Genomic DNA, 111768 nt, shown 5'->3' on the forward strand with positions numbered 1-111768 from the left:
TTAATAGTTGGGAGTCGTCCTGTCTTCGTAGCGTGTTTTGTGTACCGAGTTGTCGGCTTCCTCCCCGAGGTCAAGCCTCGGGGCATCCGCCTTGACGCTTCTGTGAGCGTCTGATCTACCCATCTTGGAGAGCCTGGATCACGTAGACGATGTCGAACTGAACTTGGAACGCGGCGATCGAGGGGTTGATCGAAACATAATCCTCCTGCTTCGGCGCGCTTTGGTAGCATCCGCTGGCGGGCTTCGTCTTCGAGTTGTGTCAACTGCTCGCCCGCTTGCGGCGTAATCTCGACCTCGCTCATTCGTGCCTACTCGTCGCGGTCGACGTCGTACTTCTCTCCACGCTTCGAGGACACGTAGGTCCACATCCGTCGGACCCGCGTCTCGGTCGCTGTCCCGTCGCCGCTGGAATACGACGTCGACTGACCACTGCCGATATGTACACGGGGCCACAAGGTGTCGTATGCCACCATCGCACGTCCTCGTTCCGCTCGACGGGTCACCGCTTGCGGACGCGGCGTTCAGGGAGGCTCTCGACCTCTTCGAGTGTCGGGTGACCGTCCTGAACGTGGTGACGCCGCTTGACGCGGCGATGAGCGAGGGGGGGATCCTCACCCCCGGCGAGGACCGGCGTGAAGCCGCTCGTGAACGCGCCGACCGCATCGTCGACCGGGCGACGGCCCATGCCACCGAGGCCGATCGAGAGATCGAGACGGCAGTGGAGAGCGGCGATCCGGCCGAGGTCATCCTCACGTATGTCGACGCCCACGATGTCGACCACGTCGTGATAGGCGGTCACGGCGGCGAGCGGAGCACTATGCTTCGTCGGTTGCTCGGCACCGTGGCGACGCGCGTCGTCGGCGAGGCCCCCGTGACCGTGACGGTCGTCCGGTAAGCCGACTTCCTGTCTCGGGCTACGTCACCCCACAGCCGCGGGGTATGTCGAATCCGAGTGGTCACCGTGAATGCCCAGAGTCGCAGTTTCGGGTAGAAGTTAGCCACCGAGCACTGCGGAGAAGGCCTTGTAGAGCCCGAACCCGATCGCCGTCGAGGCCGCGAGCGTGATGAGCCAGAACGCGATGGTCACTCCGATCTTTCGGCGCGAGACGCCGGCCGAGCCGCCGGCGAGCCCGCCGCCGATGACGCCGGAAATAATGATGTTGTTGAACGAGATCGGGATTCCCAGCGCGATCGCCAGTTGTGCGATGATAAACCCCGGCACCAGCGCGGCGATGGAGCGTCGGACGCCCAGCTTCGCGTATTCGCGGGAGGTCGCTTGGAGCAGCTTGGGGGCGCCCATCCACGCGCCGGCCAGGATACCGGTCGCACCCAGTACAAGTAGGACGATCCCGGGGAGCCCGAGTTCGGTGCCGTAGAGGTTCTCCAGCGGCCCGGTCGCCAGTCCGACCTGACTGCCGCCACTGGAGAAAGCAACGACGCTCCCGAGAATAACGAGGAACGTCCGGATCCCCTTATCGACGGATTGCTGCGTACGGCGACGGATGAACCGGAAACTCACCGCGGCGGCGACCAGCGTCACGAGGACCACGAGCGGGTCGACCCTCACGACGGTCGGCGTCTCAATCAGCCGCGAGATGTAGCCGGTGATCGAGCTTTGGGTCGCATCGGGCGGCGACGGAATGACCGCCAGCTGGACGTTCGCGATGATCCCGCCGACGACCGCTGCCAAGAGTGGGACACCGACGGTCTCAGGGATGTCGTCACGGCGGAGGACGGTGGCGGTGAGATACGCGAGTCCGCCCGAAACCGGTGGGACGAGCACCCAGAAGAGCACGATACGGCGGTACGTCTCGATGGCCGGGTCACCGCCGAGTGAGAGCCCGACGCCGACCATCGCCCCGGTCGTCGCGAACGCCGCGGGGACGGGATAGCCGGTGTACACGCCGAACGCCATAAACGCGGTTGCGGTCAGCAGGCCAGCCGTCGCCGCCAGTGACGTGATCTGGACGCCGTTGATAAGCCCCGCACCGATCGTATCGGATATCGCCCCGCCCTGTGTCAACGCGCCGAGTGCGGCCAAGATGCCGACGAGGAAGGCCGCCCGCATCGTCGAGATGGCGTTGGCACCGATCGCCGGCGCAAACGGGGGTGAGTTACTGTTGGCCCCGAGTGCCCACGCCGTCGCGAGGCTCGTGACAGTCGCCAGCACGACGAGTGCCCAAAAGACGATCCCCACCACGCTCAGGATCCTCCAGGGGCGGAGTCCCGAGTCATGCCTGTACGTTCCGTCGACGCGGCGTTTAAACGTTCGCACGTTAGGGCGCTCTGCCAAGGTAGTGTTTAGTTTGGAGCATTGAGCCAAGCGGCAAATGCTTGAAGCCAATTTTCAGCGGGTTGAGGCTCAACGTGGCTGTAACAGTTTGAAAAAGACGACGTACGACGCTTGCGTTCTCGAAAGATTCGCTCGATGGCATTCCGATTTCCAGTCCGTTCGGTTTGAAATCGGAGTCCAGCTCTGGCCAGCGCGGTTTGGAGGTGTTGAGCGCCATCGACCAGAAATACGGCAGATTCGACATCGTGTTTCTGGCGAAGTTCACGCAGAAAAATCTCGGTTAACGCGGTGGTTGTCGTCGAAAACAATCGCAAGTGCAGCAGGTCATTTGTGTCGGGGTCGGCAGCAGCGTACAGCCAGAATTGCTGATCGGTGATTCGAATCACGGTCTCGTCGAGCGCAACGTGATTCGGGCTTTGACCCTCTGCAGGCTGTAGATCTGCCTTCTGCACCCAATCGTGGATTGCTTTGCGAGATCGATCGACACCCAGTTCTTCGAGGATAGAGACGGTATTCGACAGCGACAGTCCCGCTAACTGGAGTTGAATACCGAGCTTCATCGCACGCTCGGGTGTCCGCTGTCGCTCCACAAAATCCAAATCAATCCAGTCCGTGCATCCACTGAGGCGGGCGATTTCTGCCATAGACCAGCAAGAAATTCTCCCGCCTCACCCTTCATCCTTAACTAAACACGACCCATCGTAGGGAGCAAATTTATTCTATTAGAGAAAATATCTGGAAGTGTACTGACCGCTCGGTGCAGGTCAGCTGATCACTTGTTGGTCAGATACCAAGCAGCACCGACAGTAAGGACGCTTGCAAAGGCAACGTCTTTGGCTCCGTTGCCGGTGGTGACCACCTCAGGCTCACCGAATGGGGGTAGCAAATCCACTTCGGTGTGAGATCGAGCAGGTCGTTTTCTCATTGTGGGAGGGGGGTCACCTCCCAACAACTCTTGATTGACCTCAGTTTGGCCATAGTTGCTTACATCATAGTCATATCCATATACACTTAAATTATCGGTCTGTTTATGTGATAACGCGTTAAAAGTTTAAAGCTTTGAATCGGGGTCATACGTCCTTTTAGCGTCGTTTACTGTATTACTGTAACACAGTATTTAACCCACACCTGTCTGATAAAGTATTGAAGTACTATCATCACAAGGTGGATTGCTAAAGACAAAAATCAAACCGGTCAAATACGGTAAACTGAACCGCAAAGTTTCCAACTGGTGAAACAAGCCGATACGCGTCCCTACGGGGGAAGGTGCCGGTCGTACACGTTCCGCCGATGCCCGACTACCTCGACGACGAGAACGTCGGCCTCGCGGTCCCACGTGATGATCTCCCGATAGTCACCGGCGCGGAGCTTGTAGTAGGGCCATCCACTGAGCGGACCGAGGCGGTGCTCGGTCCACTCTCGCGCCTCGGCGAGCTTCGTCAGAATCCGCTCGCGGGCTTCATCTTCGAGCTGTGCCAACTGCTCGTCGGCTTGCGGCGTAATCTCGACCTCCGTCGTTCGTGCCTACTCGTCGAGGTCGACGTCGTACTTCTCCGCGACGTCGTCGAGGGAGCGGGTCTCGCCACGCTCCCGCTGCTCGCGGCTCGTCTCCAGAACGTCGAGCGTCTCTTCCGACAGCGTCACCGACGGATTCAACCAATCGCGGAGGGCGTCACGGATCGCCTCCGAGCGCGAGGCGTACCCCCGGCGCTCGTACTCTTCGTCGATCGCCTCCAGTACCGAGGCGGGAACGCGGGCGTCGATCTTTACCATCTGCCCGTTCTCGGGCGCGTTGGTGTCGGTGCTCATATGTTGTGAGACGCTTGTCTCACAGATATAGCTTTCCCACTGTCTCAGGGGACCTACCGACTTCTCGGACAAGTCGGAACCGAACCGCCGAATCCGACCCTGATTCCGCGCCGATCACGCCGCTCCCGTAGGTCCATCTTGCAACCTTCTCTGTAGAATCCGGAAGATGAGTAGCAGCGTACCAAACGCGTGAATCCACTTCTCCCATTCGTGCACCCCAGCATCAGATTCAAGCCCTACACGGTTGTTCCTACAGGTATGGGAACGAAATCGGTCCGCCTCGACGAGGACACGTACGCCTATATCGAGGCGCACAAGCGCGAGGACGAAACGTTCTCGGAGGCGGTCGACCGCCTCACTCACCGCCCGTCGGTCACCGACCTCGCCGGTCTCCTCGATCGGGAGGACGTCGACACGATGCGAGACGCGATCGAGGAGGCGGACGAGCGCGACGTCGAGGAGGTTCGCGAGCTGCGGGAGCGATTCCGTAATTCTTGATACGGCGTTCGTTCTCGATCTCCTCGCTGGCGACGAAGGCGCGGAACAGAAAGCCGAAGCCTTGGAGGAGAGCGGCGTAGTGATGAAGCTCCCCGCGATGACCGTCACGGAGCTGTATATCGGGATCGGGACTGGTGTCGCGGACGACGAGGAAGAACGACAGATCCGGCAGATCATCGAGGCACTCCCGTTCATCCCGATGGATCTCGGCCTTTCTCGGCGCACTGGACGGATGCTCGGGGAATCCGGTAACGTCGTTGGGAAAGGTGATGCGGCGATCGCGGCCGCTGCGGAACGCGAAGACGAGGCTGTTTTGACGCGGAACGCCGACGATTTCGAGACGTTAGGCGTCGACGTGGAAACCTACTGATCGGCCGCTCCCGTAGGCTTATATTCCAACCTTCTCCAGCCAGACGAGATGAGACTAGAAGCGACCTCGAAGCCGGATCAGTATCACGTGTGGATGACCGACGACGAGCTCGAGGATCTCCGCCGAGCAGCGGCGACGTATCGCGATGATCTCGTGATCCAGCTCGGCGGCTACGTCGGCCTCCGCGCTTTCGAGATCCCGCAGATCTGTCCGAACCACGTGAAACGCACCGACGACGGTGACCACGACCGCCTTCGGGTGCCGGAGGGGAAGGACACGACCGGGAGCGGCGGGAAGCCGCGCGATGCCTACCTCCCGAAGGACCTCGAAGGCGACGTCCACCGATACCTGACCGCCGAGGGCGTCGACCGCGAGGAGCCGCTGGTGCCGCTCTCAGAGCGCGGGGTTCGGGACGTGGTCAAACGCACGGCCGAGCGCGCGGCCGACCAGACGGGCGACGCGAACTTTCAGTACGTGAGTAGTCACGATCTCCGCCGACGGTTCGCTCAGCGGCTCCTCGTCGACGAGCAGGTGAACCCGAGAGTCGTGATGCAGGTGGGCGGCTGGTAGTGCTTCGGGATCGTGACGAGACCGGACCCGCTGTCGTTTCGGAGTTTCTGCATAGCTGCCGCGTGACAACCCCCCGTGATAAAACTATCTCCGCAGCAGCATCTAACGAGGAAACGACCGGCTTAGCCGAATCTTCTTTTGATTCACTTGTGACGAGGTCCGGAGCGATCTCCACGAACGGGTACCGGGTATACCGCGAAAATCGGATTTTGAGCGAATATCGAGAAAAAAGCGATCGCACCGGGGCCGGAGATCGGGATCGACGCCTCTGTCCGCTGACAGACCGATCGCGAGCGCGCGCACCGAGACAAGAATGAGTGGTTAGGCGGCTCGATTGGTGGTCGTCTGCGAGTCGGTCATTATAGGAAAGTGAGGTACGGCGGCTGGGTAGTGAGAATAAATCGTCAACACGTTACCGGCAAAGGGTGCCGGACGGCGGTACGAATACACCGGTTTCTGGTGGGGGTAGTTACTTAAAGAAACAGCGCCGTGTGTCGACTACTGGACGCGCGAAGCGCGTATGGACTCGCGGGGATTTGAACCCCGGGCCTCTTCCTTGCGAAGGAAGCGATCTGCCACTGATCTACGAGCCCGCAATCGAATCGAAGGCGGCGGATCATTTGTACCTTCTGTTTCGTCCGCCGCGCGTGGTGCGATATCACACCGCCGCGAAGCGACGCACAGCGATGATACCGACGCCCTAGCGGCGTGACCCGACTGCCGAATCGGTTCTGCGTGTCGGGTTCACAGACGCCGTCAGTCTTCGAGGACGATCTCGATACTGACGTCGTTGGGCACCTGAATCCGCATCAGCTGCCGGAGCGCGCGTTCGTCGGCGTCGATGTCGATGAGACGCTTGTGGACGCGCATCTCCCAGTGCTCCCACGTGGCGGTCCCCTCGCCGTCGGGGGACTTCCGCGTGGGAATCTCGAGCGTCTTCGTCGGCAGCGGGATCGGACCGCTGAGGTTGACCCCCGTCTTGTTCGCGATCTCGCGAACGTCGTCGCAGATGTTGTCGAGGTCGTCCGGGCTGGTCCCGGCGAGACGAACGCGTGCTTGCTGCATCTATCGCTCGTTGACCTCGAGGACCTTTCCGGCCGCGATGGTCTGACCCATGTCGCGGACCGCGAAGGACCCGAGTTCGGGGATGTCGCCCGACGGCTCGATGCTGAGCGGCTTCTGCGGTCGCACGGTCACGACCGCGGCGTCGCCGGACTGGATGAAGTCGGGGTTCTCCTCGGCGACCTCACCCGAGGCGGGGTCGAGCTTCTGATCGATCGACTCGATCGTACAGGCGACCTGCGCCGTGTGGGCGTGGAAGACCGGCGTGTAGCCGGCGGTGATGACCGAGGGGTGCTGCATCACGACGATCTGCGCTTTGAACGTCTCGGCGACCGACGGCGGGTCGTCGGCGGGGCCACAGACGTCACCGCGGCGGATGTCGTCCTTGCCGATGCCGCGGACGTTGAATCCGACGTTGTCACCGGGGCCGGCCTGCGGCACCTCTTCGTGGTGCATCTCAACGGTCTTGACCTCGCCGCCGACGTCCGACGGCTGGAAGGAGACGTTGTCGCCGGGGCTCATCGTCCCCGTCTCGATACGTCCGACCGGGACCGTCCCGATACCGGAGATGGTGTAGACGTCCTGGATCGGGAGTCGCAGCGGCGCGTCCGTCGGCGGCTGCGGCTCCGGCAGGTTGTTGAGCGCTTCCAAGAGCGTCGGGCCGTCGTACCACGACGTGTTCTCGGAGGCCTCGGCGACGTTGTCGCCCTCGAACGCGGAGATCGGAATGTACAGCGCGTCGTCGGCGTTGAACTGGACCTGGTTGAGGAGCTGGTTGACCTCCTCTTTGACGTCGTTGTAGGAGTCCTCGCTGTAGTCGACGAGGTCCATCTTGTTGACGCCGATGATGAGCTCGTTGATGCCCAGGGTGCGGGCGAGGAAGACGTGCTCGCGGGTCTGCGGTGCGACACCGTCGTCGGCGGCGACGACGAGGACCGCGTTGTCAGCCTGCGAGGCGCCCGTGATCATGTTCTTGACGAAGTCACGGTGGCCCGGGCAGTCGACGATGGTGAAGTAGTAATCGTCGGTGTCGAACTCCTGGTGGGCGATGTCGATGGTGACCCCGCGCTCGCGCTCTTCGGCGAGGTTGTCCATCACGTAGGCGAACTCGAAGCCGCCCTTGCCCTTCTCTTCGGCTTCCTCTCGGTGCTGCTCGATTACGTGCTCGGGGACGGACCCTGTCTCGAACAGGAGCCGTCCGACCAGCGTACTCTTTCCGTGGTCGACGTGGCCGATGATGGCCAAGTTCTGGTGCGGTTTGTCACTCATAGGTGGGTCACGCGCTAAGGCGCTCTGTACCGCCTTCTTTAGCCAGAAAGCCCTAAAACCATTTCGATACGTAGACGGCCGAAACGCCGCAGTATCGCGGTTTGTGGGAGCATCTACCACGGGGAACACCGCCAGATTTCCGGGGTGGTGTCGACACCGGCTCGACCTCAGCCGAGCCGCCCTACGTCGCCGAGAACCGCTGAGGCGGTCTCCGGTCCGCCCGCGCCGCGCCCGCTGAGATTCAGCTGGCCGGCGTTCGTCGTCTCCAGTTGGGCGATGTTTCGCGTTCCGGTCACCGCGAGCGCCGCGTTCTGGGGGACTAACCGCGGCCCGACGCGGATCTCCTCGCGCGTCGCCTCGCCGACGAGTCTGATCGTTCGGCCGTCCTCGGCGGCGAGGTCGAGGGCGCTCCCGGGCACGTTGGTGATCCCCTCGACGTCCGCGTCCGCGAGCGTGAACTCCCGCTCGCCCTCCGAGAGGACGTTCGCGAGGATGACGCACTTCAGCGCGGCGTCGGTCCCCTCGACGTCGAAGGTGGGGTCGGCCTCGGCGACGCCGAGGTCCTGCGCCTCCGCGAGGACGTGCTCGTAGTCGATCCCCTCTGCGGCCATCCGCGAGAGGATGAAGTTCGCCGTCCCGTTGAGGACGCCCCGAACAGCGGTGACGTGCGACGGCGAGAGGTCCTCGATGGTCGAGACGATCGGGATCGCCCCGCCGACGGTCGCCTCGAACCGGACCTCGCCGGCGCTTTCGCGTTCCAGTTCGCGCACGTCGCCGTAGCGTTCGGCGACCGGCCCCTTGTTCGCGAGAACGACGTGTCGGTCGCGCTCCAAGGCGGCCTCGACGTGCGAGAAGCCGGGTTCGGCGTCGCCGAGCGTCGTCGGCGTCGCCTCGACGAGGACGTCGTAGTCGGCCTCCAGCGCGGCCGCGGGGTCGTCATCGCCGACGCGTCCCTCCGAGGACTTCCGGTCCAAGGCGGACGCGACGTCGACCGACTCGGCGTCGACGACGGCCGACGACGAGTCCGCGAAGGCGACCACGGCGTGTCCGTACTCAGCGGCCAGTTCGGCGACCGAACTCCCGACCGCGCCCGCCCCGATAACGGCGAGGCGCTTTCCGTCGGTCATACCGCACCTCCGGTGAGGGGTTCGACCACGTGCAGGTCCTTCTCGGCCGCGATCTCCTCGACGACCGAGAGCGCGTCGGCGGTCTCGCCGGTGCGCGTCGCCATCCGGAGGCGGGCGCTCGACACGTCGCTCCGGCCCTCCGGAGCGGTCATCGAGAGGTCGTCGATCGACGTCGAGGGGTGCTTTTCGATCCGCTGAAGCGTGTCCGAGAGGTCGGTGTCGACGAGGTGGCCGACGAGGAGCACGACGAGCTCTTCGGCGTAGTGCTCTGCGCCCGCCTGAACGACGTTGACGCCCGCCTCGCGGAGCGCCGCGACGATCGCCTCGAAGCGGGCCGGCGTGGCCTCGACGTCGACCTCGACGGGGATTCGACCGCGCGGCGTGACGTTCCCCCGCTCGTGGAAGATCGAAAGCAAATTGCCGCCGTTCTCGGAGATCGGCTGTAAGGCGGCCAGAAGCTGCCCCGGCTCGTCGGCGAGTTCGAGCCGGATCGTGTGCGGCTGCGGCTCGCCGCTGCCGTCAATCTCCGCGTCCCGCCCGTCAGCCGCCGGGTTCGGGGACGCGGGTTCGTCGCCCGTTGCTCCCGGTTCGGCGTCGGCCTCTGCCTCGGCGTCCGCGTCGGCCTCCGAGTCGGATCCGAGCGTTGACGTCACAGATAGCTCACTCCGGGGCGTTCGTCGTTCTCACAGCGCGGTTCCGAGGCCGATACGCGAGCCGACACACCGGCTCGACAGTCCGCTCCCGCGCCGATAGATCGAGCGCGTGAGGCCGAATCCGTACACATACCACAAGGTCAACTGCCGGACCGATATAAGCCTTCGTCGATGGCACGCCTTGCCGGCGTCACAAACGGGCGTAGAATCACTCCGCGTGGGACCGAAAACTCCGCGTGGGACCGAAACGGTCCCCGATTGGCTCAGGCGCGCGGAACCGACAGCGTCACCGTCGTCGCGTCGTCCCGCTCCGCGAACGAGAGCCTCCCGCCGTGTGTGTCCGCGACCGTCTTCGCGACCCAGAGCCCCAGCCCGCTCCCGTGCGTCAGCTGCGTGATGTCCGTCTCACCACCGACGACCTCCCGCTCGTGGTCGGGGATCCCATCGCCCCGGTCGGAAACCGACAGTTCGACCGTATCGGGAAGCACGTGGACCGAGGCCTCGACGGGCGGCTCGCCGTGTCGGGCGGCGTTTTCGAGCAGCTCGTCCAGCGCCGTGCGGAGCCCGTCGCTCGCGCGCACCGTCCCATCGAGGTCGTCGGGGGCGTCGAACGCGAACTCGACGTCGGGGAAGCGCTCGCGAGCGCGCTCGACGCGCTCCTCGAAGACCGCCGCCGGATCGGTCGGTTCGTACTCCTCGAGCGGGCGGTCGCGCTCCCGCGTGATCGCTTTCGCGCCCTCGGCGAGGCTCCCGACCGTGCCGGCGCTGCGCTTCAGGACGGCCGCCGACCGGCGAAGCTGCTCGTCGTCGGGGCGGTCGGCGACGATGTCGGCGTGGCCCGAGAGCACCTGCGCCTCGTTTCTGAGGTTGTGTCTGAGCACGCGGTTCAGTACCGCCGTCCGCCGGCGCTCGCGGGCGAGTTGCTCCGCGCGGACCCGCCTCGCGTCGTAGACGCCGATGATGACGTGCGCGGCCGCGCCGATCGCCAGCAGGTTTCCGACGGTGAACATCGACGGGGCGATGCCGCCCGAGAGGCGGTTCTGCGCGTACGCGTGCGCGAGCATCACGCTGCCGAGCACGACGACGCCGAGGAGGTTCCAGACGGCGATCCGCGCCGCGTTGCGGTCGCTGAACCCGCTGTAATAGAGCAGGCCGCCGACCGCGACGAGCGCGACGGAGACGAGGGTCCCGACGACGCCGAGCCCGACCGCCACCGGGCCGCCGCCGTCGAGCACCGGAAAGAGGTTCGGGACGAGCAGCACGAGCCCTGTCAGCGAGATGACCGCGCTGGCGACCACTCGCGTTATCGACGTCCCCCGTCGCGCGACGGTCTCCGGCGGCGAGCCGAAGCCGACCCGATCGAACAGGGTGAGAAGTCGTGTTCGCATACGGACAGTCCACGGAGAACGGACGCTTGAAACTACTGGCCCCGCTATCGACCCGGAGAATCTGGGACGACGATCGCGGCGTCCTCGGAGAATCTGCGATCAGGCGTCGAGTCGGGCCGACGACCGACCGTCGAACCGAGCGAGTCGGTCCGCGCGCGGTTCGAGGCGAAAGCCGCGCCGATCAGCTCAGAACTGGTCGACCGACTGGGGGAGTTCGAGCTTCATTCCCTTCCGCTCGCGGATCTCCATAATCTTCTCGCGCTGGAGGTTGTCCACGAGCACGCGGAAGCCGGCGTTCTCGGTGTTCCACGACGCGCGGCCCTCGGTCGCAGAGCGGATGTCCGAGGAGAAGCCGATCATCTCTTCGACGGGCGCGATGCCCTCGATGACCATCAGGTCGCCCTCTTGGAACATGTCGTCGACGCGGCCGCGACGACCCTGGATCTCGCCGGAGGCCGAGCCCATGTGTTCGGAGGGAACGTCGATCCGGACGTTCTGGATGGGTTCGAGCAGCTTGATGTCGGCGTCGATGAGCGCGCGGTGGACGGCGTTGCGGACGGCGGGGATGACCTGCGCCGGACCGCGGTGGATGGTGTCCTCGTGCAGTCTCGCGTCGTGCAGTCGGAGCAGCGCGCCCTGAACGGGCTCGTTGGCCAGCGGACCGTCGTCGAGGGCCTCGTCGAGCCCCTCGATGACGAGTTCCATCGTCTCGTTGAGGTGCTGGATCCCCTTCGTGTCGTCGATGAGGATGTTGGTGCCGTGGATGTGCTCGACCTCTTGGGAGGTGTCTTTGTCCATCCCGGCCTCCTGCAGCGCCTCGCGGCGCTCCAGTTCGGGCATGTCCATCGAGACCTCGCCGAGCTTGATCGCGTCGACGACGTCCTCCGAGAGGGGCTCGACGGTGATGTAGAACTTGTTGTGGCGGTTCGGCGAGACGCCCTCGACCTCGCGGGAGGCCTGCTGCGGGGCCTCGCGGTAGACGACGATCGGTTCGCCCGTCTGGACCGGAATGCCCTGGTTCTTCTGGATACGCTGGGTGATGACTTCGAGGTGCAGCTCGCCCTGTCCGCTGATGAGGTGCTCGCCGGTGTCCTCGTTGATTTCCACCCTGATGGTCGGGTCCTCCTTCGCGACCTGCTGGAGCGTCTCGATGAGCTTCGGCAGGTCGTCCATGTTCTCCGCCTCGACGGACTTCGTGATGACCGGCTCGGAGATGTGCTCGATCGACTCGAACGGCGTCATCTCGAGGGACGAGACGGTGGAGCCGGCGATGGCGTCGCGCAGGCCGGTGACGGCCGCGATGTTCCCGGCGGGGACGCCGCGATCGAGCTCCTCGCGCTCGCCGCCCATGAAGATCCCGACCGACTGCACGCGGTTCTTGCCCGCGGTGCCGGAGACGTACAGCTCCTGTCCCTGCTTGATCGTCCCGCTGAACAGCCGTCCGGTGGCGATCTCGCCGGCGTGGGGATCCATCGAGATGTCCGTCACCATAAAGACGACCTCGCCCTCGTCGTCGACCTCGCGCATCTGGCGCGCGAGCTCGGACTCGTCGTCACCGCGCCAGACGCGCGGGATGCGGCGGGGCTGGGCGTCGAGCGGGTTCGGGAAGTGCTCGGCGACCATGTCGAGCACGACGTCCGACAGCGGCGTCTGCTCGTGGAGTTCGAGCCGCTGATCGTTGCGCTCCATCTCGATGATCTCGGGGAAGCCGATCCCGGTGCGGACCATCGACGGCGCGGAGACGCCCCACTTGTAGAGCGCCGATCCGAACGCGACAGTGCCGTCCTCGACGGAGACCGTCCAGTCGTCGATGTCGTCGCGGTCCTCGGTCATCCCGCGGATGAGTTCGTTGACGTCGCCGATGACGTCCATCAGGCGCTCCTGCATCTCCTCGGGGCCCTCTTGGAGCTCGGAGATGAGGCGGTCGACCTTGTTGATGAACAGCGCGGGCTTGACGCCCTCCCGCAGCGCCTGCCGGACGACCGTCTCGGTCTGCGGCATCGCGCCCTCGACGGCGTCGACGACGACGAGCGCCCCGTCGACCGCGCGCATCGCACGCGTCACGTCGCCGCCGAAGTCGACGTGGCCGGGCGTGTCGATGAGGTTGATGAGGTGGTTTTCCTCCTCGTACTCGTGAGTCATCGAGACGTTCGCCGCGTCGATGGTGATCCCTCGCTCCTGTTCGTCCTCCTCGGTGTCCATCATCAGACGGGTCGCCTCGCCCTCGTCGGCGATCATCCCCGCCCCCGCGAGGAGGTTGTCTGTCAGCGTCGTCTTCCCGTGGTCGACGTGAGCCGCGATGGCGATGTTCCGGATGTTCTCCGGTTTGTCCATCAGTTGCTCACACTCTTGTACGATCTTTTTTCGTCGGCCCATTATACGAGCCAGTACCGGCAGGAGGGTCAAAAGGGTAGTGTTTTGCCGATGCCGAAATCGACGGGTACGACGGTCGATGACTGGGTATGCGTCGTTTTGACACGATCCGCGGCGTCGACGGGCTATAGCAGCGTTTGCAACTGAGTGCGCATTCGATCGCACGCAGTCGTGCGGTCGAGTGTGTACAGACTTGCAAACGCTACTATAGCGTGGCGGTCGCACGCCTTCGCTCGCGGGGTCACACGACGGCGCGCGGTATCGCGGCCGTTACTCGGACGGCGATTTCTGCTTGACCTTCCGGTAGGCGGCTTTCACGCCGACGCTCGTCTCGCCGACCATCGCGCCGACGAGGCCACCGAGAGCGCCGCCTGTGCTCGCCGCGTTCCGACTGATTATGCCCCCGAGTCCGGCACCGATCGCTGCGCCGATCGCGGCGTACTTTGCGCGGTTGATGATTCGTGTTATCTTGGACTTCATAGTTGAACCAACGAACGGACAGCGTAAAAATATTCGTACGTTTCCACATAATTTGTGAGATGGTATCGGTCATCTCTCACCGCACAATGTCGAGGTACGGACGGAGAACGCATCTATACACCCCCCACCGCTTCGGCGTCGACCCGTCGAAGACGGCCCCGGAGTAAGAGTCTTGTCCGCCGGCACCGTGAGAGTAGTACGCATGGACTTGCGAGTACAAGGGACCGTCCCGGCCGGTCCGTTTCTCGGCGCGGCGGATCTGTTCGAGACCGAGCACGACCTCGAGTACCCGGTGTACGTCGACGTCAGGACCGACCCGGACGAGCGGACATGGGCGGCGCACTACGACGAGTACCACGTCCTGAACATCTCCCGGCAGGCCGCGACGAGCGCGATGGCCCGAGAGCTCGTCGTTCACGAACTCGCGCACATGGCCCGAAACGAGGAGGGCCACGTCTCACACCACCTCAAGACCGAAGAGGCGCTCTTTCTCGCGCTCTCGGGCGAGTCCGTCGAGCGGCGGAAGGTCGCACACTGCTATCAGATCGCGAACCACATGAAGGACATCTACGCCGACGACCTCACCCTCTCGGTGATGCCGCCGGAGAAGCTGGTCGCCTTCCTCGAATCCGAACTCGCCCGCGCGGTCGCCACCCGATCCGACCCCGCCCCGTGGCCCGATTCGCGCCGGGTCACCGCCGGGTCCGATCCGGAGATCACCGCCGTGAACGCGGCGTTCGCGCTCGGTCTCGTCGAGCGCCACGGCGTCGTCGACAGGGACCACCGCATCTACGATCTGGCGCACGCCGCCGCGGACGACGCGCCGAACGTCGACCTCGACGCGTTCAAGCGGCGGTTCCGCTCGCTCGGAGACGACCCCTCAGACAGCGAGTACCGGAAGGCGCTCGTCGACGCGACCCGCGCGTACGTCGTCGGCGACGGCGGGGGCTCGGTGGCCGCCGACTGACCGCGGACAACCTCACACGAAGACAGCGGGTCGTCGACTCGACCGGGCGGCCACACCGGTCTCGGTCGGGGAATCGAATCGGAGAAACGGGAACGAAAGGAGTGTGCTGTCGGTGCGAACGGTCTAGCGCGCGGCTTCGGCGACGCGTTCGGACTCCTCTTTCTGCCCGATCGCGTACGACTGGACGTCGTAGTTGGCCGCGCCGATGAGCACCTGCGCGAGGGCGTCCGAGGCGCTCTGGGCGGTCTTATAGGAGGCGCGCTGGGTTCCCTCCGCGATGAACTTCAGCGACTGGTCGACGCGGCGCTGCGGCGCGACGTCGACGGCCTGCGGGACGGAGATCCCGCCGTACTTCAGGCGGACGGTCTCCTCGCGCGGGGCGGCGTTCTCGACCGCGCGGACGAGGACCTGCACGGGGTTCTCCTCGGTCCGGTCGTGGACGGTCTCGAAGGCGTCCTTGACGATCTTCATCGTCTTCTGCTTGTGGCCCGTGTTCTCCTCGGTCTGCATCAGGCGGTTGACGAGCCGCTCGACGACGCTGAGTTCGGACTTCTTGAACTGCTTTCCGGCGTGTCGCCCCATCGTGTGGGCGATGGGCGTGACGTTGATGTAGCGCTCCGTGGAGGGGTCGCGGTACTCGATCTCTGCGACGTCCCAGACGCCGAACAGCTGTGCGTTCGACTCCGCCTCCTCGCTGTCGGCGGGAGCGTCGGGTTCGGGAGCTTCGCTTTCGGACATCTCAGCGCACCGGTTTCTCGGCGTTGCCGCGGACCAGTTCGATCATCGAGACGCCGTTGACCTTCTCGACTTTGTAGTTCACGCCCGAGAGGTCGCCCATCGCGCGACCCTTCGCGCCGCCGATCCCGGCGATCGTGACCTCGTCGTGCTCGTCGATGAACGAGATGGCGCCGTCGCCCGGACAGAAGGCGGTGACCTGTTTCCCGTTCTTGATGAGCTGCACTCGGACGCACTTTCGGATGGCCGAGTTGGGCTGTTTCGCTTCGATACCGACCTTCTCGAGGACGATCCCGCGTCCCTGCGGGGCCCCCTCGAGGGGGTCGGACTTCGCTCCGAGACCGCGTTCGCGGCGCGCGTACTCCGAGTCGGACCAGCGTCGCTTCTGCCGGTCCTGCTTGAGTTTGCGCGCGGCGTATTTGCCGTTCGCCATAGTAACCCGGGTTTCCCGTCGGAGCTACTTAAGCCTCCCTTTTCGATCCCGGCGAAACGGCCGCAGGTCCGATTAGCGACCCCTAAGAAGGGTTCTGAGGCCGTCTTTTCTGTTCCAGTTCGCGACCGCTCGCGGAGGCAGAGCGACTCAGCGGCGCGGAGACCGTGTCGTTTCGAATTCAGCTGTCCCCGCTTTCCCGTCTCGCTCTCCCGCTCTTTCTCCGTCTACTCGTCAGTCCGTCCCCTCCTCCGTCGGCTCACTCGTCCGCTCGTCGACTCGACCGTCGAGGTCGACCGAAATCCCGCCGCTGAGTTCGTACTCCGAGGCTGGCCCGAGCGTCACCCCGACGCCGTCGAGCCGACGTTTCACCCGTCGTCGGAAGTCAGACCGGAGCGCCGGGAGGTTGAGATCCATCGGGTCTGCAATCCAGCACTCGGCCCGCACCCGGATCGCGGCCTCCTCGAAGCCGTCGAGCGTCGCGGTCGGTTCGGGCACCTCGAGTGTGCGGTCGTCGTTCCGCGCGACCTCGACGAGTTCCCGGAGGACCAGCTCGACGTCGTCGTCGTAGGAGATGGTCACCGACTCGACGATGCGGTAGCGTTCGCCGCCGTACGGCCGCCTGAGCGTGCTCGCGGTCAGCTCTGTGTTCGGTACGGTGATCGTCTCGTTGTTCACTGTTCGGATCCGGGTCACGCGGAAGTCGACCGCTTCCACGATTCCCTCGCCGTCGGGCCAAGCGATCCAGTCGCCGACGTTGAAGTCGGGATCGGCGATCAGCGACAGCCCGCTCACGAGCGACCCGATGAAACCCTGGCTCGCCGCGCCCACGACGAGCGTCAGCGCGGCGACGATGATGGTGAGGTTCGAGAGGAACCGCCAGAGACCCGCGCCGACGATACCGATGAGGAGCGCGACGAAGACGATGGCGGCGTGCAAGTACGTCTCTGCGGCCGTCTGGAGCGTGGGGTTGTTCCGGTTTCGCTCCGCGATGATCCGGATCGCGACCGGAAGGACGAGCGCCCGTCCGAGCACGTAGACCACGAGCGCACTGAGCGCGAATCCCGCCGCCGTCCGGAAGAGGTCGCGGTACGCGTCGGCGACGACCCCCTCGAACGTACCGGGCGGGATTACCTGTCCGGGTGGCATCCGCCGTCCCGGCGCCGACAGGGCGGTCCCGAGCAGTCCGTGTGACACGTTCCCCAAGACGGGCAGCACCGCAAAAAATCCGGGAGTATCCCCAAGTGACTGGTACGCACCCGTCCGCCGGTTCGCCGCGTTCGCGGCGGCGGAGAGGTGGGCCAGTCGCGTCGGCGGAAAGCGTCGGCCGACGCCCTCACGTCAACTGGATGTCGTCGATATCGTAGTGGCGGCTCGCGAGCGTCCGCGCGGTCTCGATGTTCCTCCCGTCCGCGCCGATGGCGACGCCGCGGTCCGCCTCCGGGACCTCGACGTACGCCACCCGCTCGCCGCCCTGTTCGGAGAGCGTCACGTGCCGGACGGCCGCGGGCGCGAGCGCGCTCTCGACGAAGGCGGTCGGCGTGTCGGCGTCCTCGACCAGTTCGACGTCGCGACCGATCGCCCGCTCGACCGCCTGCACGTGCGATCCGCCGGGACCGATCGCGGTCCCCATATCGCCGGCGGCGACGAGGATGACCACCCGGTCGTCGAAGACGAGGCAATCGCGGGCCGTCGCGCCCGTCTCGTCCTCGAAGCGGGCGATGTACTGGCGCGCGGCGTCCGACAGCGTGACACGCATCGACGGTCAGTCGTCCGAGCGCTCGGCCGGGGTCGTGCCGCCGTCCGACTTGATCGATCCCATCCGGAGGTCGACGTCGCCCGTGCCGATGGCGACGGGCTTGCCGACGATGACGTTCTCGATGACGCCGTCGAGGTCGTCCTCCTCGCCGTGAACCGCCGCGTCCAGCAGGTGATTGACCGTCACCTCGAAGGCGGCGCGGGCGAGCACGGAGTCCTTCGAGCCCGAGATGCCGTGTCGGCCGATCGATTCGATCTCGCCGCGGTTCGTCATGATGTCCGCGACGAGCATCAGGTGGCGGATGTTCACGTCGTCGAGGCCCTGCTCTTTCAGCGTCTCCATCGTCTCGTTGATGATTGTCTCGCGGGCGGCCTCGACGCCGAGGTTGCGGTAGACCTCGTGGATGTTGTTACTCGTCGACCGCGAGGCGTCGACGCCCTCGATCGAGAGGACGTCGCCGAAGGCCGACCCCTCGGTGTAGAGGACGAACTCCTCGCCGTCGGTCTTCTCGTTGTCCTCCTTGCGGATGACGACGCGGGAGATGTCCTCTAAGCCCTTGAAGACGATGTCGCGCAGTTCCTCGACGAGCTGGAGGAGCCGCCGGTAGCTCGGCTCGTCGGGGCCGAACTCGATGAGCGTCTCCGAGCGACGCGTGCTGACGCCGAGGGCGTCCTCGATGGTCTCGGCGATCTCCTGGGCGACAGTGTCGACGCTGTCGACGGTCGGCCACCGCTCGGCCAGCGTCTCCTCGTTGAGGTCGACCTGCACGACCATGTCCGCCACGTTCGTCGAGATGTCGCCGAGCGCGAGGATCTTCGTCGCCTCCATCTGCCAGACGACCTCGTGAGCGCGCTCGCGGTTCTCGGCGTACTCGTCTTCGAGGTGAACCGTCATCATCGGCGTGTCGGGCGTCTTCCGCGCGTCCACCAGCTCGATGAGCCGCGGCAGCCCCTGCGTGACGTCGATTTCCGCGACGCCCGCGTAGTGGAACGTGTTCATCGTCATCTGTGTACCGGGTTCACCGATGGACTGCGCCGACACCGTTCCGACGGGGTCGTGCGCCTCGACGCGGGAGTCCTCATAGCGCGAGGAGATCGCCTGCGCGATCTCGTCGGCCTGCTCGAGGGTGACTCCCTCGCGCTCTTCGATGGTCTGGTAGATGCGGTATCGGAGGCTCTCGGGCAGGTTGTGGTCCCGAACGATCGCCCGGATGTCGTCGGTCACGTGCTCGTAGTCGTCAGTCATCGGATTCCACCCCCACGCCGCCGGCCTTGTCCAGGCCGGGTCCGGCGTACTCCGAGATGTTCGTCGGTCGCTGCTTCCGGCCGAGGAAGCGCTCTTTCTCCGCTTCCGACGTGAACTCGGCGTCGAGGATCCGGTCGGCGACGTTCTCGACGTCGATCGGGTTGTCCTCCGAGGAGGAGACCTTCACGGGCGAGGTGCCGTCCTCGCCGAACTCGAACTGGACGACCGTCCCCGAGGTGTCGCGGACGGTGCCGTCGTACTGCGCCTCCAGTTCGGAGAGGGCGTTGATCAGCCGACGCTGCAGGTACCCGGACTTCGAGGTCCGGACCGCCGTGTCGACCAGCCCCTCGCGACCGCCCATCGCGTGGAAGAAGAACTCCCGCGGGGTGAGGCCGCCGCGGTAGCTGTTCTCGACGAAGCCGTGCGCCTCCGCCGAGAGGTCGTTCGGCTGGTAGTGACTGAGGGTCCGCCCCTCGTAGCCGCGGTTGATCCGCTCGCCGCGGACCGCCTGCTGCCCGACGCAGCCGGCCATCTGCGTGAGGTTGAGCATCGACCCCCGCGCGCCCGAGCGGGCCATCACGACCGCCGGGTTGTCGTCGCGGAAGTGGTCCTCCGCGATCTCGCCGGCGGAGTCACGCGCCTTGCCGAGCTGCTGCATGATCTTCATCTCCAGCGTCTCGTCGACCGTTCGCCCCGGCAGCGACTCGAGTTCGCCGGCCTCGTAGATCTCGATGAGCTCTTGGACGCGGTCGTAGGCGCTCGCGATGGCCTCGTCGACCTGCTCGTTGGCCTCGCCGGGGATGGACTCGTCGTCGATCCCGATCGAGAAGCCGAAGTGCATAATCGCGCGCATCGCCAGCGAGGCGACCTCGTTGACGAAGACGCGAGCGCGGGTCTTCGAGTGGACCTTCGCGAGGGTGTCGACGACCTCGCCGCCGAACGCGCCGACGGCGTCCTCGTCGATGGTGCCGGCGACGAGCTGTCCGTCGACGATCTGGACCGTGTCGCCCGCCGACGACGTGAACTCGAGGTTCAGGTCGTCCGGCAGGAGTTCGCTGAAGAGCTGCTGACCCGTCCAGTAGGGCTCGCCGTCGGCGGACTCGCCCGCGGGTTCGGGAAGCGTGTCGATGCTCGTCGCCCGGAGGAGGTCCAGCGCCTGCGTCTCCGTGAACTCGGGGTTGCCGTTCGTCAGCAGATACGTCCCGGAGATGTGGTCTTGGATCGCGCCGATGATGTTCTCGCCGAAGCGCGGGCTCAGGAGCTGTTCTTGCACGCGCATCAGCACGCGCGCCTCCGCACGCGACTCCTCGGTCTGGAGGGCGTGCATGTTCATCTCGTCGCCGTCGAAGTCGGCGTTGTACGGCGGACAGACGACGGTGTTGAGCCGGAACGTCTTATACGGCATCACGACGACCTCGTGGGCCATAATCGACATCCGGTGCAGCGACGGCTGACGGTTGAAGATCACGATGTCGCCGTCGATCAGGTGTCGGTTGACCTCCCAGCCGAGGTCGATCTTCTCTGCGAGCTCCTCGCAGTTCTTCTCTGTCACCTTCAGTCGGCGGCCGTCGGGGCGCTTGACGTAGTTCGCGCCGGGGTGGCCCTCGGGGCCGTTTCGGACGTACTGCCTGGCCCGGTCGACGTTCCGCTCTGAGACGTTCATCGTCTGCGTCATCTCGCGGGCGACGCGCTCGGGGACGCCGACCTCGTTGAGCGAGAGCGTCGGGTCCGGCGAGATGACGGTCCGCGCGGAGAAGTTCACGCGCTTTCCGGACAGGGAGCCGCGGAAGCGACCCTCCTTGCCCTTCAGGCGCTGGCTCAGCGTCTTCAGCGGGCGGCCGGAGCGGTGTCGCGCCGGCGGCGTGCCGCTGATCTCGTTGTCGATGAACGTGGTGACGTGATACTGCAGCAGCTCCCAGAGGTCCTCGATGATCAGCTGCGGCGCGCCCGCCTCGCGGTTCTCCATGAACCGCTGATTGATGCGGATGATGTCGACGAGCTTGTGCGTCAGGTCGTCCTCCGAGCGCTGTCCGTTGTCGAGCGTGATCGACGGGCGCGCGGTGACCGGCGGCACCGGCAGCACGGTCAGGATCATCCACTCGGGGCGCGAGCGGCTCGGGTCGATGCCGAGGGACTCGATGTCCTCGTCGGGGATGTCCTCGAACCAATCGCGGATGTCCGAGGGCATGAGCTTGTTCATGTCCTCCTCGGTCAGATCGACGTCGAGCGCCTTCTCGAGCTTCTTTCGGTCGTCGCCGACGGGGCGGAACTCCCCGGAGAGGACGTCGTTGACGCGGCTGAGGTCGAGTCCGGACTGGTCTGCGAGCTCGCTCGGCGAGAGGCCGCTGTCGTCCTCGTCGTCGGGGTCGGGCTGCATCGCCGAGGCGATGCGCTCGGAGTAATCGCCCGCGAGGACGTCCTGTACCTCGTAGTAGGTGGTCGGCTTCTCGTGTTTGATGTCGTGCTGCGGCGCGCCGCAGTGGGGGCACCGGCTCGCCTTCCGCGCCTGCCGAACGGCGGCTTTCAGCACGTCGGTCCAGTCCTCGCCGAGCTCCTCGTTGCGCTGGAGCCCGTCGCGGAACTCGTCTTGCTCCTCGGCGGTGAGCGCGAGCCGACCGCACTCGCGACAGGTCGAACGGAGCAGGCGGCGGATGAGCTTCGTGAACCCGACGTGGATGACGGGCGCGGCCAGTTCGATGTGGCCGAAGTGACCGTTACACGACCCCGAGTGCGACCCGCAGGTCCGACACTCGAGCCCCGGGTCGATGACGCCGAGCCGGGGGTCCATCAGGCCCATATCGATTGGGTAACCGTCGTCGTCGTACGTGTCCGCGGTGATGACCTTCGTCGCGGACATGTCTCGGTACGTCTCGGGATCCATCAGCCCGAACTGGATGGCTCCGATCTCCTTGGGTGTCTGCATTGACATTGTGTGTTGTGGGTGCTCAGACTGCGTCTTCGAGGTCGAGTCGGGGTCGGATGCCGAGCGCGATCATCTCGTCGAGCAGGAGTTTGAACGCGTAGCTGATCTCGATCTCGTGGATGTCGTCCTCGTCGCCGGTGACGGGGTCGTAGATGCGGCGCTGGCCGCGGTCCTCGACGGCGACCATCCCCGTCTCAGCGGAGATGTACACCGTCTCCTTGTCGGAGGAGTCGAGCAGGCGCTCCTGCAGCACCATCGCGGCCCCGTGGCCGATGACGGTGTCGCGCTCCATCTCGCCCAGTCGGAGCCCGCCCTCGCGGGCGCGACCCTCGGTGGGCTGGCGGGTGAGCACCTGCACGGGACCGCGCGAGCGGGCGTGCAGCTTGTTGCTCACCATGTGGTAGAGCTTGTGGTAGAAGATCGTCCCGACGAAGATCTCCGCGTCGATCTTCTCGCCGGTGACGCCGGAGTACATCACCTCTTTGCCGGAGGACTCGAACCCGTGGTCCTCGAGGGCGCCGCGGAGTTCGTCCTCGGACTCGCCCTGGAAGGCGGTCCCGTCGACGCGCCGCCCTTCGAGGGAGCCGACCTTCCCGCCGAGCATCTCCAGCACGTGGCCGACCGTCATCCGCGACGGCAGCGCGTGCGGGTTCAACACGAGGTCGGGCACGACGCCCTGCTCGGTGAACGGCATGTCCTGCTGCGGGGCGAGGTGGCCGACGACGCCCTTCTGGCCGTGTCGGGACGCGAACTTGTCGCCGAGTTCCGGAATCCGCTGGTCGCGGACCGACACCTTCGCGAGCTTCGAGCCGTCCTCGCCCTCCATCAGGGTGACGGTGTCGACGACCCCGGACTCGCCCGAGCGCATCGTGACGGAGGTCTCGCGGCGCTTCTGCGGCGAGAGCCCGCCCATGTCGTCCGGCTCTTCGAGGAACCGCGGCGGCGACGTCTTCCCGAGGAGTACGGAGTTCTCGTCGACCCGCGTCTCGGGGTTGACGAGGCCGTCCTCGTCGAGGTGCGTGTACGCGTCTTCCCCGCGCGCACCGCGAACGTCTTGGCTCGGGACCTCGAATCGGTCCTCCTGTCCGCCGGGGTACCGGCGTTCCTCGCCCTCGTAGGTCCGGAAGAAGTGCGAGCGGGCCATCGCCCGGTCGACGGAGCCCTGATTCATCACCAGGGCGTCCTCGATGTTGAACCCCTCGTAGCTCATCACGGCGACGACGAAGTTCTGCGCCGCCGGCCGCTCGTCGAACCCGATCTGCTCTGTGGTCTGCGTTTTGACCATCGAGAGCTGGGGGTAGTGCAGCAGGTGCTGGCGCGTGTCGGGACGGATCCGGTAGTTCGCCGCCGGCAGCCCCAGCGACTGCTTCATCATCCCGGCACCCATCGTAATACGCGGCGAGGCGTTGTGCTCGGGGTAGGGAATCATCCCCGCGCCGATCCCGAAGATGAGCTGCGGGTCGATCTCGAGGTGGGTGTGCTCGTCGTTGATCTCCGCCTCGTCGACGGCGACGTAGATGTCCTCCTCCTCCTCGGCGTCGATGAACTCGACGTAGCCGCGCTCGACGAGGTCCTCGAACTGGAGCGCGTCGGATTCGAGCGCCTCGATCTCGTCGTCGCCGAGGAGCGGTTCGCCGTCCTCGACGACGATGAGCGGGCGGCGCGCGCGCCCGGAGTCGGCGTTGACGATGACCTCTCGGGTCCGCTCTTTCACCGAGACGTTCACCATATCGCTCACGTCGCCGCGTCGGCGCGCTTCGCGGATCTGTTCTGCGAGCTGCTCGGGGTCGGGGTGCGTCCCGACCAAACTGCCGTTGACGTAGACTTTCGCCTCTCGTTGTGCCTGAGCCATGATTTAATCGTCCGCGGGTGTTCCTGCCGCCGGCCCCTCGATGCCGGGAATGCCTTCGACGCCCATCGACGCCAGTTCGCGCTTGAGCGACTGTTCGTCCTCGACGTTCTGTGAGAGCTCCATCGCCTGCGCGAAGTTCTTCACCAGTCCGCAGTTCGGCCCCTCGGGGGTCTCGGAGGGACAGATGCGACCCCACTGGGTCGCGTGCAGGTCGCGCGCCTCGAAGTGCGGCTGACTCCGCGACAGCGGGCTGCGGAGCCGGCGCAGGTGCGACAGCACGCCCATGTAGTCGGTCCGGTCGACGAGCTGTGAGACGCCGGAGCGGCCGCCCACCCAGTTCCCGGTCGCGATCGGGTGTTCGAGCCGCTCCGTGAGCACGTCCGAGCGGACGACGGTGTTGACCGTGAGGTCGCGGTTCCGCATGTTTGCCCGTTCGAGCTGGTACTTCACGTCGCGTGCGAGCTTGTTCAGCGCGGTCCTGAAGAGGTCCTTCATCAGGTCGCCGGAGACCTTCAGGCGCTTGTTGGCGTAGTGGTCCTTGTCGTCGGACTCCCGGCGGTTCAGCGCGAGCTCGAAACACGCCTCGGCCATCCGACAGAGGTAGTACGCCTTGTTGATGCGGACGTCTTCGTCTTCGACGCCGTCCTCGTGGAGGTGCGGAAGCAGGTAGCGGTCGATGACGTAGTTCGCCCGCTTCAGCTGGTAGTTCTTGCCCTGCCCGCCGGCGACGCGCTCGCCGAGCGTCTCGATCGCCTCCATCTCGGTCTGGACCTCGGCCTCCTCCAGGTTCTCGAGCATGAACTTGACGATCTCGGGGTCGTCGGAGACGCGGTGAACGATCTCCTCGTCGGATTCGAGCCCGAGGGCGCGAACGAGCGTCACGAAGTTCACGCTGCCGGACACCGACGGGAACGAGACTTCGAGCAGCCCTTCGCGGTTGCGCTCACAGAGGACGAGCGCGCGGTAGCCGCGGCGTTGAGAGAAGGTCTTCGCGACCTGGATCTCGTCGCCGTACTTGCTGTCGTACTCCGCGAGGATCTTGTTCGGCGCGAGGTCCTCGGAGGTCATCAGAACCCGCTCGGAGCCGTTGACGATGAAGTAACCGCCGGGGTCGACGGGGTCCTCGCCGATCTCGATCAGGTCCTCGTCGGAGAGGCCGGCGATGTTGCACTTCGTCGAGCCGACCATAATCGGCATCCGACCCACCTTCGTCTCGGTGGTGTCGACGACCATCTCCTCTTCCTCCTCGCCGCCGCGGACGATGGACATCTCCATGAACACCGGGGCGGCGTAGGTGATGTTTCGCAGGCGGGCCTCCTGCGGGAAGAGCAGTTCCTCGGAGCCGTCGGCCTCGCGGACGCGGGGGGTCTCGACGCGGACGTCGCCGAGTTCGACGAAGACGGGCTCTTCGCCCTCCTTGTCGCCGATGTCGGTCTCGATGCGCTCCTTCTCGGTGACGACCTCCTGCATCCCCCGCTCGAGGAAGTTGTTGAACGAGCGGAAGTGGTGTTCGGCCAGCCGTTCCTCCGAGAAGTACTCTCGCGAGACGACGCGTCGGGTCTGTCGGTTCATTCGATCACCAGTCTGTAGGAGACTGCTCTGTCTGTGGTTCGGGAGTCGCGGACGATCTTGACGACGTCGCCGGCCTCTGCGCCCTCCGGCATCGCCGGGTCGCGCCGCTTGATCTTCGGGAGATCGGCGCGCTCGACGTCGTATTGGTTCAGCATCGACTCGACCTCCTCCTCATCGATGAGCGTGTGCTCGGGGACGAGCTCGTGTTGGCTTACGTCTACCATGTCTGGGTGTGATGGGTTTCGGTTGGGGAAGAAGTTCTCACGGGATACTACAGCCTGTTTGGGAAGGCACCCATTTAACCCTTGCCAACTCGGGACAGAAAGGCGTCGCTCATCGCCACGAGTACCCTCAGCACTCGCGTTACCTCGACACACGAGTGAGGCGAATAAAGGTGTTGCGGCGGTCCGATCGGATCCTACTCGACGAGGAGGCTCGTCCGCCCCTCGACCGCCTCGGCCTCCTCGAAGTCGCCGCCGCCGAGCAACCCGCGCGCGGCGCGTTTCCCCCACTCCACGGCCGGCTGCGTGAACGTCGACACCGCCGCGAGTTCGCCGTACAGCACGCACGACGCCTCCATCTCATAGAGCAGCGCCCCGAGGCTCCGCTCGTCGACGGCGTCGATCTCGACGCGGATCGCCGGGACGCCCGAGGCGGCGAGACTCGCCTCCGTGGCCTCGAACTCCGCGTCCAAGAGGTCGCCGAGCGAGGAGCCGCCGAGGTACGCGAGGCCGTCGAGATCCGTCTCCGGGATGTCGCGGTCGGCCCGGTCTCGCGGGCGAACGAGCGTCACGAGCTTGTCCCGCGGGCCGGCGCGGTACAGTTGCAGCTGCGAGTGCTGATCGGTCGCGCCGAGCGCGCGCGCCGGCGTCTGTCCGAGCCCGTCCTTGCCGAGGCTCTCCGCCCACAGCTGTGCGAACCACTCGGCGAAGGTCTCCAGCCGCTCGGCGTACGGCATCATCGCGTTCGTCACCGCGCCGCGGCCCGCGAGCGCGTACGTCGCCGCGCCGTAGGCGTACGCCGGCGTCTCGAAGAGCGAGCCCGAGAGCCCGTCCGCCGCGTCGGCCGCGCCGGCGCGGATCGCCTCGAGGTCGTGGCCCTGGATCGCCGCGACGGCGAGTCCGACCGTCGAGAGCGCCGAAAATCGGCCGGGGACGCCGTCGGGGACGGCCAGCGAGGGCAGGTCGTGCGTCGCCGCGAGCGCGCTGAGGTTCCCGGATCCGCCCGTCGTGACGAAGGTGCGGTCCGTCCAGTCGACGCCGGCGTCGGCCATCGCCTCGCGGACGACGAGGAAGTTCGCGAGCGTCTCCGCCGTCGTCCCCGATCGGGAGACGACGTTCACGACCGTCCGATCGAGGGGGACCGAATCGAGCAGCCCCGAGACGTGCTCGGGGTCGACGTTGTCGAGGAAGTACGCGTCGGGGTCGTCCGGGCCGGCGAGCGCGTCGGCGAAGGTCGCCGCGCCCAGCGCGCTCCCGCCGATCCCGACCGTGAGGACCGCCTCGGCGTCATCGAACGGCTCGACGGCCGCCCGAATCGCTTCAAGGTCGACCGTCCGCGGAAGGTTCAGCGCCTCGTAGCCGTGTTCGCTGTCGTCGCGGCCGGCCCGAATCCGCTCGTGGGCGGCCGCTACCTGTTCGTCGAGTCGCTCCAGCGAGTCTCGGGAGACGCCGGGCGTCGCGTCGAGCGCGCTGCCGAGGTCGACATACATACGTGTCCGAGTGACGGCCGCGGCGAAAAAGCGGTCGGTTCGCCGATCGATCGGCGTCACCGCCGACGGCGTCGTCGAAACGCATCCCGACGGCGACATCGACGCCGATCCCGACAGCATCAAACCGTCGCGCGTCCAATCGGGAGCGATGGCATCCGGCTACGACGGCGTCTTCGGCGCGTTCCCGTACGCGTTCCGCTCGAGCGAGTCGCGGCTGTTCAAACTCTACGTCGTCGCGAGCGCGCTCGCGATCGGGCTCGTCGCCCTGCTCGTCGGCATCGGCGTCGTCGTCCTGATCGGGCAGACAGCGGCGGTTCAGGGGGGCTCGCTCACGCTCTCGCGGGCGTTCTATATCGTGGTCGGCCTGCTGGTCGTGCTCCCGGCGATCGCGCCGGTCCTGATCGTCGCGCGGCGGCGGCGGCGGAACGCCCAGTCGTCGTCCCGCCACGAGGCGGCGCTCGCCGTCGCGGGGTTCGTCTTCCTCTTCTCGCTGTATCTCGGCCTCGTCGCCTCGATGCCGGAGACCTTCACCCTCGACGGCGAACCGGTGACGCGTCCGCCGCCGAGCGGGCTCTTCGCGCCGGTGATCGCCGGGCTGTACGCGATCCCGCCGCTCCTGTCGTGGGTCGTCCCGCTGGCCGCCGCGGCGCTGGTCGCCGTCGCACACCGGCTGTTCGGGTGAGGCTGCCGGGCGTGACCACTCGGCGGACCCGAGAAGCGCCTCACATGGGGAGTTAGAGCGTACCTCGACGCTCGCAGGCGGACGGGGCTCGCAGGCGGACGGGGCTCGCGGGCAGACGACGAAACCCGCAAGTGCACAGAGCGTCTATGCGTCGGTAATGACTGACACCGACGCTACCCCGGACCTCGCCGAAGCGGCCGTCGAGGGGACGTTTCTGGTGACGGCCGCGGAGGAGGCATCCGCGGTGCTCAAGAACGTCGAGACCGGGCAGGTCCACACGCTCTCGTCGAACCCCGGCGTCGAGCGCGCCGACGTCGTCGAGGGCGTCGTCTCGCCCGACCCGCCGATGAACGTCTCCTATCAGTTGGTCGAGTCGTCAGCGCGGCGCTCGCTCTCGGTCGAGCGGAGCGAGGAACCGCCGACCGCGCACTCACAGGAGCTCGCCGCGGACGGCGACGTCGGCGACTTCGCGCGAGAGCCCCGCGCCGGCGTCGGCGAGGTCCACGTGATCACCGTCCCCGAGGACGGCACCGAGGCGGCCGTCGACGACGTCCTCGACGACGAGGAGCAGCTGCTCTCGCGGGCCGCGCGGCTGGGCGTGAACCGCGTCGAGATCCGCTCGTCGCCGGGAGTGCTCTCGGTTCGGTATCTGCCGTAGGCGCGGGCTACCTACCCGGTCCCCGCCGCTTCTCCCGGCCCCCCGCCGCCTTTCCCCGGCCCCTGCCGCTTCTCCCCGGACGAGCATAAGAAGGCTTATTCGGCGGGGCTCACCACCGGCAGTTATGGTCGAGTTTACGGTACCGGAGGTCGACTACACCCGGTACACGAACCGCCAGCTGGCGGCGATTCCGTTGGCCCTCTTGGCGGTCGCGCTCCTCGTCATCGCGGGGTGGTACGTGATGACCGGGGCGCCGGTGAACCAGGGTATCGCGTTCACCGGCGGGACGGAGGTGCAGATCGCAATCGACGGGCCGCAGCCGGAGGCCGAACAGCAGATTCGGCAGGCGTTCTCGGAGGAGCCGGAGACGATTCGGTCGGTCCCCGCCCAGAGCGTCTACGTCGTGACGTTCCAGTCCGACGGCGAGTCGGTGGGGGCCACGGAACTGGAACAGCAGGCCGAGGCGGCGGGCCTCGACGTGCGCTCGATTTCGTCGGTCTCCGCGACCTTCGGCGCCGACACGCAGACCCTGGCGCTCGGCGGTCTCGCGGTCGCGTTCCTCGGGATGAGCGTGCTCGTCTTCGCGATGTTCCGCGTGTTCGTGCCGTCTATCGCCGTCGTCATCTCGGCGTTCTCTGACATCGTGATCCCGCTCGCGCTGATGAACGTGCTCGGGATCGAACTCTCGCTCGGGACCGTCGCCGCGCTGCTTATGCTCATCGGGTACTCCGTCGACTCGGACATCCTCCTGAACAACCACATCCTCCGCCGCTCCGGCGACTTCTACGAGTCGACGTACCGGGCGATGCGGACCGGCGTGACGATGACGCTGACGTCGATCACGGCGATGATCGTGATGACGATCACAGCGACGCTGTTCGGCATTCAACTCTTGGCCGCGATCGGGACGGTGCTCGTCTTCGGTCTCGCGACCGACCTGATGAACACGTATCTGCTGAATCTGAGTCTGCTGCGCTGGTACAAGTTCAAGGGGGTGAACCGCTGATGTTCGACGTCCGCGACAACTGGCGGGTCGCCCTGCTCGTCGTCTTCCTTCTCATCTCCGCGTTCGCGCTCTTCTCGCCGACGCTCTCGGCCGACAGCGGGGGAGCCGGCGGCGACGTCGCCGGCGAGAGCAGCCTGACGAACCTCCAGTACGGGCTGGAACTCTCCGGCGGCACCCGCGTCCGAGCGCCGCTCGTCGGCGTCACCGCGGAGGGCGTCGACTTCGGCGGCGACGAGCCTCGGACGGTCGAGCAGGCCGTCGCCGGGGAGATCGACGGTGTAACGCCCGCCGACGTGATCGCCCGATACGGCGCCCGGGCGGCCGGTCAGGGTACTGCACAGACGCAGTCACAAACGCAGGCGACGGACACCGTCGAGGTGACCGCCGAAGGTATCACCACCGAGGACCTCGCCGCCGCGCTCGACGCCGCCGGGTACGAGCACGAGAACACCCGCGAAGGCGTCACCGACACGACGCGGCAGGAAGTCGTCCGGATCCTCGAGAACAAGATCAACGAGGCGGGCCTCTCGGGCGGGACGGTCCAGCAGGTGACGACCGCACAGGGGGACAACTACGTCCTCGTCGAGGTGCCGAACCGCGACGCTTCGGAGGTCCGCGACCTCGTCGGCGAGCGCGGGACCGTCGTGATCGAGGCGTACTACCCCGCCGCGAACGGGAGCGAGTACAACCGCGATGTGGTCCTCCAACAGGAGGACTTCCAGAGCATCGGGACCGCACAGGACGACGACGCGGGCGGCGCGTACGTCCCCGTGACGGTCTCGGACGCCGTCGCCCCGGAGTTCCAGGGGGCAATGCAGGACTCCGGTCTCGCACAGCCCGGCGGGACGCGCTGCACCTACGAGCAGAACCCCAACGGCACCGAGCCGTGTCTGCTGCTCGTCGTCAACGGCGACGTGACGAACGCGTTCGGGATGAGCCCGGGGCTCGCGGACAGTCTCCGCAGCGGCGAGTGGGCTGAGAACCCGATCTTCCAGCTCCAGACGACGAACGTGTCCGAGGCCCAAGAGGTGTCGATCAACCTCCGCGCGGGCGCGCTCCCCGCGCAGCTGGACTTCTCAAGCGAGAGCGGCGGCACGACGTCCTACATCTCGCCGAGTCAGGGTTCGGACTTCCGAACCAACTCGCTCATCACGGGCATCATCGCTGTGCTCGCGGTCAGCGGGACCGTCTTCGCCCGTTACCGGGACGTCCGCGTCGCCGTGCCGATGGTCGTCACCGCGCTCTCGGAGGTCGTGATCCTCCTCGGGTTCGCCGCCGGGATCGGCTATCCGCTGGACCTCTCGGTCATCGCCGGGTTCATCGCCGTCATCGGGACCGGCGTGGACGACCTCATCATCATCGCCGACGAGGTGATGGCCGAGGGCCAGATCGACTCCAGACGCGTCTTCCAGTCGCGCTTCCGGAAGGCGTTCTGGGTGATCGGCGCGGCCGCGGCGACGACGATTATCGCGATGTCGCCGCTGGCGATCCTCTCGCTCGGCGACCTGCAGGGCTTCGCCATCTTCACGATCCTCGGCGTCCTCGTCGGCGTCCTCGTCACGCGACCCGCCTACGGGGACATCCTCCGGTCGCTGACGACGATCGACCGCTGAGTCACGGGGTTCACCTCCGTCCCGAGACGACCGCGACGAACGCCGCCTCGCTGCCGACTCCCTGCCTAAAGAGATAGGCGACTGTTTAAATACGATCCCGCGACAACTCCGAACTGTACTGGGCGACAACCACTACCTGGCCCCCGACGGAAACGGGGGACGCGAGACACACAATGCCCATCGACCCTGACCTCCCTACTGACTCCCCGCCCGCCGACGACGGCACCGCTTCCGACACGGACGGCCGCGAACAGGCCCTCGTCGCCCGCGTCGAGACGTACGAGGGCGACGCCGACGAGTGTACAATCTACCCCGCCGAAGCCGACTCACCGACGTTACAAACGACGTGGATCTCCGCCGAGGAGGGGTCCTTCGTCTCCCTCGATTCGATGCGGTAGGTCGGCCCGCGATCAAAACTCCGAGAGGGCGGACTGCTCTGCGGCCGCGAGCACGTCCGCCGACGTCGACCACGACGCGCGAGCGCACGCCGGCAACGCCCCGGTCTCGCCGACGTACCGGCTGAGGAAGTCCCGCGTCGTCGGATCGCTCGGATAGCCGCTCCCGATCGGGCCGTACTCGGCGTACTCGGTCGCGAGCGCCTCGATGCGGGTGTCGCGTTCGACCTTCGCGATCACCGAGGCGGCTGCGACCAGCGGGTACGTCGCGTCGGCGCCGTGCTCGGCGCGGACGCGAACTGACGCGTCCGACCCCGCGTCGGCGACGCCCTCGCAAACTCGCCGGGCGAACCGCGACTCGCTGACGTCGCCGGCGTCCGCGAGCACGCTGTCGCCGTCGCGGGCGACCGCGGCGACGGCCTCGGCGTGCCCCGCGACCGTCAGCGAGTTCATGTCCGTCGCCGGATCGTCGATCCGATCCGTAGAGACGACCGCGACGCCGACGGCGACGGCGTCGCACTCCCGGAGCGCCGCCGTGATCGACTCGCGGCGCGCCGGGGAGAGCCGCTTCGAGTCGTCGACGCCGTCGGGGATCGCCCCCGGCGGCGCGCGGACCGCCGCGGCGACCATAGGTCCGATCACGGGGCCTTTCCCCGCCTCATCGCTTCCGATCCTCGGCGCGTCGGAGTCGGCTGTCATTCTCCCGTCGGCGGGTCGGAGTCGGCGGCGTCGGTTCCGGAGGCGCCCTGCTCGGCCGCCTCGGACGCCCCGTCGAGGAAGTACGACTCGTCCTCGAACGACTCCTCCTCCCCGTAGACGCCGACGACGTCGAGGGCGGTCACCTCGCTGTCGACGTCGAGCAGGTCGGCCAGACTCGGGGTCGTCCGGCCCTCGTCGCCGGAGATCAGTTCCTTGATGTAGAGGCCACCGGCGCCGTGGATCTCGACGGTGGCGTGCGTCTCGTCGTCGAGTTCGCCGGTCGCCTCGTAGACCTTCCGCGTGCGCGTGAGGCTCGCCCGGCGGTGATCGACGCGGTGCGGCGTGTACTGCTCGATCGTCGCCCCGTCCAGCTCCGCGAGCGCCGCCGCGAGCGCGTCGGCGTCGACCGGGGCGCCGAACTCGACGACCGCGCGGTAGCGCTTGGAGGCGTCGAGCTTCTTGACGCGCTCGACCGTCTCGTAGTCGGCGAGCCGGAGCCCCTCGACCTCGACGCGTCCCTCGGCGAAAGCGTTGATATCGCCCTCCAAGCGCTCGGTGTCGACGTGACGACGGCGCGGCTCCATCACCTCGATCACGAACGGCCGACCGGTGCCGAGCATCCGCGCGTCGACGTCCTCCCGGCCCGCGCCGTGAAACTTCGTGTCGGTGCCGTCCATCACGTCGCGGACGATCGGCGCGGTCAGCCCCTCGACGCTGTCCTGATAGAGGTAGCCCGTGCCGTCGCACTTCTCGCAGGGCTGTTTGCCGACGTAGCCCGAGCCCTGACAGGCGTTGCAGGGCCACTCCGTCTGCGGGATGTCGCGTTCGAGCTTCCGGTAGCGGCCGTAGACGAACGCCGAGTGGACGTCGACATCGACGCTGTCGGCCTCGATATCGAGGGTGAACTGGACGTCCGGCCGGCCGAAGTCGACGTCGGTGTCGGTGAGCCGGCCGACTCGCTTTCCGACCTCGCGGTTGAACTCGGATTTGAACAGTTCGCCGGCGTCCTCGGGGAGGCCCGCACCCTCGCGGAGGAGGATCTCGTTCTCCTCGAGGAGCGGCGGCGGTCGCGTCCCGACTTGGTAGGTGTCGAACTCGACGCCCTCGACGGCGGCCGCGCAGCGCTCGGCCCACTCGTCGAACTCCGCGCACAGGCCCTCGCACACCCAGCACTCGGCGGTATCGACCGGATCATAGGGTTCGTCGTCTTCCAGCGCGGCGGCGACGCGGAGGCTCTTTCCCCGCTCGGCGTTGGTCAGCCCGTGGCTCCGGTCGGCGAAGGCCCGACCGAGGCAGGCGTCACAGACGGGTTCCTGCGCGTCGAGCGCGCGGGCGTCGGCGAGAATGCTCATACGCGTCACTCTCGCGGCTGTCGCTTCTGTCTTGTCCTTCGCGGTCGGCGGCGACCGCCGGATGTCCGCCCGCGTCGGCCGTGGGTTTTTATCCGAAGACGGGGGCAGGATCCCCGTGCGCTAGCAGCGATCCCGCGTCGGCCAGCGGTTGTCCGGCACACCGACGTGAGGGAGCGATCGTGCCGGCTGTTCGCCATTGCGACACTACACGACGCCGGAGGCGCCGAGTAGCCACCACGCCACCGCGAGAGCGCCCACGCTGGCGGCGAACACGACGGCGAAGACGCCGACGCCGAGCGCCAGCACCACTCGTCTGTCCCGCTGTTCTCCCGAGGGGTCTGCGGTCCGCGCTTCGAGCAGTCTGACGTTTCGGTCGTTCGCCCGCCAGACGACGTCGAACGCGTCGCCGACGAGCGGAACCGACCCGAGGAGGGCGTCCACGAGGAGGTTCAGACACATCCGGGCGAGAGTCGCCCGAGGCGCGCCGAGCGCAGCGGCTTCCGCGACGATGTACGCCGAGGCGGCCGTCGCCGTGACGTCGCCGACGCCCGGAAGCAGCCCCAAGAGCGGATCGAGACCGACCCTGACGTTGAGGACGGGAATCTCGACCGCGCTGTCGAGCAGACGGCTCTCCCGGCGGAGCCGCGCCAGCCGCTCCGAGGCCGCGGTGCGGGGGGCGTTCGGCGGACCAGCGACGTCGGAGGTCGTCGGTGGGGCCCCTTCGACGGGTTCATCCGGCGGTTCCACGGTGACAGGTCGCGTTCGGCAGTAATCGGTGTTTCGCCGTCGCACTCGCCCGCGGCGACGCGACAGCCACCGTTCACTGCTGTAGCAGCGGCGGCGTCGACTTCGTGGTGCTTAGGGGCGCTGAGGACCGAGGGTGAGTAAATGGATCCGGCGATCGAGATCAACGACCTACGGAAGTCCTACGGCGACGTGCAGGCGCTCGACGGGATCGACCTCACCGTCCCGGAGGGATCGTTCTTCGGCCTTCTCGGGCCGAACGGAGCGGGAAAGACGACGTTCATCAACATCCTCGTCGGCCTCGTTCGCAAGAGCGGCGGCGACGCGCGAGTGTTCGGCTACGACGTCGAAGCCGAGTACCAGGAGGCCCGCGACAGCATCGGCCTCGCCCCGCAGGAGTTCAACGTCGACCGCTTCTTCCCGATCCGCGAGGTGCTCGAGCACAAGGCCGGCTATCACGGCGTCTCGAAGCAGCGCGCCGCGAAACGGGCTGACGAGGTGTTGAAACGCGTCGGCATCTACGACAAGCGTGACACGCGCTTCGACTGGCTCTCCGGGGGGATGAAGCGCCGATTTATGCTCGCGCGGGCGCTCATCACGGACCCGGATCTGCTCATCCTCGACGAGCCGACCGCCGGCGTCGACGTCCAGCTCCGACACGAACTGTGGGAGACCATCGTCGACCTGAACAGACACGGGACGACCATCCTGCTCACGACGCACTACATCGAGGAGGCCGAGCGGCTCTGCGACGAGGTCGCGATCCTCGATTCCGGCCGCGTCCTCGACGTCGCCACGCCCGAGGAGCTGATGGACCGCGGCACCGACGACGTCGTCGTCCAGTTGCGCGAGGAGCCGGTGTCGGTCCCCGACTTCGCGGCGCTCGACGCCCGCGTGGAATCGGTCGAACTCGACGGGAACCGGCTCGTCGTCACCGCCCGCCAGGGCGGGCTCGTCACCCCGGAGATCGTCAGTCGACTCGACGAGGCCGGCCACGAGATCGTCGACCTGGAGATCCAGCGCACGTCGCTCGAAGAGGTGTTCGTCGAGATGACCAGAGCCGGCGAGGGCCGGGCGACACCGGAGGTGGCGTCGCGATGAAATTCGACGCGACGGGCTTTCTCGCGCTGCTGCGCCGGGAGATACTCCGCTTTCTGCGCCGCCCGCGGAACACCTTCCTCCCGCCCTTTATCACCAACGTGCTCTACTTCTCCGTCTTCGGCGTCATCCTCGGCGAGCGGATCGATCAGATCGCCGGCGTGCCGTACATCCTCTTTATCCTCCCCGGGCTCGTCGTGCTCGGTGCCATCTCGAACGCCTTCGAGAACACGTCGTTCAACATCTTTCACGGACGCTGGAACCGCTACATCGAGGAGGTGCTCACCTCGCCGCTCTCCTACCGGACGATGGTGGGCGCCTACGTCCTCGCTGCGGCGATCCGCGGGGCGATCGTCGGCGTCCTGATCTCGCTGATCGGGGCCGTCTTCACCCCGGTCGGCGTCGTGCGGCCGCTGTATCTCGTCGCCTTCGGAGCCGTGATCACGCTGCTTTTCGCCTCCCTCGGCGTCGTCGCCGGCCTCTGGGCCGACGACTTCGACGACCTGACGATGCTGAATCAGTTCATCCTCCGGCCGCTGGTGTTCTTCGGCGGCGTCTTCTATTCGCTGAACGAGCTGCCGGCGACGGTCCAGCAGGTGTCGCTGCTGAACCCGATGATCTATATGGTCAACGGCGTCCGATACGGATTCCTCGGCGTCAGCGAGGTCGATCCGAACGCGTCGCTGGCGGTCCTGTCGGGGCTCACGGTGACGATCATCTGCCTCGACGTAGTCCTCTTCCGGCGCGGATACGGGCTGGCAGACTGACCGGAGGCGGGCCCGCCCTCACGCACCGGGCGGTCCGTGTGAAGGTGTGACTCAAATCCGTCTTTTCGTCTCGCGAACGACTTTAGGAATCAGACGACACCGTCGAGGCGCAGTATGAACAGAGATTCATCCGCGGCGTCGGCGAAGACGATCTTCGTCGTGGCCGTCGTCGCGGCCGTCCTTGTGAGTGCGGTACTCGCCCCCGCTGCCTACGGCTACGCGGCCTCCAGCCAGTCGGACGGGACGGTGTCGGTAATCACGATATCCGGCACCATCTCCGGTACGACGGTCGACAGCGTCTCGGAAGACCTCCGTGACGCGCGGACGAACGAGTCCGTGAAAGCGGTCGTCCTGAAGGTAGACAGCGGCGGCGGCTACGTCGCACCGAGCGAGCGGTTGTACCTCGAAGTGCTCCGAACCGCAGAACAGATGCCCGTCGTCGCGTCCGTGCAAGGAGTCGGCGCGTCAGGCGCGTACTACGCGATGCTCCCCGCCGACGAAATCTACGTCCTCTCCTCCTCGGAGGTCGGAAGCGTCGGCGTGATCGGCTCCGGCGGGAGCGTGCCCTATCCGGACTCAGTCATCCGGACCGGGCCGGACAAGGCCCAGCCGACCGGCGAGGACCGCCGCCGGGCCGTCGAGTCGCTCAAACGGCAGTTCGTCGACCGGGTGATGGACCACCGCGGCGAGGCGCTGTCGGTCTCCCGCGAAGAGGTCGCCTACGCGAAGACCTACCTCGGGCCGGAGGCCGCACAGAACGGCTACGCCGACGACGTCGGTTCGCTCCCCACGGCGATCGACAGCGCGGCCGAGATGGCCGGGATGGAGAACTACGACGTGGCCAGAGAGGACCCGCCGATGACGGGCGGGATCATCCTCCTCGCCGCCCAGACAGACAATGGAACGATGATATACGAGCGGAGCGACCGGACGAACGGCCTCGCCCCCGTCACGCGGCCGCTGATGGTGGACGAAGTACCCTACCACGATCCGGAGGTGACGAGCGATGCAGGCGCGTGAACTCGCCGGGCCGGCAGTCGCGTTCGTCCTCGTCGTGGCGCTCGTCGTCGGCGGGGCGGCCGCCCTCCCGTTCCTCGTCGGCGGGGAGTCCCCCGAGGTGACGAACCTCGCGAAACAGCAGACCGACCTCGACGGGGTGACCGTTCCCGCCGCCGAGGCGTCCGGATCGATCACGATGGACGAAGACGCCGAGAGCAAGACGGTCCTCGTCGATCGCGCCCACGCGAACGACGTCTCCGAGGACGACCTCTCACCGCTTCTCGACGCGCTGGTCGAGAACGGCCACGAGATCCGGTTCGTGACCCAAGAGCGGGCGCGCGGCGACGAGTGGAACGAGTCGCTTCGGGACGCCGACGCGTTCGTCGCCGCGAACCCGACCCGGCCGTACACACCGGCGCAACTCGACGGCCTGCGCGCCTTCGCCGACGCCGGCGGACGCGTCGTGCTGCTGTCGGATCCGTCGTCGGTCTCCGCCGGCGGCCTCCTCGGGCTCGTGATCCAGCAGACGTCGAGCGGAGACGCCGCGCTTGAGTCGTCGTTCGGCGTCTCGGTGCGCCCGGGCTATCTCTTCAATATGGAGGAGTACCAGCAGAACTACAAGAGCGTCTACGCCGCCCCCGAGGACGGATCGCTCTCGGAAGGGGTCGATCGCGTCGTGTTCCGTGACGCGGTCGCGGTCTCGACCGCGGGCGGACAGACCGCGCTGGCGACCGACGAGCGGACCCGGCTGTCGACGACCCGCCGCGCCGACTCGTACGCCGTCGCCGTGCAGTCCGGCGACGCGGCGATGGTTGGCGACACCGACTTCCTCGCGCCGGAGAACGCCTACGTCGCCGACAACGAGGCGTTCATCGGTAACCTCGCCGACTTCCTCGTCGGCGGCGAGAAGACGGCGAACGCGCCGGGGTCGTCCGACGCGGGCGGGCGGTCGGACGGGGGGATGGCCCGACCGACGCCGACCCCCATCGCCTGAAGCGATCCAGTCGTCCGCGGCGATCCAGTTTTCTGCGGCGGCCCAGTCGTCTGCGGCGATCCGATCGGCTGCAGCGGCCCGGTCGCCGCCGGAGCGGTCGACTCAATAGCGTCGAGCCGAGAACTCGGCTATGCGCCAGTTCCTCGTCGTCGGCCACGACGCGCCGACGACGCCCGACTTTTCGCTCGACGACCTCGCCGGCGGCGCGGGGCGGCTCGACGTCCTCTGCCGCTGCGTCAACAGCGCGTTCTTCCGCTCGCACGCGATCCGCGAGGACGTCCGGGTGCACCTCGTCCTCGGCGACGAGTTCACCGTGCGGTTCGACGGTGCGACGCTCCATCGCCTCAACCCCGACGAACGGAGCACGGCCGCGCTGATCCGTTCGGCGCTGGAGCGGCGGGCGGACGCGATCGGACACATGCCGGCCGAGAGCACTCCGGGGGTCTCGATCCGCCGGATGGGGTTCGAGGCGACGCTCTCGGAGCTTGCCAGCGATGCGGCCGTCGTCGAACTTCACGAAGAGGGCGACCCGGTCGTCGACGTCGATCCGCCCGCCGAGCCGCTTTTCGTCCTCTCGGACCACCACGACTTCACGGGTGAGGAGGCGTCCCTGCTTTCGGCCGCCGCCGACGAGCGCGTTCGGCTCGGCCCGGAGGTTCTCCACGCCGATCACGCGATCACCGTCGCGCACAACTACCTCGACACGGAAGGGTTCACCGCGTATTGAGCGGGGTAACGACGATGGATGACAAGCACTCGAAGGAGCGGTCGAAGCGGGCGACGGACAGGGGCGGGGGGCGAACGCGCCGCACGACGCGTCCGCCGGCGGTCGACGACCGGTTCCCCGTCCCGCTCTGCGGGGTTGCGGTCGATCCCCAGACCCGCTGTGCGCACTGGGACGACACCGTCGACGTCGTCGCGCTCCGATTCGGCTGCTGTGAGACGTTCTTCCCCTGTCACGCGTGTCACGTCGAGACCGTGGATCACGACCCGGAGCCGTGGCCCCGCGAGCGGTTCGACGACCCCGCCGTACTGTGTGGCGCCTGCGGCGAGACGCTCACGGCTCGGACGTACCTCGACGGCGACGACGCGTGCCCGCGCTGCGGCGCGGCGTTCAATCCCGGCTGTCGACGCCACCGAGACCGGTACTTCGAGCGGTGAGCGCGCCCGCAGCGGGCGATTCGGGGAGCGACCATCCGGGTCGGGTTCGGAAGCGTTAAAAGAGCGAACGGCCACTGTGAGAGTGCGGGCCGGTGGGGTAGCTTGGTATCCTTCGGCCTTCGGGTGGCCGTAACCTCAGTTCGAATCTGAGCCGGCCCATTTCTACCCCCTCGTTCAACGACGGCGAGTGACGCGAACCGTCCGAACGAGGGGCGTCGGACACGCTGTGATTTGAGCCAGTCCACTTGTCCCTCGATCCGAGTTCGGGAGCCGCGGAACAAGCGAGATATGTCAGCACGTGACACTAAGTTCGCGCCGAGCGAATAGTACCGTGGTCGATGGTTGACTCCCCGCCCGCGGAGACGGTCCCGTGGTATACCCGTAGCCTCAGTCACGTCTATGAGGCGCTCGACACCGACGGCGGCGGGCTCTCCTCGGAGGACGCCGCGAGCCGCCGCGCAGAACACGGACCGAACCGACTGCCGAAGGCCAGACCGCCGACGGTGTGGGCGATCTTTCTCCGGCAGTTCAAGAATCCGCTCATCTACGTTCTCGGCGCCGCCGCTGTCGTCTCGTTCGCCATCGGCGAGGAGACCGACGCCGGGTTCATCGCCGCCGTGCTGCTCGTCAACGCGCTGGTGGGGGGCGTCCAAGAGTGGCGAGCCGAGCGGAGCAGTCAGGCCCTACAGCAGCTCATCCGGACCCGCGCGACCGTCGTCCGCGACGGGGAGACGCGGGAGGTCGACGGCGAGGAACTCGTTCCGGGCGACGTCGTCCTCCTCGAATCCGGCTATCGCGTCCCCGCGGACGTCCGCCTCGTGTCTACCCACGGGCTAGAGGTCGACGAATCGGCGCTGACCGGCGAGTCGGCCCCGGTGCTCAAAGACGAGACGTGGGAGGGGAGCGATAGGGCCCTCCTCGGAGACCGGCGGAATATGGCCCACGCCGGGACCGTGGTCACCCGCGGTCGGGGGCGCGGCGTCGTCGTCGAGACCGGTGCGAACACCGTCGTCGGCCGGCTGGCCGAGGACGTCACGGCCGTCGAGGGAGGGCAGCCGCCGCTCGTGACGCGGATGGAGCGGTTCACCCGCGCCGTCGGCCTCGTCGTCCTCGTCGCCGCCGCGGTGACCGCGCTGCTCGGCGTCTTCCTTCAGCAGTACGATGCCGTCGAGATGTTCCTGTTCGCGGTCGCGCTGGCCGTATCGGCGATTCCCGAGGGGCTGCCCGTCGGAATCACGGTGGCGCTCGGCGTCGCGAGCCGGCGGATGGCGACGGTGGGCGTCATCGTCCGCCGGCTGGTGGCAGTCGAGGGACTCGGCAGCTGTACGATGATCGCCTCCGATAAGACGGGCACGCTGACCGCCAACGAACTGACCGTCAAGCGGGTACAGCTTCCCGGCGAGCGGGCGTTCGAGGTCACCGGTGAGGGGTACGCGCCCGAGGGACGCGTCGTACGAGACGGCCATCCCCCGGATCCAGACGTCGCCGACGAGCTCTCCCGACTCGCGCGGGCGTCCGTCCTCTGCAACGAGGGGCACCTGTACCAGCACGACGACGGGTGGACGTGGCGGGGCGATCCGACCGACGTCGCGCTGCTCTCGTTCGGACGGAAGCTCGGGTGGTCGCGGCCGTCGGCGCTCGAGGCGTATCCGCCGGCCGAGGAGATCCCGTTCGAGCCCGAGCGGCGATACGCGGCGACGTTCCACCGGGAGGACGACGGCACGGACGGAGGCGGCGGCGCGGCGGTGTTCGTCAAGGGAGCCCCAGAGCGCGTCTTGGAGATGTGTACGGACGCCGTTGACGGCACGTTCTCGCGCGCCGCGCTGGAGCGACAGGCCGAGGAGCTGGCACACGAGGGCTATCGCGTGCTCGCGGTCGCCGACGGCAGGCTCGAGGCGGGCATCGAATCCGGAGGGCAGCCGCCCGAACCCGAGAACCTGACGTTCCTCGGGTTTCTCGGCTTGATCGACCCGCTCCGTCCGGGCGTGGACGCGGCGATCACGGCGGCCCGACGGGCCGGGATCGCGGTGACGATGATCACCGGCGACCACCCCGAGACGGCCCTCGCCATCGCCCGCACCCTCGGGCTCGCCGACTCGCGGGCGGAGGTCACGACCGGCGACGCGCTCGTAGACGCCGCGCCGGAGACGCTCGCGGAAATCCTCGAGACGACCCGCGTGTTCGCGCGCGTCTCCCCGGACCAGAAGCTCAAGATCGTCGAGGCCGCGCGGGGCGCCGGCCACTTCGTCGCCGTCACGGGCGACGGCGTCAACGACGCGCCGGCGCTCAGACAGGCGAACATCGGCATCGCGATGGGGAAGACGGGCACCGACGTCGCCCGCGACGCCGCCGAGCTGGTCATCAGCGACGACAACTTCGCGACGATCGTCGCGGGCATCAAGCAGGGCCGGGTCGCCTTCGACAACATCCGCAAGATCATTTACCTGCTCATCTCGACGGGGGCCGGCGAGGTATTGCTCGTCCTGTTGAGCCTCGCGGCCGGGCTCCCGCTCCCGCTGTTGCCCGTACAGATTCTCTGGTTGAACCTCGTCACGAACGGGATACAGGACGTCGCGCTGGCGTTCGAGCCCGAGGAGGGAGACGTGTTGGACCGACCGCCGCGAGAGACCGACGAGCGGATCTTCAACCGGATTATGATCGAACGAGTGCTCGTCGCCGCGCTCGTGATCGGCGTGGGCGGCTTCGCGACCTTCGTCTGGCTGCTCGAGCAGGGGTTCTCGGAGGCCGCCGCGCGAAATCATCTCCTGTTGCTCATCGTGCTATTCGAGGTCGTCAACATCGGGAACGCCCGTTCGGAGACGACCTCGCTGTTCGCGCTGTCGCCGCTGGAAAGCCCGATACTGCTCGCGGGGACGGTGTCGGCGTTCCTGATCCACGTCGGTGCGATGTACCTGCCGCCCGCTCAGGCAGTTCTCGGAACCGCGCCGGTCCCGGCCGCACAGTGGCTGCGCCTCGGCGGTATCGCACTGACCATCGCCGTCGCCATCGAACTCCACAAGCTCGGCTGGGCCGCGCGGCGGAGCGCGACTCGGAACTCGGAACACGGCGGCGAGTGAGACCGGAGCGCTGACGAGAAGCGGCAGCGGTAGTCGGAGGGAGACGCCTCCGGTCAGAGGACCGCAGACACGATCACCGCGCCGTTCCAGACCGTGACGACGAACCCGAGCGCGCACAGCCCGAGCGGAACGCCGATGCTGTGGGGACGAGGGATCACCCGGTAGATCCCGTAGAACCCGCAGACGACCACGAGCTTCAGCGGGAGAATCATCGAGATCCCGTGGGCGTTGATGAGCCACGCGGCGACCGGGCTCGCCTCGACGACCGTGTGTAGCTGCAGTCCCGCGAGCGTCGTGACGACGTCGCCGACGAGAAAGAAGACGACCGCGCCGTACCACCACAGTGTCGTCAGATCTTCCAGTAGCCCGATCGAACTGTCGGCGTTCGTCTGCGTCGTTCCGTCCCACATACGAGATTTCTGTCTGCTGTCTGGTGTCCGTGCGCCTGCATCTGACCTCGTCTCCGCGGTTACCGGATGGAAGCGGAGACGTGTCGATTCCGTGTGCATTTGTGCCGATACGTACTAAGCGTATTGGTCAATGGTATCGAGTCACAAAAGTAGGTACACGATACCGTATCCAACGGCGGCGACCGTGAGCGTCGCCAGACCGGTGAGAACCCCGAGATACGCCACGCCGACGGGGCGGACGCCCGTTCGTGGAGTGCCATCGGGCCTCTCGGAGACGACCGGGCGGACTGTCGAGTAAGCCACGTTCGAGTAGGTCACCCAGACGGCGACGACGAGCGCCAGCGGGACGATCGTGAACCCGAGCACGTGGGCGTCGGCGATCGTCGGACGCGGCAGGACGAGCGCGGCGGGCGCGTAGACGACCCCAAGCGCCGTCCGACGGTCGATCGTATCGCGGAGTCGCCGGTCACGGCCCTGCTGACCGGCGCTCAGTCGGGCGAACACCGCGATGCCGGCCCAGACGATCGAGACTTCGACGAGGAGGATCCCGAGGAGATCCAGCGTCGGATCGGCGGCGAGAGAGACACGCTCTGTGAGGATCGGCAGTCCGAACGGGGACAAAAGCGGCGGCGGCGCGGCCAGAAACACGTCGCCGAACGGGTGAGTGAGAAAGCCGACGGCGGCGGCGGCCGAAAGCGCCGACGCGCGGATCCCCGTCCGGCGACCGACGAGCGCGCCGCCGACGCCGACGCAGGCGAGGAACGCGGCGGCGACGACGGCCGCCGACGGGGAGACCGCGGCCCGGAACGCCGAGAGCAACACGGCGGCGCTCCCGAGCGCCAGCAGCGCGGCGAGAAACGGCAGCACGGAGAGAACCGGCAGCAGACCGGATCCAGCGGACGCGTTCGGGGCGTCCGGGCGGCGGTGGGAGACCGCGGCGGCCGCACCGAACGCGAGCGCCGCGACGGCGCCGACCGGCAACGGGTGGGTGACGACGCGGTGGACGCCGTTGGCGACGCCCCAGAACGCCTCCCACCCGAGCGGCGCGCCGTTTCCGACGGCGACGGCGTACGTCGCCGCCGCGTAGGCGACGTCGAGGTCCGGAAGCAGGGCTGCGAGCGCCGCGACCGCCCCGAGGCGGAGCGACAGTCGATCCGAACAGCCGGCGCGGCGCGCCCCCCACCCGGCGAGCGCGAACGCGAGGAACTCGTGGCCGACGAACATCGGTTATCGGTGTGTCTGCAACCCTGCGCTCGGCCGGTCGCGCGCGATCGTGGGATAACGGGCGTGGGGCCGGGCGAGTTCGGAGAGCCGTGCGAACACGATTGTAGGGCCATCCTACCCGCGAAAGCAAAATGTCTTCGCATACGTGACATCCCGAGTATGGAGTCCCTACCGCGGCCGCGGGCACCGGTCTTTTGCTCTCGCGGTCCGTACACGGGCGCGTGAACGGAACCGCAATCGACCACGTCAAACTCCGCATCCCCGAGGACGGCGTCGGCGACGCGCTGGCGTTCTACCGCGATGCGCTCGGGTTCGGCATCGACGGGATGGACCTGTACGAATCCGGCGAGAAGCCGTTCTTCTCGGTTCGGCTCGCACCCGGGGCGGTGATCCACCTCCAACCGGAGGGCTCGACGACAGCGACGGACGGGTACGACCACGTCGCCGTCCGCGTCGACGAGACGATCGACGGGCTCGAACGGGAACTGGACGACGCCGGCGTCGACGTCGACCGCCGGCTCGATCCGCTGGGGGCGACCGGCGTCGCGCCGGCGGTGTACGTCACCGACCCGTTCGGGTATCGGCTCGAGCTGAAGGCCGAGCGCGAGTGAGTCTGGAGAGCCGAGACGATGCCGATGCAGACCCGAAAGGGGAGGGAGCTGAGCGATCTGAAGGCGTAGCTTCGGCCACCAGAGACGCGACACCGAACCGCTTTTCTCGGTACTCGCCGACGCGTCACGTACCCGATGTCACCCACGGTCCCCCCAGATCGCGGCGGCGTCCCCACCGGACAGCGGGCGGGCGCCGCGCTCGCGGTCTTCGGCGTCCTCCTGTTCGTCACCTCGCTCGCCCTCGGCGCCGCGCTCGCGCCCGACGTCGGCGCGGCCGACGACGGAGAGTCGAGACAGACGCTCGTCGGCTCCCAGGGCGGCGGTCCGGGCCTCCACGAGCACGGCTCGGTCTACCTGCTCGACGGCCGCGAGACCGCTTGGCGGACGGGGGATACTGACAGCTACTTCGACGTCACGATGCTGGGCAACGGCAGCGTGATGGCCGGCTTCATGGACAGCGGCTACGAGGACTGCGCCCCGTACGAGTCACCGTGTACGCACACCGGCTTCCGGATCATAGACCCGAACGACGACAGCGTCGCCGATCCCGAGATCGAATACGAGTACTCCTTCCCCGTCCGGAGCCGGGCCAACAGCGAGGTCCACGACGTCGAACTGCTAGACTCGGGGGAGTTCCTCGTGAGCGATATGGAGCACGAACGGATCTTCACGGTGAAAAACGGCGAGATCACGTGGCAGTGGAACGCCAGCTCCTACTACGACGCCCCCGATGACCCGACTCGGACCGACTGGCTGCACATCAACGACGTCGACGTCGTCGGCGAGGACCGCTACCTCGTCTCCGTCCGCAACGCCCACCAGCTCGTGATCGTCGAGCGCGGCGAGGGCGTCGTCGAAGTGATAAACGAAGGCGACGGCGGCACCGGGAGCACCGAGGGGGACCCGACGCTCCTCAGACAGCAGCACAACCCCCAGTGGCTCGGCGACGGAAACGTGCTGGTCGCCGACAGCCACAACGACCGGATCGTCGAACTGGAGCGGACCGAGAGCGGCGACTGGGAGGTCGCCTGGGAGATCTACGCCGCCGAGGGCGTCAACTTCAACTGGCCGCGCGACGCCGACCGACTCCCGAACGGAAACACGCTCATCACCGACTCGCTGAATCAGCGGATCGTCGAGGTGAACCGCTCGGGCGAGACCGTCTGGAGCTACGGGACGCCGCGGGTCCCGTACGAGGCCGAGCGACTGCCCGCCGGCGAGACCGTCGGCGGCGTCTCCTACGCTGACGAGACCGACGACACGACCTCGATCGGGGACGAACAGAGCGTTCCGGTACTGTCGTTCCTGCTTATGATCTTTCAGACCGGCCTGCAGACGCCGTTTTGGTTCACGGAGGCGCACGTCGCCGTCACGCTCGTCTCGCTCGTGTGCGTTCTCCTCGGTGTGGGGCTCGTCGGCCGCGATCGGCTCCGCGGGTGAGCCGTCCCGAGGCCGCTCGATCCCACGATTTCTTATCGTTACGAGTGGAGATGTGGGTATGACCGACCGCGACGAGCGGGCAGCCGACGCGCTCGAGACCGACTCGGGATCTGACAGCGACGACTCGACTGTCGGCGACGACTCGGGCTCCGACAGCGACGGCTCGACCGTCGGCGGCGCCCCGACCGACGACGAACTGGCGTGGCGCACGACCGGGAGCGAGATCGACTACACCTGTCCCGGCTTCGACGTCCGCCGCGACGACGTTGTCCTCCCCGACGGCACCGAGACCGACCTCCACTACGTGGACGAGCCCGAAGCGGTCGTGATCCTCCCGTTCACGCCCGACGGCGACGTCGTCGTCATCGAGGAGTGGCGGCAGGCGGTCGATCGCGTCACCCGCGGGCTGCCGGCCGGCAGCGCCGAGCCCGACGACGACGATCTCGTCGCAGTCGCCCGCCGGGAACTCGCCGAGGAGACCGGATACGAGGCCGGATCGCTCCGGCACCTGTTCGCGGTCGAGCCGTCCAACGGGCTGTTGAACAGCGTCCACCACTACTTCCTCGCGCGCGACTGCGAGCCGACGGCCGAGCAGGACCTCGATTTCAACGAGAGCATCCGCGTCGTCGTCAGCGACTACGACGACCTGTTGGGCGCCGTCGTCGACGGCGAGATCCGGGACGGTCGAACGGTCCTCGGAGTCTCCCGCTACGAACTCGCCGAGCGGTGGCGGTAATCGCCAGGGGCCCGGACGGCGTGGGTGCGGGCGGGCCCGGAGGAGACGAAGGATTTTGACGCGCCGGAACGTAGCTCGCCCGTGTCCTCCGAACTGACCTCCGCCGGCGGCGCGGACGACGCCGTGTCGCCGCCGTCCGCCGCCGCCGTCGTCCGCGCGCTCGCCGTCGCGATCGCCCTCTCGGTCGGCGGTATCGCGGCCGGTGCGATCCTCGTCATCGCCGCCGCCGTCGCCCTCGGCCGCTCGGGCGTCGCGGTGACGCCGCTTTTGAGTATCGTGCTCTCGCTGGCGCTCGCGACCGGGATCGGCTTCGGCGGCGTCGCCTTCGGCTACCTCCGCTACCGCGGCCGCGGGATCGAGTACGTCGGCCTCGCCGTCCCCTCGCTGCGCGACGTCGCGTTCGTCGTGGCGGGCTACGTCGCCTCGTTCGCGTTGCTCCTCGTCGCCTCGGTGGTGCTGTCTTCGACCGGGACGGAGGCCGCGCCGAACTCCGTCGCGGAGGTTGGGATGGAAAACCCCGAGATCCTGCTGTTGCTCGTGCCCGCGTCGTTCCTCCTGATCGGTCCGGGCGAGGAGCTCCTGTACCGCGGCGTCGTCCAGAACCGCCTCGGGGAGGCGCTGCCCGCCCCGCTCGCGATCGTCCTCGCGAGCCTCATCTTCGCGTCGATTCACTACTTCTCGCTGTCGGGGGCGCCGGAGGCGCGGCTCGTCAGTATCTCGGTGCTCGTGCTGCCGACGCTCGTGTTCGGGACGGTGTACGAACTCACCGACAATCTGGTCGTGCCGGCGCTGATCCACGGCGCGTACAACGCGACGCTGTTCTCGCTCCTGTATCTCACCATCCGGTTCGCCGGGATGGAGGAGCTGCCGCAGTGGGTGCTGTCGTCGATCCCGCTGTAGCGGACGTCGGTACCGTGCCGCCGATCGCGTCAAACGAGCGTCCACGCGAAGTACAGCCCGCCGAGAACGAGCGCGACGCCGACGAGCTGGACGAGCCGTCGCCACTGCGAGACCGCCGCCGGAGCGTCGCCGCCGTCCGTTCCGCCGTGGGGCGCTCCGTCGCGACTCGCCCCGCGGTGTCCCGTCCCGTCATCGCCGTATCGCCCGTGGCGGTCCCGCGGGAGTCGACCGGCGGTGTGGACCTGCAGAACCGTCTCCGGCGCGACCACGAACACGAGGCCCAGCGCGACGCCAAGCACGGCGGCCGCGAGGGTCCGAGCGTCGACCATCAGCCGCGGAGTCGCGCGATCCGCTTTTCGATCGGCGGGTGCGTCGCGAACAGCCGAGCGAGACCGCGCTTCTCGCCGAAGATGCAGAGCGCGTTCACCTGTTCATCGACCGCGGACTCGCGATTCCGATCGTTGCCCTGACTGATCTTCTCGAGGGCCCGCGCCAGCGGCTCTCCCCCGCCGATGGCGTCGGCGGCGTCGCCGTCGGCGACGTACTCGCGGTACCGCGAGATGGCGAAGACGAACAGCATCACCAGCATCTGGGTGATCTGGCCGACGACGATGGCGAGGAAGAAGTCCGCGATGTCGTTGTCGCCGGTCAGGAGGACGGTCCACTGGGCGACGATGGCGACGATGGAGGCGACGCCCTGTCCGAGCACCATCATCACCACGTCGCGGTTGCGGATGTGCGCGAGTTCGTGCGCGAGGACGCCCTCGACCTCGTCGGGGTTCAGCCGCGCGAGGAGCTCCTCGCTGACGACGACCGTCCCGGCGCCCTTCCGGCCGACCGCGAAGGCGTTGGGGGCGCCCATCCGCGCGATCATCAGCCGGGGCTTTTCGATCCCCATGGACCGCGAGAGCGACTCGACGCGGCGGTGGATGTCGGGGGCGCGCTCTTCGGGGAGGTCCTCCGCGCCGACGCTCCGGAGCGCCATCCACTTGCCGAGTTTGTACTGGACGCCGACGAAGGCGACGCTCCCGACGAGCACGAGCGGGAGCGGCCAGCCGAAGACCCCCATCACGATCACGGCCGCGACGGCGTAGAACGCGAACAGGATCGATCCGACGATCGCCATCCGCGCGTTCAGTCCGAGGTGTCGCATACGACGATTCCGTTGCTCGTCCGGGCACAAGTATGCGGCGGTCGCGGCCGGGCGACTCTCCAGACGACCAAAACGAGCGCGGTTCTCTCCCCGGATGTCGTACGGGTTCTCCCTCGGATGTCGTACGCGTTCTCCTCCGTTTCCCCGAGACGGAGGCGTCCACAAGACGTTTGAGACCGCTCGGCGAAGGAAGGGGCGATGCCCTCCTTGACCCGCCGCCGAGCCCTCCTCGCGGTCGCCTCGGGGGTCGCCGCACTCGCCGGCTGTTCCGGCGGACGCGATCGACCGACGATCGACCGTCGAAGCCGCGAGCGACCGCTCGAAAACTACGAGTCGCGCCGCGTCCGCAACGAGGACGGCGCCGTCCTGTTCACCCAACGCGAGGAACTGCCGACAGCGACCGACGACGAGCGGAGCCGGTACGTGCGCTCCGGGCGGAGCGTCGTCGTCTCCGAAGACGGACTCGCCGACCTCACGTTCGGTGACGTCCCCGAAGCGGAGCGGCTCCGGTCGTTCGCCGCGGACACGGACTTCGCCTCGTCGTCGCTGTACCTCCACGCGATGCCCGTCGAGGCCTGCTATGAGATCCGTCTCCAGTCGGCGAGCGTCGAGCGGGACGAGCTCGAAGCCGGCGACCTGCACCCGCACGCCGACTTCTGTCGGACCTACCGGCCCGCCGACGTCGAGTGCGGCGTCAACGAGATTCACACCGTCGGATTCGCGATACGGCTGCCCGTCGCGGCCGAGCAGTCCTCGGGAAGCGGAAGCGGGATGTCGAGTACCTGTCGGCCGTCGCACCGGGGGGAGTCCTTCGACGCGACGGTGACTCCCGCGAGCGGAGGTGCCGAGAAATGACGGGGAATCGGGAACCGCCGTCCGGTCGGGCGATGCAGTCCCGTCGGACGGTGCTCGCCGCGCTGGGGACAGTCGGCGTCGCCGGCTTGGCGGGATGTTCGTCCGTGCCGTTCTGGGACGGGCGGGACGACGAGCGCGACGACGTGTCGCTGTCGGCCGACGCCGTGGAGCCGGTCGCGTGGCCGCCGTCGCCGTTCCCGGTCGCCGTTCCCCCGACGCTCGCCGAGGGCCACCGGGAGCGCGCCCGCGAGTTGCTCGCGACGGTCCCGTCCGACCCGTCGGTTCCCAACCGCTCGATCGCCGCGGAAATCCGGTCGGACCGCGAGCGCGTGTCGAACCGACTCGCGGAAGCCGTCGAGGAGCCATGGCCGACCGAGGGACTCGGCGAGTGGCGCGGCCGCGTGGGCTCGGCCGCGACCGTCCGGGGCACCTACCGCGCGGCGACGGGCGAGAGCGACGCGGACGCGGTCCCCGCGCGGTCGGCGGCGGTGCGCGAGGAACTCGGAGCGTTCGTCGCCGGCCACGAGTACCGCGCGGCGTCGCCGCTGGATGCGGTGCTCGCCAGCGCGCCGATCGAGAGACTGGTGGCGGACTGTCGCCGCCGCGTCCGACCGAACCCGGCGTATCCGACCGATCCGCTCTCCCGGCCGTTCCAAGCTGGCGAGGCCGTCGGACGCGTCGAACTCGCCCGCGCGGCGCTCGGCGACGCCCGGGGGCTGCGAGAGGCGCACCTGACAGCGCGCGACGATCCGACCCCGCAGTGGGCCGCGCTGATCGACGCGACGGACCGGCTGCGAATCGCGGTCTCCCGCACTCGCTCCACCGTCCGGGACTTCCTCGACGTCGACGAACCGCCCTTCGTCGCCGACCTCGAGGACACGGCGGGCTACTGGCTGTTTACGGGCGCCAGCAGACGGGTCGAGGGGACGGTCCAAACGCACGAAGACCACGTCGACGACGGCGAATACGCGACCGCAGTGATCGAAGCCGGTCGGGCGCTGGCCGCCGTCGAGGCCCTTCGGGCGGCGATCGACGGGATCCGCGACGGCGCCTATCAGAGCGCGGTGACCGTCGACTCGGTAAGCCGGGCTGCGGCGCGTGCGCGCGAGGCGATCGCCGCGGTCGAAGAGAGCGGAGATAGCGGGAGCGGAGACAGTGGGAGCGAAGGCGGCGAAGAGCGCCCGGACCGGCGGCTCGCGACGCAACTCGCTCGTCCCGCGCTCGAATCTCTCGCGTACGTCCCCACTCGGATCGAGGAGCGGTACGCGGACGCGACGCGGGTCCAAGGCGAACTGGCTTGGATCGAACTCTACGCTCGCGCTGTTCCCGCCGCGACCGGGTTCGTGCTCGATCGACTCGAGTAGTCCGTGAGCCGCCGTTCGCCGTCCACCGGCGCAAAAGCGACGATACTTACCGGCCGCCCGCCCAGAAATCCGGTATGCGCGATCACTTCGAGCTCCGCGACGGGGACGCCGCCGGGCGGATCGGCGAGCTTTCGGTCCCCCGCGCGGGGGTGACAGTCGAGACGCCGACGCTGATGCCGGTGATCAACCCCAACATCCGGACGGTTTCCCCCTCGCGCCTCGAGTCGGACTTCGGCGCGGAGATCCTCATCACGAACTCCTACATCATCCACACGAGCGAGGACCTCCGCCAGAAGGCGCTCGACGTCGGCCTCCACGAGATGCTGGACTTCGACGGGGCGATCGTCACCGACTCGGGATCCTTCCAGCTCGCGGAGTACGGCGACATCGAGGTGACGACCCGCGAGATCCTCGGGTTCCAGCGCGACATCGGCTCGGACGTCGGGACGCCCGTCGACATTCCGACGCCGCCGGACGTGACAAGAGCGCGGGCCGGGCGCGAGCTCGAACGGACCAAGGAGGCGCTCTCGGACGCCGAGGGCGTCGACACCGGCGAGATGCTCGTGAACGCGCCCGTGCAGGGGTCAACGTACCCGGAGCTCCGCGAGGCCGCCGGCCGGCACGCGTACGCGACCGACCTCGACGTGTTCCCCGTCGGCGCGGTCGTCCCGCTGATGAACAGCTACCGCTACGCCGAGATGATCGACGCCGTCGCGGCCGCCAAGCGCGGGCTCGGCCGCGACGCCCCCGTCCACCTCTTCGGCGCGGGCCACCCGATGATGTTCGCGCTGGCGGTCGCGGCCGGCTGCGACCTCTTCGATTCGGCCGCCTACGCCATCTACGCCCGCGACGACCGGTATATGACGGTTCGCGGGACCGAGCATCTCGCGGATCTCGCGTACTTCCCCTGCTCGTGTGCGGTCTGTTCGGCGCACGACCCCGAGAGCCTCCAAGAGCGCGACGACGCCGAGCGCGAACGGTTGCTCGCCGAGCACAACCTCCACGTCTCGTTCGCGGAGATCCGGCGGGTCAAACAGGCGATCCGATCCGGGAACCTCCTCGAACTGGTCGAATCGCGCGCGCGAGCGCACCCGGCGATGCTCGACGGCTACCGCGCGCTCTTGGACCACGCGGATCAGCTCGAACGCGAGGACCCGGTCTCGAAGGGCTCGTTCTTCTATCTCTCCGCGGAGTCGGCGCGGCGCCCGGAAGTCGGACGGCACCACGAACGGCTCGCGCGGCTCGACGCCGGCGCGCGGGTGCTGCTCACGCAGGGCGGCAAGCCCTCCGGCGACGAGTACGACGCCGCCTGGCGCGTGGTGCCGCCGTTCGGCCCGTTCCCGCGGGCGCTCTCGGGGACGTACCCGCTCACCGCGGAGGTCCCGGAGCGGACCGATCGCGCCGCCTGCGAGGCGGCCGCCGAGGGCGTCGCACGGCTCGTCTCGGCGAACCCCGGCTCGTCGTTCGTGCTCGCACACGAGGAGTGGCCCGAATCGGCGCTGGCGCGGGTGCCCGACCGCGTCGAACTGGAACCGCTCGGGGGCGATCGACGCGGCGCCGGCGATGGAGGGCCGGCGTAATCGGGTCGACGAACGCTATCGAACAGACAGATAATTCACGGTCGACGGTGCATAGGGGTGTATGACCGACTACTTCGAGATCCACGGGCGCGACGGGGCCGCGCGCCTCGGGGAGCTCAGGCTCACGGACCCCCTGACGACGCCCGCGCTCGTCGACGGGAGCGTCGACGACGCGGGGAGCCTCTGGACGGGCGAGCGCGAGATGCCCCACGGCTACCGGGAGATGCTGACGATCCTGCCGCACCGCTCGTTCCCGGCCGGCGCCGACGAGCGCGTCCAAGAGACCTTCGCGGTCGACTACCCCGACGTCGACTTCCCGAGCGCCGCGGTCGTGACGGCCGAGACCGCGGCCGACTACGGATCGGACGCCTACATCCTCTCGAACGCGCCGGGGTTCGTCGGCCACGCGTCGGCGTTCCGCGACGAGATCATCGCGGCGCGGGAGGCCCTCCCCGCCGACACCGCGCTGTATCTCTCGGGCGTGGCCACGCCGCGCAACGCGGCCACGCTCGCCTACGCCGGCGTCGACCTCTTCGACGCGAAGCGGGCCCGCGTTCGCGGCCTGCAGGGCTTTTATCTCACCGCCGAGGACGAGTACTTCCTCGAGGACCTCGACGAGCTGCCCTGTGCGTGCCCGGCGTGTCGGGGCAAGCGCGTCGACGTCGACGCCGAGGAGGCCGAAGCGCGCGGAATCGCGGCGTCGGCGCTGTTCGACCGCGAGGACTGCGCCGATCACAACGAGTTCGCGCTCGAAGCCGAGCTCGCGACGGTCCGTCGGCGGATCCGCGACGGCCGCCTGCGCGATTACATCGAGGGGCAGGCCCGACACGACCAGTGGCTCACGGCCGCGTTCCGCGAGTTCGACGCGCAGTACGGGTACTTGGAGGAGCGGACCCCGGTCATTCGCGACAGCGAGCTCGCGGCGTCGTCGTCGGACTCCCTCCGTCGCGTCGAGATCCAGCGCTTCGCCGACCGGGTGACGAGTCGCTACCGCAACCGCTTTTCGAACCCGCTCGTGCTCGTGCCCTGCTCGGCGACGAAGCCGTACAGCGAGTCCCAGAGCCACGCGCAGTTCCACGACGCCGTCCAGTATCGGGGGCATCTGGCCTCGATGACCTCCCCGATCGGCGTCGTGCCGATGGAGCTCGAACTCACCTACCCGGCGCAGCACTACGACACGGTCGTGACGGGGCGGTGGTCCGAGGACGAGAAATCGTTCGTCGCGAGCGTGCTCCGGCTCTATCTCGAACGCAACGAGTACTCGCGCGTCATCGCGCACGTGCCCGAGGGGGGCTATCGCGACATCTGCGATCGCGTCGCGGGCGACGTCGACGTCGACTTCGAGTACACCGTCGACGACCACCCGACGACGACGGAGTCGATCGCGAACCTGATGTCGACGCTCGACGGCGAGCTGAAGTACGGCAAGCGGGAGCGACAGCACAACACGGTGAAGGCGCTCGCGGACTACCAGTTCGGCCCCGACGCGGGCGACGCGCTCTTCGCGGACGTCGACCTGCAGACGACGAGTCGCTACCCCAAGCTCCAGGTGCGGGACGACGACGGCGAGCAGCTCGCGGCGATGGTCCCGCAGTACGGCGTGCTCGCCTTCACGCTCGCCGGCGCGCGCGTCTGGGAGGAGTCGGACGCGCCGACGAAGCGCGTCGAGATCGACGGGTTCGTCCCCCACGGGAGCGTGCTCGCGCCGGGCGTCGTCGACGCCGACGATGACATCCGCGTGGGCGATGAGGTCGTCGTCGAGGGCCCGAAGGCCTTCGGCGTGGGGCGCGCGCAGATGTTCGGGTCCGAGATGGTCGAGTCGACGCGCGGCGAGGCGGTGCAGATGCGGCACGTCGAGGAGCGGTGACGCCGGCGGTAGGCAGCCCCTACCTGACTCCCCGGATGAATTATCAATCAAATAGAAGTTTTAAGTAGCTGTTCGCCTCATACATAGTTGATGTCGAAGCAACAGGAGGAGGCTGGTCACCCCCTCAACGAGCTCCCCGATCAGCAGGCGGTCGATTGGACGATCGTTCAGTCGCTTCTCGCCGCCAACGAGGCGACGTCGCGGGCGCTCGAATCACACCTCCTTCAGGCGTACTACGAACAGGACGGGAACGCGGAAACCGAATCCACGGCCCAGTATCTCGAACGCGCGGTCACTCGCCACGAGCGGATCATCGAGGACCTGCGGTTCGCTCGGGAACTGCTCGAGGAGCGGTAGCCGGGTCGCGCGCGGGACCGTCGGCCCACAGTGCTCCGAGCGTCGGGAGAAATGTACCATCGCTACATAGGAGCATATTTGGTCCCTCGGTCTCACACCGAGGTATGAAGCTGGCGGTTCCAACGGATTTCGATATCCTCGACGCCCTCTCGGACGGGCGGCGAAACACGGCGGTCAACCTCTCGTACGTCCTCAACAAGAACCGCTCGTACATCAACACGCGATTACCCGTGCTGGCGGATTACGACCTCCTCGAACGCGTCGGCCCGGCGCCGAACAGCGGGCTGTACGAGATCACCGAGAAGGGGCGAGTCGTCGCGGCGAACCGCGAGGCCTACGAGCGCGACGACGTCGACTTCGACGAGTTCGTCGCCGCCGAACTCGACGCGAGCGACGACGACGAGTAACGCGGCGCGACCACCAGCCAGCGCTTTTTCGGCCGACCGTCCCGAACCGGAACCGCGACCCCCCGCGTCCGTCGGCGCCCGTCTCTCGACTCGACCGAACGACGGCGTGCGATCGGGCGAGCGATCCGTCACAGACGCGGTATCGGTGGCTCGCCCGTAGAACCGCGATCATCCGAACGCGGGCAGTCGCCAGCGTCAGGGCCCGAGTCGATCGACGTTCCCGAGCTCGAACCGGGCCCCGCCGTCGGCGCTATCGGCGACGCGGAGGTCCCAGCCGTGCGCCTCCGCGACGGTCCGGACGATGTTCAGGCCGAGGCCCGTCCCGTCCTCGGCGAGCGTGTACCCCGGTTCGAGAATGCGCTCGCGCTCGCCCGCGGGGAGTCCCGCGCCGTCGTCGGCGACGTAGAACCCCTCGTCGGTCGCGCCGACGGTCACGGTGACGTCGGGGCCGCCGTGTGTCACCGCGTTCTGCAGGAGATTCGAGAGGAGCTGACGCAGTCGGCTCTCGTCGGCGCGGATCCGGGCATCGGCGGCGTCGACGACCAAGCGCGCGTCCCCGGTCTCGATCGTCCGCCAGCACCGCGACGCCGCGCGCCCCAGATCGACCGCGCTCGTCTCGCCGACGTCCTCGCCGTGGCGGGCCAGCGCCAGTAGGTCCTCGATGAGCTCGTCCATTCGGTCGAGGGCGGCGCGCGCGGCCGCGAGGTGCTCGCTCTCCACACGGTCGGCGAGCAGTTCGAGGCGGCCGGTCGCAACGTTCAGCGGGTTTCGGAGGTCGTGGCTGATGACCCCCGCGAACTCGTCGAGGCGGGCGTTCCGCCGTTCGAGCGTCCGCTCGTAGCGCGCCCGCTCGCTGACGTCCCGGAGGACGAGCACGACGCCGCCATTCGCGTGCGCGTCCCCTTCGCCCTCGGAGTCGAGCGGCGTGATCCGGACCTCGGCCGGGAGCCGGCGGGGGACGGGCGCCGACTCCGGGTGTCGGATCACACAGTCGCAGCGCTCCTCCTCGGAGCGGCCGTCGGCGACGGCGTCGATCGCGGCGCGGAGGTCGCCGTCGCTCGATTCGACGTATTCGGCGAGGCGCTCGCGGTCGGATCCGAGGACGTCCGCGCGCTCGGACCGGGTGACGTCGAGAAACCGACGGTTCGCGAACGCGACCGAGCCGTCGGGGTCGAGCGCGACCACGGGCTCCCGGAGGGACCGCAGGACGGCGCGGTCGTCGACCGATTTATGACCGCTGGCTGTCATTACTTGGCTCCCAATACCCACCGACGAGTATAATTGTTCTGCAATCGTTTCGGGGGAACCGGGCCAATGCGCTTCTCCGCGCAGAAAAAAGTAATATATACCAACGGTATGTAGATTTAGTATCATCAACGCCGGCTCGCCCGGCGGGTATCTCACAATGGGATTGGACTTGGTCGAACCGACGGACTTCGAGATTCTGTCGTACCTCGCGGCGGAGGGGCGGAACAACGCGGTGAACGTCGCGGTCGCGCTGGATCGGGACCGCACGTATATGAACACGCGCCTGGGCACGCTCGCGCGCTACGGGTGCCTGCGGCGCGTCGGCCCCGCGGAGAACAGCGGGCTGTACGAGATTACCGAGAAGGGGCGGGTCGCGCTGGAGCATCGGGAGGCGCGGCGCGATCCGGAGGCTGACTTCGAGGCGGTGGTGGAAGAGGCAGTCGTCGGCAGTGCGGGCGAGCGCGGGGGAGAGTAATGGGTGGGTGCTCGCGGGCGAAAAACGCCACCGTGGGCGACTACCTTGGGGAAAATCATCAGACCGCGTGAAAATTCCACACTTTAGAATCTGAAATATATTACTTTCAGTTGTATTTATGGGACGAATCTGTTAGAGAGGATAACTTTAAGTTCGATGCTATATACCGACGGTATGTGCGAGCAGTATCAGCTACCGGTGGCTATCGGCAGGCGGTGTATCACTGGTCGGTACTGCTCGTGTAACCGAAATATGGTTACAAGGAAACTATGACAGGACACAATAGACGGACAAGGTACGGAACAGTACTCGCCGTGGCGTTAGCCGCGGTGATGGTGCTGTCGGTGTTTGCAACGCCGGCGGCAGCAGCAAGTGCGACCTCAGCCGCAGATACGATCGTTAACGCAGATAATGTCGGTGATGGCGGGGAGCAGGTAACTGCGACTTCAACAATCAGTTTCCAATCTCCTAGTGATGACAATCCAAGTGTTGGTGACACAATCACTGTTCAGCTGACATCTGGGAATTTAGAAGAAGGTGACGTTGAAATTGACTCTGCATCGGTTGACAGTGTGGATCCAGATGGCACAGCGGGTGAGGTCACCGGTGTTGAAGTGAAAAGTGTCCGTGATGGCAACGTGTTTACTGGGACGCAGGACACTGTTATCGTCGAAATCACCTCTGTTGATACTTCAGGTGGAACCGACGTCAGCGATGACTCCTTCGACCTAACTACCACGTACACCATTAACAGCCAAGCCGCTGAAAATGCGGGTGCGAGTACTTTCACAGGTACGGGAATCATCGGAATTACCGCAGATACTGTTGGAGGTTCCGCAAATAACCTCGCTGGAACAAACCTCGTGAATCTCGAGATTGAACCCGGTCCTTCACCGGACAAACTCCAAGTCACTGGTGTTGCTGATATCGCCCACGATGGGACGGCTACGGTCACCGTCAAAGCGGTGGATCAGTTCGGAGCTGTAATCGAACCTGAAAATATTGCGGGAGTCTCAGACCTCGCGAATGCACAGAGCACCTACTCTGACATAAGCAACGTCAACGTGAATCTGACGAGTGTTCCTAACGATGTTGAGGACTTCAATACCTCAGGAACCCTCGCATTAGGTTCAGGTGCCTCAGGCACTGCCCAATGGGATGTCGCTATCGGTAGCGGTGCAGGGGATATCAATACCGCACCTGATGGTACGGCGTACGTTGGCAACTTCGAAGTGCAAGCTAGTGACGGTGACGGGGCTATTAGCGCGTCCAGTGCACAATCTATGGACATCAAACCCGGCGCCGTTGCAGCATCCTTCGAAAACAGTACGTACGATGCTGACGACCGACCGACTAATCCAAACGAAACTGCCCTTGATGTGAATATCACGGATGGTGCAGGAACCAACCTCGAAGTGGCAGAGCTCGAACTGTCACTAACGGCAGCAGTGACGTCCGGTAACTACCAGGGCAGTACTGCGAACGGAACGCTCACTGGTCCTTCCATCGCCGATACAAATGGTGATGCGATTACGTCCATTACGGTGGACGGTTCGACCGCTCAGAATATCGTAATCACTGACAACCTCAACGACGCTGATTCCAGCGCGTTCACTTTCAGTTCGACCGATGCGGCCGACTACACGTTAACTGTGACTGAACCAGTTACCTCGAGTTCGGCCGCTCCGTCTGTCACCGTTAGTCCCGGTGCCGCGGATACGCTGGATCTGACCGTCAGTGATACCACATTTGACAACGGTAAGACTGACTTCGTCTCACCGACTGTAACGATCAAAGACGCTCACGATAACCAAGTCGACGGAACTAGTCGGTATTCCTCGAGTGATACCGACCTGACCTTCACTCTGAAGACGCCCGACGGTGACAATTACAACGCTCCGGCGACGAAGACTCTGACTGGAGTAACGGGTAGTCCGGCGACAATCGGTGACAGCGATGGCGGCTCTCCGGATATCGGTGCTGGCGTCGGAACGTTCACGCTTGAGGTCCAGCAGGACAGTGGTAAGCTCGCGAACGACGTCGATAGCGAGACGTTCACGGTGTATCCCGCAAGTGTGACCGTTAGTGAGACCTCAGGAGGGAATGTGGATGCTGGCACAGCCAACACCATCGACCTGACTCTACAGGACGATGGGACCAATGGCCCGGTCAACAACGTGAGTTCCTTCCAAGTTGACCTTCGTCTCGACACCGAGACCCTGCAGAGCGGTGCAGATATCGCGTCGTCGAGCGACCTCAAGGTCGAAATTGCAAACGAAGGTCAGCTCAACGCGTCTGGCTCTCAGCAGGATGTGACGGTGACGGTCGAATCCGGCAGTCCGTCCGTCGACTTCAACTCGACTACTGCTGGTACGTTCGGTCTTGAAGCTGAAGTCGACACCGATGGTGGAACGTCCACTGATACGACTTCGACCTTCGATGTGAACCCGCTGGGAATCAGCGAGCTGAACGCAGATATGAAGGAAGAAGTCGTCGGTGCTGTCGATGACCAAGGTGGAAACGCTGAAGTTACCCTCACACTCGAAGACGAGTACGGTAACGCGGCAGGTTACCAAGCGAATGCGCAGGACACCACTGTAAACATCACCACCGATAGTGGTACTGAGGTCTACTCGCAAACGATTAGTAGTGGTTCCCTTACGGCTACGACTAGCGCTCCGGATCAGGCACTTCGGACGATCAAGCTAGGTACCGATGCGAGCACGAGCCCTCTGGATCCAGACAGTGACCTGTCAGACACAGTCGAGACTGGTCCGACCACACTCAACGTGGATAACAACGATGCGAGTTCTGTCGCTACTGACAGTCTGACTATCGTTCACGAGGCATACGACCTCAACAAAGGCTTCCAGCGTGTTTCCCTCCCGCAGCCTGCGGAAGTGGTCACGACGGACGTCAACCACGTTACGACATGGAACACGAGTGCCACTAACTACGACAGTGACGAGATCGATGTCGTCACTGGTGATACGGTCTCCGGTGATGCTGAACTCCATAGTGGCCTTCAAGTCTCCGGAAGCTCCGCTGATGCCCGTATTGGCTTCAACTTCTCTACGGAAGACACGGCTGAGCCGGGCGAGGCTTCCCTCGAGGAAGGGTGGAACTTTGTCGGAACGAACTACGATATCGCTACTAATAACAACTACAACCTTGCTGATGACCTTCTGTCAGTGAAGGACATCGCCAAAGATGGTAGCGCTAACAAGTTCGTTATGGACGGCGGAATGAACGTCCTGCTTGATGCAGGAGAGAGCAGCGATAGTACTACCTCCTTGACCGATGCTATTAACGCCGGTAGCAGCGGAAATGGAGAATACGGGACGTACTGGGTGTACGTTGAAGATCCGTCTGGATCTGAATACACTCGACAGATCGTGAAGACCGGATACGATCCGAGTAGCCGTAGTCCCTAGCTGAAGTAACTACTTTCCTTCAATATTTATGAAAATGAATCGGATCGCAGTGATATTGTTGGTGCTAATGGTGGCATTAACTGGGGCCATTAGCAGCACCGCTGTTGCTCAATCCGACGAGCCAGGGGAACCTGTCGTGTTCTATGGCTCGGCGAGTATGGCTAGCGGAGATGTACCAGAAGGAACGACTATCGTGCTCGCAGTCGATGGTGATCAGCAAGACTCCGTTGTAGTTGGTGAAAGCGGGGTTTATGCCTCGGACGATCCGAGTTCGGATAAGCTGGAAACCCACACGAACGCCGGCTCGACGATCACATTCCACATCGGGAGTGTCGATGGTCCGCAGGCGAACGAAGAACTCGAGATGGATAATGTGGGATCTGGTGTCTTCGAGCAGGATCTCACAGGATTCCAAGCGAGTGAAATCGCCGACGAGATCACTCTCGAACTAGGAGGGGGCACTGGCTCGGTGACTCTCACTGACGGTGATTCCGTCGACGCAGTCGTAACAGCAACCTTCGCTGACGGGAATTCAGAAGAGGTAACGGCTGATACGGCACTCAGTAGTGACGACACCGATGTCGTAAGCATCGACGGGACGACGATCAGCGCCGACAGTACCGGTAGCGCGACGGTTACGGCCGAGTACCAAGGACTGAGCGATAGCGTCGACGTCGAGGTCGAAGAATCCTCCGGCGGGGGCGGTGGGGGCGGCGGCGGAGGCGGCGGAGGCGGCGCTGCACCAGCAGAGCCGGCTGAGCCTGCCTCTGTCTCGGCCCCTGCGACAGGCACGAACCCGACTATCAGCGTCGACGAGGGAATCTCCCTCTCGTCGGTCGGCTTCGGTAGCCAGACCGACATCGACGCCGAGGTCGAGATCAACGAAGTGACCGAGCCGCCCGCGCCCGAACCGGAGGGCTCGACCTTCGTCACCGGCGCACAGATCACCTTCACGTCGGGTGACTCGAGCGGCGTCGAACGCGTTCGGATGGGCGTTCGGCAGTCCCGACTGGACGAACTCGACGTCTCGTCCGATCGGCTGGTCATCGGCCACCTGAACGAGGACAGCGGCGAGTGGGAACTGCTCGAAACGACGGTCGAGAGCGAGGACGGCGAGCAGGTCGTCCTCGACGCGCCGTCGGCGGGCTTCTCCACCTACGCGGTCTTCGCCCAGGAGGAACAGCCGACGACCACCGCGACTGACACGCCCGAACCCGACACCGACGCACCGTCGACCGACACGCCCGAACCCGACACGCCGACCGAGACGCCCGAGCCCGACGGCGGGCCCGGCGCGCTCCTCATCGGCGGCGTCGTCATCGTCATCGTGGCACTCGCCGCGGGGGCGTACCTGGCGTTCGGACGCGAATAACGACGAACCGACCCAACCGACCCATTTTTTCGGCGTTGCGACTCGCGGTGACTGAACGACCGCTGAGACTGACTGTTCTCGTCGGCGCGGTGAACGCCGTCGACGGCGCGGGCGCTCACCGGTGCACCGTAACAACGATTATGAGGAGCCGAACGGCCGCCTCGTGAGTCGGTTGCGGCTTGCTACCAGTGATCCCGAAAGCGGGGGGCGCGCCCCCCGAGAAGAGACGACACCAGCCCCGATCAGTCCGTCTGCTCGAGTAGCGGATTTCGCTCGTCGATGTCCGAGACCGAGACCGACCCGTCGTGTCTGACGGTCACTTCGTACGTGGGGGTCTCAAAGACGAGCGCCCACGAGCCGCTGTCGTGGGCCGCCAACGTCTCCAGCGCGTCGAGATCGACGTAGTCGCCGAGCGAAAGGCCGAGTTCCGCGGCGTCGACCCCCTCGGCGTCGGCTATCTGCTCGACTATCGTGCTAATGAGATGCTCTGCCATCTGAATTGTCGTATTTTGAACCATTCCGCCATCATAGTTCCTGCGATTTCCTTGTCTCGTCGCGGCGAGACGAAGCGAGGACGTTCACTCGGTGTCGGACCGGAGGAAGTCATCGAGGACGTAGAGGCCGAACGGGACGGTCCCGCAGACCACCGCGAACAGGCCGACCTCGAGCCCCGCTTCGCCGAATTTGTCGATGTACAGCGCCAGTGACCCATCGAAGACGTACGCGATGAGGACGATCGAACCCAAAAGCAGCGTCGAGAAGCCGCCGAGAATGACCGTGTACCACGCGATGAACCGTCGGAAGCGGTCGTGCGTCGATGCCTTCGAGCGCGGAGAGATCATATTCGGGGGTCGGCCTCCGCGTGCCGTCTCGGGACCCGACTACTTCGTTAAGCCGTCCGTACGACCGATATTCGAAGGAGAGACGCTCGAGAGCGGCCGACGAAACGGGATCGGTGGTCCCGCGGACGACCGCGACTTTTTCACCCCGCGTTCCCTCCCATCGGGTATGACAGGCGACTCCACGGAGCCCGACCGCGAACTCTCACTCGGCGTGCCGAAAGGCGTCCTCGACTCGCTGCCGGAGGACGGCGCGAACGCCGCCGCGGACATGAAGACGGCCGTCGCCGGCATCGAAGCGAGCCTCCGGGAGGCGATCGAATCCGCCGACTCCGACGCGGAGGCCGCGAGCGACGCCGTCGACGCCATCGAGCACCTCGAAGCGAAGATGGAGACCTACGACGAGTTCGTGCCCGAACTGCGGGCGTGGGGGCAGTCGCCCATCTACGCGATCGCGTGGCGGAACCTCTACGCGGAGCTGATCGCACAGCTCTACGAGCACGAGTGGCTCGCCGCGAACATCGACCGCGAGCGGAACTACCGGCTCGTCGAGGACGGGATCCGATTCGGTGATCGGTGATCCGAACCGGCGGTCGATCGCGTACCGGCGGAGGTAGCGGGCCGCACAGGCGCGCATCCTTTTTGCCCGCTGCGCCCCAGCATCGGGTATGTCGTTTCAACTGCGTTTTTTCGCCACCTTCCGCGAAGCGGTCGGGACGAAGACGATCACCCGCGAGTACGACGCCGAGACCGTCGGCGACGTCCTGCTCGCGCTGGAGGACGAGTTCGAGGGACTGACCGGCGAACTGCTCGATGAGGGGTCGGTCCGGCCGCAGGTGAACGTGCTCTTGAACGGCCGCGACGTCGAACACGAGGCGGGTCCCGAGACGCCGATCGAACCGGGCGACACGCTGAGCATCTTCCCGCCCGTCGCGGGCGGGTGCTCGGGCGGGGCCGAGCCGTGAGCGCCGAACGGGAGACGCGAGAGAAGTCCTACCGCGGGATCTCGGTCCGATTGGCCCGCCACTACCTCGAGAAGCTCGGCGGCGACGTCGTCGGCGACGAGCGCGTCGAGGGCGAGGGGTGGACGGCGACGCTCTCCTCGGAGAAGGTTTCGATCGGTCCCACGCTGTCGCTGACGGAGGTGACGGTGGCCTTCGAGGGCGATCCGGCCGCGCTCGATTCGCTGATCGAGCGGTTCTCGCGGAAGGCCATGCGCGCCGGTGGGTGAGATGCCGGACCGCGGCGGTCGTCGCGACGTCGACCCCGACCACTCCGACATCCCGCTGGACGGCGACGTCCTGCTCGCTGCGGCGGCGACCGCCAGCGTCTCCCCGGCGCGGCTCGCGCCGCTCCTTCGCTCCGCACAGGCGCATCTCGCCTCGCGGGTGGACGCGTACCGCCGATCCTACGAGTGCGCCTTCGAGGACGGACAGCGAGCAGTCTTTCTCGTCCCCGACGGCCACTGGCGCGAGCTCGGCGCAGAGATTGAGATCACTGCGCGCGAGGCCGACGCCCTGCAGCGGGCACACGGCCGACAGCTTCGGCGGACCGGCACGAAGACGAATCGACGCGCCGAGTGGGAGTCGGCGCTGGAGATACGAGAGGCGGTCGTCGTCGGCACCAAGTCATAGCGGTCGCGGGGGGACCATCGGCACCCGTTCGGACCGTCGACCTCAGCGCTTCCGCTCCGGATCCTCCGGCGTACCGTAGCGCTCCTCGACGGCGCGGACGTACCGCGAGAGAAACGCCGCCTGCGAGCGCTCCGTGCGTCCGCGCTCCCGGGTGTCCGTATCGTCCCAAGCCTCTGCCCGTTCGAGGTCGATCAGGAGGGATTCGAGTTCCCCGCGAGGCTGGTGGCAGAGACCCCGGTAGCACTCCTTGCAGATCCGTTCGAACGTCTTGCCGTGTCGCTCCCAGCGGTCGCCGTATTTGTCGTACTCGCGCGTCTCCGAGCGCGGGAGCACCGTCCCGCAGGCGATGCAGACGACGGTCCTCCCGCCCCGCGCGTCCCGGGAACGCCACATACTCGAAAGATTGCACTACCCACACTTAGCGTTTTGCGCGTCGGGGGGCGTAGCGGCGGGAGAGGCGGGGGCCGTGTCGCGTGATTTATCGGCACGGGTGCCGTGCCCCCGGTATGCAGATCAAATCTCGGCACCACCTCCGCGCCGACGAGATCGACGAACTGGAGGCCACGATCGAGGCACAGACGGGCGTCGACCTCGGCGGCGAGACCTACGAGATGGTCGAACTCGCCGAGGAGCCCTTCGACGTCGTCCTCGTCGACGGCGAGGCCGACGTCGTCCAGTTCGCCGAGGAGGCGTTCCTGACGGTGCAGGGGGCAAACCGCCACGAGCCCACGAGAGGGATCGTCACCGTCGACGCCGGCGCGATCTCGTTCGTCAGCGACGGCGCCGACGTGATGCGCCCGGGGATCGTCGCGGCCGACGAGGACGTGAGCGAGGGCGACCTCGTCACGGTCGCCGAGGAGACCCACGGCAAGACGCTCGCGATCGGACGCGCGCTCGTCGACGGGGACGAGATGGCGGGCGACGCCGGCAAGGTCGTCGAGTCGATCCACCACGTCGGTGACGACCTCTTCGAGTTCGCCGTCTGATACTGTCTGTTCTCATACTGACTGTTCTCACGGTGTACGGTGAGTGCCCACCCCGTTGAGCACGCCCACTCCCTTGAGCGCGCCCACCCTGTTGACGGCGTTCGCCGGGACGAGACGAGACGAGAACAATTAGAATCAGAATCTGAACCCGGATCAGTACTAGCCTCAGTCTCAGTATGAGGCGGCCAACCCACTCCCCGTCCGGCCTGACGATCCGGCAGCGAATCGCTCGAACGTCGGAAATCCGTGTGCGTCTGACGAGCGTCTGACGTAAGAACTAACGTGTTACTGGCGTTTGTGGTCCGTATGGGCATAATGAGCAAGATCATCAGCGGGGGCGGACAACACACGACAGACGAGTACCTCGATCTCGACATCGACCTCGGGGACGTGGAGGGGTCCCGCGGCGAGGCCGGGATGAACGTCCGGATCGCGACGATCAGCGGCCAGCAGGACGTCATCGACATCAAAGACGCCGTCTACGACGGCGACCTCGTGATCGCCGACATCACGCGGCACACGACGTCCGACAGCACGATGGAGCACATCGTCGACGACCTCCGACAGGTCGCCGAGGAGGTCGACGGCGACATCGCACAGAAGGACGACGACCAGATCATCATCGCGCCCACCGGCGTCGCTGTCGCCCGCCGAAAACTGAACTAGACGCGCGGCGCTGCATCCATCTTCGAGCGGTTGAGCGCTTTTCTGCCGTTTTTGTCTGGGTCTGACCGTATACGGCGGGCACCATCGAAACCGACGAACTTTCCTCTTCGCTCTCCCTACCCGGCCGTAGATGAGCAAGGACTTCATCGAGGTTCGAGGTGCCGAAGAGCACAATCTGAAGGACCTCGACGTCCGGATTCCGCGCGAGACGTTCACGGTGGTCACCGGCCTCTCGGGGTCGGGGAAGTCGTCGCTCGCCTTCGACACGGTGTACGCCGAGGGCCAGCGGCGGTACATCGAGTCGCTGTCGGCGTACGCCCGCAACTTCCTCGGGCAGATGGACAAACCGAAAGTCGAGGCCATCGAGGGGCTCTCGCCGGCGATCTCCATCGATCAGAAGAACGCCGCGAACAACCCCCGGTCGACGGTCGGCACGGTGACCGAACTCCACGACTACCTCCGGCTGCTCTATGCCCGCGTCGGGACGCAGTACGATCCGATCACGGGCGAGGAGGTCGGCGAGCAGTCCGCCCAAGACATGGTGAGTCAGCTGCTGGAACTTCCCGCGGGGACCCGCGCGAAGATCGCCGCGCCGGTCGTGCGCGACCAGAAGGGGGCGTTCGAGGACCTCTTCGAGGACCTCGTCGCCGACGGGTACGCCCGCGTCGAGGTCGACGGCGACTCCTACGACCTGACGATCGACCGACCCGACTTGGACAAGAATTACGACCACACGATCGACGTGATCGTCGACCGGGTGAAGATCGAACCGGAGGGCCGATCACGGCTCGCCGACTCCGTCGAGACCGCGCTCGCGGAGGCCGACGGCGTCCTGAAGGTGATCGTCCCCGACCCGCCCGCGGACGTGCCGTTCGCCTCGAACACCCGATCGACCGGCGCGCTCGCCGGCGAGGGCGACGACCGGCTGATCGTCGAGTTCTCCGAGGAACTCGGGAATCCGAACTCCGACTTCCAGTTCTCGGAGATCGAGACGCGCTCGTTCTCGTTCAACAGCCCGCACGGGGCCTGCCCGGAGTGCGAGGGGCTCGGCCAGACCAAGGAAGTAGACGAGGACCTCGTCGTCCGCGACGCCTCGAAGCCGATCAAACACGTCTTCGAGGCCTGGTCGTACAACCGCTCGTACTACCGGACGCGTCTCGACTCGGTGGCCGAGCACTTCGGCGTAAGCGTCGACACGCCCTTCGAGCAGCTCGAAAGCGAGATTCGACGGCAGTTCCTCTACGGCACCGACAGGGAGGTCGTCTTCGAGCGGCAGACGCGCAACGGCACGCGGCGGAAGACGAAGCGCTTCGAGGGCGTCATTCCGAACCTCGAGCGCCGCCACGTCGAGACCGACTCCGAGTCGACGCGCGAACACATCGAAGACTACATGGCCGTGACGACCTGCCCCGCCTGCGAGGGAACCCGGCTGAAAGAGCAGTCCCGACACGTCCTCGTCGCCGACACGTCGATCACCGAGGTCAATCAGATGAGCATCGGCGACGCCTTGAACCACTTCGAGGGGCTCGAATCAGAGCTCACAGACCGCGGGCGAACGATCGCCGCGGAGATCCTCAAAGAGATCCGCGCCCGCCTCGGCTTTATGCAGGAGGTCGGACTCGAGTACCTCACCCTCGACCGGGAAGCGTCGACGCTCTCGGGCGGCGAGAGCCAGCGCATCCGGCTCGCGACGCAGGTCGGCTCCGGTCTCGTTGGCGTCCTCTACGTCCTCGACGAACCGTCGATCGGCTTACACCAGCGCGACAACGACCGCCTGCTCGACACGCTCGAGGGACTGCGCGACCTCGGGAACACCCTACTCGTCGTCGAACACGACGAGGAGACGATGCGCCGCGCCGACAACGTCATCGATATGGGGCCCGGACCGGGCAAGCGCGGCGGCGAGATCGTCGTGCAGGGCGACTTCGACGACGTCTGCGAGGCCGAGGGCTCGCTCACCGGCGACTACCTCGCGGGTCGAAAGGAGATTCCGGTGCCCGAAGAGCGCCGCGACTCCGATTCGGAGATCCGGATCCGCGGCGCGCGCCAGCACAATCTGAAGGACCTCGACGTCTCGATCCCGATCGGACAGTTCACCGCCATCACGGGCGTCTCGGGGTCGGGGAAATCGACGCTGATGCACGAGATCCTCTACAAGGGGCTGGCCCGCGAGATGAACGACAACACCTCGGTCGACCCCGGCGAGCACGACGCCATCGAGGGGATCGAGGAGATCGAAACTGTCCGATTGATCGATCAGTCGCCGATCGGTCGGACGCCCAGATCGAACCCCGCGACGTACACTGGCGTCTTCGACTACGTCCGCGAGCTGTTCGCCGAGACGAAGCTCTCGAAGCAGCGCGGTTACGAGAAGGGCCGCTTCTCGTTCAACGTGAAGGGCGGCCGGTGTGAGGCCTGCGGCGGACAGGGGACGGTGAAGATCGAGATGAACTTCCTCTCGGACGTCTACGTCCCCTGCGAGGAGTGCGACGGCGCGCGCTACAACGACGAGACGCTCGACGTGACGTACAAGGACAACACGATCGCTGACGTCCTCGAGATGGAGGTCTCGGAGGCGCTCTCGTTCTTCGAGTCGAACTCGCAGCTCCGCCGCCGACTCCAACTCCTCGAAGACGTCGGCCTCGGCTATATGACGCTTGGGCAGCCCTCGACGACGCTCTCGGGCGGGGAGGCCCAGCGGGTGAAGCTGGCGGAGGAACTCGGGAAAAAACAGACCGGCGAGACGCTGTATCTCCTCGATGAACCGACGACGGGCCTCCACAAAGCGGACGAGCGGAAGCTCATCGAGGTGCTCCAGCGGCTCACCGACAGCGGCAACACCGTCGTCGTCGTCGAGCACGAACTCGATCTGGTGAAGAACGCCGACAACATCGTCGACCTCGGCCCCGAGGGCGGCGAGAACGGCGGCGAGATCGTCGCGACCGGTACCCCCGAGGACGTAGCCCGGACGGAGGCCTCACACACCGGTCGGTACCTCCGCGACCTCCTCCCCGACGTCGACGTCGAGGGGCCGCGATCGGATCGGCGCAAGCCGGCGAAGGCTGCCGACGACGACTGAGCCGAGGCGCTCTCGCGAGCGAGGGTTTATAACCGATACCGAGACCAGCAACCGCGTGACGTAGGGACCACCCCGCGTCGGGCAGCGGTTGCTCGGCACGTCGACGTGGGGGCCCGACGAGAACCGGGCGACGCCGCTGTGCCGACTGTTCGCCAAGCGGGATTCCGTATAGTGGGTACTGCCCCCACTGAGCGGGTCCGCCGCTGACGCCAAGTGTGTGCGACACGTACGCACGCTATGGTCACCTGTTACGCCGCCTCGCGCGCGGGCGTACTCGTCGCCCACGACGTGGCCGACGCCGAAGACACCGCCGCGGATCCGACCGCCGAGCTCACCTTCGAGAGCGACAGCGTCGAATGTCTCGACGCCGGCGCCGATTCCCCCGATCGCGTCTTCTGCGGGACGTTCGACGCCGGCCTGCACCGCTCCGTCGACGGCGGAGAAACGTGGGCCCGCGTCGGAGCCGACACGCTCGCGACGTCGGTGACCAGCGTGACGGTATCGCCGCACGATCCGGACGTCGTCTACGCCGGGACCGAGCCCAGCGGCGTCTACCGGTCGGCCGACGGCGGGACCACTTGGAAGGAGCTCCACGAACTGACAGCGCTTCCCTCCGCGTCGGAGTGGGCGTTCCCGCCGCGACCCGACACCCACCACGTGCGCTGGATCGAGGTCGACCCGGGAAATCCGGACCACCTCTACGTCGCCGTCGAGGCCGGCGCGCTGATCCAGACGCGCGACGGCGGGGAGACGTGGGAGGAGCGCGCGCCGTCGACGCGCCGCGACACCCACACGATGGCGATTCACCCCGACGCGCCAGACCGGGTCCGCGCCGCCGCGGGCGACGGCTACGCCGAGAGCGACGACTCAGGCGAGACGTGGTCGTTCCCGCAGGCGGGGCTCCGGCACCGCTACTGCTGGAGCGTCGCCGTCGATCCGGGCGATCCGGGACACGTCCTCCTCTCGGCGGCCGCGAGCGCTCGCCGGGCGCACACGCCGGACGCGGCGGCGTCGTACCTCTACCGACGCCGTGACCCGACGGTGAGCGGCGCCGGCGCTGGCGACGCAGACGACCGGTGGGAACGACTCGACGACAGCGGCGTCCCGACCGGCGAGGGGGTCCTCCGGGCGACGCTCGCTCCCGGAGTCGGCGACGGCGAGCTGTTCGCGCTCACCGACCGCGGTCTGTTCCGAACAACGACCGGCGGCGACGCCTTCGAGCGCGTCGCCGTCGACTGGCCCGAGGCGTTCCGCGGGACCACGACCCGGGGGCTCGCGGTCGTCCGAACAGCGGAATAGCCGGGAGCGACGGGGCATCCGGGCTCGATGGTCACCGCTGGGAAGCGCCCGCTGTCGAGGAGCGCACCGTCGCCGTCGAAGAGCGGCCGCCATCTCGAATCCGACGATATATGCCGCCGCGCCGGGTACCGTCGGATGATGTACGATTTCGCGGTCGTCGGCGTCGGTCCGGCCGGCGCGCGCTTCGCCCGGCGCGCGGCCGCGGCGGGATACGACGTCGTCGCGTTCGAGCAGGGGACCATCGGGACGCCGCTGGCGTGCTCGGGGCACGTCAGCACCGACATCTGGGAGTACATCCCCAGCGGTGTGAAGCCGAAGCTCCTCCAGAATCAGGTCTACGGCGCGCGGTTTCACGTGGGCGGTCCCGACTCGGCCGCCTACCCATTCTTCAAGCGCGAGGCCGTCTCGAACGTGATCGATCGGGTGGAACTGGACCGGACGCTCGCGGAGTGTGCGCGGGAGGCGGGCGCGGACATTCGCGAGGGACACACCGTCGTCGACGTCGACGAGCGTCACGACGCCGTCGATCTCACGGTCTCGAACGCGGGCGAGGCGGAGACGGTTCGCGCGAGGATGGTGGCCGGCTGCGACGGCCCCACCTCGCGGGTCCGGCGGCAGTGCGGACTCCCGGAACCGGACGAGATCCTCCACGGCGTGCTCGCGTTCGATCCCGCCCCCGACGACGGCGACTTCGTCGACGTCCACCTCACCGCGCCGCGGTTTTTCGCCTGGCGGATCCCGCGCGGTGAGGCCGGCGTCGAGTACGGGCTGGCCGCGCCGCCCGGTGCGTCCGTGAGCGAGCTGTTCGACCGGCTGACCGAGGCCTACGGCGTCGAGACCGAGCACTTCTGCTCGGGGGCGATCCCGATCGGTCCGCCGGAGCGCGTGACCGGCCGCCGCGTCTTCCTCGTCGGCGACGCCGCCGCGCAGACGAAACCGTTCACCGGCGGCGGCATCCTCTATGGAATGACCGCAGCCGACTGCGCGGCCGCGGCGATCGACCCCGACGATCCGGGGACGCTGCGCGACTACGAGTCGGCGTGGCGCTCGGAGCTCTCTCGGGAGATCGCGCTGGGGCGCTGGATCCGGCGGGCGTACTCGCTGCCGGAACCGGTCCAGCGACTCGGCCTCCGGACGCTCTCCGGCGAGATCGGCGTCCATATGGACCGCCCCTCGTCGTTCTTCTCGCGGGAGCACCTCGCGAAACTGCTCGGGCGCTGACCGGGGCGAAAAGCGGCCGTCGACTCAGCCGCTCAAATACGTGGGGAGCCGCGCCGAGACGACGCCCCCGTCGACGAACGGGAGCGCCGCGCGCTCGGCACCGACGAGTTCGCCGTCGATGCGGGTGGACAGTGACGTCGCGTCCGCCTCGAAGTCGACGAGCGCGAGCGCGATCGGGGCGTCGAGCGACGGGCTCACCACGGCCCGAGTCACCTCGCCGATCGGAGTGTCGCCCGGGTCAGCGAAGACGGGCGCGCCGGAGTCGGGAAGCGGTCGGCCCTCGCCGTCGAGGTCGCTGTCGTCACTGTCTGCGCTCGCGTCGAGGACACTACCGATCCGAAGGCCGACGAGCCGCTGGCTCGGCCGGCCGCGGTTTTCGACTTTCGAGACGACCTCCTGGCCCACGAAACAGCCCTTCTCGAAATCGAGCGCGTTGCGGAGGCCGAGGACGTTCGGCACGCGGCCGTCGAGTTCGGTCTCGAAGAGCGGCGTCCCGGCCTCGGCCGTGAGCGTCTCCCACGTCCGGTAGCCGAACGGGACGGCGTTCATCCCGAAGATCAGGAGCGTCTCGAAGACGCGATCGGCGTCGTCGGCCGCGCAGACGATCTCGTAGCCCTCTTCGCCGACCGGTCCGTCGCTGGCGATCACGGAGACGCCCTCGCCGCCCATTGACCCGCGGACGAACGTGAGCGCCGGTTCGGGCGCGCCCGCGCCGTTGAGCACGCTCGCGACCTTCTCGGTAGATTTCGCCCCGTGGACGCCGAAGACGGCGAAATCGGTCGACGCCTCGCGTACCTCGACGTCCCGGATGAACACGTTCTCGGCCCACTCCTCGGCGAGCGGTTCCGCGCGCGTCGGCGGAGTGAAACACAGGAGTCGCTCGCCCGCGTTGTAGACGTACAGGTCCGTCTCGATCCGTCCGTTCGGATCCAAGAGCAGCGCGTAGACGCCCTCGCCGTCCTCGCGCGGGATCCGGTTCGAGACCGTGTCGTCGACGAACTCGACTCGGTCGTCGCCCTCGACGACGACGACGCCGTAACCCATCTCGATCACGCCGGCGCCGTTGCGGACGGCGCGGTGGGTCCGCTCCGGACGGCCGTAGTCGCTGACGATCCGGCGGCCGCCGCGCTCTTCGAACGTCGCCCCGTGCGCCTCGTGCATCTCCCTGACGACCGTCATTGTCTCTCCGTGTGCGCTCGGAGGGGAAAACCGCAGCGGGAGCGCCCCGTCGCGCGTCACCGATGGCGGCTCATCCTGACCGGTCTCGCTGTGTACCGGCGGGTGCCGTCAACGGGATGGGCGCCCACCGGGACGGGACGAGAACAATCAGTATCAGAGCCCGAACCGGTCACGGATCGCCCCGACGAGGCCGCGCTCGTCCGCCTGCTCGGCCTCGGGGTCGGGTACGACGCGGTCGTCGACGAGGATGACCACCCGGTCGTCGCCGTTCTCGACGGAGATGAGCCCGTCGCCTTTCAGCGCCGCCAGCGCCGACTCGATCTCGTCGATGTCGGCGTCGACGGCGGCGCGCACCTCGAAGACGGTCATCCCCTCGGCCGCGCGATCCACGAGCGCATCGAGAACCGCCACCTCGACGTCGCGCCGGTTTCGAAACTCGCGCCGCGCTCTCATAGTCGACCGTTCGGTCCGGCGGGGTATACGCTTACCGCCACCACACGGGAGGACCGCCGCGTTCGCGTCCGGCCGCGCGGTCCGGACGGTCGTCTGCCGCCCGTCTGACGCAGGAGGTACACTTTTGGCCCTGAGTTCCGGAATGGCGGGTAATGGGACTCAAGTGCCGTCTTCTCGGGCACACGTACGGGGAACCCGAGGTCGAGCGGAGCCGGGAGGAACAGGGGGACGAGGTCGTCGTCACGGTCCGGGAACTGCAGGTCTGTGAACGGTGCGGGGACGAACAGGTCGTCAGCCAGAACAAGGAGGTGACGGCCATTCGGTCGCCCGCGGAGGTCGGACTCGGCGAGTCCGCGGCGGACGCTGCCGACGCGACCGCGGCGAGCGGCGTGACGGATTCCGGATCGAGCGCGGCGGTGGACCCCGACGCCGGCGCCCCGGCGGCATCGGCGACGTCAGCCCCGAACACGCAGCAGCGGGGCAATGCCGAGCGGCGGAGCGACGCCGAGCAGCCGAGCGACGCCGAACCGCAGTCGACTCCCGCGGTAGAGGCGACGGATTCGCCGTCAGAGGGGCGCGTTTCCGACGCCGGCGCGGGCGGGGTATCGGAACGCGCATCGGCGGGGGGCGCTCCCGAAAGGAGCGCCGCCGAACCGCCTGAGTCGGTCGAGAACGACGTCGAGGAAGCGATTGACTGGGTCGACGACCCCGAAGCCGAAGCGAGCCGGCCCGCCCCCGAGACGAGCGCCGAGAGCGGATCGACGCCGGAGCCTGCGGCCGACAACCCCGCCCCCGAATCCGCACCTGAATCGGCGCCGCAGTCAGACGTGGCGGCCGAGGGGGAAGCCGAGGTCAAATCCGGGACCGAAGGGGGAGTCGAGGTCGAATCCGCGCCCGGGGCGGCCGGCGACGAGTGGGAAACCGGGAGCGGCGAATGGGACGGGGAGCCGGATCCCGACGTCGACGACGCGGTCATTCTCGACGCCGAGGACACGGAGCGAGACGAGACGCAGTGGCCGGAGGAGGCGGATCCCGACCCGGTACAGACCGCCCGAGAGCCGGGCGAAGTGACCGGGCCGCCGCCCGAGGACGCTCACGAGCAGGTGACGAACGACGCCGAGATTATCGACGCCGACGAGGGCGACAGCGGTGTGAGCGACGCGGGCGGGCGCGGAGACGCCGAACGGGGGCGCAGCGAGGGAGCCGGACCGGCCGGAGCGGACTCTCACGGTCGCGACATCGGCTACGAACGCGAGCGCAGCGCGTGGCCAGAGCGCGAGGACGCCCCCGGCGAAAGCGACGTCGCGGGCGGCGAGTCCGGCGGTCGAAGTGGCGGATCCGACGTCGGTACGTGGCCCGACCACGACGGGGACGACGAGGGGTTCGGCGCCGCGACGGACGCCGACGCCGACCTCGAATTCGGCGGCAACGGCCTGACACCGGAAGTCAACGGGCGGGGAGACGCCGGAAACGGAACGGCCGGGGGTGTCGACGGCGTCGCCGCGGCCGCGCCGGGTGATCTCCGACAGCGGGAAGCCGACGAGAGCGGCGGCTTCATCCGGAATCCCGACTCCGACGCGCTCGAATCCGACGTCCCGGACGACCGCGTGGAGTTCTACTGTCCGAACTGCGGACACACCCAGTCTGCGGGTTCGACATCGATGCGCGCGGGCGACATCTGCCCGGAGTGCAAACAGGGTTACATCGCCGCGCGAGAACAGTGACGAAACAGGTAAACCGCCACCTGTCGAACGACGGCGTATGAAGGAGTACAAGATGCGTCGCGGGGAGACGCTCGAAGAGCGGATTCCCGACATGGAGGCGACCGTCGAGGAGTACTTCGGCCCGATCACGGAGACGACTGAGTACAAGGGAAGCGACCTCTACGTCATCGGAGAACCGGATAATCCGGTGTTCGAGCGCATCGTCGCCGGCGCGGTCTCCTACAGCGGGAAGAAAGACCGACTCGCCGTCGAGTTCGAAGAGCGTGACCCCACCGAGCTGTCGCCCGAGGACCTCTCATCCGCCGGCGATGCCGTCGACGCCAAAAACGACTTCCTGCTCGAGGCTACGGGGCGGGACGCGAAGTCCCGCCGCGACTCGATGAAGCGCGCCGTCGAGGACGACGCGCCCGATTACTAACCGTAACTGCCGGCAGTCCGCGGAGCGTTCTCGCCGGACGGGGCGGCGAGCATCGATAGACAGCCCCGAGAACCGCGGTGAGGCCCGGCGGGGCGGACCGGCGTCCGGTCGGGACATACGTTTTAATCACGAGTGCGTGAATGATCGTGATAGATGCCTATCGATACCATTCTCTTGGCAGTCGGTCCGAACGACCGCGACCGACTCGATCGACTGACCGAAGAGACCGTCGACGTGGCCGGCCCCACCGGCGCCACGGTCGTCGTCGGACACGTGTTCACGCAGGAAGAGTACGACGACGCGCTCGATTCGCTGGACTTCGACCGCGACGCCGGCGATATCTCGGTCGACACCGTCGCTCGCCGGTACTCGAGCGTCCGCGAGACCGCCGACCGGCTGGGAGCGGCGAACGTCGACTACGAGGTCCGCGGCGCGGTCGGGCGCCACGGGGAGACGATCGTCGAACTGGCGGCGGACGTCGACGCCGACCGCGTGATGGTCGGCGGTCGCCGGCGTTCGCCGACGGGCAAGGCGGTCTTCGGCAGCGTCGCGCAGACGGTGATGCTCGACGCGCCCTGTCCGGTCACGTTCGTTCGCGCCGGCACCGAGTGAGCACGCTCAAGTCCGTTCGAGGGCGCTAGGGCTCGCGAAGACGGGCCCGCAACACTGTGCTGAACCCGCTGAGTTAAGTGTGGGGATCACTCGTAACGACACAATGGCCTCCTACGTGGGTGTCGACCTCGGGGCGACGAACGTCCGTGCGGTCGTCGCCGACGACGACGGCACGGTCATCGGGAGCAGCGACGGCGAAACCCCGCACGGCCCGAGCGGGATCACCGTCACGGAGGCGGTCCTCCGGATCGTCCGCGAGGCGTGCGCCGACGCGGGCGTCGATCCCGAACGCGTGGCCGCGGCGGGGATCGGCGCGATCGGCCCGCTCGACCTCGCGGAGGGCACCGTCGAGGATCCGGCGAACCTCCCGGACACCATCGATCGGATCCCGCTCACCGGGCCGCTGTCGGTGCTGCTCGACACCGAGCGGGTGTATCTCCACAACGACACGAACGCCGGCGTCATCGGCGAGCGGTTCTTCTCCGAGCGGAACCCCGACGACATGGTGTATCTCACCATCTCCTCGGGCATCGGCGCGGGCGTCTGCGTCGACGGACACGTCCTCGCCGGATGGGACGGTAACGCCGGCGAGGTCGGCCACATGACGATCGACCCGCAGGGGCATCTCACATGCGGGTGCGGTCACGACGGCCACTGGGAGGGGTACTGCTCGGGCAACAACATCCCGCGGTACGCCCGGTTCCTCCACGAGGAGGACCCACTGGAGACGGAACTGCCGATAGCGGACCCGGACTTCTCGGCCGTCGACGTCTTCGAGCACGCCGGCGAGGACGAGTTCGCGACGTACGTCGTCGAGCAGCTCGGCCACTGGAACGCGATGGGGGTCGCGAACATCGTCCACGCGTACGCGCCGCTCATCATCTACGTCGGCGGCGCGGTCGCGCTCAACAACCCCGAACGCACGCTCGACCCGATCCGCGAGCGGATGGACGAGATGGTGATGTCGAACGTCCCCGAGATCCAGCTGACGACCCTCGGCGACGAGGTCGTCGTACAGGGCGCGCTGGCGAGCGCGATGACCGCGGGGACGGGAGACAGGTCGCGGCTGTGATGCGACGACGGGACCTCCTCCGCGTCGGCGCCGGGATGCTCGGGAGCGGCGCCGGCGTCCGCCTCGTCGGGTCGGGCCCGCGGGCGACCGCGGCCGCCCATCCGGGGCCGTACGAGCCCTACGGCCGGATCGACGTCGAGGGCGCGAAGGAGGCGGTCGTCGGGCCCGACGGCGACGTCGCGTACCTCGCGGCGACGAGCGGCTACGCCGCCGTCGACGTCTCGGTGCCCGACCGCCCCCGACTGCTGGCGGACGTTCGCGAACCGCTCGCCGACCGCGACGGCGGCCCGCTGCGGGGCATTTTCGACGTGAAACTCGACGCGACGGACCCGACGACGCTCGTCGTCGTCGGACCCGCGAACCCGCGTCCGGGCGCGCTCGCCGGCGCGCTCGTCGTCGACGTGTCCGATCCCGAAACCCCCGTCGAGCGGGCGTTCTACGAGACCTCGTATCCGATCCACAACTGTTTCGTCCGCGACGGCGTCGCCTACCTGACCGCCAACGACGGCGACCGCAATCCGCTCGTGCTCCTCGATATCGCGACCGGCGATGAGCTGGGGCGGTTCTCGCTCGTCGACGTCGACGAGGCGTGGGGCGAGGTGCCGACGCCGCTGCGAAGCGTCCACGACGTCTTCGTCCGCGGGTCGACCGCCTTCGTGGCCCTGTGGGACGCCGGGACGTGGATCGTCGACGTCTCCGATCCCACGGTGCCGCGCGTGCTCGGGAGCGTCGACGCGCCCGATCCGTCCGCCCTCGCGGGGCTCTCACGCGAGCGGGCCCGGCGAGAGTCGACCCTGCCGCCGCGAAATCACCACTACGTCGCGACCGACGAGTCGGGGACGCTCCTCGGCGTCGGCCGGGAGTCGTGGGCGCTGGAGGCCGACGCCGCGGGGAACGGCTCCGACGCGCTGACTCCCTCGACAGCCACGGACTCGGCGGCGTCCACGGATTCGGCAACGTCGACGGGATCGACGGCGTCGGACGGCTCCGGCACCGACGGAAGCACCGAGCGGTACGTCGGCGGCCCGTCCGGCATCGACCTCTGGGACGTCTCCGACCCGGGGGCGCCGATTCTGCGGGCGACGATCCCGCCTCCGCCGTCGCCGGACCCCACCTACGACGGCGTGTGGACGACCGCGCACAACTTCGAGCTCGCCGGCGGTATCCTCTACTCGGCGTGGTATCGCGGCGGCGTGAAGCGACACGACGTCTCCGAGCCGAGCGCTCCCCGGGAACTGTCTTGGTGGCGCGATCCGAACGCGGCGAGCTTCTGGACCGCCCAAGTGGCCCGCGCGGGCGATCGAGAGGGGTTCTTCGTCGCGAGCAGCTGGGGAGTCGACGACGTCCCCGCGCGGCTCTACACGTTTCCGGACCACGACGGCGAGCAGGCCGACCCGCCGTCGGTCCTCCCGGATCGGACGGTGACGTCCGTCTCCCGCACAGGACCCGCGACGAACGGTGAACGGGAGGAAGACACCGCGGGCGGACGATCGGAGACGCCAGAGGAGCTCGGCGGGGACACGCCGACGGAGCCGGCGGGCGGTGTCGGCATCGGCGCGCCGGGGTTCGGCGTCGTCGCCGGCGCCGGCGGGATCGGACTGGCGGCGTGGCGGCTGCGGCGTCGAACGCGGGACAATACCGGCGACGACTGATGAAGGGTGGGGCCGGCGACGACTGGGGCAAAGAGGGACCGCGAGCGGCTGAGGCGGGACACCGCTGGAGTCCGCTCGGTCGGGACGGAACCACAACCGTGCGCACGTGCAAGACCGTGACACACTTTTCTCGATCGCGAATCGACGCGAGCGCAACCGCAAGGTACCAAAGCGTCCGTCCCCAAGAGAGGGTAATGAGCGACACCGAGGACTCCCTTCGACGGCGCATCGAGGAGTGGATGGTCGGCCAGATGCCGATCATCCGGATGCACGGCGGCGAGAGCGTCGTCCGGAAGGCCGACCCCGACTCCGGCGAGGTCGTCGTCGAACTGGGCGGCGCCTGCGCCGGGTGCGGCATCTCGAACATCACCGCCGACAACATCAAAGCCGACCTGATCATGGACTTCGAGGCGGTCGAAGCGGTCACCGTGAAGGTCCCCAGTTCGGGCGATCACGGCAGCAGCACCGTCGAGGGTGGCCGCGGCGGCGAGCTCCAGTACGGCACCGACGATCCCGGCCACTTCTAAAGGAAACAGCGAGAGTTCCACGGGCGACCCGACGAGGCGTTTTTGTCTCCTGAACCCAAACGGTCGAACGTGGCCGCCGCCGACGCACCGCGGGAGTTCGCCTTCGAGCTCGAACTCTGTTCGCACCTCGAAACCGCAACGGAGTGGGTTCTGAGCAGACAGCTCGGGGCGACCGTCGATCGCGCGGGGCGTCGCATCGTCGACGTCGTCGGCGTCGTCCCCGGCCCCGACTTCGACGAGCGCGCGGAGATCACGGAGCGCGCGATTCCGAAGCGGGCCATCGAAAGCGACGTCGGCGTGGGGGAGGCCGTTCCCCGCCGCCGCGCGCTCGACGGTGACCTCACACCGGAGATTCGCGACGGGATCGTCGACGCCGCCGTCGACGTCGGATTCTTCGAGACGGAGCGCCGCAACGGTCGCGGGTACGTGCGGCAGACGACGCGCTACCCCGAGCGGTGGTTCGATCGACTCGTCGGCATCGAGAACAAGCCGGATCTCGCCGATCCGGGGGCGCTCTCCCGACAGCTCCGGACCGACGTCTCGCTCGGCCTCTTCGAGGAGGTCGTGCTGGCGACCGAGAGCCACGTCACGCGCGCGCACCTGAACCGGATTCCGCCCGCGGTCGGCGTCTGGCGGTTCGACCCCGAGACGGGGACGCGGGACGTGATTCGAGAGGCGACGCCGCTCCGAACCGACGCCCCGGGGATCGAACTCGTCGACGAGCGCCCGCTCCGAACGGACGTAGTCCCCGTGTCCGCCGAATCGAAGGCCCGCGCGCGCCGACGGATCGCCGAGCGCGCCTACGGGAAGGGCTGGCGGACGTACGGTTTTCCGGCCTGTGTCCACGCCGAGGCGACGGCCGAGGGACTGCCGTACTGCGCGCGGTTCGACCGCGTCGTCGATCCGTCTCGGGCCTGCGGGAGCGACTGCGACGCCCGCGACCCGGGCGATCCGCCGGCGGTCGACTCCGACGCGCTCCGCGGGGAGCGAACGCCGTGGCGACCGGACCCACCGGGAGTCGCCCGCCGGCAGGCGGGGCTGGATCGGTTCCGATGAGGATATTCGGGACCGAGTACCAGTTTCCGAGAATCTGAAAAGCGGCTTGAGTTTATACAGGAATTCCGACTCGACGTGTAGATGTGAGGTGACCGACGATGGCAACATCCACTCGCACGACCCTGGGAAACCCCGTCGAGTTCGACTTGCAAGGAACCCTCGCGGGGTACTGGGTGGCCGTCCTCCGCGTGGTGACCGGCTACTGGTTCCTCCACGCGGGCCTGACGAAGTTCGCCTTCATCGCCGGCGAGCCGTTCAGCGCGCAGGGCTACCTCGTTAACGCCCCCGCTGCTAGCCCCATCCAAGGCTTCCTCGTCTGGGCCGGCCAGACACCGTGGCTGCTGGAGCTCACGAACCTGATGATCCCCCTCGGAGAGACCCTCATCGGGCTCGGGCTCGTCGTCGGCGCGCTGGTCCGACTGGCGAGCTTCTTCGGCGGCGTCCTGATGGTGTTCTTCTACCTGGGGAACGCCGACTGGGCGCACGGCCTGGTCAACGGCGACCTGATGGGCCTGCTGCTGTTCGTCACGCTGGGCGTCTTGGGCGCCGGCCGCGTCATCGGCCTCGACGCGATCATCGAGAAGACCGGCCTCGGTGAGACGCGCGCCGCGAAGTACCTGCTCGGATAGCGACGAGGGCCTCGGTCACGGCGCGACGTCGTCCTCCGAGGCGGTCACACGTCTTCTCACCGACGCCACAGTGATCGGCCGAATCCTCATATGCGCTGGACGCCAACTTACTGTCGAATTATGAAAGAGAACTTCCGAGTGGGTCTGATCGTCCCCAGCTCGAACGTCACGATGGAGACGGAGATTCCGGCGATGATACAGTCCCGTCCGGATCACTACGCCGAATCGTTCACGTTCCACTCCAGTCGGATGCGGATGCAGAGCGTGACCCAAGAGGAGTTAGCGCGGATGGACGAGCAGTCGGTGGACTGTGCGACGCTGCTCTCGGACGCGCGGTGTGACGTTCTCGCCTACGCCTGTCTCATCGGTATCATGGCGCAGGGACCGGGATACCACGAGGAGAGCGAATCCGCCCTCCACCAGCGGACCGTCGAGAACGACGCGGAAGCGCCGGTCGTCACGAGCGCGGGGGCTCTCGTTCGAGCGCTCGACCGCCTGGAAGCCCGGAAGGTGGCGCTGATCGCACCGTATATGGAAGAACTCACACAGACCGTCATCGAGTACTTCGAGGACACGGGGGTCGAAGTAATCGACTACGAGACGCTCGAGTGCCCCGACAACCTCGAGGTCGCACAGCTCGACCAGCGGAACCTGCTCAACATCGCCGAGGGCCTCGACACCGAGAACGCCGACGCGCTCGTCCTCTCCTCGTGCGTCCAGATGCCCTCGCTGGCCTCGATTCAGGCGGCGGAGGACAAGTTCGGGCTACCGGTGTTCTCGGCGGCGACGGCGACCACCTACGAGATCCTCGATCGGCTCAATCTCAGCACGCAGGTGCCCGGAGCGGGTCGCCTGCTCTCGGGGGGACTGAACGAACAGTGAGATAGCCGCGGGAGGTCCTCACAGCTCGTAGGTCTCGCCGTCGATCGCCAGCGGCTCCTCGAACGCCTCGTCGGCCGGATAGAAGTGCGCCGTGTGGACGAGTCGCGTCTCCGTCGCCGACAGGTCCGCGGCGAGGTCGAGTGCGCCCTCTCTGGTCATGTGTTTCCGCCCGAACGTCCGGGGGACGCCGGCGTCGTCGAAGTGCGCCCCGCCCAGCGGGTGGTGTTCGCTGAGTGACGCCGGGACGATGGCGTCCGCCAGAAACAGGTCGGGGCCCTCGAGCACCGCACGCGACGCCGCGGACACGTCGTAGCTCGTATCGCCCGAGAGCGACAGCTTCGCGCCCGTGACGGGATCCTCGATCGAGAGCCCATAGCAGACCAGCGGGGGGTGATCGACCGGGACGAGCGTCGCCTCCAGCCCGCAGATCTCGAACGGCTCGAACGGGGTCTGGGGGTGGACGGTAACGCGGTCCAGATAGTCGTACTTGCGGTCGATCGTCCCCGCGACGCTCTCGGCTGTGACCGGGTCGGTCTCGTCGGCGGCGTGTACGGGCAGGTCGTCGAACAGGCGGTAGGCGTTGCCGAGTCCGTCGAGGTGATCGAAGTGGATGTGCGTGACGATCCCCGCGTCGGGGAGCGGGACGTCGTTGCCCAGAAACTGCTGTCTGAAATCCGGGCTGAAGTCGACGAGCAGCGCCTCCCCGGTGCGCTCGTTCTCGACGTGGACCGAAAAGCGCGTGCGCTCGACGCCGCGGCGTCGAGCCTCGGCGCAGGTGTCGCAGTCGCACCCGACGGTCGGGGTCCCGGTCGTATCGCCCGTCCCGAGGAGAGTGACCCGCATTATCCGAGGTAGGGAACGGACGGGTGATAAGCGTGGCCGAAGCGGACCGGGTGAGCTTGTCGTCTCCTGACACGTCGGTCCGCGATATCGTGAGAACAGCTATTGTAGCGGTTGCAACTGGCTGCGCATTCGATCGCACCGCTGCGTGCGATCGAATGATCGATGACGTGAAAATCCTATGACAGTATCAGCGTAGCCGCAGCTGCGCTAGTGATCGTGGTCGTGACCGTGGTCGTGGCCGTCGCCGCCGTCGCCCGCGACGAGCTGTTCGCCGTCCGACATCATGTCCATGTTCTTGAGGTTGTCCCGTTCCTCGAAGTCCTCGACGGCGTCGACGATGTCCTCTTGGGTGAGTGTCATCCGGTCTTCGGTCAGCGCCTCCAACACCGCCTCGCGGAGGACCATCCGGAGGTCGGAGCCGGTGAGGCCCTCGGTCAGATCGGCCACCGCCTCGGGATCGAAGTCGTCGATGTCCATCCGTCGGGTGATGATGCGGAGGATGTCCGCGCGCATCTGGCCGTCGGGCTTCGGGAAGTTCACGATCTCGTCGAAGCGCCGCCACGCCGCCGCGTCCAGCTGGTCGGGGTGGTTGGTCGCGCCGATGAGAATGACCTCGTCGCGGATCAGCGAGATGTCGTCGATGCTCTTCAGCAGGGTGTTGACCGCGCGCTTCAGCGCCGCGTGCTCGTCGGAGCGGCGCGTCTTCGCGACGGAGTCGAATTCGTCGATGAAGAGGATACACGGCGAGAGCCGCTTGGCGACCTCGAAGGTCTTCTCGACGTTCTTCGCGGTCTCGCCGAGGTACTGACTCGTGATCATCGAGAGCTTCACCTCGACGAACGGCAGGCCGAGTTCGTGTGCGAGCGCGCGCGAGACGGTGGTCTTCCCCGTTCCCGGCGGACCGACGAAGAGAATCTTGCCGATCTCCCGCAGACCGATCTCCGCGAGGTACTCGCGGTGTTCGATCGCCTGCATCAGCTTGTGGATCTCTCCCTCCTGATCCGTCGTCAACACGAGGTCTTCGAGCGTCATCTCGATCTCCTCGGGCGCGCGGACCTGCACGAGATCGAGCATCTCGGCGTCCTCCTCGGCGTCGAAGTACTCCTCCAGCAGGCTGTCGATCCAGACGCGGTCGGCGTGGATCGGGCGGGTGTGTTCGAGCGCCTCCGCGCGCGTGACGTCGGTGTCGTCGCGGTCCTCGACGGCCGCCGCGAGCGTCGGGTTCGTCACCAGTCGCTCGCGGTCGGCGCGGTCGAGGAACCACTCGATCGCCATCTCGGGCTGCGTCAGCGAGATGCGCCCGGAGAACTCCTCACGCTGCGTGAAGAGCAGATCCGAGATCGTTTCCCACGGGTGTTCGACGCCGGTCGCCTTCCGCGCGACGCTGTCGGTAACGACGAGCGGCCGCTCGATGCCGACCACGTTCGGTCCGTCGCTGTCCCCGTCGTCGCCGTCGTCCCCGTCATCCGGTTCCGTCCAGAACACGCGCCGGTACCGCGGCGGGAGGTCGTTCTCGTCGAGATCACGGTTTTCGGTGTAGAGATGAGCCGTGAGGAGAAATTCGACAACTTCGAGAGCCCGGTTACTCATCCCAGAGACGTTGCCGACCTACTCGCATAAGCGCGTCGAAACGCGGGTGGCGGCTCGTCGACGGCGCATCTACTCGGGCGGGTCGAAGGCGCTGTGAGGGCGGCGTTTCGACTCAGTAATAGGCCTGTAGGCGGTAGCGAACGGCGAGAACGATCACGGGATTCAACACAAATGACAGGAAACGTAGCGTGGTACGTGCTGCTAGTCGCGGGGCTGTTCGAGGTCGGCTGGGCGATCGGGCTCCAGTACTCCGATGGACTCTCCGAGCCGCTCCCGACGCTCGGAACCGTCGTCGCCCTCGTAGTGAGCATGGTGCTCTTGGCACAGGCGGTGAAACAGCTCCCGATCGGGACGGCCTACGCGGTCTGGACGGGCATCGGGGCGGTCGGGACCGCGTCGCTCGGGATCGTCCTCTTCGACGAACCGGCCACGCTCGCCCGCATCGGGTTCATCGGGGTGATCGTCGTCGGCATCGTCGGCCTCCACCTCGCGTCGGGCGGGCACTGACGCGGCGTCGTCGCTGACGCCGTCGACCGGGGGACCGTCGACCGCGGGAGAGTGTTCGAACGGGCGCGTCCCCCCGCCGCGGACAACCTGCCTCACCACCCACAACTCCGGACGCGTCCCCGCGCGTTCTGCCCCTTTTATGCCGCCGGGCGACACAACGTAGCGTATGCCGACGCCAGTCATCGCCGCCGCGTACCGAACGCCGTTCGGGAAGGCCGGCGGCGTCTTCGAGGACGTTCGAAGCGAGGACCTCTCTGTTTCGCTGATCGACCACCTCCTCGCGGAAACCGGGGTAGAAAGCGACGACGTCGAGGACCTGCTGTGGGGCGTTGCCCAACAGCGCGGCGAGCAGGACAACAACGTCGCGCGGGTCATCGCGCTGCTGTCGGAGCTGGGCGAGACCACCCCGGCGACGACGATCAACCGTTGGTGTGCCTCCTCGATGCAGGCGCTCGTCTCCGCCGCGGACGCCGTCGCCGCCGGGAACCGCGAGTGCGTCGTCGCCGGCGGCGTCGAGAGCATGAGTCGCGTGCCGATGGACGGCGACTCCTATCAGCACCTCCACCCGGAGCTCTCGGAGCGTTACAACGTCTTTCAGCTCCAGATGGGGATGACCGCCGAGAAGGTCGCCGAGGAGTACGACGTCTCTCGGGGGGCCCAAGACGAGTACGCCCTGCGGTCGCATCGGCGGGCCGCCGAGGCGACGGACTCGGGGCGCTTCGACGACGAAATCGTGCCGATCGAGACGGCCGACGGACCAGTCACCGAGGACGAGGGGATCCGTCGCGACACCACGACCGAGGCGCTTTCGGAACTCTCACCGGCGTTCACCGGCGACGGGACCGTCACCGCCGGCAACTCATCGCAGGTGACCGACGGCGCGGCCGCGACGCTCGTCACCTCTCGGGCGTTCGCCGAGGAGCGCGGGCTCGACGTCCTCGCGGAGGTCGGCACCAACGCGGTCGCCGGCGTCGATCCGACGGTGATGGGAATCGGGCCGGTACCGGCCACGCGGGGGCTGCTGGAGCGCGCCGGGACCGACATCGACGACTACGACCTCGTGGAACTGAACGAGGCGTTCGCCAGCCAGTGCGTCTACGCGCGCCGCGAGCTCGGGATCGATCCCGAGCGGTACAACGTCAACGGCGGCGCGATCGCGCTCGGCCACCCGCTCGGGGCATCCGGTGCACGCTTGCCCGTGACGCTACTTCACGAGATGGAAAAACGAGACGCCGAGCGCGGGCTCGCGACGCTCTGTGTCGGCTTCGGGCAGGGAGAGGCGATCGAGTTCGTGCGGAGATAGGCGTCGCCCCGTTTCGTCGAGAACCGAAGTCGACCCGCTCGCGGCCGGTCACTTGTCGGGGTGGACGAACCGGATCGCCTCCCTGACCTCCTCGCGCCCGCCGATGATCGTGATCCGGTCGCCCCGCTCGAGCGTGAACTCCGAGTCCGGGACGCGGGTCTCTCCCTCTCGCCTGACGAGCGCGATCAGCGAGTCGTCCGGGAGTTGCGGTCCGATATCGCGGATCGACTGTCCGATCAGTTCCTCGGCGGTGACTTCGATCTCCTGGATGTCGCCGGAGTGGCCGATCTCGCTCATCCAGTCCATCATCGACGGCCGTTCGATGTAGTTGTCCATCGACTGGGCCGTCGCCAGCGTCGCCGAGATCGCTCTGACACCGAGTTCCTCGAACGGTTCGGCGTTGTCGGGGTTGTTCACCCGCGCGAGCACCGTTTCGGGGTCGAACTTCGATTTCGCCAACTGTGAGACGAGCAGGTTCACGTCGTCGTCGCCGGTGGCGCCGACCACGATCCGGGCGCTCTCCCCGCCGGCGGACCGGAGCACCTCCGTGTCGGTTCCGTTTCCGTGGTGGACGGTGAACCCAGCGTTCCGCGCCGTTTCGACGACCGACCGGTCTTTTTCGACGAGCACTACGTTCTCTCCGCGGCCTTCGAGGCGCCCGGCGAGCGTCCGGCCCACCCGACCGCCTCCGATGATGAGTACGCGCATTGGTATGATGTCGAGGTGTTCGGCGATCTGTCGGGCGAACCCGCCTTCGAGGACGACGGTGACGAGGATGACGAGAAAGACCGTCCCGACGAGGAGGTCCGCCGAGGCGGTCCGTCCCACGTCCCGAAGCCCGATGGCGAAGAGCGTCGCGACGGACGCCGGGATGATCCCCCGCGGGCCGACGAAGCTCATAAACCACTTCTCGCCCGACGTGAATCGGTCGCCCGTCGCTGAGATGAACACGAGTGCTGGTCGGAGAACGAGCGCCACGATGCCCGCGACCAGGAGTCCGCGGAGCCCGATCGCCCGGAGGATGTCGAACCGCAGCAGCGCCGCCAGCGCGATGAAGACGAACGAGAGGACGACGAGGGTCACGTCGCCTTTGAACGCCGAGATCTCGTCTTCGTACGGGACGTCGGCGTTCCCCAGGAGGATGCCCGCGGTCGCGACGGCGGCGACCCCGGATTCGGTCGCGATGGTGTCGGCCGCGCCGTAGGCGACGAGCGCCCCGGCGAGGACGAGCAACCGGGCGTTACGGGGCGCGTTCCCCGGTGAGAGGTCGACGTATCGGAGGCCGTAGAACAGCAGTCCCGCGACGAGGCCGCCGACGAGGATGCCGACGCCGAGCCGTTCGGCGAAAAGGGTCAGGAGCGACGGCGGATCGTCGACGCCGAGGTTTATCGCGTTAAATATCACGACCGCGAGTATCGCCGCCGTCACGTCGTTGACGATTCCCTCGGTCTCCAGTGCGGCGGCCACCCGGTCGCGAACGGGGACGACTTCGAGGATCGGGGTGACGACCGTCGGACCGGTGGCGACGAGGAGCGCGCCGATGAGGAACGAGATGTCCCACGGCGCCTCTAGAAGGAAATGGACCGCCGCGGCCGTTCCCGAGAGGGCGATGGCGGCGCCGATGGTGATCAGTTTCAACGTGGCCGCCGGTGCCTCCCGGAGTTTTGCCACGCGGAGGTGAAACGACCCCTCGAAGACGATGATCGCCACCGAGAGCCCGACGATCGCTCCCAGAGCGTTGCCGAAGGAGTCGGGACCGACCACGCCGAAGACCTCCGGACCGAGGAGGACGCCGGCGACGATGAGGAACACCACGCTCGGCACTTGAAACCGGTCTGCGAGTATCTGTGCGATCACGCCGATCCCGATGATCGCGGCGACGAGGGGGAGAAGGCTCGGTCCACTGGGCGCCGCCACTATCGAACCTCCATTCTCTCGTATTGAGAGAGCGAGATAGTATAAAAGTACAGCACTCGGCGGGGCGCGGCAGTGGCTGTCGATACCGCGCGGGAGGCTCGAACGAGCGCCGCTCCGATCACTCGTACAGCATCTCGATCTGATCGGCGTAGCGATCGAGGATGTTCCGCCGCTTCTTCTTCATCGTCGGAGTCAGCGTGTCGGTGTCCGCGGAGAACTCCTCTGTGAGCAGCCGGTACTGCTTGATCCGCTCGTAGGACTCGAACTGTTCGTTTACGGCGTCGACCTCACGGTCGACCCGCTCGCGCACCCGATCGTCGCCGCAGATCGCCCCGCGGTCGTCCGGGAGATCGATCCCCTCGGCGTCGGCCCACGCGCGAAGTCCCTCGAAGTTCGGGACGAAGAGCGCCGAGACGAACTTCCGGCCGTCGCCGACGACGACGCACTGCTCGATCACGGGGCTCGCCGCGAAGGCGTCCTCGATCGGACCGGGGGCGACGTTCTTCCCCGTCGAGAGGACGAGGAGCTGCTTCGCCCGCTCGCGGAACGCGATGTAGCCGTCCGGCCGCAGTTCGACGATGTCGCCGGTCCGGAACCAGCCGTCGTCGGTGAACGCCGCGGCGGTCTCGTCCGGTCGGTTCCAGTAGCCGGCCGAGACGTTCGACCCCCGGACGAGCAGTTCGCCGACGCCGCCCTCGGTCGCGTTCGTCCCCTCGGCCGAGCTGTCTCCGTCCGCGGCGCCCGCCACCGAGTCGTCAACTCCCCCGCTCCCGTTGTCGACGATGCCCCGATCCAGCCGAACGTCGACGCCCGGCAACGGCGGTCCGATCGTCCCGACTTTCGGCTCCTCCGGGGGGTTGACAGAGACGACCGGGGACGTCTCCGTGAGCCCGTACCCCTCGAGAATCGGCAGCCCCATCGCGTGGTACAGCCGACACAGCTCCGGCGAGAGGCTGCCGCCGCCGCTGATGAAGAAGTCCACGCGCCCGCCGAGGGCCTCGCGGACCTGTGCGAAGACGAGGCGGTCCGCGAGGCGGTGTTTCGCGGACAGCACTCGCCCCGGATCGTGGGTAGCGTGATACGCCCGCCCGACTCCGACGGCCCACTCGAAGATCCGGCGTTTCAGCGGGGACTCCGAGGCCTCCGCGCGGATCGCGTCGTAGAGCTTCTCGTAGACGCGCGGGACGCTCGTCCCGATCGTCGGCCGGACGGTCCCGAAGTCCTCCCGGAGCGTGTCGGGGTCCTCGGCGTACGCGACGGTCGCGCCGGCGGCGAAAAACAGGAAGTGACCGGCGAGCCGCTCGAAGACGTGCGCCAGCGGCAGGAACGAGAGCGCGGTCGCGCCGCTGTCGATGACCGGTACCGACTTGTCCGGGCGGGGACCGAACCGACGGTAACACGCGTTGACGTTCGACCGGAAGTTCCGGTGGGTGAGTTCGACGCCCTTCGGCTGACCGGTGGTCCCGGAGGTGTAGATCAGCGAGGCGAGGTCGCCGGGGTCGCGCGCGTCGAGCCACGACTCGTATCGCTCTTCCTCGAACGCGTCGGCGCCGCGGTCGTGTATCTCCCCGAGCGTGTAGACGTCGTCGCGGTCGCGGACCGCACCGGCCATCCCGCTGCCGTCGGGGAGCTCGTCGATCACGGCGATGAACTCGAGGTCCAGCTCCTCTTCGACGGCCAGCACCCGCGAGAGCAGCTCGGCGTTCTCGACGACGACGCCGCTCGCGCCGGGGTCCGAGAGGAGATATCGCACCTGCGACCGCGACGAGGAGGTGTAGACGGTCGTGACGACGCCGCCGGCGGCGAGGAGCGCGAAGTCGGTCTGCGCCCACTCCATCCGGGTCTGTGCGAAGATCCCGACGCGGTCGCCCGCGCCGACGCCGATATCGCGGAAGCCGGCGGCGAGCGCGCGGACGACGCCGCGCATCTCGGCGTACGTCAGGTCGGCGTATTCCCCGTCCGCAGCGGCCGCGACGACGTCCGAGGCGACCAGCGACCGGTCGTAGATACCGCCTTTGTACTGCTGGGCGACAGCGTCCGCGTTCCGCGCCGCGGTCGCCTCGAACATCCGCGACAGCGTCGTGTCGCCGAGAACCTCGCTCTCGAAGTCCGTCTCCGCGTCCCGCCACTCCATAGCGCTACCAGTCGCCGGGGTGAATTAAAGGTACACCCGTTCGCGGGAGAAACCGCTGTCCCTGAGTGCGCTCCACACCGCGGGCGCGACGCCTGTGAACGCCTCCGACTCCAGCGGGACGTCGGCATCGGGCCGTCAGGTCCCGAACCTGACCAGCCACAGCGCGGCCATCCCGGCGAGGATCGTCGCGAACATATCGTCGACGTACCACGCGACCGCGCCCGCGACGATCCCCGCGAGGAGTCGCTCGTTGCCGACGAGCGCGACCGATCCCTCGGGCGCGACGATCGCCGGAACCGCGAGCGCGGCGAAAACCGCCGGCGGGACGAACTGGAGCGCGCGCGTCGCCCGCGAGGGGACGTCGTCGACGCGGCTGAAGAGGTAGATGAACGACGCGCGGATCCCGAACGTGGCGACGCCGAGGGCGACGACCGCGCCCCAGATCGCGAGCGCCCCGTAATCGGTCGGCATCAGTGGTCACCTCCGGTATCCGGCTTTACGGAGCCTGAGAGCCGCTCGTCGGCGATCACGCCGGCGACGACGCCCGCGAGCCCACCAGCGATGAGCCCCAGATCGAGCGGCACGGCGAACACCTCGCCGGCGACCGCGACGCTTCCGCCGACGACCGCCGCGACCAGTTTCGGCCGCGACGAGACCGCGGGGACCAGAAGGCTCAAGAACACGAGCGGGACGGCGAAGGCCAGCCCCCACGACTCGGGGACGCGCGCGCCGACGACGATCCCGAGCAGGGTGCAGCACTGCCAGACGACCCACATCGTGCCGGCGACGCCGACGTAGTACCGCCGCCGCTCGACCGGATCGAGTTCGGCCGTCGCGTCGGCGTAGCGCGCGATCGAGAGCGCGTAGGCCTGGTCAGTCAGGACGTACGCGCAGAACGCCTTCCAGCGGGAGCGGAGCGAGCGGAAGTGCGGCGCGATCGACGCGGAGTACATCATCATCCGGAGGTTGATCACGATCCCCGTGAGCACGACGACGGCGAGTGGGGCGTTGCTCCCGAGGAGTTCGATGGCGGCCAGCTGTGAGGCCCCGGCGAAGACGACGACCGAGAGACCGACGGCCTGCAGCGGCGTCAGCCCCGCGTCGACGGCGGCCGCTCCCGCGACGAGACCGAACGGGGCGACCCCGAGCAGGATGGGCGCGACGTCGCGGATTCCGCGGCGTACCTCCGGGGGCACGCGAAGACGAGACACGAGGGAGATTCGACGCGGCGGGAGTAAACCGATACCGCTTTGGACCGACGAACGCGACGCGCTCCCTCGTGCGACATCACTAACTACCTCTCGCCAGTACGTCCCGGTATGACCAACGACGCGCAGTCGCAGGCCGGGACGGCCGAGGGGCAGGGCCCCGTCGAGATCTCTATCGACGTCGCCCGGCAGTTAGCCGAAAAGCGCGAGGAGCTCTTCGAGGAGTTCGGCGTCCGCGACCGGTTCCCGCCCGCGGTGATCTCGGAGGCGAAATCCCGGACGGAGGGGGTCCAAGCGGAGATCGAAGACGAACTCGACCACCGACGGGATCTCCGCGACCTGACGACGTGGACGACGGACCCGATCGACGCGCAGGACTTCGACGACGCGCTCAGCATCCGCGAGAACGAGGAAACGTACACGCTGTGGGTCCACATCGCGGACGTGTCACACTACGTCCACCCCGACTCCGAGATGTGGGCGGAGGCGGTCGAGCGCGGCAACACCGTGTACCTGCCGGGCTATACGGTCCATATGCTCCCGTCGGTCCTCGCGGAGACCGTCTGCTCTCTCGTCCCCGAGGAGGACCGGCTGGCCCATACGGTGGAAATGGAGATCAAAAAGGACACGCTCTCGTTCGAGACGGTCGACATCTACAAGTCCGTCATCCACTCCGACGAGCGGCTGACCTACACGCAGTGTGAGAACCGGCTCGAGGACCCCGAGGCGCCGCTGCACGAGGAGAACGCCCTTGTCTACGAACTCGCGGACCAACTCCACGAACAGCGCAAGGAGGACGGCTCGCTCGTGTTGAACCCGAGCCGCGATCGCGCGCACACGATCATCGAGGAGTGTATGCTGAAAGCCAACAAGGCCGTCACGCACGAGCTGATGTGGAACCGTGGTGTCGAGGCGATGTACCGCGTCCACCCGCAGCCGACACCCGATCAGTGGGACGAGGCACTGCGGGAGATCACAGAGCTCAACGGCGTGAACATCTCCGGCGCATCGTGGGACGACCCCCGGAAGGCCGTCAACGACGCCCTCGAGAACTCCGACTCCCGAGCGCTCGGCAAGATCCAGCGGGCCGTGTTGAAGGTGATGCCCCGCGCGAAGTACATGAACGACCCCTTCGGCGGCCACTACGCGCTGAACTTCGACATCTACGGGCACTTCACCTCGCCGATCCGGCGGCTGTCGGACCTGATCAACCACTGGATCGTCCACGAGAACGACGTCCCCGAAGACCTAGTGGAGCTGTGTGACCGCGCCTCCGAGCGGCAGAAGGACGGCGAGACCGCAGAGCGGCTGTACAAGCAGTTCCTCGAAGAGGTCAGCCTCGATCCGCACGCGGTCAACAACCGCGGTGTCGTCACCCTCGATGAGGACGGCGAACTCGTCAACGAGGCGGGGTTGCCGCCGGAGCGAGTCGACCTGCGAGGGGACTGACCGGTCGGGCGGACGGACGCGTCGGGAAACGCGGCCGAGCGATCCGCGCGGACCGCCGGGCGAAAAGCGCGGCACTCGACCGGTGTAGCGGGCGACCGGTGTAGCGGGCGACCGGTGAGTGGGTGACCGGCGCAGCGGGCGACCGATGAGTGGGTGACCGGCGCAGCGGGCGACCGGTGCAGCACTCGACCGGCACAGACGGGTCTCGCCGGGCGGCGCGACCCGCCGGGACCGCGTCACTGCTTGTGCGTGAAGAGCAGAACCTCGTCTTCGTGCGTCGTGACGCAGATATCGAGCAGCATACTGAGTTCTAAGCTGTTGTACTCGTCCTCGCAGATGACCAGATCGTCGAACGGGTCACCGCACGCGGGACAGGCGATACTCACGGTGTTCCGATACGTCGTCACCCCGCCCGCCGACTCGTGCGGCGTCAACGACGAGGTGAGTTCGTCGTACTCGCTGTCCTCCATCGTGCGGACGAAGGAAGTGATCCATCATAATTCTACTCCTCGTCGGCGAGTCGGAGTTCGACGACGAACACCGCGCCCTCGACGTCGCCGCCGGCCGCCCGATCGGCAGCGTCGCGTTGGGGCGGTCTGTCCTCGACCCAGACGTCGCCGCCGTAGGAGTCGACGAGCGTCTGCACGAGGTACAGCCCGAGTCCCGTTCCGCTGCTTTCGAGCCCCTTTTCGCCCTTTCCGAAGATCTCTTCTTTCCGGTCGTCCGGCACGCCCGGCCCGTTGTCGGCGACGCGGACCCGGACGGTCCCGCGCGTCTCGTCGGCCGTCGCCGAAACGGTCACCTCGGGGACGTCCTTGTCGTTGTGGCGGACGGCGTTCGTCAGGAGGTTTCGGAACACCGATCCGAGGATCTCGTCGGCGAGGACCCGCACTGTGGGGATCGAGCCGTCGACGGTGACGACGGCACTGGGCGCCTCCGAGTCGACGCTCTCGAGCTCGCTCTCGAGCGTTTCGCGGAGGCCGACCGGCTGGCGCTCGCGCTCGACGGTGAGCATCACCTTCGCCATGTCCCGGGCCGTCTTCGTGAGTTCGACCGCGTGGTCTGCGCTGTCTCTGACAGTCCGGAGGTACGTCTGCGCCTCGTCGATGGCGTCCGCCCCCGAGTCCGTCTCAGGGGAGTCACACTCCTCGGCTATGGCTTCGAGACGCTCCGCGAGGAGGTCGGCGTAGGCGGTCACCAGCTGCAGGTCGTTGCGGATGTCGTGGCGGACCACCTGATGCAGCGTATCGAGGTTGTCGCGCTGTTCTCTCAACCGCGCTTCGTACCGGTTCCGGTCGGTGATGTCGATGTAGACGCCGAACTGGTGGGTGGTGTCCCCGTCGTGCTCGACCGGCGCCGACCGAAAGAGGAACTCGCGGACGCCGTCGGCCGCCCGCCGACGCACCTGTGCCGTGACCTGTTCGCCCGCCGCGGCCCGCGCGTCTATCTCTTCGGCCTCGGCCGCGGCCTGTTCGTCCTCCGGCAGCAGGAGGTCGTTGAGATCCTCGCCGACCACCGCGTCGACGTCGTAGCCGAAGGTCGTCTCGAACGCCGCGTTGGCGTCGCGCAGGACCGGGTCGCCGTCGGTGAGCCCGACGGCGACGACCGGCTCCGGGATACCGTCGAAGAGTGCCTCGAACCGGTCGCGCTCGCGTCTGAGCTCCGCTTCGCGCCGCTGCCGCTCGGCTCGGGACCGCTCGAGCGTCCGGCTCAGGCGGTTGAATCCGTCCTCGACCTGCCGCCACTCCTCGGTGTCGTCGAGGCGGAGTTCCGCGCCGTACTGCTCGTCTTCGAGCGCCCGGAAGCCGCGCAGCAGGCGACCGATCTGCGTGACGCTCCGCCGGTAGATCCACCAGCCGAAGCCGAAGAGCCCGGCGAGCACGGCCGCGATCGATCCGGCCTGCGCGACCGTGACGGTCTGGACCGTCGACGAGACGGAGTCGGAACTCTGTCGCACGCTGACCGTCCAGCCGGTCCCCTCGACGGAGACGTTCCGGACGAACGCTGGCTCGACGGCGGGCCCAGTCGCGTAGATCGGCGTGCGGTCCTGCGCGTAGAGCGTCAGCCGTTGGTCGCCTTCGACGGTGGTCGCGAACCGCTCGAAGAACTCGCCCTCCGAGAGGTGGAAGGCGGCGTTCAGCGTCCCGACGACGCGGCCGTCGCGGTAGATCGGGGCGCTGATCGTGATGATGTGATTACCCGACTCGGCCTCGACCGGCTCGCTGACGTACGTCGTGCCGTTCACCGCCCGCTGGAAGTACGTCCGGTCTCCGAAGTCCGAGCCGATCAGTTCCGCCCGCCGCTCGGCGGAGACGTCCGAGACGATGTTCGTCATCGTCCCGTTCGCGGCGATCACCGAGACGCCGGCGAACTCGGTCCGCTCGAGGAACGCCTCTAACGCCCGCCGCTGCGCGCTGCTCCCGTGCGCGGCGACGTCCGGATTCACCGCCGCGACTGACACCGTCCGCTCGAGCGAATCGAGCTGACTGGCCAGCTCCGAGCCGACGTGTTCGGCCGTGTGGTCGACCCGCTCCTGTTCGTTGGCGTAGAGCGTGCCTTTGTACTCCTGAAACCCGACGAAGACGGCCGCAGAGAGCACGAGACCGGCGACCAAGAGAGAAACGAGAAAGACACGCTTGACTTTAACTGTGCTCTTTTTCGGATGCGCGACAGTCAATCTACTGGTTGACTGTTCGACGTGTTCTCGAAAGACCCGCGCCGTCTCCCTACTCGCGGCGTCCCGCGTTCGAGCGGGGCGCGCGGTCGAGGCTGCAGTGCTCGCCGCCGCGCAGCCCCGTCGCGACGCCGACGAGCAGGCCCACCGCGTGGCCGACGTTCACGGTCGCCGGCGACGTGAACGACAGGGCGATGAGGGCTTCGCCGGCGACCAGCGCGACCGCACAGACGCCGAAGAGGACCGCGAGCAGTTCCGCGTCGGTCGCGCGGCCGTGTGTCGGGAGGTGAACGACGGCGAACCCGCCCGCGGCGAAGACCACACCGCTGATCCCGTACACGGCGACGTGGGGATCGGAGTCGAACGCGGCGCTCCACCACGCGAGCGCCGCGATCGACCCGGCCGCGGCGAGCGCGGCCATCACCGCGAACCGGCGGGCCGAGAGGTGTGATTCGGCTATTCGACCGAAGGCAACGAGCGTGAGGACGTTGGGGACGACGTGCTCGAGGCCGCCGTGCAGCAGCGGCGAGAGCGGCCACGCGAGCCACGGCGCGCGGAGGTACACGTAGTTCGTCGTCACGAACACCGACGACGTCCCCCACACGACCGTTTGAACGGCTTGGACCGCGTACACCGCACACACCGCGATCGAGAGGAAGTCCGTGATCGGAGCCGGCAGCGACCGGAGCTGGTCGAGGACCGCTCTCGGACCGTTCTCGAACGGCGTCAGCAGATTCGCCACCGAGACGCGCCGCATCGGTAGTTTTTCGCGTCGGGGTGGTATCAGGGTTTGGGCGCCCCCGAAACCGCGCCGGAGGGGCCCACCGACAGTCGGCGCCGCCCGGCTCGCGACCCGTCGGATTCTTGTCGGGCGGGCGTGAGAACCCGGTGTGCGACTCGTACAGGTGATGGTCCCGACCGGAAAGCGCGAGGCCGTTCTCGACGCCCTCGACGACGAGGGCGTCGGGTACGCCGTCTCAGACGAGACCAGCAGCCGGGAGTACACCGCGGTCGTGACGTTCCCGCTCCCGACGGCGGCGGTCGAGCCGGTCTTGGACCGCCTCCGCGGCGTCGGCATCGAACGGAACGCGTACACCGTCGTCGTACAGGCAGAGACCGTCGTCTCCGAGAAGTTCGAGGCGCTCGAAGAGCGCTACGAATCGGACGAGGGGGAGAACAACAACGGCAACCGCATCGCCCGCGAGGAGCTCATCGCCCGCGCGGAGGATATGTCGCCGACAGTCCGACCGTACGTGCTGATGACGGCGGTCAGCGCCGTCGTCGCGACTGCCGGGCTGCTCTTGGACTCGCCCGCGGTCGTCGTCGGGTCGATGGTCATCGCGCCGCTCATCGGGCCGGCGATGGCCGCGAGCGTCGGAACCGTCATCGACGACGACGAACTCGCGGTCCGAGGGCTCAAACTCCAAGCGCTGGGCGGCCTGCTGGCGATCGCCGCGGCCGCGGTCTTCGCGTTCTCGGTCCGGGCGACCAACATCGTCCCGCTGACCGCCGACGAGGTATTCGCGATCGGCGAGGTGCGAGAGCGGCTCGCCCCTGACGTCCTGTCGCTCGTTATCGCTCTCGGCGCGGGCGCGGCGGGGGCCGTCTCGCTGGCCTCGGGCGTCTCCTCCGCGCTCGTCGGCGTGATGATCGCCGCGGCGCTCGTCCCGCCGACGGCGGTCGTCGGTATCGGGATCGCGTGGGGCGAACCCCAGACGGTCGTCGGGTCGGCGGTGCTCGTCCTCGTGAACATCCTCGCGATCAACCTCGTCGCGCTCGTCGTTCTCTGGCGGATGGGCTACCGCCCGAAGCTGTGGTTCCGCGAGGAGGAGGCGCGGTCGGTGACGGTACAGCGGATCGCCGTCCTCTCGGTGATACTCCTGCTTCTCACCGGGATGCTCGGGGCGTTCACGTACAGTTCGTACCGGACCGCCGACTTCGAGCGGGACGCGACCGCGGCGATCGAGGCCGAACTCCCGCCGGACGTGACGCTTCTGGATATCGACGTGACCTATCAGGGGTTCCCGATGCAGACGCCGCGGACGGTCGTCGTCACCGTCGGCTACCCGCCGACCTCGTCGCCGCCGCGCGTCGCCACCCCGATACGCGACCGCGTCTCGGCGCTCTCGCCCGACCCCATCGGCCCGTTCGGATCGGGGGACGTCCGCGTCGAGATCCGGTACATCGGCGTCGATCGGGCGGCGACTTAATCGGTCCTGATTGGATGGCAACGTAGTCGGTGCCGAGCGATCGAGCGAGGCTCAAAGAACCCCTTTCGTCAAGCGCGCGTTCAATAGCTCACCCGACGAAGGGAGATGTATGGTCCGTCGATTCACTATCGGAACGGTCGCCGTCGCGGCGCTCGTGCTGCTCGCGGGATGCAGCGCCCCCCTCCAGACGACGAACGGTAGCGACTCCCTCACAGACGCCGAGCGGACGATCTCGACGAGCGGGACCGGCGAGGTCTCGACCGACGCCGACCGGGCCGTCGTCGACGTCGCCGTCACGGCTCGCGCAGATGGCGCCGAAGCGGCCCGCGAGGCCGTCGCCGCCGACGCGACGCGGATGCGGGAGGCGCTCCGCGAGGCCGGCGTCAACGACGAGTCGGTGACGACGTCCTCCTACCGCGTGAGACCGATCACGAACGTCGACCGCGAGGCCGGCGAGCGCGAGATCGTCGGCTACGAGGCAGTCCACGCCTACCGGATCGAGACCACGCCAGACGCCGCCGGAACCGTCGTCGACACCGCCATCGGCAACGGCGCCAGCGAGGTCCACGGCGTGACGTTCACGCTGAGCGACGACACCCGGGCAGAACTCCGCGAGCGGGCGCTCGATCGCGCGATGAACGCCGCGCGGAGCGACGCCGACGCGATCGCGTCCTCGGCCGGGCTGACCGTGACCGGCGTCCAATCAGCGTCGACGAGCGGCGGGAACGCGCCCGTATACGAGATGCGGGAGACCGCCGCCGACAGCGGCGGCGTGCCCACCGAGTTCGACGCCGGATCGGTGACCGTCACCGCGAACGTCGACGTGACGTACACCGCCGCAGAGTAGGCCTCCGCTCGCCGACTCGACGCCCGTATCACACGGTGAGCGCGAGTACCGCCACGCCGCTCAGCACGACGACGCCGAGGACGAGCGCGACGAGCCGGCCGAGGCGGTAGGTGCCGAGGAACATCGCCAGCGCGGCCTTGACGAGGGTGTTCGCGATGGCCGCGATGACGATTCCCGTCGTCGCGACCGACGGCGAGACGGTCCCCTCGGCGGCGAGCCTGCTCAGCGTGATCGTCATCGCGTCGACGTCTGCGAGCCCCGAGACGAACGCGGTGGCGTACACGCCAGAGGTGCCGAACCACTGGTTCGCGTACTCCGAGACGAGGAGGACGACCGCGAAGACCGCGCCGAAGGCGAGCGCCGGGCGCAGCCGAAACGGGTTCTTCAGCTCGTCGGCCTCGACCGTCTCCCCGGCGGCCGTTCGCCAGTAGAGGAGCGCCGCCGCGACGGTCCCGACCGCGGTCATCACCCCGAGCGGCAGCGCGACGCGCGGGAGCAAAGCGGGGTTGACGACCGAGACCTCCACGAGCGCCCGCGGGAACATCACGATCGACGCGGTGACGACGGCGAACGCGCAGATGCGATACAGCGTCTCGTTCTGCGCGGTCTTGCCGGCCATCGACACCGTCGTCGCGGTCGAAGAGACGAAGCCGCCGACAATCCCAGTGAGCGCGATACCGCGTTCGGGGCCGAGGACGCGTCCGAGCAGGTACGCGACGAAGCCGAGACCGGTGACGAAGACGACCATCAGCCAGACGAACCGGGGGTTAAGGCCGTAGATGGCGTCTACCGGCCGGTTCGGAAGCGACGGCAGCACGACGAGCACGATCAGGATGAACTTCGCCGACGCTCGCTGCTCGCTTTCTTCGATCCGGTCGGCAAACTCGTGGATCGGATCCTTCACCGAGAGAAGCACCGTGATCGCACCGCCGACGACGACGGCGATCGTCGCGCCGCGGTCGGAGTGCATCACCATCGCCCCCAGAAGCGTCGTGAGCAGCGCCGCGGCGAGCGTCGTCAGTCCGAGATCCCGTTCGTACCAGACCTTGCCGGCGTACGCGACCGTCAGTGGAAGGACGAGCACCGCGAACGCGAGGGGAAACGCGTCGCGGAAAAACGCGAAGACGAGCGCGCCGTAGAGCGCGAACAGCGGGAACGTTCGGCTCCCGGCGAAGCTCCCGCCGGATTCGCTCCGCTCGCGTTCGAGGCCGATGAGCGCCCCTAGCCCGAACGCCACGAGGAGCCGCAAGACGAGTTCGGAGAGTGGGGTGACGGAAGGATCGATCATCGGTCACTGGGAAGCATTATCGTAGCGCGTGTACGTATTCTATTACGCCCGTTTCTCGGTCACACACAACGTCCGTTTCTCCGTCAAACAGCGCGTGTGATCAGACGAGGAATAGTTGTAAAGGCACCTACATCAACGTTCGGTGATCGGCGAGAGGCCGACCGGCTTCGAGCCGTGCGGAACAGTCCGCGAACCGGACGCCGACCGTCAAACTGCCAAAATCGGCTGCGGACCGCGTCCCGATCACTCCCGCCGCGACGGCGGAATATCCGGCACCCAGCCGACCGCCTCGACGGCGGCGTCGAGGACGGCGTCGACGCCCTCGCCCGTCTCGACGCTCATGTGCAGGTCGGCCTCCACGTCCCGCGACCGGTCGCTTTTGTTGTTCACCGTGAGCACGGGCACGTCGCGCTCGCGGAAGCGGTCGGCGACTGAGTCGCGCAGTTCCAGTTGGGCCTCGAGCGGGTAGCCGCACGCCTCGCTGGCGTCGAGGACGAACACGACCGCGTCCGCGAGGTGCTCGATCGCGCTGACGGCCTGCCGCTCGATGTCGTTTCGATCCGCCTCGGGGCGGTCGAGCAGCCCCGGCGTGTCGATGATCTGATACCGGATTCGGTCGCGATCGAAGTGGCCGACGTAGACCTCCTTCGTCGTGAACGGGTAGCGGGCGATCTCGTTGTGCGCGCGGGTGACGCCGTTGACGAACGACGACTTGCCGACGTTGGGGTAGCCGGCGACGACGATCGCGGGCTCGTCCGGGCGGATGTCGGGGAGGGTCTTCAGCGCGTCGCGGGCCTCGCCGATCCGGACAAGGTCATCGGCGACCTCCTCGACGACGGAGGCCATCCGGGCGAACGCCTGTTTCCGGTGCTTGCGCGCCGTGTCGGGGTCTGTCTTTCGGAGCTTCGGCTGGTACTCCCGGCGGAGTTCGGCGACCTGTCGGCTCGCCCACGTCACCTCCGAGAGGCTCTGTCTGAGTTCGTCGACGTCGACGATCGCGTCGGCGAGCTCGTAGTAGAACGGATCGACCGCGCCGAAGTCGGGCCACTGCGTGACGACGTTCTCTAAGTTGTCCGAGAGGATCGACGAGGCGGTCTGCAGCATCGACTGCTGGGCCTCCAGCCCGGACTTCGCGCGTCCCGCGCGAGCCGCCCGCGAGAACGCCTTATCGAGAAGTTCCTCCGACCGCGGCGTCGTCGGGAGGGATTCGAAAATCATATTAGCTCGTCTACTCGGCCGAACCGTAAAAGCGCGTCCGTTCGGCCGCGTCTCGCCGCGTCTCGTCACACCGAGTGGCGTTCGGGACGCCCCCACTGACGTTTTGTCGCTCGCCGGCGTACCGAGCGGTATGCACACGAACTGGCGTGCGGTCGGCATCGGCTTCGTCGTGATGCTCGTCGTCGGTGCGATCGGCCTCACGCTTCCGATCGTCGGGCAGGTCGGCGCGGGCCTCATCGGCGGGTTCGTCGCGGGCTACCTCGCCGGCGGCGTCGGAAACGGCGCGTGGAACGGGCTGATTGCGGGATCGATCTCCGGGATCGTCCTCTCGATACTCGCCGCGGCGTTCGGCGCGTTGGTCGGCCTCGCAGCCGGTCCCCTGGGCAGCGTTCTCGGGGGCGTAGGCGTCTTTCTCGCCGGAGTCATCCTCACGTTGCTGTTCGCGATCGACAGCGCCATCGGTGGCGCGGTCGGCGGCCTGCTCAATAGGTAGCGCCGCTCACTCGCGTTCGGCCCTATCGAGGTATTCCTGCTGGACGGAAACGACTTCCGAGGAGTCCGCGCAGTCGGCGTACCGCCGGAGCGGTTCCTCGTTCAGTTCCAGGAAGGTGTGCCCCCACGTGAACTTCGAGAGCAACCCCTCGGCGCGGTCGCGCCGGCCGAAGATGGCGAGCGCGGCCGCGAGCGCCTCGACCGTCGTCAGCTGCATCGGGCGGCCGAAGTTGACCGGGTTCGCCGCCACGAGGTAGGGGAGCGCGCGGTGTTCACCCGGGAGGGAAAAGCGCGCTCGGCCCGCGGACTCCCACGAGCAATCGAGCGCCACCAGCGGGCCCACCGCGGCGTCAGCGGGGGAGAGCGCCCGGTCGGCGTGCGGATTGAGGACGACGCCGTACGGCGCGGCCCGATCCGAGCGGTGGAGGTCGACGAGACCGAACCGCGCCAGTTTCCGCGCCGTACACTTGTCGGGGTCGTCGTCGCCCTCGTAGCGGACGTGGAGGTCGCCGTCGTAGCCGGTGCTCGCGGGGGCGGCGGCGTCCCCTCCTGAGTGGACACGCTCGACGGCGTCGTCGGGGTCGAGGGTCACAGCCGGTTCGAGGGGGGCCGGAGAGAAAAGCCGTTCGTCGTGTCCGGAGCGGAACGCCGGTCGTCGTGTCCGGAGAGAAAAGCCGGTCGTCGTATCGAAGGGACCCGGTTACGACGGGGAGGTGCCGGTCCCGTCGCGTGCTAGCACACGGCGTCCCCGGGTCGCCCCCGCAGCTCGACGGTCCCGTCGGCCGACACGCGGACGGCCTGTCCCGCGACGGAGAAGACGACGCTGGCGTCGTCGCCGTCCGCCGAGGTCAGAAACTGCTCGGCCAGTTCCGCGTCGACGCTCTCGTACAGCGGCGGCTCCCCGGGGGCGCCGTTCTCAGAGAGCACGGCTACGATCGTCGCGTCGAGTTCCGCCGGCCCACCGAAATCGTGTCGGGCGACGGTCGACCAGCCGGTCGTCCCGATTCGCCCACTGGTTCCAGTTCGTTCGGTCACGGCGCTCGGTAGGGCGGCGGACCCTATGAAACGGATAATTGCTGCATCGGGATTGCACCGAATTCAGCCGAATATGGCGGCTTAATCGACGGTTACCGTTGGGGATGGATACGCCTGAAGCGGCGGATTCAGGGACTCACTCGCGCGTTCCGGCCCCGACGGCGGACTCGCCGACCGGGTCGTGTCCCTCGATGAGCTCGGTGCCGCCTAGGTACGGGCGGAGCGCCTCGGGGACGGTTACCGTGCCGTCGTCGTTCTGGTAGTACTCGAGTATCGCGACCATCACGCGCGGGATGGCGAGGCCCGAACCGTTCAGGGTGTGGAGATACTCCGCGGACTCGTGCCGCTCGGGGCGGTAGCGCAGGCCGGCGCGGCGCGCCTGAAACGCGCCGAAGTTCGAGACCGAGGAGACTTCCAGCCACCGACCGCCCTCCTCGGGGCCCTCGTCCATCTCGTCGCCGGGTGCCCACACCTCGAGATCGTACTTCTTCCGCTGGGTGAAGCCGAGGTCGCCCGTGCACATCTCCAGAATCCGGTACGGGAGTTCGAGGCGGCGGAGGACCTCCTCGGCCTCGTCGACGAGGCCGGCGAAGCGGTCGTCGCTCTCCTCGGGGCGGACGAAGTTCACCATCTCGACTTTATTGAACTGGTGGACGCGGACGATACCGCGGGTCTCGGTGCCGTGTTCGCCCGCCTCGCGCCGGAAGTTCGGCGTGTACGCCTGCAGTTTCAGCGGGAGGTCGTCGTCGAGCAGGATCTCGTCGCGGTACATATTCGTCACCGGGACCTCCGCGGTCGGACAGAGCCACAGGTCGTCGTCGTCCCACGGTTCGTCGTTGGCGCCGCCGATGCGGTAGGCGTCCTCGGTGAACTTGGGGAACTGCCCGGTCCCGACCATCGACCGGGAGTTGACCGGGATCGGCGGGAAGACGTCGACGTAGCCCTGTTCGCGGTGCACGTCGAGCATGAACTGCACGAGCGCGTGCTCGAGGCGCGCGCCGTCGCCCTTCGTGAAGTAGAAGCCGCCGCCGGTCACCTTCGCGCCGCGGGCGAAGTCAAGAATCTCCAGTTCCTCGCCGAGGTCGTAATGGGGGACGACCTCCTCGGGGAGGTCGCGCAGGTCGTCGAAGCCCTCCCGGCGGCGCTCGACGTTCTCGGACTCGTCCGCGCCGACCGGGACGTCGTCGTCGGGGATCTGCGGGATCTCGAGCAGCGCCGCCTCCAGTTCCGCCTCCAGCTCGTCGGCGCGCTCTTCGACGCCGTCGAGTTCGGCCTTCAGTCCCTGCGAGCGCTCGATGGCCTCTTGGGCGGCTTCGTCGTCGCCGTCGGCCTTCAGGTCGCCGATCTTCGAGGAGATCTGGTTGCGCTCGTGCCGGAGATCGTCGCCGCGTTGTTTGAGTTCGCGCCACTCCTCGTCGACGGCGAGGACGCGGTCGAGGTCGACGTCCGTTACGCCCTTTTGTTCCAGCGCCGCGCGAACGGTCTCGGGGTTCTCGCGGAGGAACTGCCTACCGATCATACCCGTCGGTTCTGCGGGATGCGGCAAAACCGTGTCGCATCCGCGAGGACGGCGGCGAGCGCGTCGAAGACAGCCGACTGCGTCGACCGCTCGGCTGCGGTCACAGGTTACAACGAAAAGACACATACCCGAGGACGGAGTGAGGAAACGTATGTCGAACCCGCTCCGTCGACGCTTCACCGACGCGTACGAGCGGATGCTCCGCCGACAGCTCGACGTCACGCCGACGCACGTCGCGATCATCCAGGACGGCAATCGGCGCTACGCGCGAGCGCACGGCGACGACGCCCCGGACGGTCACCGCGAGGGCGCGAAGACGACAGAGCGCGTCCTCGAGTGGTGTGACGAACTCGGCATCGAGGAGCTGACGCTGTACGCCTTCTCGACGGAGAACTTCGAGCGCCCGAGCGAGGAGCTCGACCCGCTCTTCGACCTCATCGAGTCGAAGCTCTATGAGTTCGCCGACGCCGACCGCGTCCACGAGAACGGCGTCCGGATCGGGGCCATCGGCGACGTGGACCGCCTCCCGGGGCGGGTTCGGGAGGCCGTCGCCTACGCCGAGTCGCGGACCGCCGGCTACGACACGCTGCGGCTCAACATCGCGCTCGCCTACGGCGGCCGCTCGGAGCTCCTCGGGGCGGCGCGCGAGATCGCGAGAGACGTCGAATCGGGCGAGATCGCGGCCGCGGACGTCGACGTCGACGCCGTCGAGTCGCGGCTCGCGCGGCACACGACGCGCGACGTCGATCTCATCATCCGGACCGGCGGCGACGAGCGGACCTCGAATTTCCTGCCGTGGCACGCCAACGGCAACGAGGCGGCCGTCTACTTCTGTGCGCCCTACTGGCCGGAGTTCTCGAAGGCGGACTTCCTCCGCGGGCTCCGGACCTACGAGTCGCGGGAGCGGTCTTGGCGGCAGTCCCGCACCGAGCGCGCCGTCGCCCTGCTCCGGGCCGTCGCCCGGACGGAGCTCGCCGACGCGAGGACGGTCGCGGGGCGGCTCCGACGGCAGCTCCCCTCTGCGGGCGCCCGCGAGGTGTCCGCCGAACTGGAGCGCCAGCGCGGGTCGGAGACGGTCGAGCGCGCCGACTGAGCCCGAGGGGTCGGACTCATCAGAGCCGATCTCGGATCGATCGCGCGGTCTTCTCGCCGACGCCGGGGACGTCGATCAGATCCTCGATCGAGGCCGCGCGGACGTTCTCGACGCTCCCGAACCGCCGGAGAAGCGCCCGACGGGTCCGTCCGCCGACGCCGGGGACGTCCTCTAGAACCGTTCGAACGTCGTCGCGGAGCGTCTGGTGGTACTGGACGGCGAAGCGGTGCGCCTCGTCGCGGACGCGCTGGAGGACGTGCAGCGCCGGGTCGCCGTCGTCCCAGTCGAAGATGCCGCGTTCGGTGATCACCAGCTCCCGCTCTTTCGCCAGCGCGACGGCGGGGACGTCCCACCCCGTCTCCGCGAGCGCGTCCCGGGCCGCGCCGAGTTGCCCCTCGCCGCCGTCGATCAAGAGGAGGTCCGGGTCGAGCCGGTCGTCGCGCCCCTCGACGGCGCGCGCTGCACGCCAGCGGACGAGTTCGCGCATCCGGGCGTAGTCGTCGTTGCCGTCGGCGAGGCGCTTCCGCCGGTAGGCGGACTTCTCGGCCGCCCCGTCGACGAAGCAGACGTCGCTGCCGACGACCGAACTGCCGCCGGCGTGGCTCACGTCGAACCCCTCGATGCGCGAGACCGAGGCGAGCCCGAGCGCGTCCGCGAGCGCGCCGAGCCCGTCGTCGCGATCCGGGCCGCTCCGGGCGTTCTTCAGCGCGAGGTCGACGAGCTTCGCCTCCCGGCCGGCGCCCGGAACGCGGACGTCGACGCCCTCCGCGTTCAGCCACGCCGTCACGTCGCGGTCGTCGGGGCGCTCAGAGCACAGCACCGCGTCCGGGAGTTCCCGCTCCGCGTAGTACTGCGTGAGAAACGCCGTGAGGACGGCGGCCGAGCGCTCGCCGCCGTCGGGCGCGTCCAGCCGATGCCGCGAGCGGTCGACGAGTTGGCCGCGCTCGCTGTGGAGGCGCGCCACCGTCGCGGTGTCGCCCGCGACGGCGACGCCGAGGACGTCCACCGCGTCCTCGTCGGTTCGCGCGGAGACGGCCTCCCCGCCGTCGCCGTGGAACGACTCGACGGCGTCGAGGCGGTCCCGGAGGTTCGCGGCGCGCTCGAACTGCTCTGCCTCCGCGGCCGCGTCCATCTCCCGGCGGAGCGGGTCGGCCAAGACGCCGGTCTCGCCCTCGAAGAACCGGGCGACGGATTCGACATCGCCGCGGTACCGCTCGGCGTCGATCTCGCCGGTGCAGGGCGCGGTGCACAGCCCCATCTCGTAGTCCAAGCAGGGTCGGTCACGGTTCGCGTACTTGTGGTCCGAACAGCCCCGGAGCCCGTACGTCTCCCGGAGCGCCTTCACGACCGTCTCGACGCGGCCCTTGTCGGTGAACGGCCCGAAGACCGTCGCGCCGGGGTCGGGGTCGCGCGTGATCTCGATCCGGGGGATCCGGTGCTCGGTGAGTTGGACCAGCGGATACGACTTGTCGTCCTTCAGTCGGACGTTGTAGCGCGGCTGGTGCCGCTTGATTAGGTTCGCCTCGAGCAGCAGCGCCTGCGTCTCGGTGTCGGTCACGGCGACGTCGATCGACGCCGCGCGCTCGACCATCTGGCGGATGCGCTCGCCGCGGGGGTCCGCGTACGATCTGACCCGGTCTCGGACGTCGACGGCCTTGCCGACGTAGAGGACGTCGTCGCCCTCGAGGAACCGATAGACGCCGGGGTCCGTGGGTAACTCCGCGGCGCGGTCGCGAAGTTCGCTGCGCTCCATTACCGCGACGTAGCGGGCCGACGGGCTTGAGCGTGACGCGACGCGAACGCCCGGCGGCGACCGCTCGGCACGCCGGCAGACGGTAGCTACAAACCGCTCGCTCGCCGACATTTGGGTATGGCAGACGCCGAGGAACACGACGACGGAGACAGCGTCCGCTGCTGGCTGGTCGAGCGGACCTACACCGACCGCGGACTCGTCGATATGACGTACGCGACGCCCGACGGCTCGCACGTCCGCCGAAAGCAGGTCGCGACGACGATTATGCGACAGCGCGGCACCGGAACGACCGCGGCCGCGTCGGTCGATCGATCGGACTTAGAGCCCGTCGACGACGACGCGATGCGGGAGCGCTACGCGGCGGAGGTCGAGCGGATGCGCGAACAGCACGATCCCGACGAAGAAGTGTGATCTAAGTCACATCACGCGCCTGCCGTCGAATCTCGGCGCGGGTCCTACGGAGCGACTTGCCTGCGGCCGGTGAGCGTGTCGGGGGCGAGGACGTACTGCCGGAACGCCACGTTCTCGGGGCTCTCCTCGAAGATGTCGACGAACGGGATGGTGACCGCCCAGCGTTCCTGCACGTCGCTGGCGTCGTACGGCTCGTCGGTGATGTCCCGGAGCGTACCGGTGGCGACGGCGCTTCGCCAGCCGTCGTCTGTCCGGCCGTACGCGACGAAAGAGACCGGTCGGTCGACGAACCGGGATTTCCCCCTCTCGGCTGAAACGGCGAGTCGAAAGTGGAAATGGCCCTTGTGGGCGTTGTAGCCGTACGATACCGGCAGCGAGTACGGCGGATCGTCGCGTCCGGTCTGAAACGAGATCACTCCCGTCCCGCCGTCGCCGAGAAACGCGTTCAGTTCCGATTCGGACAGCCGCGGCCAGCGGTGGTTCTCCATACGAAACGGAGGCGTCCGACGACCAAAAGTGGCGAGACGACCGCGAAGGATTCGAACGAATCCGGGGTTTTCGACCCGGTCCGAACGTGGAATAGCACAGTTGAGGAGTGACTGTCGGGAGCTCGTGGCGAGCGACAGTACATAACAGTGACAAGCGACAGTCAGGAGACGGTGACGAGCGCGCCCCCGGTGACGATGAGCGACGCGCCCACGATCACGCCGCCGGTGACCCGCTCGACGTCCCGGAGGAGGAGGAAGGTGAAGAGTACCGAAAACAGCGGCGCCATCGCCGAGATCGGATCGACGACCGACACGCGCCCGATCGAGAGCGCCTGGAACAGCGAGAACAGTGCGCCCGTGCTGATCGCCCCCGCGACCACGAAGTACGGGACGGGGGCGGAGTCTGCCTCGCGGAGCCGATCGCGGTGGTTGAGAAGGAGGTAGGTCCCCAGCGTGAACGCCGCGGCCGTCTCGTTGATGGCGAGGGCCTCGATCGTCGTCGCAGGCGTCTCGAGGAAGCCGAACCGACGGATCACGTTTCCCGCCCCGTACGCGAGCCCCGCCGAGAGCGGGAAGGCGAGGTCGCGGGGGTGCCAGCCGCGGATATCGCCGCCCTTCGCGATCGAGAGGAGCATCACGCCGCCGACGAGCAGGAGGACGCCGATGCCGGTGATGACCGTGACCGTCTCGCCGAGGAAGAGGACCGCCAGCCCGACCGCGAACAGCGGGCGCGTGTTCATCGCCGCGGTCGCCACGCTCGCGCCGATCCGGTCGACACCGGCGTAGTGACCCAATCGGCCGAAGGTCGTCCCGACGACGCCGCCGACGGCGAAGATCCCTACGTCACCGAGGGACATCCCGCCGAACGCCCCGGCCCCGCTGGTCGCGAAAAGCGCCGTCCAGAACAGCGCGCCGCTCGTCAGCATCACCACCATTACGCCCTGCACCGACGTGCCGCCGCGCTCGATCCCCTTCTTCGTGAAGACGGGGCTCAAACCCCAGAGTATCGCCGAACTGAGAGCGAACGCGAGCGCACCGGGGACGAACAGTGCCATAGCGGGGTGTCTCCAAGTACCACCATAAGCGCCTGCATTGTGTGTTCACCGCAGCCACGTGTCGCTCGCCCACGCTTCGCGGTGCTCGCTGAGTGGTCTTCCTAGAAGTGGGACCGCCCGGATTCGAACCGGGGTCACGGGCACCCAAGGCCCGAAGTATACCAGGCTAACCCACGGTCCCTCGTGCGTACATCGCCCCGTCACCGTGTAAAGGATTTCGTTCGGGCGGCGCTCGGCGTGTCGCCCGGGGCTCACGGTCGGAGGCGGGGCGCCGAGCCGCCCGTGAGCCGGCAGCGTCACAGCCCCCAGATGACGGCGATCCCGACGGTCGTCACCGCCGCGAACACGAGCTGGAGCGGCCCGCCGACGCGGATGTAATCGCTGAAGCGGTACCCGCCCGGCCCGTAGACGAAGAGATTCGTCTGGTAGCCGACGGGCGTCATGAACGCCGTCGACGCCGCGAACGTCACCGCGAGGACGAACGCGAACGCGTTCGCGCCGAGCGACTGCGCGGCCTCGACCGCGACCGGGACCATCAACACGACGCTCGCGTTGTTCGATATGACGTTCGTCAGCACCGCGGTGAGGAGATAGAACACGCCGAGCACCCCCACGAGCGGGAGAACGTCGCCGACGGCGACCACGAGACCCGCGAGCAGCGCCGCGCCCCCGGTGGATTCGAGCGCGATCCCGAGCGGGATCACGCCGGCTAGCAGGAAGACCACGTCCCACTGAACCGACTCGTAGAGCTCCCCGGGACGGAGACACCGCGTGCCGATCATCGCGAGCGACCCGGCGAGCGCCGAGACGACGATCGGCAGGAAATCGAGCGCGGCGAGGCCGACGACCGCGACGATGATTCCCACGGCGACCGGCGTCTTCTCCACGCGGAAGTCGTGGCGTTCGATCTCCTGGGCGACGATGAAATCCCGGTTCGAATCGAGTCGCTCGACGCTGTCGGCGGTCGCCTGCACGAGGAGCGTGTCGCCGACGCGGAGCGAGACGTTGTCCATCCGCCGCCGGAACAGCTCGCCGCCGCGCCGCAGCGCGAGGACGGTCGCGTTGTACCGCTGGCGGAAGCTCGCGGACGTGAGCGATTTCCCTACGAGCGAAGACCCCGGTGCGACCACGATCTCGACGAGATTCTGTCGCTCCTCGCCGGCCTCAAGTTCCGACTCGTCGACGACGGTCGGTACGGGGTCGAGCCCCTCGACGTCGAGCAGTTCGACGAGCGTGTCGCGGTCGGTCCGGAGTGCGAACACGTCCCCCGCTTGGATCTCCTTCGGACCCAGCGGCTCGAGATACACCTCTCCGCCGCGGATCAGCTGGATCAGGTCCACGTCGAACTCGGTCTCCACCAGCGCGCGCCGGACCTGTTGGCCGACGAGCGGCGAGTCCTCGCGGACGACGACCTCCGTCAGGTAGTCGGCCATCTCGAACTCCTCGGTCAGATCGACTTTCGGTTTGATCCGCTCGGGCGTCAGCCAGCGGCCGACCGTCAGCAGGTACGCGGTACCGACCACCGAAACGACGATGCCGAGTTGCGTGAACTCGAACATCGTGAACGTGCGACCGATGAGCCGGCCGGACAGTTCGGAGGCGAGGATGTTCGTCGACGTCCCGATAAGCGTGAGCATCCCGCCGAACATCGAGGCGTACGAGAGCGCGAGCAGGAGTTTCGACGGCGACGTCCCCCCGCGCTCGGCGAGATCCGTCACCATCGGCAGCAGGATGGCGACCGCGGCCGTGTTGTTGATGAACCCCGAGATGGGGGCGACGACGCCGATCGTCGCGCCGAGCTGCCGGCCCAGACTGTCGCCGGTGAACGCGGCGATCCTCGCGCCGAGCCGCTGTATCACGCCCGTCCGCTGGACGCCGTCGCTGAGTATGAACATCGCAAGCACCGTCAGCGTCGCCTGGCTGGAGAATCCCGAGAGCGCGTCGGCGGGGTAGTCGGCGAAAATGACGATCGGCTCCGCGAGCGCGCCGACGCCCGCGAGCGCCGCCGACGCCGGCTGGACGAGCAGCAGCGCCACCATCACGCCGATCGCGGTGACGTCGACGGGGACGGGCTCGGTCACGAAGAGCGCGAGCGCGGCGAGGACGACGAGGAAGACAACGACGACGCCCGACGATATCGGTTCCACACCGGCGGATCGCGTCGGCGGCGCAAAATACTGTGGGGTTTCCGCGGTCGGCGTGGCCGGGGATGCTCCGCGGTCGGCGCGGTCGGGGACGATCCGCGGTCCGTGAGCCTAAAATTCGTCTTGCAGTTCCATCTCCGCGACGAGGTCGTAGGGCTCGGTCCCGGACCGAATGAGGTCGAGAATGCGGAAGGCGTCGGTCGGCGAGAGGAAGTGCCGGCAGACCGCCCGCCCCAGCGGCGTGGGATCGAAGCCATCGATGAACGACCACTGCAGGAGCTTCCCGACCGCGTGTTTGGTCGGGACGTCGCCGACCATCCGGTCGTTGAGCCGCTTCGCGTGCTTGCCCGCGACGACGACGTTCGCGAGCGTCTCCTCGGCCGCCGCGGTCTCGTCATAGCGCGTCAGCACGTCCTCCATCTCCCCCTTCAGGAGCTTGAACGCGACCTCGTCCTCGGTCATCTCCATCGAGTTGTGGTAGACGCAGTCGGGTTCGACCAGCAGGTAGACCTTCCCCTCGTCGTGGTAGTCCGGTCGGCCCGCGCGCCCCAGCATCTGCTCGAACTCCTGGACGGAGAGCCACTCGATGCCCATCGCCAGCGAGTCGAAGATCACCTGCGAGGCCGGGAAGTCGACGCCGGCGGCGAGCGCGGCGGTCGTGACCACCGCCGCGAGGTCCTGCTCGCCGAACTGCCGTTCGACGCGCTTGCGCCGACCGTAGTCCAGCCCCGCGTGATACGGCGCGGCGGCGTATTCCAGTTTCCGCGAGATCTCGTGACAGCGCCGCCGCGAGTTCGTGAAGACGATCGTCTGCCCGCGGTACCCCTTCGATGACTTCGAGTCGAACTCCCGTCTGACGAGTTTGTTGATGATGTCGGGCTTCTCGCGCCCGTCGGCG

Annotated in this window: 110 protein-coding genes and 3 tRNA genes (1 of these 113 only partly in view); 57 read left to right on the forward strand and 56 right to left on the reverse strand. The window is 67.4% G+C overall.

What is annotated here, in order from left to right; translation table 11 throughout:
- Positions 1-308: 308 nt before the first annotated feature.
- Complete coding sequence (locus tag ACT3HL_RS11845) at positions 309-473, reverse strand: hypothetical protein (protein ID WP_445087051.1); 165 nt, start codon at positions 471-473, stop codon at positions 309-311.
- Here ACT3HL_RS11845 and ACT3HL_RS11850 point away from each other — a divergent pair.
- Entirely contained in the window at positions 464-895 is a 432-nt protein-coding gene (locus ACT3HL_RS11850; protein ID WP_445087052.1) for a universal stress protein, read from the forward strand. The two genes, ACT3HL_RS11845 and ACT3HL_RS11850, sit on opposite strands and share 10 nt — an antisense overlap.
- A gap of 99 nt (positions 896-994) precedes the next feature.
- Here ACT3HL_RS11850 and ACT3HL_RS11855 read toward each other — a convergent pair whose 3' ends face one another.
- The 4 genes from ACT3HL_RS11855 to ACT3HL_RS11870 form a co-directional block, all read right to left on the reverse strand.
- Positions 995-2200 (reverse strand): inorganic phosphate transporter, encoded by a 1206-nt coding sequence (locus tag ACT3HL_RS11855; protein ID WP_445087053.1) that lies wholly within the window; start codon positions 2198-2200, stop codon positions 995-997.
- 101 nt (positions 2201-2301) lie between these two features.
- Complete coding sequence (locus ACT3HL_RS11860; RefSeq protein WP_445087054.1) at positions 2302-2937, reverse strand: IS6 family transposase; 636 nt, start codon at positions 2935-2937, stop codon at positions 2302-2304.
- Positions 2938-3547: 610 nt separating this feature from the next.
- Positions 3548-3796 carry a type II toxin-antitoxin system RelE/ParE family toxin gene (locus tag ACT3HL_RS11865; protein ID WP_445087282.1) on the reverse strand — a complete coding sequence of 83 codons (249 nt, stop codon included), beginning with the start codon at positions 3794-3796 and terminating at the stop codon, positions 3548-3550.
- Positions 3797-3817: 21 nt separating this feature from the next.
- Complete coding sequence (locus ACT3HL_RS11870; RefSeq protein ID WP_445087055.1) at positions 3818-4102, reverse strand: ribbon-helix-helix protein, CopG family; 285 nt, start codon at positions 4100-4102, stop codon at positions 3818-3820.
- A gap of 258 nt (positions 4103-4360) precedes the next feature.
- On the opposite strand from ACT3HL_RS11870, the gene ACT3HL_RS11875 reads away from it, so the two are divergent.
- Genes ACT3HL_RS11875 through ACT3HL_RS11885 form a run of 3 tightly spaced genes read left to right on the forward strand, consistent with a single transcriptional unit; the run spans position 4361 to position 5540 of the window.
- Entirely contained in the window at positions 4361-4600 is a 240-nt protein-coding gene (locus ACT3HL_RS11875; RefSeq protein WP_445087056.1) for an antitoxin VapB family protein, read from the forward strand.
- Positions 4593-4970: a PIN domain-containing protein gene (locus tag ACT3HL_RS11880; RefSeq protein ID WP_445087283.1), complete on the forward strand. Its 378-nt coding sequence runs from the start codon at positions 4593-4595 to the stop codon at positions 4968-4970. Before ACT3HL_RS11875 ends, ACT3HL_RS11880 begins: the two co-directional genes overlap by 8 nt.
- 48 nt (positions 4971-5018) lie before the next feature.
- Positions 5019-5540, forward strand: a complete 522-nt coding sequence (locus ACT3HL_RS11885) for a tyrosine-type recombinase/integrase (RefSeq protein ID WP_445087057.1) — start codon at positions 5019-5021, stop codon at positions 5538-5540.
- Between the two features lie 521 nt (positions 5541-6061).
- On the opposite strand, the gene ACT3HL_RS11890 is transcribed toward ACT3HL_RS11885, so the two are convergent.
- The 8 genes from ACT3HL_RS11890 to ACT3HL_RS11925 form a co-directional block, all read right to left on the reverse strand.
- A tRNA-Ala gene (locus ACT3HL_RS11890) sits at positions 6062-6133 on the reverse strand.
- Between the two features lie 163 nt (positions 6134-6296).
- A complete protein-coding gene (gene rpsJ / locus ACT3HL_RS11895; protein ID WP_445087058.1) occupies positions 6297-6605 on the reverse strand; it encodes a 30S ribosomal protein S10 in 309 nt (102 codons plus the stop codon).
- Positions 6606-7871, reverse strand: a complete 1266-nt coding sequence (gene tuf / locus ACT3HL_RS11900; RefSeq protein ID WP_445087059.1) for a translation elongation factor EF-1 subunit alpha — start codon at positions 7869-7871, stop codon at positions 6606-6608.
- Positions 7872-8038: 167 nt separating this feature from the next.
- The gene (locus tag ACT3HL_RS11905) at positions 8039-8998 is read right to left on the reverse strand and encodes a homoserine dehydrogenase (protein WP_445087060.1); all 960 of its coding nucleotides are present in this window, start codon (positions 8996-8998) and stop codon (positions 8039-8041) included.
- Entirely contained in the window at positions 8995-9522 is a 528-nt protein-coding gene (locus ACT3HL_RS11910; RefSeq protein WP_445087284.1) for an amino acid-binding protein, read from the reverse strand. Before ACT3HL_RS11910 ends, ACT3HL_RS11905 begins: the two co-directional genes overlap by 4 nt.
- A 392-nt stretch (positions 9523-9914) precedes the next feature.
- The gene (locus tag ACT3HL_RS11915) at positions 9915-11039 is read right to left on the reverse strand and encodes an ATP-binding protein (protein ID WP_445087061.1); all 1125 of its coding nucleotides are present in this window, start codon (positions 11037-11039) and stop codon (positions 9915-9917) included.
- Between the two features lie 186 nt (positions 11040-11225).
- Positions 11226-13415, reverse strand: a complete 2190-nt coding sequence (locus ACT3HL_RS11920; RefSeq protein ID WP_445087062.1) for an elongation factor EF-2 — start codon at positions 13413-13415, stop codon at positions 11226-11228.
- Between the two features lie 267 nt (positions 13416-13682).
- Complete coding sequence (locus ACT3HL_RS11925) at positions 13683-13892, reverse strand: hypothetical protein (protein ID WP_445087063.1); 210 nt, start codon at positions 13890-13892, stop codon at positions 13683-13685.
- A 202-nt stretch (positions 13893-14094) separates the two neighbouring features.
- On the opposite strand from ACT3HL_RS11925, the gene ACT3HL_RS11930 reads away from it, so the two are divergent.
- Positions 14095-14859, forward strand: coding sequence for a DUF5781 family protein (locus tag ACT3HL_RS11930; RefSeq protein WP_445087064.1), 765 nt, complete (start codon positions 14095-14097; stop codon positions 14857-14859).
- Positions 14860-14982: 123 nt separating this feature from the next.
- Here ACT3HL_RS11930 and ACT3HL_RS11935 read toward each other — a convergent pair whose 3' ends face one another.
- From ACT3HL_RS11935 to ACT3HL_RS11980, 10 genes are all read right to left on the reverse strand, one after another.
- A complete protein-coding gene (locus tag ACT3HL_RS11935; protein ID WP_445087065.1) occupies positions 14983-15597 on the reverse strand; it encodes a 30S ribosomal protein S7 in 615 nt (204 codons plus the stop codon).
- Position 15598: 1 nt separating this feature from the next.
- Positions 15599-16027: a 30S ribosomal protein S12 gene (locus ACT3HL_RS11940; protein ID WP_089768796.1), complete on the reverse strand. Its 429-nt coding sequence runs from the start codon at positions 16025-16027 to the stop codon at positions 15599-15601.
- A gap of 231 nt (positions 16028-16258) precedes the next feature.
- Positions 16259-17173 carry a mechanosensitive ion channel domain-containing protein gene (locus tag ACT3HL_RS11945; RefSeq protein ID WP_445087285.1) on the reverse strand — a complete coding sequence of 305 codons (915 nt, stop codon included), beginning with the start codon at positions 17171-17173 and terminating at the stop codon, positions 16259-16261.
- Between the two features lie 187 nt (positions 17174-17360).
- Positions 17361-17783 carry a NusA-like transcription termination signal-binding factor gene (locus ACT3HL_RS11950; RefSeq protein ID WP_445087066.1) on the reverse strand — a complete coding sequence of 141 codons (423 nt, stop codon included), beginning with the start codon at positions 17781-17783 and terminating at the stop codon, positions 17361-17363.
- 6 nt (positions 17784-17789) lie between these two features.
- A complete protein-coding gene (rpoA2, locus tag ACT3HL_RS11955) occupies positions 17790-19028 on the reverse strand; it encodes a DNA-directed RNA polymerase subunit A'' (RefSeq protein ID WP_445087067.1) in 1239 nt (412 codons plus the stop codon).
- Positions 19021-21951: a DNA-directed RNA polymerase subunit A' gene (locus ACT3HL_RS11960; protein ID WP_445087286.1), complete on the reverse strand. Its 2931-nt coding sequence runs from the start codon at positions 21949-21951 to the stop codon at positions 19021-19023. The genes rpoA2 and ACT3HL_RS11960 overlap by 8 nt, the downstream gene beginning before the upstream one ends.
- A gap of 22 nt (positions 21952-21973) precedes the next feature.
- Positions 21974-23803, reverse strand: coding sequence for a DNA-directed RNA polymerase subunit B (gene rpoB, locus ACT3HL_RS11965; protein WP_445087068.1), 1830 nt, complete (start codon positions 23801-23803; stop codon positions 21974-21976).
- A 3-nt stretch (positions 23804-23806) separates the two neighbouring features.
- Positions 23807-25375: a DNA-directed RNA polymerase subunit B'' gene (locus tag ACT3HL_RS11970; protein WP_445087069.1), complete on the reverse strand. Its 1569-nt coding sequence runs from the start codon at positions 25373-25375 to the stop codon at positions 23807-23809.
- Positions 25372-25599 carry a DNA-directed RNA polymerase subunit H gene (locus tag ACT3HL_RS11975; RefSeq protein ID WP_445087070.1) on the reverse strand — a complete coding sequence of 76 codons (228 nt, stop codon included), beginning with the start codon at positions 25597-25599 and terminating at the stop codon, positions 25372-25374. Before ACT3HL_RS11975 ends, ACT3HL_RS11970 begins: the two co-directional genes overlap by 4 nt.
- A gap of 194 nt (positions 25600-25793) precedes the next feature.
- Positions 25794-27086 (reverse strand): glucose-6-phosphate isomerase, encoded by a 1293-nt coding sequence (locus tag ACT3HL_RS11980; protein ID WP_445087071.1) that lies wholly within the window; start codon positions 27084-27086, stop codon positions 25794-25796.
- Between the two features lie 148 nt (positions 27087-27234).
- On the opposite strand from ACT3HL_RS11980, the gene ACT3HL_RS11985 reads away from it, so the two are divergent.
- The 5 genes from ACT3HL_RS11985 (at position 27235) to ACT3HL_RS12005 (ending at position 31443) form a co-directional block, all read left to right on the forward strand.
- Entirely contained in the window at positions 27235-27768 is a 534-nt protein-coding gene (locus ACT3HL_RS11985; RefSeq protein ID WP_445087287.1) for a hypothetical protein, read from the forward strand.
- Positions 27769-27925: 157 nt separating this feature from the next.
- Positions 27926-28426 (forward strand): DUF5812 family protein, encoded by a 501-nt coding sequence (locus tag ACT3HL_RS11990; protein WP_445087072.1) that lies wholly within the window; start codon positions 27926-27928, stop codon positions 28424-28426.
- A gap of 124 nt (positions 28427-28550) precedes the next feature.
- Positions 28551-29432 carry a protein translocase subunit SecF gene (gene secF, locus ACT3HL_RS11995; protein ID WP_445087073.1) on the forward strand — a complete coding sequence of 294 codons (882 nt, stop codon included), beginning with the start codon at positions 28551-28553 and terminating at the stop codon, positions 29430-29432.
- Positions 29432-31045: a preprotein translocase subunit SecD gene (locus ACT3HL_RS12000; RefSeq protein ID WP_445087074.1), complete on the forward strand. Its 1614-nt coding sequence runs from the start codon at positions 29432-29434 to the stop codon at positions 31043-31045. Before secF ends, ACT3HL_RS12000 begins: the two co-directional genes overlap by 1 nt.
- 173 nt (positions 31046-31218) lie before the next feature.
- Positions 31219-31443 carry a DUF7511 domain-containing protein gene (locus tag ACT3HL_RS12005; protein WP_445087075.1) on the forward strand — a complete coding sequence of 75 codons (225 nt, stop codon included), beginning with the start codon at positions 31219-31221 and terminating at the stop codon, positions 31441-31443.
- Between the two features lie 12 nt (positions 31444-31455).
- Here the strand turns inward: ACT3HL_RS12005 and rnhB are convergent, their stop codons facing one another.
- From rnhB to ACT3HL_RS12020, 3 genes are all read right to left on the reverse strand, one after another.
- Positions 31456-32139 (reverse strand): ribonuclease HII, encoded by a 684-nt coding sequence (rnhB, locus tag ACT3HL_RS12010; RefSeq protein ID WP_445087076.1) that lies wholly within the window; start codon positions 32137-32139, stop codon positions 31456-31458.
- Positions 32136-33491: a tRNA pseudouridine(54/55) synthase Pus10 gene (locus ACT3HL_RS12015; RefSeq protein ID WP_445087077.1), complete on the reverse strand. Its 1356-nt coding sequence runs from the start codon at positions 33489-33491 to the stop codon at positions 32136-32138. The genes rnhB and ACT3HL_RS12015 overlap by 4 nt, the downstream gene beginning before the upstream one ends.
- 204 nt (positions 33492-33695) lie before the next feature.
- Positions 33696-34238 (reverse strand): DUF4112 domain-containing protein, encoded by a 543-nt coding sequence (locus tag ACT3HL_RS12020; RefSeq protein ID WP_445087078.1) that lies wholly within the window; start codon positions 34236-34238, stop codon positions 33696-33698.
- 141 nt (positions 34239-34379) lie between these two features.
- Here ACT3HL_RS12020 and ACT3HL_RS12025 point away from each other — a divergent pair, with 141 nt between their 5' ends.
- The 8 genes from ACT3HL_RS12025 to ACT3HL_RS12060 all read left to right on the forward strand — a co-directional run bounded on the left by ACT3HL_RS12025 (position 34380) and on the right by ACT3HL_RS12060 (position 42331).
- Positions 34380-35336: an ATP-binding cassette domain-containing protein gene (locus ACT3HL_RS12025; protein WP_445087079.1), complete on the forward strand. Its 957-nt coding sequence runs from the start codon at positions 34380-34382 to the stop codon at positions 35334-35336.
- Entirely contained in the window at positions 35333-36100 is a 768-nt protein-coding gene (locus tag ACT3HL_RS12030; protein WP_445087080.1) for an ABC transporter permease, read from the forward strand. The genes ACT3HL_RS12025 and ACT3HL_RS12030 overlap by 4 nt, the downstream gene beginning before the upstream one ends.
- A 114-nt stretch (positions 36101-36214) precedes the next feature.
- Positions 36215-37120, forward strand: coding sequence for a S49 family peptidase (locus tag ACT3HL_RS12035; protein ID WP_445087081.1), 906 nt, complete (start codon positions 36215-36217; stop codon positions 37118-37120).
- Positions 37107-38093, forward strand: coding sequence for a hypothetical protein (locus ACT3HL_RS12040; protein WP_445087082.1), 987 nt, complete (start codon positions 37107-37109; stop codon positions 38091-38093). The genes ACT3HL_RS12035 and ACT3HL_RS12040 overlap by 14 nt, the downstream gene beginning before the upstream one ends.
- A 130-nt stretch (positions 38094-38223) precedes the next feature.
- On the forward strand, positions 38224-38820 hold the full coding sequence (gene trmY / locus ACT3HL_RS12045) for a tRNA (pseudouridine(54)-N(1))-methyltransferase TrmY (protein ID WP_445087083.1): 597 nt from the start codon (positions 38224-38226) through the stop codon (positions 38818-38820).
- 14 nt (positions 38821-38834) lie between these two features.
- Complete coding sequence (locus ACT3HL_RS12050) at positions 38835-39254, forward strand: CHY zinc finger protein (RefSeq protein ID WP_445087084.1); 420 nt, start codon at positions 38835-38837, stop codon at positions 39252-39254.
- Positions 39255-39340: 86 nt separating this feature from the next.
- Positions 39341-39413, forward strand: a tRNA-Pro gene (locus ACT3HL_RS12055).
- Between the two features lie 179 nt (positions 39414-39592).
- Positions 39593-42331 carry an HAD-IC family P-type ATPase gene (locus tag ACT3HL_RS12060; protein WP_445087085.1) on the forward strand — a complete coding sequence of 913 codons (2739 nt, stop codon included), beginning with the start codon at positions 39593-39595 and terminating at the stop codon, positions 42329-42331.
- Between the two features lie 53 nt (positions 42332-42384).
- Here ACT3HL_RS12060 and ACT3HL_RS12065 read toward each other — a convergent pair whose 3' ends face one another.
- Together ACT3HL_RS12065 and ACT3HL_RS12070 are read right to left on the reverse strand one after the other, a co-directional pair.
- A complete protein-coding gene (locus ACT3HL_RS12065) occupies positions 42385-42741 on the reverse strand; it encodes a DUF5658 family protein (RefSeq protein WP_445087086.1) in 357 nt (118 codons plus the stop codon).
- 141 nt (positions 42742-42882) lie between these two features.
- Positions 42883-43965 carry a metal-dependent hydrolase gene (locus ACT3HL_RS12070; RefSeq protein ID WP_445087087.1) on the reverse strand — a complete coding sequence of 361 codons (1083 nt, stop codon included), beginning with the start codon at positions 43963-43965 and terminating at the stop codon, positions 42883-42885.
- A gap of 221 nt (positions 43966-44186) precedes the next feature.
- Here ACT3HL_RS12070 and ACT3HL_RS12075 point away from each other — a divergent pair, with 221 nt between their 5' ends.
- From ACT3HL_RS12075 to ACT3HL_RS12090, 4 genes are all read left to right on the forward strand, one after another.
- Entirely contained in the window at positions 44187-44576 is a 390-nt protein-coding gene (locus tag ACT3HL_RS12075) for a VOC family protein (RefSeq protein WP_445087088.1), read from the forward strand.
- Between the two features lie 135 nt (positions 44577-44711).
- On the forward strand, positions 44712-46016 hold the full coding sequence (locus ACT3HL_RS12080) for an arylsulfotransferase family protein (RefSeq protein ID WP_445087089.1): 1305 nt from the start codon (positions 44712-44714) through the stop codon (positions 46014-46016).
- A 58-nt stretch (positions 46017-46074) separates the two neighbouring features.
- Entirely contained in the window at positions 46075-46752 is a 678-nt protein-coding gene (locus ACT3HL_RS12085) for an NUDIX domain-containing protein (protein WP_445087090.1), read from the forward strand.
- 123 nt (positions 46753-46875) lie between these two features.
- Positions 46876-47652, forward strand: a complete 777-nt coding sequence (locus tag ACT3HL_RS12090) for a CPBP family glutamic-type intramembrane protease (protein WP_445087288.1) — start codon at positions 46876-46878, stop codon at positions 47650-47652.
- A 29-nt stretch (positions 47653-47681) separates the two neighbouring features.
- Here the strand turns inward: ACT3HL_RS12090 and ACT3HL_RS12095 are convergent, their stop codons facing one another.
- Both ACT3HL_RS12095 and ACT3HL_RS12100 read right to left on the reverse strand, forming a co-directional pair.
- Positions 47682-47981 (reverse strand): hypothetical protein, encoded by a 300-nt coding sequence (locus tag ACT3HL_RS12095; RefSeq protein ID WP_445087091.1) that lies wholly within the window; start codon positions 47979-47981, stop codon positions 47682-47684.
- Positions 47981-48805 (reverse strand): M48 family metalloprotease, encoded by an 825-nt coding sequence (locus ACT3HL_RS12100; RefSeq protein WP_445087092.1) that lies wholly within the window; start codon positions 48803-48805, stop codon positions 47981-47983. Before ACT3HL_RS12100 ends, ACT3HL_RS12095 begins: the two co-directional genes overlap by 1 nt.
- Before the next feature lie 198 nt (positions 48806-49003).
- Between ACT3HL_RS12100 and ACT3HL_RS12105 the strand changes: the two genes are divergently transcribed.
- From ACT3HL_RS12105 to ACT3HL_RS12130, 6 genes are all read left to right on the forward strand, one after another.
- Positions 49004-49660, forward strand: a complete 657-nt coding sequence (locus ACT3HL_RS12105; RefSeq protein WP_445087093.1) for a hypothetical protein — start codon at positions 49004-49006, stop codon at positions 49658-49660.
- Entirely contained in the window at positions 49657-51024 is a 1368-nt protein-coding gene (locus tag ACT3HL_RS12110) for a hypothetical protein (protein WP_445087094.1), read from the forward strand. The genes ACT3HL_RS12105 and ACT3HL_RS12110 overlap by 4 nt, the downstream gene beginning before the upstream one ends.
- Before the next feature lie 74 nt (positions 51025-51098).
- Positions 51099-52604: a tRNA guanosine(15) transglycosylase TgtA gene (gene tgtA / locus ACT3HL_RS12115; protein ID WP_445087095.1), complete on the forward strand. Its 1506-nt coding sequence runs from the start codon at positions 51099-51101 to the stop codon at positions 52602-52604.
- Positions 52605-52665: 61 nt separating this feature from the next.
- Entirely contained in the window at positions 52666-54471 is a 1806-nt protein-coding gene (gene arcS / locus ACT3HL_RS12120; RefSeq protein ID WP_445087096.1) for an archaeosine synthase subunit alpha, read from the forward strand.
- Between the two features lie 90 nt (positions 54472-54561).
- The gene (locus tag ACT3HL_RS12125; RefSeq protein WP_445087097.1) at positions 54562-54828 is read left to right on the forward strand and encodes a hypothetical protein; all 267 of its coding nucleotides are present in this window, start codon (positions 54562-54564) and stop codon (positions 54826-54828) included.
- Positions 54829-54932: 104 nt separating this feature from the next.
- Entirely contained in the window at positions 54933-55235 is a 303-nt protein-coding gene (locus ACT3HL_RS12130) for an ArsR family transcriptional regulator (RefSeq protein ID WP_445087098.1), read from the forward strand.
- Positions 55236-55430: 195 nt separating this feature from the next.
- Here ACT3HL_RS12130 and ACT3HL_RS12135 read toward each other — a convergent pair whose 3' ends face one another.
- Positions 55431-56483: an ATP-binding protein gene (locus tag ACT3HL_RS12135; protein WP_445087099.1), complete on the reverse strand. Its 1053-nt coding sequence runs from the start codon at positions 56481-56483 to the stop codon at positions 55431-55433.
- Positions 56484-56646: 163 nt separating this feature from the next.
- Between ACT3HL_RS12135 and ACT3HL_RS12140 the strand changes: the two genes are divergently transcribed.
- From ACT3HL_RS12140 to ACT3HL_RS12150, 3 genes are all read left to right on the forward strand, one after another.
- Complete coding sequence (locus ACT3HL_RS12140) at positions 56647-56958, forward strand: ArsR family transcriptional regulator (RefSeq protein WP_445087289.1); 312 nt, start codon at positions 56647-56649, stop codon at positions 56956-56958.
- 314 nt (positions 56959-57272) lie between these two features.
- On the forward strand, positions 57273-60392 hold the full coding sequence (locus ACT3HL_RS12145; protein WP_445087100.1) for a beta strand repeat-containing protein: 3120 nt from the start codon (positions 57273-57275) through the stop codon (positions 60390-60392).
- A gap of 373 nt (positions 60393-60765) precedes the next feature.
- Positions 60766-61764 (forward strand): hypothetical protein, encoded by a 999-nt coding sequence (locus ACT3HL_RS12150; protein ID WP_445087101.1) that lies wholly within the window; start codon positions 60766-60768, stop codon positions 61762-61764.
- 242 nt (positions 61765-62006) lie between these two features.
- On the opposite strand, the gene ACT3HL_RS12155 is transcribed toward ACT3HL_RS12150, so the two are convergent.
- Positions 62007-62258 carry a HalOD1 output domain-containing protein gene (locus ACT3HL_RS12155; RefSeq protein WP_445087102.1) on the reverse strand — a complete coding sequence of 84 codons (252 nt, stop codon included), beginning with the start codon at positions 62256-62258 and terminating at the stop codon, positions 62007-62009.
- Positions 62259-62342: 84 nt separating this feature from the next.
- Positions 62343-62606, reverse strand: a complete 264-nt coding sequence (locus tag ACT3HL_RS12160) for a hypothetical protein (protein WP_445087103.1) — start codon at positions 62604-62606, stop codon at positions 62343-62345.
- A 166-nt stretch (positions 62607-62772) separates the two neighbouring features.
- Between ACT3HL_RS12160 and ACT3HL_RS12165 the strand changes: the two genes are divergently transcribed.
- From ACT3HL_RS12165 to ACT3HL_RS12180, 4 genes are all read left to right on the forward strand, one after another.
- Positions 62773-63183 carry a hypothetical protein gene (locus ACT3HL_RS12165; RefSeq protein WP_445087104.1) on the forward strand — a complete coding sequence of 137 codons (411 nt, stop codon included), beginning with the start codon at positions 62773-62775 and terminating at the stop codon, positions 63181-63183.
- Between the two features lie 88 nt (positions 63184-63271).
- Entirely contained in the window at positions 63272-63568 is a 297-nt protein-coding gene (locus tag ACT3HL_RS12170; protein ID WP_445087105.1) for a ubiquitin-like small modifier protein 1, read from the forward strand.
- On the forward strand, positions 63565-63834 hold the full coding sequence (locus tag ACT3HL_RS12175; protein WP_445087106.1) for a hypothetical protein: 270 nt from the start codon (positions 63565-63567) through the stop codon (positions 63832-63834). Before ACT3HL_RS12170 ends, ACT3HL_RS12175 begins: the two co-directional genes overlap by 4 nt.
- A gap of 1 nt (position 63835) precedes the next feature.
- On the forward strand, positions 63836-64237 hold the full coding sequence (locus tag ACT3HL_RS12180; protein ID WP_445087107.1) for a hypothetical protein: 402 nt from the start codon (positions 63836-63838) through the stop codon (positions 64235-64237).
- A gap of 42 nt (positions 64238-64279) precedes the next feature.
- On the opposite strand, the gene ACT3HL_RS12185 is transcribed toward ACT3HL_RS12180, so the two are convergent.
- Complete coding sequence (locus tag ACT3HL_RS12185) at positions 64280-64630, reverse strand: DUF7562 family protein (protein ID WP_445087108.1); 351 nt, start codon at positions 64628-64630, stop codon at positions 64280-64282.
- A 113-nt stretch (positions 64631-64743) separates the two neighbouring features.
- On the opposite strand from ACT3HL_RS12185, the gene ACT3HL_RS12190 reads away from it, so the two are divergent.
- The 5 genes from ACT3HL_RS12190 (at position 64744) to ACT3HL_RS12210 (ending at position 71488) form a co-directional block, all read left to right on the forward strand.
- A complete protein-coding gene (locus ACT3HL_RS12190; RefSeq protein ID WP_445087109.1) occupies positions 64744-65223 on the forward strand; it encodes a PUA domain-containing protein in 480 nt (159 codons plus the stop codon).
- Positions 65224-65529: 306 nt separating this feature from the next.
- A complete protein-coding gene (locus tag ACT3HL_RS12195; protein ID WP_445087110.1) occupies positions 65530-65889 on the forward strand; it encodes a cell division protein SepF in 360 nt (119 codons plus the stop codon).
- A 130-nt stretch (positions 65890-66019) separates the two neighbouring features.
- Positions 66020-68968: an excinuclease ABC subunit UvrA gene (gene uvrA, locus ACT3HL_RS12200; protein WP_445087111.1), complete on the forward strand. Its 2949-nt coding sequence runs from the start codon at positions 66020-66022 to the stop codon at positions 68966-68968.
- A gap of 237 nt (positions 68969-69205) precedes the next feature.
- Positions 69206-70267, forward strand: a complete 1062-nt coding sequence (locus ACT3HL_RS12205) for a WD40/YVTN/BNR-like repeat-containing protein (RefSeq protein WP_445087112.1) — start codon at positions 69206-69208, stop codon at positions 70265-70267.
- 138 nt (positions 70268-70405) lie between these two features.
- Positions 70406-71488 (forward strand): geranylgeranyl reductase family protein, encoded by a 1083-nt coding sequence (locus tag ACT3HL_RS12210; protein ID WP_445087113.1) that lies wholly within the window; start codon positions 70406-70408, stop codon positions 71486-71488.
- 24 nt (positions 71489-71512) lie between these two features.
- Here ACT3HL_RS12210 and ygfZ read toward each other — a convergent pair whose 3' ends face one another.
- Together ygfZ and ACT3HL_RS12220 are read right to left on the reverse strand one after the other, a co-directional pair.
- The gene (gene ygfZ / locus ACT3HL_RS12215; protein WP_445087114.1) at positions 71513-72667 is read right to left on the reverse strand and encodes a CAF17-like 4Fe-4S cluster assembly/insertion protein YgfZ; all 1155 of its coding nucleotides are present in this window, start codon (positions 72665-72667) and stop codon (positions 71513-71515) included.
- Between the two features lie 153 nt (positions 72668-72820).
- Positions 72821-73120, reverse strand: coding sequence for a DUF6432 family protein (locus ACT3HL_RS12220; RefSeq protein WP_445087115.1), 300 nt, complete (start codon positions 73118-73120; stop codon positions 72821-72823).
- A 152-nt stretch (positions 73121-73272) separates the two neighbouring features.
- On the opposite strand from ACT3HL_RS12220, the gene ACT3HL_RS12225 reads away from it, so the two are divergent.
- From ACT3HL_RS12225 to ACT3HL_RS12265, 9 genes are all read left to right on the forward strand, one after another.
- A complete protein-coding gene (locus tag ACT3HL_RS12225) occupies positions 73273-74844 on the forward strand; it encodes a DUF7093 family protein (RefSeq protein WP_445087116.1) in 1572 nt (523 codons plus the stop codon).
- A gap of 37 nt (positions 74845-74881) precedes the next feature.
- Positions 74882-75262, forward strand: a complete 381-nt coding sequence (locus tag ACT3HL_RS12230; protein WP_445087117.1) for a DUF5611 family protein — start codon at positions 74882-74884, stop codon at positions 75260-75262.
- A gap of 153 nt (positions 75263-75415) precedes the next feature.
- Complete coding sequence (locus ACT3HL_RS12235; protein ID WP_445087118.1) at positions 75416-75874, forward strand: universal stress protein; 459 nt, start codon at positions 75416-75418, stop codon at positions 75872-75874.
- Positions 75875-75977: 103 nt separating this feature from the next.
- On the forward strand, positions 75978-76946 hold the full coding sequence (locus ACT3HL_RS12240) for an ROK family protein (protein ID WP_445087119.1): 969 nt from the start codon (positions 75978-75980) through the stop codon (positions 76944-76946).
- Positions 76946-78598 carry an LVIVD repeat-containing protein gene (locus tag ACT3HL_RS12245; protein WP_445087120.1) on the forward strand — a complete coding sequence of 551 codons (1653 nt, stop codon included), beginning with the start codon at positions 76946-76948 and terminating at the stop codon, positions 78596-78598. The genes ACT3HL_RS12240 and ACT3HL_RS12245 overlap by 1 nt, the downstream gene beginning before the upstream one ends.
- Positions 78599-78792: 194 nt before the next feature.
- Positions 78793-79125, forward strand: coding sequence for a NifU family protein (locus ACT3HL_RS12250; RefSeq protein WP_445087121.1), 333 nt, complete (start codon positions 78793-78795; stop codon positions 79123-79125).
- A gap of 69 nt (positions 79126-79194) precedes the next feature.
- Positions 79195-80181 carry a DUF5787 family protein gene (locus tag ACT3HL_RS12255; protein WP_445087122.1) on the forward strand — a complete coding sequence of 329 codons (987 nt, stop codon included), beginning with the start codon at positions 79195-79197 and terminating at the stop codon, positions 80179-80181.
- Between the two features lie 98 nt (positions 80182-80279).
- Positions 80280-80810 (forward strand): quinol oxidase, encoded by a 531-nt coding sequence (locus tag ACT3HL_RS12260; protein ID WP_445087123.1) that lies wholly within the window; start codon positions 80280-80282, stop codon positions 80808-80810.
- Positions 80811-80930: 120 nt separating this feature from the next.
- Positions 80931-81692 carry an aspartate racemase/maleate isomerase family protein gene (locus ACT3HL_RS12265; RefSeq protein WP_445087124.1) on the forward strand — a complete coding sequence of 254 codons (762 nt, stop codon included), beginning with the start codon at positions 80931-80933 and terminating at the stop codon, positions 81690-81692.
- Positions 81693-81710: 18 nt separating this feature from the next.
- Here ACT3HL_RS12265 and ACT3HL_RS12270 read toward each other — a convergent pair whose 3' ends face one another.
- Together ACT3HL_RS12270 and ACT3HL_RS12275 are read right to left on the reverse strand one after the other, a co-directional pair.
- Entirely contained in the window at positions 81711-82535 is an 825-nt protein-coding gene (locus tag ACT3HL_RS12270) for an MBL fold metallo-hydrolase (RefSeq protein WP_445087125.1), read from the reverse strand.
- A gap of 207 nt (positions 82536-82742) precedes the next feature.
- Positions 82743-84125, reverse strand: coding sequence for an AAA family ATPase (locus ACT3HL_RS12275; RefSeq protein WP_445087126.1), 1383 nt, complete (start codon positions 84123-84125; stop codon positions 82743-82745).
- Between the two features lie 171 nt (positions 84126-84296).
- Here ACT3HL_RS12275 and sugE point away from each other — a divergent pair, with 171 nt between their 5' ends.
- Positions 84297-84632, forward strand: a complete 336-nt coding sequence (gene sugE, locus ACT3HL_RS12280; RefSeq protein WP_445087127.1) for a quaternary ammonium compound efflux SMR transporter SugE — start codon at positions 84297-84299, stop codon at positions 84630-84632.
- Between the two features lie 166 nt (positions 84633-84798).
- Positions 84799-85935: an acetyl-CoA C-acyltransferase gene (locus ACT3HL_RS12285; RefSeq protein WP_445087128.1), complete on the forward strand. Its 1137-nt coding sequence runs from the start codon at positions 84799-84801 to the stop codon at positions 85933-85935.
- Positions 85936-85983: 48 nt separating this feature from the next.
- Here the strand turns inward: ACT3HL_RS12285 and ACT3HL_RS12290 are convergent, their stop codons facing one another.
- The 4 genes from ACT3HL_RS12290 to ACT3HL_RS12305 all read right to left on the reverse strand — a co-directional run bounded on the left by ACT3HL_RS12290 (position 85984) and on the right by ACT3HL_RS12305 (position 91197).
- Positions 85984-87852, reverse strand: a complete 1869-nt coding sequence (locus ACT3HL_RS12290) for a cation:proton antiporter domain-containing protein (protein ID WP_445087129.1) — start codon at positions 87850-87852, stop codon at positions 85984-85986.
- A 118-nt stretch (positions 87853-87970) separates the two neighbouring features.
- Positions 87971-89986: an AMP-binding protein gene (locus ACT3HL_RS12295; RefSeq protein WP_445087130.1), complete on the reverse strand. Its 2016-nt coding sequence runs from the start codon at positions 89984-89986 to the stop codon at positions 87971-87973.
- A 135-nt stretch (positions 89987-90121) separates the two neighbouring features.
- A complete protein-coding gene (locus tag ACT3HL_RS12300; protein WP_445087131.1) occupies positions 90122-90457 on the reverse strand; it encodes an AzlD domain-containing protein in 336 nt (111 codons plus the stop codon).
- Complete coding sequence (locus ACT3HL_RS12305) at positions 90457-91197, reverse strand: AzlC family ABC transporter permease (protein WP_445087132.1); 741 nt, start codon at positions 91195-91197, stop codon at positions 90457-90459. The genes ACT3HL_RS12300 and ACT3HL_RS12305 overlap by 1 nt, the downstream gene beginning before the upstream one ends.
- 108 nt (positions 91198-91305) lie before the next feature.
- Between ACT3HL_RS12305 and ACT3HL_RS12310 the strand changes: the two genes are divergently transcribed.
- The gene (locus ACT3HL_RS12310) at positions 91306-92643 is read left to right on the forward strand and encodes an RNB domain-containing ribonuclease (RefSeq protein ID WP_445087133.1); all 1338 of its coding nucleotides are present in this window, start codon (positions 91306-91308) and stop codon (positions 92641-92643) included.
- Between the two features lie 236 nt (positions 92644-92879).
- On the opposite strand, the gene ACT3HL_RS12315 is transcribed toward ACT3HL_RS12310, so the two are convergent.
- The 3 genes from ACT3HL_RS12315 to ACT3HL_RS12325 form a co-directional block, all read right to left on the reverse strand.
- Complete coding sequence (locus tag ACT3HL_RS12315) at positions 92880-93113, reverse strand: DUF7385 family protein (RefSeq protein ID WP_445087134.1); 234 nt, start codon at positions 93111-93113, stop codon at positions 92880-92882.
- Between the two features lie 32 nt (positions 93114-93145).
- A complete protein-coding gene (locus ACT3HL_RS12320; RefSeq protein WP_445087135.1) occupies positions 93146-95257 on the reverse strand; it encodes an ATP-binding protein in 2112 nt (703 codons plus the stop codon).
- A 112-nt stretch (positions 95258-95369) separates the two neighbouring features.
- The gene (locus tag ACT3HL_RS12325) at positions 95370-96074 is read right to left on the reverse strand and encodes a rhomboid family intramembrane serine protease (protein ID WP_445087136.1); all 705 of its coding nucleotides are present in this window, start codon (positions 96072-96074) and stop codon (positions 95370-95372) included.
- A gap of 133 nt (positions 96075-96207) precedes the next feature.
- Between ACT3HL_RS12325 and ACT3HL_RS12330 the strand changes: the two genes are divergently transcribed.
- Both ACT3HL_RS12330 and ACT3HL_RS12335 read left to right on the forward strand, forming a co-directional pair.
- A complete protein-coding gene (locus tag ACT3HL_RS12330; RefSeq protein WP_445087137.1) occupies positions 96208-97527 on the forward strand; it encodes a TIGR00341 family protein in 1320 nt (439 codons plus the stop codon).
- A 109-nt stretch (positions 97528-97636) separates the two neighbouring features.
- Positions 97637-98374 (forward strand): SIMPL domain-containing protein, encoded by a 738-nt coding sequence (locus ACT3HL_RS12335; protein ID WP_445087138.1) that lies wholly within the window; start codon positions 97637-97639, stop codon positions 98372-98374.
- A gap of 28 nt (positions 98375-98402) precedes the next feature.
- On the opposite strand, the gene ACT3HL_RS12340 is transcribed toward ACT3HL_RS12335, so the two are convergent.
- Together ACT3HL_RS12340 and ACT3HL_RS12345 are read right to left on the reverse strand one after the other, a co-directional pair.
- On the reverse strand, positions 98403-99662 hold the full coding sequence (locus tag ACT3HL_RS12340; protein WP_445087139.1) for a DUF4010 domain-containing protein: 1260 nt from the start codon (positions 99660-99662) through the stop codon (positions 98403-98405).
- A gap of 243 nt (positions 99663-99905) precedes the next feature.
- Positions 99906-100880: a GTPase gene (locus tag ACT3HL_RS12345; RefSeq protein ID WP_445087140.1), complete on the reverse strand. Its 975-nt coding sequence runs from the start codon at positions 100878-100880 to the stop codon at positions 99906-99908.
- A 130-nt stretch (positions 100881-101010) separates the two neighbouring features.
- Here ACT3HL_RS12345 and ACT3HL_RS12350 point away from each other — a divergent pair, with 130 nt between their 5' ends.
- A complete protein-coding gene (locus ACT3HL_RS12350) occupies positions 101011-101373 on the forward strand; it encodes a DUF5518 domain-containing protein (RefSeq protein WP_445087141.1) in 363 nt (120 codons plus the stop codon).
- A 6-nt stretch (positions 101374-101379) separates the two neighbouring features.
- Here ACT3HL_RS12350 and ACT3HL_RS12355 read toward each other — a convergent pair whose 3' ends face one another.
- The 3 genes from ACT3HL_RS12355 to serS form a co-directional block, all read right to left on the reverse strand.
- Positions 101380-101964 (reverse strand): DUF367 family protein, encoded by a 585-nt coding sequence (locus ACT3HL_RS12355; protein WP_445087142.1) that lies wholly within the window; start codon positions 101962-101964, stop codon positions 101380-101382.
- Between the two features lie 140 nt (positions 101965-102104).
- Entirely contained in the window at positions 102105-102407 is a 303-nt protein-coding gene (locus tag ACT3HL_RS12360) for a HalOD1 output domain-containing protein (RefSeq protein ID WP_445087143.1), read from the reverse strand.
- A gap of 136 nt (positions 102408-102543) precedes the next feature.
- Positions 102544-103926 (reverse strand): serine--tRNA ligase, encoded by a 1383-nt coding sequence (serS, locus tag ACT3HL_RS12365; RefSeq protein ID WP_445087144.1) that lies wholly within the window; start codon positions 103924-103926, stop codon positions 102544-102546.
- Positions 103927-104077: 151 nt separating this feature from the next.
- On the opposite strand from serS, the gene uppS reads away from it, so the two are divergent.
- Positions 104078-105019: a polyprenyl diphosphate synthase gene (gene uppS, locus ACT3HL_RS12370; RefSeq protein ID WP_445087145.1), complete on the forward strand. Its 942-nt coding sequence runs from the start codon at positions 104078-104080 to the stop codon at positions 105017-105019.
- Positions 105020-105038: 19 nt separating this feature from the next.
- On the opposite strand, the gene ACT3HL_RS12375 is transcribed toward uppS, so the two are convergent.
- Entirely contained in the window at positions 105039-106772 is a 1734-nt protein-coding gene (locus ACT3HL_RS12375) for an excinuclease ABC subunit C (RefSeq protein ID WP_445087146.1), read from the reverse strand.
- 117 nt (positions 106773-106889) lie between these two features.
- Between ACT3HL_RS12375 and ACT3HL_RS12380 the strand changes: the two genes are divergently transcribed.
- A complete protein-coding gene (locus tag ACT3HL_RS12380) occupies positions 106890-107183 on the forward strand; it encodes a hypothetical protein (protein ID WP_445087147.1) in 294 nt (97 codons plus the stop codon).
- A gap of 44 nt (positions 107184-107227) precedes the next feature.
- Here ACT3HL_RS12380 and ACT3HL_RS12385 read toward each other — a convergent pair whose 3' ends face one another.
- The 5 genes from ACT3HL_RS12385 to ACT3HL_RS12405 form a co-directional block, all read right to left on the reverse strand.
- Positions 107228-107671 carry a pyridoxamine 5'-phosphate oxidase family protein gene (locus ACT3HL_RS12385; RefSeq protein ID WP_445087148.1) on the reverse strand — a complete coding sequence of 148 codons (444 nt, stop codon included), beginning with the start codon at positions 107669-107671 and terminating at the stop codon, positions 107228-107230.
- A gap of 161 nt (positions 107672-107832) precedes the next feature.
- Positions 107833-108726 (reverse strand): EamA family transporter, encoded by an 894-nt coding sequence (locus ACT3HL_RS12390; RefSeq protein WP_445087149.1) that lies wholly within the window; start codon positions 108724-108726, stop codon positions 107833-107835.
- A gap of 108 nt (positions 108727-108834) precedes the next feature.
- Positions 108835-108907 (reverse strand) — tRNA-Pro (locus ACT3HL_RS12395).
- A 115-nt stretch (positions 108908-109022) separates the two neighbouring features.
- A complete protein-coding gene (locus ACT3HL_RS12400; RefSeq protein ID WP_445087150.1) occupies positions 109023-110873 on the reverse strand; it encodes an SLC13 family permease in 1851 nt (616 codons plus the stop codon).
- 108 nt (positions 110874-110981) lie between these two features.
- Positions 110982-111768 carry the end of a DEAD/DEAH box helicase gene (locus ACT3HL_RS12405; RefSeq protein WP_445087151.1) on the reverse strand. 1271 nt of this gene lie beyond the right edge of the window, so the window shows 787 of its 2058 coding nt (coding positions 1272-2058); the start codon falls outside the window, past its right edge; its stop codon occupies positions 110982-110984.

This window comes from Halobellus sp. GM3, from assembly GCF_052545375.1.

What these genes read in the sequence shown, in the direction of transcription:
- ACT3HL_RS11850 (WP_445087052.1), top strand. Translation starts at nt 464, where the DNA reads ATGCCACCATCGCACGTCCTCGTTCCGCTCGACGGGTCACCGCTTGCG.
- ACT3HL_RS11845 (WP_445087051.1), bottom strand. Translation starts at nt 473, where the DNA reads ATGGTGGCATACGACACCTTGTGGCCCCGTGTACATATCGGCAGTGGT.
- ACT3HL_RS11860 (WP_445087054.1), bottom strand. Translation starts at nt 2,937, where the DNA reads ATGGCAGAAATCGCCCGCCTCAGTGGATGCACGGACTGGATTGATTTG.
- ACT3HL_RS11870 (WP_445087055.1), bottom strand. Translation starts at nt 4,102, where the DNA reads ATGAGCACCGACACCAACGCGCCCGAGAACGGGCAGATGGTAAAGATC.
- ACT3HL_RS11875 (WP_445087056.1), top strand. Translation starts at nt 4,361, where the DNA reads ATGGGAACGAAATCGGTCCGCCTCGACGAGGACACGTACGCCTATATC.
- ACT3HL_RS11885 (WP_445087057.1), top strand. Translation starts at nt 5,019, where the DNA reads ATGAGACTAGAAGCGACCTCGAAGCCGGATCAGTATCACGTGTGGATG.
- rpsJ (WP_445087058.1), bottom strand. Translation starts at nt 6,605, where the DNA reads ATGCAGCAAGCACGCGTTCGTCTCGCCGGGACCAGCCCGGACGACCTC.
- tuf (WP_445087059.1), bottom strand. Translation starts at nt 7,871, where the DNA reads ATGAGTGACAAACCGCACCAGAACTTGGCCATCATCGGCCACGTCGAC.
- ACT3HL_RS11905 (WP_445087060.1), bottom strand. Translation starts at nt 8,998, where the DNA reads ATGACCGACGGAAAGCGCCTCGCCGTTATCGGGGCGGGCGCGGTCGGG.
- ACT3HL_RS11915 (WP_445087061.1), bottom strand. Translation starts at nt 11,039, where the DNA reads ATGCGAACACGACTTCTCACCCTGTTCGATCGGGTCGGCTTCGGCTCG.
- ACT3HL_RS11920 (WP_445087062.1), bottom strand. Translation starts at nt 13,415, where the DNA reads ATGGGCCGACGAAAAAAGATCGTACAAGAGTGTGAGCAACTGATGGAC.
- ACT3HL_RS11925 (WP_445087063.1), bottom strand. Translation starts at nt 13,892, where the DNA reads ATGAAGTCCAAGATAACACGAATCATCAACCGCGCAAAGTACGCCGCG.
- ACT3HL_RS11930 (WP_445087064.1), top strand. Translation starts at nt 14,095, where the DNA reads ATGGACTTGCGAGTACAAGGGACCGTCCCGGCCGGTCCGTTTCTCGGC.
- ACT3HL_RS11935 (WP_445087065.1), bottom strand. Translation starts at nt 15,597, where the DNA reads ATGTCCGAAAGCGAAGCTCCCGAACCCGACGCTCCCGCCGACAGCGAG.
- ACT3HL_RS11940 (WP_089768796.1), bottom strand. Translation starts at nt 16,027, where the DNA reads ATGGCGAACGGCAAATACGCCGCGCGCAAACTCAAGCAGGACCGGCAG.
- ACT3HL_RS11945 (WP_445087285.1), bottom strand. Translation starts at nt 17,173, where the DNA reads ATGCCACCCGGACAGGTAATCCCGCCCGGTACGTTCGAGGGGGTCGTC.
- ACT3HL_RS11950 (WP_445087066.1), bottom strand. Translation starts at nt 17,783, where the DNA reads ATGCGTGTCACGCTGTCGGACGCCGCGCGCCAGTACATCGCCCGCTTC.
- rpoA2 (WP_445087067.1), bottom strand. Translation starts at nt 19,028, where the DNA reads ATGACTGACGACTACGAGCACGTGACCGACGACATCCGGGCGATCGTT.
- ACT3HL_RS11960 (WP_445087286.1), bottom strand. Translation starts at nt 21,951, where the DNA reads ATGCAGACACCCAAGGAGATCGGAGCCATCCAGTTCGGGCTGATGGAT.
- rpoB (WP_445087068.1), bottom strand. Translation starts at nt 23,803, where the DNA reads ATGGCTCAGGCACAACGAGAGGCGAAAGTCTACGTCAACGGCAGTTTG.
- ACT3HL_RS11970 (WP_445087069.1), bottom strand. Translation starts at nt 25,375, where the DNA reads ATGAACCGACAGACCCGACGCGTCGTCTCGCGAGAGTACTTCTCGGAG.
- ACT3HL_RS11975 (WP_445087070.1), bottom strand. Translation starts at nt 25,599, where the DNA reads ATGGTAGACGTAAGCCAACACGAGCTCGTCCCCGAGCACACGCTCATC.
- ACT3HL_RS11980 (WP_445087071.1), bottom strand. Translation starts at nt 27,086, where the DNA reads ATGTATGTCGACCTCGGCAGCGCGCTCGACGCGACGCCCGGCGTCTCC.
- ACT3HL_RS11985 (WP_445087287.1), top strand. Translation starts at nt 27,235, where the DNA reads ATGGCATCCGGCTACGACGGCGTCTTCGGCGCGTTCCCGTACGCGTTC.
- ACT3HL_RS11990 (WP_445087072.1), top strand. Translation starts at nt 27,926, where the DNA reads ATGACTGACACCGACGCTACCCCGGACCTCGCCGAAGCGGCCGTCGAG.
- secF (WP_445087073.1), top strand. Translation starts at nt 28,551, where the DNA reads ATGGTCGAGTTTACGGTACCGGAGGTCGACTACACCCGGTACACGAAC.
- ACT3HL_RS12000 (WP_445087074.1), top strand. Translation starts at nt 29,432, where the DNA reads ATGTTCGACGTCCGCGACAACTGGCGGGTCGCCCTGCTCGTCGTCTTC.
- ACT3HL_RS12005 (WP_445087075.1), top strand. Translation starts at nt 31,219, where the DNA reads ATGCCCATCGACCCTGACCTCCCTACTGACTCCCCGCCCGCCGACGAC.
- rnhB (WP_445087076.1), bottom strand. Translation starts at nt 32,139, where the DNA reads ATGACAGCCGACTCCGACGCGCCGAGGATCGGAAGCGATGAGGCGGGG.
- ACT3HL_RS12015 (WP_445087077.1), bottom strand. Translation starts at nt 33,491, where the DNA reads ATGAGCATTCTCGCCGACGCCCGCGCGCTCGACGCGCAGGAACCCGTC.
- ACT3HL_RS12025 (WP_445087079.1), top strand. Translation starts at nt 34,380, where the DNA reads ATGGATCCGGCGATCGAGATCAACGACCTACGGAAGTCCTACGGCGAC.
- ACT3HL_RS12030 (WP_445087080.1), top strand. Translation starts at nt 35,333, where the DNA reads ATGAAATTCGACGCGACGGGCTTTCTCGCGCTGCTGCGCCGGGAGATA.
- ACT3HL_RS12035 (WP_445087081.1), top strand. Translation starts at nt 36,215, where the DNA reads ATGAACAGAGATTCATCCGCGGCGTCGGCGAAGACGATCTTCGTCGTG.
- ACT3HL_RS12040 (WP_445087082.1), top strand. Translation starts at nt 37,107, where the DNA reads ATGCAGGCGCGTGAACTCGCCGGGCCGGCAGTCGCGTTCGTCCTCGTC.
- trmY (WP_445087083.1), top strand. Translation starts at nt 38,224, where the DNA reads ATGCGCCAGTTCCTCGTCGTCGGCCACGACGCGCCGACGACGCCCGAC.
- ACT3HL_RS12050 (WP_445087084.1), top strand. Translation starts at nt 38,835, where the DNA reads ATGGATGACAAGCACTCGAAGGAGCGGTCGAAGCGGGCGACGGACAGG.
- ACT3HL_RS12060 (WP_445087085.1), top strand. Translation starts at nt 39,593, where the DNA reads ATGGTTGACTCCCCGCCCGCGGAGACGGTCCCGTGGTATACCCGTAGC.
- ACT3HL_RS12065 (WP_445087086.1), bottom strand. Translation starts at nt 42,741, where the DNA reads ATGTGGGACGGAACGACGCAGACGAACGCCGACAGTTCGATCGGGCTA.
- ACT3HL_RS12070 (WP_445087087.1), bottom strand. Translation starts at nt 43,965, where the DNA reads ATGTTCGTCGGCCACGAGTTCCTCGCGTTCGCGCTCGCCGGGTGGGGG.
- ACT3HL_RS12080 (WP_445087089.1), top strand. Translation starts at nt 44,712, where the DNA reads ATGTCACCCACGGTCCCCCCAGATCGCGGCGGCGTCCCCACCGGACAG.
- ACT3HL_RS12085 (WP_445087090.1), top strand. Translation starts at nt 46,075, where the DNA reads ATGACCGACCGCGACGAGCGGGCAGCCGACGCGCTCGAGACCGACTCG.
- ACT3HL_RS12095 (WP_445087091.1), bottom strand. Translation starts at nt 47,981, where the DNA reads ATGGTCGACGCTCGGACCCTCGCGGCCGCCGTGCTTGGCGTCGCGCTG.
- ACT3HL_RS12100 (WP_445087092.1), bottom strand. Translation starts at nt 48,805, where the DNA reads ATGCGACACCTCGGACTGAACGCGCGGATGGCGATCGTCGGATCGATC.
- ACT3HL_RS12105 (WP_445087093.1), top strand. Translation starts at nt 49,004, where the DNA reads ATGCCCTCCTTGACCCGCCGCCGAGCCCTCCTCGCGGTCGCCTCGGGG.
- ACT3HL_RS12110 (WP_445087094.1), top strand. Translation starts at nt 49,657, where the DNA reads ATGACGGGGAATCGGGAACCGCCGTCCGGTCGGGCGATGCAGTCCCGT.
- tgtA (WP_445087095.1), top strand. Translation starts at nt 51,099, where the DNA reads ATGCGCGATCACTTCGAGCTCCGCGACGGGGACGCCGCCGGGCGGATC.
- arcS (WP_445087096.1), top strand. Translation starts at nt 52,666, where the DNA reads ATGACCGACTACTTCGAGATCCACGGGCGCGACGGGGCCGCGCGCCTC.
- ACT3HL_RS12125 (WP_445087097.1), top strand. Translation starts at nt 54,562, where the DNA reads ATGTCGAAGCAACAGGAGGAGGCTGGTCACCCCCTCAACGAGCTCCCC.
- ACT3HL_RS12130 (WP_445087098.1), top strand. Translation starts at nt 54,933, where the DNA reads ATGAAGCTGGCGGTTCCAACGGATTTCGATATCCTCGACGCCCTCTCG.
- ACT3HL_RS12135 (WP_445087099.1), bottom strand. Translation starts at nt 56,483, where the DNA reads ATGACAGCCAGCGGTCATAAATCGGTCGACGACCGCGCCGTCCTGCGG.
- ACT3HL_RS12155 (WP_445087102.1), bottom strand. Translation starts at nt 62,258, where the DNA reads ATGGCAGAGCATCTCATTAGCACGATAGTCGAGCAGATAGCCGACGCC.
- ACT3HL_RS12160 (WP_445087103.1), bottom strand. Translation starts at nt 62,606, where the DNA reads ATGATCTCTCCGCGCTCGAAGGCATCGACGCACGACCGCTTCCGACGG.
- ACT3HL_RS12165 (WP_445087104.1), top strand. Translation starts at nt 62,773, where the DNA reads ATGACAGGCGACTCCACGGAGCCCGACCGCGAACTCTCACTCGGCGTG.
- ACT3HL_RS12170 (WP_445087105.1), top strand. Translation starts at nt 63,272, where the DNA reads ATGTCGTTTCAACTGCGTTTTTTCGCCACCTTCCGCGAAGCGGTCGGG.
- ACT3HL_RS12180 (WP_445087107.1), top strand. Translation starts at nt 63,836, where the DNA reads ATGCCGGACCGCGGCGGTCGTCGCGACGTCGACCCCGACCACTCCGAC.
- ACT3HL_RS12185 (WP_445087108.1), bottom strand. Translation starts at nt 64,630, where the DNA reads ATGTGGCGTTCCCGGGACGCGCGGGGCGGGAGGACCGTCGTCTGCATC.
- ACT3HL_RS12190 (WP_445087109.1), top strand. Translation starts at nt 64,744, where the DNA reads ATGCAGATCAAATCTCGGCACCACCTCCGCGCCGACGAGATCGACGAA.
- ACT3HL_RS12195 (WP_445087110.1), top strand. Translation starts at nt 65,530, where the DNA reads ATGGGCATAATGAGCAAGATCATCAGCGGGGGCGGACAACACACGACA.
- uvrA (WP_445087111.1), top strand. Translation starts at nt 66,020, where the DNA reads ATGAGCAAGGACTTCATCGAGGTTCGAGGTGCCGAAGAGCACAATCTG.
- ACT3HL_RS12205 (WP_445087112.1), top strand. Translation starts at nt 69,206, where the DNA reads ATGGTCACCTGTTACGCCGCCTCGCGCGCGGGCGTACTCGTCGCCCAC.
- ACT3HL_RS12210 (WP_445087113.1), top strand. Translation starts at nt 70,406, where the DNA reads ATGTACGATTTCGCGGTCGTCGGCGTCGGTCCGGCCGGCGCGCGCTTC.
- ygfZ (WP_445087114.1), bottom strand. Translation starts at nt 72,667, where the DNA reads ATGACGGTCGTCAGGGAGATGCACGAGGCGCACGGGGCGACGTTCGAA.
- ACT3HL_RS12220 (WP_445087115.1), bottom strand. Translation starts at nt 73,120, where the DNA reads ATGAGAGCGCGGCGCGAGTTTCGAAACCGGCGCGACGTCGAGGTGGCG.
- ACT3HL_RS12225 (WP_445087116.1), top strand. Translation starts at nt 73,273, where the DNA reads ATGGGACTCAAGTGCCGTCTTCTCGGGCACACGTACGGGGAACCCGAG.
- ACT3HL_RS12230 (WP_445087117.1), top strand. Translation starts at nt 74,882, where the DNA reads ATGAAGGAGTACAAGATGCGTCGCGGGGAGACGCTCGAAGAGCGGATT.
- ACT3HL_RS12235 (WP_445087118.1), top strand. Translation starts at nt 75,416, where the DNA reads ATGCCTATCGATACCATTCTCTTGGCAGTCGGTCCGAACGACCGCGAC.
- ACT3HL_RS12240 (WP_445087119.1), top strand. Translation starts at nt 75,978, where the DNA reads ATGGCCTCCTACGTGGGTGTCGACCTCGGGGCGACGAACGTCCGTGCG.
- ACT3HL_RS12245 (WP_445087120.1), top strand. Translation starts at nt 76,946, where the DNA reads ATGCGACGACGGGACCTCCTCCGCGTCGGCGCCGGGATGCTCGGGAGC.
- ACT3HL_RS12250 (WP_445087121.1), top strand. Translation starts at nt 78,793, where the DNA reads ATGAGCGACACCGAGGACTCCCTTCGACGGCGCATCGAGGAGTGGATG.
- ACT3HL_RS12260 (WP_445087123.1), top strand. Translation starts at nt 80,280, where the DNA reads ATGGCAACATCCACTCGCACGACCCTGGGAAACCCCGTCGAGTTCGAC.
- ACT3HL_RS12265 (WP_445087124.1), top strand. Translation starts at nt 80,931, where the DNA reads ATGAAAGAGAACTTCCGAGTGGGTCTGATCGTCCCCAGCTCGAACGTC.
- ACT3HL_RS12270 (WP_445087125.1), bottom strand. Translation starts at nt 82,535, where the DNA reads ATGCGGGTCACTCTCCTCGGGACGGGCGATACGACCGGGACCCCGACC.
- ACT3HL_RS12275 (WP_445087126.1), bottom strand. Translation starts at nt 84,125, where the DNA reads ATGAGTAACCGGGCTCTCGAAGTTGTCGAATTTCTCCTCACGGCTCAT.
- sugE (WP_445087127.1), top strand. Translation starts at nt 84,297, where the DNA reads ATGACAGGAAACGTAGCGTGGTACGTGCTGCTAGTCGCGGGGCTGTTC.
- ACT3HL_RS12285 (WP_445087128.1), top strand. Translation starts at nt 84,799, where the DNA reads ATGCCGACGCCAGTCATCGCCGCCGCGTACCGAACGCCGTTCGGGAAG.
- ACT3HL_RS12295 (WP_445087130.1), bottom strand. Translation starts at nt 89,986, where the DNA reads ATGGAGTGGCGGGACGCGGAGACGGACTTCGAGAGCGAGGTTCTCGGC.
- ACT3HL_RS12300 (WP_445087131.1), bottom strand. Translation starts at nt 90,457, where the DNA reads ATGCCGACCGATTACGGGGCGCTCGCGATCTGGGGCGCGGTCGTCGCC.
- ACT3HL_RS12310 (WP_445087133.1), top strand. Translation starts at nt 91,306, where the DNA reads ATGACCAACGACGCGCAGTCGCAGGCCGGGACGGCCGAGGGGCAGGGC.
- ACT3HL_RS12315 (WP_445087134.1), bottom strand. Translation starts at nt 93,113, where the DNA reads ATGGAGGACAGCGAGTACGACGAACTCACCTCGTCGTTGACGCCGCAC.
- ACT3HL_RS12325 (WP_445087136.1), bottom strand. Translation starts at nt 96,074, where the DNA reads ATGCGGCGCGTCTCGGTGGCGAATCTGCTGACGCCGTTCGAGAACGGT.
- ACT3HL_RS12335 (WP_445087138.1), top strand. Translation starts at nt 97,637, where the DNA reads ATGGTCCGTCGATTCACTATCGGAACGGTCGCCGTCGCGGCGCTCGTG.
- ACT3HL_RS12340 (WP_445087139.1), bottom strand. Translation starts at nt 99,662, where the DNA reads ATGATCGATCCTTCCGTCACCCCACTCTCCGAACTCGTCTTGCGGCTC.
- ACT3HL_RS12345 (WP_445087140.1), bottom strand. Translation starts at nt 100,880, where the DNA reads ATGATTTTCGAATCCCTCCCGACGACGCCGCGGTCGGAGGAACTTCTC.
- ACT3HL_RS12350 (WP_445087141.1), top strand. Translation starts at nt 101,011, where the DNA reads ATGCACACGAACTGGCGTGCGGTCGGCATCGGCTTCGTCGTGATGCTC.
- serS (WP_445087144.1), bottom strand. Translation starts at nt 103,926, where the DNA reads ATGATCGGTAGGCAGTTCCTCCGCGAGAACCCCGAGACCGTTCGCGCG.
- uppS (WP_445087145.1), top strand. Translation starts at nt 104,078, where the DNA reads ATGTCGAACCCGCTCCGTCGACGCTTCACCGACGCGTACGAGCGGATG.
- ACT3HL_RS12375 (WP_445087146.1), bottom strand. Translation starts at nt 106,772, where the DNA reads ATGGAGCGCAGCGAACTTCGCGACCGCGCCGCGGAGTTACCCACGGAC.
- ACT3HL_RS12380 (WP_445087147.1), top strand. Translation starts at nt 106,890, where the DNA reads ATGGCAGACGCCGAGGAACACGACGACGGAGACAGCGTCCGCTGCTGG.
- ACT3HL_RS12385 (WP_445087148.1), bottom strand. Translation starts at nt 107,671, where the DNA reads ATGGAGAACCACCGCTGGCCGCGGCTGTCCGAATCGGAACTGAACGCG.
- ACT3HL_RS12390 (WP_445087149.1), bottom strand. Translation starts at nt 108,726, where the DNA reads ATGGCACTGTTCGTCCCCGGTGCGCTCGCGTTCGCTCTCAGTTCGGCG.